The 83,909-nt window shown below is 67.1% G+C and carries 80 protein-coding genes (1 of these 80 only partly in view); 39 read left to right on the top strand and 41 right to left on the bottom strand.

Annotated elements, in window-relative coordinates; translation table 11 throughout:
* Nucleotides 1-169: 169 nt before the first annotated feature.
* Together HV766_RS09995 and HV766_RS09990 are read left to right on the top strand one after the other, a co-directional pair.
* Nucleotides 170-1,228, top strand: a complete 1,059-nt coding sequence (locus HV766_RS09995; protein WP_254593306.1) for a Bug family tripartite tricarboxylate transporter substrate binding protein — start codon at nt 170-172, stop codon at nt 1,226-1,228.
* A 57-nt stretch (nt 1,229-1,285) separates the two neighbouring features.
* The gene (locus HV766_RS09990; RefSeq protein ID WP_175181059.1) at nt 1,286-2,476 is read left to right on the top strand and encodes a M20 aminoacylase family protein; all 1,191 of its coding nucleotides are present in this window, start codon (nt 1,286-1,288) and stop codon (nt 2,474-2,476) included.
* Nucleotides 2,477-2,539: 63 nt separating this feature from the next.
* Here the strand turns inward: HV766_RS09990 and HV766_RS09985 are convergent, their stop codons facing one another.
* Nucleotides 2,540-3,979: an MFS transporter gene (locus tag HV766_RS09985; protein ID WP_175181058.1), complete on the bottom strand. Its 1,440-nt coding sequence runs from the start codon at nt 3,977-3,979 to the stop codon at nt 2,540-2,542.
* 46 nt (nt 3,980-4,025) lie between these two features.
* Nucleotides 4,026-4,454 (bottom strand): VOC family protein, encoded by a 429-nt coding sequence (locus HV766_RS09980; RefSeq protein ID WP_088159572.1) that lies wholly within the window; start codon nt 4,452-4,454, stop codon nt 4,026-4,028.
* Nucleotides 4,455-4,543: 89 nt separating this feature from the next.
* Here HV766_RS09980 and HV766_RS09975 point away from each other — a divergent pair, with 89 nt between their 5' ends.
* The 4 genes from HV766_RS09975 (at nt 4,544) to HV766_RS09960 (ending at nt 6,920) form a co-directional block, all read left to right on the top strand.
* Nucleotides 4,544-4,888 (top strand): GFA family protein, encoded by a 345-nt coding sequence (locus HV766_RS09975; protein ID WP_119451940.1) that lies wholly within the window; start codon nt 4,544-4,546, stop codon nt 4,886-4,888.
* Nucleotides 4,889-4,994: 106 nt separating this feature from the next.
* Nucleotides 4,995-5,402 carry a carboxymuconolactone decarboxylase family protein gene (locus HV766_RS09970; protein WP_119451941.1) on the top strand — a complete coding sequence of 136 codons (408 nt, stop codon included), beginning with the start codon at nt 4,995-4,997 and terminating at the stop codon, nt 5,400-5,402.
* 9 nt (nt 5,403-5,411) lie between these two features.
* Entirely contained in the window at nt 5,412-6,023 is a 612-nt protein-coding gene (locus HV766_RS09965) for an LON peptidase substrate-binding domain-containing protein (RefSeq protein ID WP_175181057.1), read from the top strand.
* Nucleotides 6,024-6,080: 57 nt separating this feature from the next.
* Complete coding sequence (locus HV766_RS09960) at nt 6,081-6,920, top strand: hypothetical protein (RefSeq protein WP_175181091.1); 840 nt, start codon at nt 6,081-6,083, stop codon at nt 6,918-6,920.
* Nucleotides 6,921-6,978: 58 nt separating this feature from the next.
* Here the strand turns inward: HV766_RS09960 and HV766_RS09955 are convergent, their stop codons facing one another.
* From HV766_RS09955 to HV766_RS09935, 5 genes are all read right to left on the bottom strand, one after another.
* On the bottom strand, nt 6,979-8,178 hold the full coding sequence (locus HV766_RS09955; protein ID WP_217472150.1) for a PepSY-associated TM helix domain-containing protein: 1,200 nt from the start codon (nt 8,176-8,178) through the stop codon (nt 6,979-6,981).
* On the bottom strand, nt 8,178-10,709 hold the full coding sequence (locus tag HV766_RS09950) for a TonB-dependent siderophore receptor (protein ID WP_175181056.1): 2,532 nt from the start codon (nt 10,707-10,709) through the stop codon (nt 8,178-8,180). Before HV766_RS09950 ends, HV766_RS09955 begins: the two co-directional genes overlap by 1 nt.
* Before the next feature lie 101 nt (nt 10,710-10,810).
* On the bottom strand, nt 10,811-11,821 hold the full coding sequence (locus tag HV766_RS09945; protein WP_175181055.1) for a FecR domain-containing protein: 1,011 nt from the start codon (nt 11,819-11,821) through the stop codon (nt 10,811-10,813).
* A gap of 4 nt (nt 11,822-11,825) precedes the next feature.
* The gene (locus HV766_RS09940; RefSeq protein ID WP_054453792.1) at nt 11,826-12,338 is read right to left on the bottom strand and encodes a sigma-70 family RNA polymerase sigma factor; all 513 of its coding nucleotides are present in this window, start codon (nt 12,336-12,338) and stop codon (nt 11,826-11,828) included.
* A gap of 317 nt (nt 12,339-12,655) precedes the next feature.
* The gene (locus HV766_RS09935) at nt 12,656-13,711 is read right to left on the bottom strand and encodes an RNA methyltransferase (protein WP_175181054.1); all 1,056 of its coding nucleotides are present in this window, start codon (nt 13,709-13,711) and stop codon (nt 12,656-12,658) included.
* 761 nt (nt 13,712-14,472) lie between these two features.
* Between HV766_RS09935 and HV766_RS09930 the strand changes: the two genes are divergently transcribed.
* Nucleotides 14,473-15,219 (top strand): lysozyme inhibitor LprI family protein, encoded by a 747-nt coding sequence (locus tag HV766_RS09930; protein ID WP_254593305.1) that lies wholly within the window; start codon nt 14,473-14,475, stop codon nt 15,217-15,219.
* 523 nt (nt 15,220-15,742) lie between these two features.
* Here the strand turns inward: HV766_RS09930 and HV766_RS09925 are convergent.
* Complete coding sequence (locus HV766_RS09925) at nt 15,743-16,033, bottom strand: hypothetical protein (protein ID WP_054453796.1); 291 nt, start codon at nt 16,031-16,033, stop codon at nt 15,743-15,745.
* 61 nt (nt 16,034-16,094) lie between these two features.
* On the opposite strand from HV766_RS09925, the gene HV766_RS09920 reads away from it, so the two are divergent.
* Entirely contained in the window at nt 16,095-16,883 is a 789-nt protein-coding gene (locus HV766_RS09920; RefSeq protein ID WP_254593304.1) for a phytanoyl-CoA dioxygenase family protein, read from the top strand.
* A 63-nt stretch (nt 16,884-16,946) separates the two neighbouring features.
* Here the strand turns inward: HV766_RS09920 and HV766_RS09915 are convergent, their stop codons facing one another.
* On the bottom strand, nt 16,947-17,330 hold the full coding sequence (locus tag HV766_RS09915; RefSeq protein ID WP_054453798.1) for an I78 family peptidase inhibitor: 384 nt from the start codon (nt 17,328-17,330) through the stop codon (nt 16,947-16,949).
* Between the two features lie 189 nt (nt 17,331-17,519).
* On the opposite strand from HV766_RS09915, the gene HV766_RS09910 reads away from it, so the two are divergent.
* The 6 genes from HV766_RS09910 to HV766_RS09885 all read left to right on the top strand — a co-directional run bounded on the left by HV766_RS09910 (nt 17,520) and on the right by HV766_RS09885 (nt 24,548).
* Nucleotides 17,520-18,368 carry a MurR/RpiR family transcriptional regulator gene (locus tag HV766_RS09910; RefSeq protein WP_082400960.1) on the top strand — a complete coding sequence of 283 codons (849 nt, stop codon included), beginning with the start codon at nt 17,520-17,522 and terminating at the stop codon, nt 18,366-18,368.
* A 19-nt stretch (nt 18,369-18,387) separates the two neighbouring features.
* Nucleotides 18,388-19,635, top strand: a complete 1,248-nt coding sequence (locus HV766_RS09905) for a diaminopropionate ammonia-lyase (protein WP_175181053.1) — start codon at nt 18,388-18,390, stop codon at nt 19,633-19,635.
* Nucleotides 19,632-20,888, top strand: coding sequence for a M20 family metallo-hydrolase (locus tag HV766_RS09900; RefSeq protein WP_175181052.1), 1,257 nt, complete (start codon nt 19,632-19,634; stop codon nt 20,886-20,888). The genes HV766_RS09905 and HV766_RS09900 overlap by 4 nt, the downstream gene beginning before the upstream one ends.
* Nucleotides 20,889-20,906: 18 nt before the next feature.
* Nucleotides 20,907-21,860: an N-carbamoyl-D-amino-acid hydrolase gene (locus tag HV766_RS09895; RefSeq protein WP_119451948.1), complete on the top strand. Its 954-nt coding sequence runs from the start codon at nt 20,907-20,909 to the stop codon at nt 21,858-21,860.
* Between the two features lie 147 nt (nt 21,861-22,007).
* Nucleotides 22,008-23,339, top strand: a complete 1,332-nt coding sequence (locus HV766_RS09890; protein WP_175164120.1) for an MFS transporter — start codon at nt 22,008-22,010, stop codon at nt 23,337-23,339.
* A 66-nt stretch (nt 23,340-23,405) separates the two neighbouring features.
* Complete coding sequence (locus tag HV766_RS09885) at nt 23,406-24,548, top strand: YgeY family selenium metabolism-linked hydrolase (RefSeq protein WP_175181051.1); 1,143 nt, start codon at nt 23,406-23,408, stop codon at nt 24,546-24,548.
* On the opposite strand, the gene HV766_RS09880 is transcribed toward HV766_RS09885, so the two are convergent.
* Nucleotides 24,545-25,450, bottom strand: a complete 906-nt coding sequence (locus tag HV766_RS09880; RefSeq protein ID WP_175181087.1) for a LysR family transcriptional regulator — start codon at nt 25,448-25,450, stop codon at nt 24,545-24,547. The genes HV766_RS09885 and HV766_RS09880 overlap by 4 nt on opposite strands.
* A 101-nt stretch (nt 25,451-25,551) precedes the next feature.
* Here HV766_RS09880 and HV766_RS09875 point away from each other — a divergent pair, with 101 nt between their 5' ends.
* Nucleotides 25,552-26,856: an SGNH/GDSL hydrolase family protein gene (locus tag HV766_RS09875; RefSeq protein WP_175181050.1), complete on the top strand. Its 1,305-nt coding sequence runs from the start codon at nt 25,552-25,554 to the stop codon at nt 26,854-26,856.
* A gap of 16 nt (nt 26,857-26,872) precedes the next feature.
* Here the strand turns inward: HV766_RS09875 and HV766_RS09870 are convergent, their stop codons facing one another.
* The 4 genes from HV766_RS09870 to HV766_RS09855 all read right to left on the bottom strand — a co-directional run bounded on the left by HV766_RS09870 (nt 26,873) and on the right by HV766_RS09855 (nt 33,936).
* Nucleotides 26,873-30,097, bottom strand: a complete 3,225-nt coding sequence (locus HV766_RS09870) for an error-prone DNA polymerase (protein WP_175181049.1) — start codon at nt 30,095-30,097, stop codon at nt 26,873-26,875.
* A gap of 6 nt (nt 30,098-30,103) precedes the next feature.
* On the bottom strand, nt 30,104-31,573 hold the full coding sequence (locus HV766_RS09865) for a Y-family DNA polymerase (protein WP_175181048.1): 1,470 nt from the start codon (nt 31,571-31,573) through the stop codon (nt 30,104-30,106).
* Complete coding sequence (gene imuA, locus HV766_RS09860; RefSeq protein ID WP_054453813.1) at nt 31,503-32,207, bottom strand: translesion DNA synthesis-associated protein ImuA; 705 nt, start codon at nt 32,205-32,207, stop codon at nt 31,503-31,505. The genes HV766_RS09865 and imuA overlap by 71 nt, the downstream gene beginning before the upstream one ends.
* 193 nt (nt 32,208-32,400) lie before the next feature.
* A complete protein-coding gene (locus tag HV766_RS09855) occupies nt 32,401-33,936 on the bottom strand; it encodes an amino acid permease (protein WP_254593303.1) in 1,536 nt (511 codons plus the stop codon).
* 185 nt (nt 33,937-34,121) lie between these two features.
* Here HV766_RS09855 and ypfH point away from each other — a divergent pair, with 185 nt between their 5' ends.
* Complete coding sequence (gene ypfH, locus HV766_RS09850; RefSeq protein ID WP_054453817.1) at nt 34,122-34,826, top strand: esterase; 705 nt, start codon at nt 34,122-34,124, stop codon at nt 34,824-34,826.
* On the opposite strand, the gene HV766_RS09845 is transcribed toward ypfH, so the two are convergent.
* The 7 genes from HV766_RS09845 to queE form a co-directional block, all read right to left on the bottom strand.
* Entirely contained in the window at nt 34,827-36,248 is a 1,422-nt protein-coding gene (locus HV766_RS09845; RefSeq protein ID WP_175181047.1) for an efflux transporter outer membrane subunit, read from the bottom strand.
* A gap of 51 nt (nt 36,249-36,299) precedes the next feature.
* Complete coding sequence (locus HV766_RS09840) at nt 36,300-37,214, bottom strand: efflux RND transporter periplasmic adaptor subunit (protein ID WP_054453821.1); 915 nt, start codon at nt 37,212-37,214, stop codon at nt 36,300-36,302.
* 2 nt (nt 37,215-37,216) lie between these two features.
* Nucleotides 37,217-37,429 carry a DUF1656 domain-containing protein gene (locus HV766_RS09835; RefSeq protein ID WP_013394149.1) on the bottom strand — a complete coding sequence of 71 codons (213 nt, stop codon included), beginning with the start codon at nt 37,427-37,429 and terminating at the stop codon, nt 37,217-37,219.
* Nucleotides 37,426-39,477 carry an FUSC family protein gene (locus HV766_RS09830; RefSeq protein WP_119448977.1) on the bottom strand — a complete coding sequence of 684 codons (2,052 nt, stop codon included), beginning with the start codon at nt 39,475-39,477 and terminating at the stop codon, nt 37,426-37,428. Before HV766_RS09830 ends, HV766_RS09835 begins: the two co-directional genes overlap by 4 nt.
* Nucleotides 39,474-39,950 carry a MarR family winged helix-turn-helix transcriptional regulator gene (locus tag HV766_RS09825; RefSeq protein WP_119448978.1) on the bottom strand — a complete coding sequence of 159 codons (477 nt, stop codon included), beginning with the start codon at nt 39,948-39,950 and terminating at the stop codon, nt 39,474-39,476. The genes HV766_RS09830 and HV766_RS09825 overlap by 4 nt, the downstream gene beginning before the upstream one ends.
* A gap of 176 nt (nt 39,951-40,126) precedes the next feature.
* A complete protein-coding gene (queD, locus tag HV766_RS09820; RefSeq protein WP_175181046.1) occupies nt 40,127-40,570 on the bottom strand; it encodes a 6-carboxytetrahydropterin synthase QueD in 444 nt (147 codons plus the stop codon).
* A 28-nt stretch (nt 40,571-40,598) separates the two neighbouring features.
* A complete protein-coding gene (gene queE, locus HV766_RS09815; RefSeq protein WP_054453827.1) occupies nt 40,599-41,231 on the bottom strand; it encodes a 7-carboxy-7-deazaguanine synthase in 633 nt (210 codons plus the stop codon).
* Nucleotides 41,232-41,324: 93 nt separating this feature from the next.
* On the opposite strand from queE, the gene arfB reads away from it, so the two are divergent.
* Together arfB and HV766_RS09805 are read left to right on the top strand one after the other, a co-directional pair.
* Entirely contained in the window at nt 41,325-41,741 is a 417-nt protein-coding gene (arfB, locus tag HV766_RS09810) for an alternative ribosome rescue aminoacyl-tRNA hydrolase ArfB (protein WP_054453829.1), read from the top strand.
* A 2-nt stretch (nt 41,742-41,743) separates the two neighbouring features.
* Nucleotides 41,744-42,427 carry a DUF2238 domain-containing protein gene (locus tag HV766_RS09805; RefSeq protein ID WP_054453830.1) on the top strand — a complete coding sequence of 228 codons (684 nt, stop codon included), beginning with the start codon at nt 41,744-41,746 and terminating at the stop codon, nt 42,425-42,427.
* Here the strand turns inward: HV766_RS09805 and HV766_RS09800 are convergent.
* Nucleotides 42,399-43,340, bottom strand: a complete 942-nt coding sequence (locus HV766_RS09800) for a LysR substrate-binding domain-containing protein (RefSeq protein WP_054453832.1) — start codon at nt 43,338-43,340, stop codon at nt 42,399-42,401. The two genes, HV766_RS09805 and HV766_RS09800, sit on opposite strands and share 29 nt — an antisense overlap.
* A gap of 125 nt (nt 43,341-43,465) precedes the next feature.
* Between HV766_RS09800 and HV766_RS09795 the strand changes: the two genes are divergently transcribed.
* The 4 genes from HV766_RS09795 to HV766_RS09780 all read left to right on the top strand — a co-directional run bounded on the left by HV766_RS09795 (nt 43,466) and on the right by HV766_RS09780 (nt 47,492).
* Nucleotides 43,466-44,452 carry a Bug family tripartite tricarboxylate transporter substrate binding protein gene (locus HV766_RS09795; RefSeq protein ID WP_054453834.1) on the top strand — a complete coding sequence of 329 codons (987 nt, stop codon included), beginning with the start codon at nt 43,466-43,468 and terminating at the stop codon, nt 44,450-44,452.
* Nucleotides 44,453-44,479: 27 nt separating this feature from the next.
* The gene (locus HV766_RS09790) at nt 44,480-45,889 is read left to right on the top strand and encodes an amidase family protein (RefSeq protein ID WP_175181045.1); all 1,410 of its coding nucleotides are present in this window, start codon (nt 44,480-44,482) and stop codon (nt 45,887-45,889) included.
* A gap of 154 nt (nt 45,890-46,043) precedes the next feature.
* Nucleotides 46,044-46,391 (top strand): ArsR/SmtB family transcription factor, encoded by a 348-nt coding sequence (locus HV766_RS09785; RefSeq protein ID WP_054453838.1) that lies wholly within the window; start codon nt 46,044-46,046, stop codon nt 46,389-46,391.
* 48 nt (nt 46,392-46,439) lie between these two features.
* A complete protein-coding gene (locus HV766_RS09780; protein ID WP_054453840.1) occupies nt 46,440-47,492 on the top strand; it encodes an alkene reductase in 1,053 nt (350 codons plus the stop codon).
* Nucleotides 47,493-47,508: 16 nt separating this feature from the next.
* Here HV766_RS09780 and HV766_RS09775 read toward each other — a convergent pair whose 3' ends face one another.
* Nucleotides 47,509-48,357: a CPBP family intramembrane glutamic endopeptidase gene (locus HV766_RS09775; RefSeq protein WP_370540018.1), complete on the bottom strand. Its 849-nt coding sequence runs from the start codon at nt 48,355-48,357 to the stop codon at nt 47,509-47,511.
* A gap of 150 nt (nt 48,358-48,507) precedes the next feature.
* On the opposite strand from HV766_RS09775, the gene HV766_RS09770 reads away from it, so the two are divergent.
* Complete coding sequence (locus tag HV766_RS09770; protein WP_175181044.1) at nt 48,508-48,882, top strand: MAPEG family protein; 375 nt, start codon at nt 48,508-48,510, stop codon at nt 48,880-48,882.
* A gap of 11 nt (nt 48,883-48,893) precedes the next feature.
* Complete coding sequence (locus tag HV766_RS09765) at nt 48,894-49,871, top strand: glycerophosphodiester phosphodiesterase family protein (RefSeq protein ID WP_175181043.1); 978 nt, start codon at nt 48,894-48,896, stop codon at nt 49,869-49,871.
* 6 nt (nt 49,872-49,877) lie between these two features.
* On the opposite strand, the gene HV766_RS09760 is transcribed toward HV766_RS09765, so the two are convergent.
* The 10 genes from HV766_RS09760 to HV766_RS09715 all read right to left on the bottom strand — a co-directional run bounded on the left by HV766_RS09760 (nt 49,878) and on the right by HV766_RS09715 (nt 59,965).
* Complete coding sequence (locus HV766_RS09760) at nt 49,878-50,312, bottom strand: carboxypeptidase-like regulatory domain-containing protein (protein ID WP_054453848.1); 435 nt, start codon at nt 50,310-50,312, stop codon at nt 49,878-49,880.
* A gap of 119 nt (nt 50,313-50,431) precedes the next feature.
* The gene (locus HV766_RS09755; RefSeq protein WP_119448986.1) at nt 50,432-51,220 is read right to left on the bottom strand and encodes an NRDE family protein; all 789 of its coding nucleotides are present in this window, start codon (nt 51,218-51,220) and stop codon (nt 50,432-50,434) included.
* 3 nt (nt 51,221-51,223) lie between these two features.
* Nucleotides 51,224-53,203 carry an FUSC family protein gene (locus tag HV766_RS09750; protein ID WP_054453852.1) on the bottom strand — a complete coding sequence of 660 codons (1,980 nt, stop codon included), beginning with the start codon at nt 53,201-53,203 and terminating at the stop codon, nt 51,224-51,226.
* A gap of 26 nt (nt 53,204-53,229) precedes the next feature.
* Nucleotides 53,230-53,712 carry a YbaK/prolyl-tRNA synthetase associated domain-containing protein gene (locus HV766_RS09745; protein WP_054453853.1) on the bottom strand — a complete coding sequence of 161 codons (483 nt, stop codon included), beginning with the start codon at nt 53,710-53,712 and terminating at the stop codon, nt 53,230-53,232.
* Nucleotides 53,713-53,831: 119 nt separating this feature from the next.
* The gene (locus HV766_RS09740; protein ID WP_175181042.1) at nt 53,832-54,551 is read right to left on the bottom strand and encodes a response regulator transcription factor; all 720 of its coding nucleotides are present in this window, start codon (nt 54,549-54,551) and stop codon (nt 53,832-53,834) included.
* Nucleotides 54,552-54,682: 131 nt separating this feature from the next.
* Nucleotides 54,683-56,167 carry an efflux transporter outer membrane subunit gene (locus tag HV766_RS09735; RefSeq protein WP_175181041.1) on the bottom strand — a complete coding sequence of 495 codons (1,485 nt, stop codon included), beginning with the start codon at nt 56,165-56,167 and terminating at the stop codon, nt 54,683-54,685.
* 6 nt (nt 56,168-56,173) lie between these two features.
* On the bottom strand, nt 56,174-57,319 hold the full coding sequence (locus HV766_RS09730; protein ID WP_054453857.1) for an ABC transporter permease: 1,146 nt from the start codon (nt 57,317-57,319) through the stop codon (nt 56,174-56,176).
* Complete coding sequence (locus tag HV766_RS09725; RefSeq protein WP_054453859.1) at nt 57,316-58,281, bottom strand: ABC transporter ATP-binding protein; 966 nt, start codon at nt 58,279-58,281, stop codon at nt 57,316-57,318. The genes HV766_RS09730 and HV766_RS09725 overlap by 4 nt, the downstream gene beginning before the upstream one ends.
* Nucleotides 58,278-59,246 (bottom strand): HlyD family secretion protein, encoded by a 969-nt coding sequence (locus tag HV766_RS09720; RefSeq protein WP_175181040.1) that lies wholly within the window; start codon nt 59,244-59,246, stop codon nt 58,278-58,280. Before HV766_RS09720 ends, HV766_RS09725 begins: the two co-directional genes overlap by 4 nt.
* A 2-nt stretch (nt 59,247-59,248) precedes the next feature.
* Nucleotides 59,249-59,965, bottom strand: coding sequence for a TetR/AcrR family transcriptional regulator (locus HV766_RS09715; protein ID WP_175181039.1), 717 nt, complete (start codon nt 59,963-59,965; stop codon nt 59,249-59,251).
* Nucleotides 59,966-60,130: 165 nt separating this feature from the next.
* On the opposite strand from HV766_RS09715, the gene curA reads away from it, so the two are divergent.
* From curA to HV766_RS09700, 3 genes are all read left to right on the top strand, one after another.
* Nucleotides 60,131-61,180, top strand: a complete 1,050-nt coding sequence (gene curA / locus HV766_RS09710) for an NADPH-dependent curcumin/dihydrocurcumin reductase (protein ID WP_054453869.1) — start codon at nt 60,131-60,133, stop codon at nt 61,178-61,180.
* On the top strand, nt 61,177-61,857 hold the full coding sequence (locus HV766_RS09705; protein WP_175181038.1) for a type 1 glutamine amidotransferase domain-containing protein: 681 nt from the start codon (nt 61,177-61,179) through the stop codon (nt 61,855-61,857). The genes curA and HV766_RS09705 overlap by 4 nt, the downstream gene beginning before the upstream one ends.
* 165 nt (nt 61,858-62,022) lie before the next feature.
* The gene (locus HV766_RS09700) at nt 62,023-62,622 is read left to right on the top strand and encodes an HD-GYP domain-containing protein (RefSeq protein WP_054453873.1); all 600 of its coding nucleotides are present in this window, start codon (nt 62,023-62,025) and stop codon (nt 62,620-62,622) included.
* 49 nt (nt 62,623-62,671) lie between these two features.
* Here the strand turns inward: HV766_RS09700 and HV766_RS09695 are convergent, their stop codons facing one another.
* A complete protein-coding gene (locus HV766_RS09695; protein WP_175181037.1) occupies nt 62,672-64,270 on the bottom strand; it encodes a glycerol-3-phosphate dehydrogenase/oxidase in 1,599 nt (532 codons plus the stop codon).
* Nucleotides 64,271-64,275: 5 nt separating this feature from the next.
* Nucleotides 64,276-65,067 (bottom strand): DeoR/GlpR family DNA-binding transcription regulator, encoded by a 792-nt coding sequence (locus HV766_RS09690; protein ID WP_013394120.1) that lies wholly within the window; start codon nt 65,065-65,067, stop codon nt 64,276-64,278.
* Nucleotides 65,068-65,277: 210 nt separating this feature from the next.
* Here HV766_RS09690 and HV766_RS09685 point away from each other — a divergent pair, with 210 nt between their 5' ends.
* The 6 genes from HV766_RS09685 (at nt 65,278) to HV766_RS09660 (ending at nt 71,318) form a co-directional block, all read left to right on the top strand.
* A complete protein-coding gene (locus tag HV766_RS09685) occupies nt 65,278-66,363 on the top strand; it encodes an ABC transporter ATP-binding protein (RefSeq protein ID WP_175181036.1) in 1,086 nt (361 codons plus the stop codon).
* Complete coding sequence (locus tag HV766_RS09680; RefSeq protein WP_054453877.1) at nt 66,363-67,451, top strand: ABC transporter ATP-binding protein; 1,089 nt, start codon at nt 66,363-66,365, stop codon at nt 67,449-67,451. Before HV766_RS09685 ends, HV766_RS09680 begins: the two co-directional genes overlap by 1 nt.
* Nucleotides 67,448-68,338, top strand: a complete 891-nt coding sequence (locus tag HV766_RS09675) for a carbohydrate ABC transporter permease (RefSeq protein WP_054453879.1) — start codon at nt 67,448-67,450, stop codon at nt 68,336-68,338. The genes HV766_RS09680 and HV766_RS09675 overlap by 4 nt, the downstream gene beginning before the upstream one ends.
* The gene (locus HV766_RS09670; RefSeq protein ID WP_054453881.1) at nt 68,331-69,143 is read left to right on the top strand and encodes a carbohydrate ABC transporter permease; all 813 of its coding nucleotides are present in this window, start codon (nt 68,331-68,333) and stop codon (nt 69,141-69,143) included. The genes HV766_RS09675 and HV766_RS09670 overlap by 8 nt, the downstream gene beginning before the upstream one ends.
* A 19-nt stretch (nt 69,144-69,162) precedes the next feature.
* Nucleotides 69,163-69,471 (top strand): DUF2160 domain-containing protein, encoded by a 309-nt coding sequence (locus HV766_RS09665; protein WP_175181035.1) that lies wholly within the window; start codon nt 69,163-69,165, stop codon nt 69,469-69,471.
* A gap of 116 nt (nt 69,472-69,587) precedes the next feature.
* Nucleotides 69,588-71,318 carry an ABC transporter substrate-binding protein gene (locus HV766_RS09660; RefSeq protein ID WP_054453885.1) on the top strand — a complete coding sequence of 577 codons (1,731 nt, stop codon included), beginning with the start codon at nt 69,588-69,590 and terminating at the stop codon, nt 71,316-71,318.
* A 60-nt stretch (nt 71,319-71,378) separates the two neighbouring features.
* On the opposite strand, the gene HV766_RS09655 is transcribed toward HV766_RS09660, so the two are convergent.
* Nucleotides 71,379-72,473, bottom strand: coding sequence for a sensor domain-containing diguanylate cyclase (locus HV766_RS09655; RefSeq protein ID WP_082400964.1), 1,095 nt, complete (start codon nt 72,471-72,473; stop codon nt 71,379-71,381).
* 161 nt (nt 72,474-72,634) lie between these two features.
* On the opposite strand from HV766_RS09655, the gene HV766_RS09650 reads away from it, so the two are divergent.
* The 3 genes from HV766_RS09650 (at nt 72,635) to HV766_RS09640 (ending at nt 76,537) form a co-directional block, all read left to right on the top strand.
* A complete protein-coding gene (locus HV766_RS09650) occupies nt 72,635-73,456 on the top strand; it encodes a glucose 1-dehydrogenase (RefSeq protein ID WP_125473590.1) in 822 nt (273 codons plus the stop codon).
* Between the two features lie 3 nt (nt 73,457-73,459).
* Nucleotides 73,460-75,277, top strand: a complete 1,818-nt coding sequence (locus HV766_RS09645; RefSeq protein ID WP_054453891.1) for a glycoside hydrolase family 15 protein — start codon at nt 73,460-73,462, stop codon at nt 75,275-75,277.
* A gap of 132 nt (nt 75,278-75,409) precedes the next feature.
* On the top strand, nt 75,410-76,537 hold the full coding sequence (locus HV766_RS09640) for an acyl-CoA dehydrogenase family protein (RefSeq protein WP_175181034.1): 1,128 nt from the start codon (nt 75,410-75,412) through the stop codon (nt 76,535-76,537).
* Between the two features lie 8 nt (nt 76,538-76,545).
* Here HV766_RS09640 and HV766_RS09635 read toward each other — a convergent pair whose 3' ends face one another.
* From HV766_RS09635 to HV766_RS09615, 5 genes are all read right to left on the bottom strand, one after another.
* Nucleotides 76,546-76,917 carry a DUF2784 domain-containing protein gene (locus HV766_RS09635; protein ID WP_054453896.1) on the bottom strand — a complete coding sequence of 124 codons (372 nt, stop codon included), beginning with the start codon at nt 76,915-76,917 and terminating at the stop codon, nt 76,546-76,548.
* A 13-nt stretch (nt 76,918-76,930) separates the two neighbouring features.
* Nucleotides 76,931-77,506: a restriction endonuclease gene (locus tag HV766_RS09630; protein WP_054453899.1), complete on the bottom strand. Its 576-nt coding sequence runs from the start codon at nt 77,504-77,506 to the stop codon at nt 76,931-76,933.
* Between the two features lie 33 nt (nt 77,507-77,539).
* Complete coding sequence (locus HV766_RS09625; protein WP_125473305.1) at nt 77,540-77,785, bottom strand: RNA-binding S4 domain-containing protein; 246 nt, start codon at nt 77,783-77,785, stop codon at nt 77,540-77,542.
* 34 nt (nt 77,786-77,819) lie between these two features.
* Nucleotides 77,820-78,479 carry a DUF502 domain-containing protein gene (locus HV766_RS09620; protein WP_119449644.1) on the bottom strand — a complete coding sequence of 220 codons (660 nt, stop codon included), beginning with the start codon at nt 78,477-78,479 and terminating at the stop codon, nt 77,820-77,822.
* A gap of 127 nt (nt 78,480-78,606) precedes the next feature.
* A complete protein-coding gene (locus HV766_RS09615; protein WP_013394098.1) occupies nt 78,607-79,074 on the bottom strand; it encodes an Lrp/AsnC ligand binding domain-containing protein in 468 nt (155 codons plus the stop codon).
* Nucleotides 79,075-79,209: 135 nt separating this feature from the next.
* On the opposite strand from HV766_RS09615, the gene HV766_RS09610 reads away from it, so the two are divergent.
* The 3 genes from HV766_RS09610 to HV766_RS09600 all read left to right on the top strand — a co-directional run.
* A complete protein-coding gene (locus HV766_RS09610) occupies nt 79,210-80,511 on the top strand; it encodes a D-amino acid dehydrogenase (RefSeq protein WP_054453905.1) in 1,302 nt (433 codons plus the stop codon).
* Between the two features lie 79 nt (nt 80,512-80,590).
* Complete coding sequence (locus HV766_RS09605) at nt 80,591-81,718, top strand: metallophosphoesterase family protein (RefSeq protein ID WP_119449677.1); 1,128 nt, start codon at nt 80,591-80,593, stop codon at nt 81,716-81,718.
* Nucleotides 81,715-83,909, top strand: the 5' portion of a protein-coding gene (locus tag HV766_RS09600; protein ID WP_175181033.1) for an AAA family ATPase. 433 nt of this gene lie beyond the right edge of the window; 2,195 of the gene's 2,628 nt are visible here — the first part of the coding sequence; its start codon is at nt 81,715-81,717; the stop codon falls past the right edge of the window. The genes HV766_RS09605 and HV766_RS09600 overlap by 4 nt, the downstream gene beginning before the upstream one ends.

The raw sequence follows: 83,909 nt of genomic DNA, 5'->3' as shown, positions 1-83,909 counted from the left end.
AGCGGGGGGAGGGTGGCGCCGTCTGACATGGGAGCTACTTTATCACTGGCTTTAAAAAATCTCGATAAAAATTATTGACGCCGAGATTTATGCTGCTTATCGTAGAAAAAAGCGTCGAGACTACGACCGGTAATCAGCCGGCGGCTGGCGCACCCAGGAGACAAGCACAGTGATACGGCTACACGACGTCCGGCGCACCGGCCCACGCACCCGCAACCTGCCCGAAACATCCGCCCGGCGGCCCTTGTTGCGCCCGGTTCTGCGTCATGTTGCGGCCTGCGTGGCGACGGTAGCCGCACTGGTTGCCGGCCCTGCAGCCAGCGCGGAAACCTGGCCGTCGCGGCCGGTGACCCTGCTGGTCAATGGCGGTCCTGGCAGCCTGCCGGACCTGTTCGCGCGGCCCTTGGCCGAACGCCTGCACCGCGCCCTGGGCCAGCCCGTCGTGGTCGAAAACAAACCCGGCGCCGGCGGCATGCTGGCCATGCAGCAGCTCAAGTCCGCGCCGGCCGACGGCCACACGCTGGCCCTGGTCACCAACGCGCACCTGGTGTGGAACCCCTACATTTTTCCGGCCCTGACCTACGATCCGGCGCGCGACCTGCAGCCGGTCAGCCCGCTGGCGGTCATCCCCATGGCATTGACCGTCAACGACAAATTGGAGGCCAAATCCCTGGATCAACTGCTGGCGCTGGCGCGCCAGAAGCCTGGCCGCCTGAACTACGCGTCCTCGGGCAACGGCAGCCCGCCCCACGTGCTGTTCGAAATGCTGCGTGAACAGGCAGGCGTGGACATCCTGCACGTCCCATTCAAAACCGGCACTGCCGCGCTGAATTCGGTGCTGGCGGGCGATACCGAAATCTATTTCGCCGGCACCGCGCTGGTCGAGCCCATGGTCAAGGACGGCCGCCTGCGCGCGCTGGCAATGAGCGAGACCGTGCCCGACGCTGCCTTCGGCAAGACGCCCACGCTGGCCGCCAGCAACTTCCGCGGCTTCGAGGGCGCGGTGTGGCTGGGCGTGGCCGCGCGCGCCGGCACGCCGGACGGCATCGTGCAGCGGCTCAACGAAGAAATCGGCCGCGCGCAGCAGGACGGCGCGCTCAAGCAGATGTACGCCAGCCACGGCTCCTTGCCGTACCATCTGGCGGCGGCGGCCTTCGCCCAGCGCGTCGCAACCGAGCGGGACACTTCCGGTCCCGTGCTGCGCAAGCTGGGCATCAAGCCCGATTGAACTTCCTACTTCCAACCCTGGTATTCGGGGCTCCGCTTGCGGGGCCCGCAGCAGCTTATGAACCTGATCGAAGAGATTGTTGAAAACTCCCCGTCCATCCGCGACATCCGCAGGGACATCCATGCGCATCCGGAGCTGGCGTTCGAAGAGAACCGCACTTCCGACCTGGTGGCCCAGCTGCTGGAAAGCTGGGGCATCCCGGTGCATCGCGGCTTCGGCAAGACCGGGCTGGTGGGCGTGATCCGCAATGGCGACTCCGGGCGTACGCTGGGCCTGCGCGCCGACATGGACGCGTTGCCCATGCACGAGGTCAACCAGTTCAGCCACGCCAGCAAGCATCCCGGCGTGATGCACGCCTGCGGCCATGACGGCCATACCGCCATGCTGCTGGGCGCGGCCCAGCATCTGGCGCACCATCGCAACTTCGATGGGACCGTGTACCTGATCTTCCAGCCCGCCGAAGAGCGCGGCGGCGGCGCGCGCGAGATGATGCGCGACGGCCTGTTCGAGAAATTCCCCATGGAAGCGGTCTTCGGCATGCACAACATGCCCGGCATTCCGGTGGGCTGCTTCGCCTCGTCCGCGGGGCCGGTGCTGGCGTCCAACAGCGAATTCCACGTGACCGTGCGCGGCAAGGGCGGCCACGCGGCCATGCCGCACCTGTCCATCGATCCCATTCCTGCGGCGGCGCAGATGATCGAGGCCTTCCAGACCATCATCAGCCGCAACAAGAAGCCGCTGGAGACGGCGGTCATCTCGGTGACGACGGTGCAGGCGGGCGGCGTGGTCAACGTCATCCCCGACACCTGCGAACTGCGCGGCACGGTGCGCGCCTATACCCGCGAAACCCTGGACCTGATCGAGCGCCGCATGGGCGAGATCGCGCAGCACGTGGCCGGCATGTTCGGCGCGCAATGCGAATTTGTCTTCACGCGGCACTATCCCTCGACCATCAACCACGAAGCCGAGACCGCCTTCATGCGCAACGCGCTGACCCAGGTGGTAGGGCAGCAACGCGTGCTGGTGCAGGCGCCCATCATGGCGGCCGAGGACTTTTCCTTCATGCTGGAAGAGGTGCCCGGCAGCTATTGCTTCATCGGCAACGGCGAAGGCGACCACCGTGAACCCGGCCACGGCGAAGGCCCGTGCCTGGTCCACAACACCAGCTATGACTTCAACGACGCATTGCTGCCGATCGGCGCGAGCGCCTTCGTGAAGCTGGCTGAGAACTGGATGCCGCGCAAGTAGCGGCAATGGCGGCGCGGGCGGACAGGACAGCGCCTGCCGCCCGCGCGCCGCGACTATCCCGCGTCAGTGCGACGAACCGGCCTGGACCGACAGTTCGTGGTTACGTGTGCGCACCAGCAGCGCGCTGAGCGTAGCGGCCAGCCCTGCAATCAGGGCGCCCGCCAGGAAGGTCAGCTGATAGCCGCCATTCAGCGCCAGGGTCGGCGCCGCGCCAGCCGCTGCCAACCCCGCGGTACGCGCTGCGGCCAGGCTGGCCAGCACCGCCAGACCTAGCGCGCCGCCCATCATGAAAGCTGTGTTGACTACGCCGGACGCCAGGCCGGACTGGCTGGGCTCCACATCGCTCATCGCGGCCAGCAGCATCGGGTTGAAGGCCACGCCCGCGCCCAGGCCCAGCAGCAGCATGGCTGGCAGGACATCGACGGCGAAGCTGCCGTCCGCCGGCGCGCGCGCGAACAAGGCCAGCCCCAGCGCGGCAATGAACAAACCCGTGGCCAACGGCCCGCGGATACCAAAGCGCATCACCAGCTTGGCCGACAGCCCCAGCGAGAACGCCGCCATGATGAGATTGGCCGGCAGAAAGGCCAGGCCGACCTCCATGGGGCTGTAGCCCAGCACCAGCTGCATGTACAGCGCCGACACGAAGAACCACGCGAACATGGCCGCGGCCCACAGCACGCCGACGACGTTGGCCGTGGCCACGTTGCGCAGGCGGAACAGCCCCAGCGGCATCAGCGGGGATTCCACCCGCGCTTCGATCGTCAGGAACAGCGCCATCAGCGCGGCTGCCGCGCCCAACAGGGTCAACGATTGCGTCGAGGTCCAGCCGGCCTCGTTGCCGTTGACCACCGCATACACCGCCAGCATCAGCGAGGCGGTGACGCTCAGCGCGCCGGCCACGTCCAGCCGGGCGCCGGCGGCGGCAGGCGGTGCGGCCGGAATCAGCCGCAGGCACAGCGCATAGACCACCACGCCGATGGGCAGGTTCACCAGGAAGATCCAGTGCCAGGACAGCGCGCTGGTCAGCAGCCCGCCCAGCAGCACGCCGATGCTGCCTCCGCCCGCGCAGACAAAGCCATACACGCCCATGGCGCGCGCCCGTTCCCCGGTTTCGGTGAACAGGTTCATGATGAGCGACAGCGACACCGCCGACACCACCGCGCCGCCCAGCCCCTGCGCCGCGCGCGCGCCGATCAGCAGGGCCTGGTTCTGCGCCAGGCCACAGGCCAGCGAGGCAATCGTGAAGACCACCAGGCCCGCCAGGAACATGCGGCGGTGCCCCAGCAGGTCGCCCAGCCGTCCGCCCAGCAGCAGGAAGCCGCCGAAGGTCAGCATGTAGGCGTTCACCACCCACACCAGCGAGGTCTCGGTGAAATGCAGGTCTTCGCGGATGGAGGGCAGGGCGACGTTCACGATGGTGGTGTCCAGCACGATCATCAACACGCCCAGGCAAAGCACCATCAGCGCCCACCAGCGTTGCTTGCCATGTATTCCATGCGTCATCAGTTGTTGCTCCGTGGATGGCGGTTCGATCCGCCGCGTTGCTTTTCTAGTGGGAAACGCGCCCGCCACTGACCATCCAGCGCGTGCCGTAGCGGTCTATCAGCGAGCCATGGGCCTCGGCCCAGAAGGTCTTCTGCAAGGGCATGGTGATGCTGCCGCCGTCGGCCAGCAGGTCGAAGACGCGTTGCGCGTCCGAGACCGTGGGATAGGCCAGCGACAGCGCCACGCCTTGCTTGCCGGGATAGGGATGCCCGGCGGTCGCGTCGCTGCCCATCAGGGTCTGCTCGTCCAGGCCCAGGCGGGCGTGCATGATACGGCCGGCGTCTTCGTCCGACAAGACCGGCATGGCGGCGTCGGGCGGGGCGTCCGCATAGCGGATCATGGCCTCCATCCGCCCGCCCAGCACGCGCTCGTAGAAGTGCATGGCCTCGGCGCAATTGCCGTCAAAGCTGAGGTAGGCGGATAGTTGGGGCATGATGTCTCCAGGGTGACGAACGGACGGTGCCAGGAGGGCGGCGCCGCTCTATGATGGAAGCCTGACCCCACGTACAAAGGAGCCCGGCCATGCTGAAAGGAAGCTGCCATTGCGGACAGATCGCGTTCGAAGTCGATGGCGAACCGTCCCAGGTACTGGAATGCAATTGCTCGCACTGCAGCCGCAAAGGCTATCTGCTGTGGTTCGTGCCCCGCGCCAGCGTGCGCCTTGCCACGCCCGCCAGCGCCATGTCGACCTACCGGTTCAACAAGCACGTGATTTCACACCACTTCTGCGCCAATTGCGGCTGCGCGCCATTCGGCTTCGGCGTGGGCGCCAAGGGCGAAGAGACAGCAGCGATAAACGTGCGCTGCCTGGAAAACGTGGATCTGAACGCCTGGCCCCGCATCCCGTACGACGGCCGCAGCGTCTGAGCGCCGCGAACCGCGCTACATCATAGGGCAAGCGCGCGCCGCGCGATATGGCTAGCGCGTGACATGTCTTTTCATCGAATTGAACGAGTTTTCAGGGAAGCGCCGCATGAGCACCGTAAAACTGCTGTCCGACGACGACGTCCGCAAAAACCCGCAGGCCTGGGCCGTGTTCGAAGACATCCGCGCCACGCGCAAGTCGGATTTCGTCAATAACTTCTGGCGCGCCCTGGCTAACGATCCGCCGCAGCTGGAGCGGGTCTGGGGCCAGCTCAAGCAGGTCATGATGGCGGACGGCGAACTCTCTCCCCTGATGCGCGAAATGATCTACATCGCCGTGTCCACCGCCAACGGCTGCACCTACTGCATCCATTCCCACACCGCCGCCGCCCGCGCCAAGGGCATGACCGACGGCCAGCATGCCGAACTGCTGGGCGTAATAGGCATGGCCGCGCAGACCAATGCCATGGTCACCGCCATGCAGGTGCCCGTCGACGAGGCATTCATCGTGAAATAGGAGGCCGCCATGTCTCTGATCCCGCTGTTTCCGCTATCCAACGCGCTGTTCCCCGCAGGCGTGCTGCACCTGCGCATCTTCGAGGTGCGCTACCTGGACATGATCCGCCGCTGCATCGCGGACGGCAGCGAATTCGGCGTGGTCGGCCTGTTGTCGGGCCAGGAGGTCCGCACCCCCGAAGGCACGGAGACCCTGGCCCCCGTCGGCACCATGGCGCGCATCGCAGACTGGGACGCGCCCATGCCGGCCCTGCTGGAACTGCGCTGCGTCGGCACCAGCCGCTTCCGGCTGCTTTCCAGCGAGGTGGCAAAATACGGCCTTTGGATGGGCCAGGCCGAGCCCATCCCCGACGACCCGCCCGCGTCCGTGCCGGCCGCCATGCAGCCCAGCGCCGACGCGCTGGGACGCCTGGTGGCCCATTGGCAGCAAGATGGCGTGTCCCCCGAAAGAATGCCCCTGGGCCCGCCGTTCCGGCTGGATGACAGCGGCTGGGTCGCCGACCGCTGGTGCGAACTGCTGCCGCTGCCGCCCGACGACAAGGCCGCCTTGCTCGCCATGACCGATCCGGTGGCGCGCCTGGCGGCGATCCAGGACGTGCTGCGGGGGCAGGGGCTGGCTTAGGACAGATGCCAGGGCTTCGTATAGGTATCAGGCTGGGCGTAACCGTATTTGGACACCATGGAAATCAGGATAGACGAGGGCCTGCGCGCCTACATAGACCCCTTGACCGACGACGAGCGCGAGGCGCTGGAACGCAGCCTGCTCGCCGAAGGCTGCCGCGACGCCCTGGTGCTATGGGGCGATCTGCTGGTCGACGGCCACAACCGCCATGCCCTGTGCATGAAGCACGGCATCCCCTTCGAAACCCGCCAGAACACCTCGTTCAAATCCATCGAGGATGTGCACCTCTGGATGATCGAAAACCACCTGGGCCGGCGCAGCGTGTCGGATTTCCAGCGTGGGGTGCTGGCGCTGCGCAAGAAGGAAATCCTGCAGGCGCGCACCGCGGCTGCGCCCGCGCCCGACGATCCGCCCTGGGACGAAGACTCCGGCGAACCGCCGCCGCTGCCGGCCGCAGTCGTGTCGCAGGCGCTGAGCCGCCAGGCTCTGGCTCGGGCTGCGCGTATCAGCAGCAATACCTTGGGGCAGATCGAGAAGATACAGAAGGCTGCGGCGCCGGAACTGGTGCGGGCGGTGAAGGATGGGGCTATCTCGATTAACGCTGCGGCGGCGGTCGCGACGTTGCCGCCGGAGCGACAGGCTGCGGCCGTGGCTGGCGGCAGGAAGGAGTTGCAGCAGGCAGCCCGCGAAGTCCGCCAGGCCAAGGCCCCGCCGCCTCGGGAGGCTGTGCCGGATATTCCTATCGAGAATATTGCGGATTTGCCGGCCGAGGTGGCGCGGTTACGCGAATTGCTGACTCGGCTGACGGATGAGAGGGATCAGCTTAAGAAGAAGGTGATGCATTTGACGGTGGCGTTGGCCGAGGCCAGGAATGCGGCGGGGGGAGGCGATGATTAAGAAGGGCGGACGCTAATTGCCAAGCGCTTGCTTTGCTTAATGTGCGAAACGACCAAGGCTAGACGGGCCTTCCTGTCCGTGCCCGCCGTTTGCGCACCCAGATCACCAATCCAGTCACGCTCAGCGTCGCAACAAAAATCCCCATGAACGAAATCAACACGCGCCCCGGCATGCCCAGCAGCCGGCCGGAGTGCAGCGGCAATTGCGCCTGCATGAACACATCGCCCCAGGTGCCTTGGCCCGGCACTCTTTCGCCGACGATCGTACCGGTGTCGCCGTCCAGGTAAAGCACGTTGTTCCCCATGCCGTTCTCATCCCGGTCGTCTTCCGGCGTGTAGAACGTCACGCCATAAATGCCGAAGCGCTGCGCATAGAAAAGAGACCCGGCGGGGGCAGTCCAGCCTCGACGGCTGCCTTCGGCCTCGGCTACGGCGATAGCCTGCTCTCGACGCAACAGCGGGTCGGTCAGTTCCCGCTCGCGACTGCCCTGGCGTGACTGAAATGGCGAGGGCGTGATCGGCGAGAAAACCGACACGAGCGGCTGCATCACTTGCGTTCCCAGGTTCAGCGACACCGAGGTCACGGCCAGCATCAGCAGCAGACCCCATACCCATACGCCACCCGAGCGATGCACGTCGAAATTGAGTTTGACGCCGCCCTGGCGCAGCCGGAAGCTCAGCGACTTGCGCCAACTGCGCACATTGGGAAATGAGATACAGAGTGCCAGGAAACTGTCGATGATCCAGACCGCCGACACCACCCCCATCAGCCACACCCCGAATTCGATTCCCCAGCCTTTGGGGATGTGCAGGGTGTAGTGCAGCTTGTAAAGAAAGGGCAGCAAGTTCTCGCGCGACAGCGATATCTGGCCCCACTGCCGCTGCCCCTGGACCTGGCCGGTGGCAGGATCCACGGCCAGTTGATTGAAGCCGAGGACGTAGGGCGCTGCGGTAGCGGGATCGATGCGCGCGGCGACACCCAGCATCGCAGTGTGGCCAGGCTCCAGCGTCAGCGGGACAAAGCTGACGCGCAGGCGCGGGTCAGCCGCCTCGACCCGGCGCGCCAACTCCAAGGGAGCAAGCGCACTGGCTGCCGCACCGGAGGCGGCCACGTACAGGTTGGGGTTAGCCCACTCGTCGAGTTCGTGATTCCATGCGATCAGCGCGCCGGTCAAGCCGGCGACGAACAGGAAACCCGCGATGAACAGGCCGCACCAGCGATGCAGCACCACCATCGCGCCACGCATGCCGCCGCGCATCAGAATTGGTAGCGTGCCGACAGCGTCACACTGCGCGGCTCGCCATAGACATTGCTCGGAAAGCCCACATTGCCGGACAGCGCGTTGTAGTACTTCTTGTCAAAGACATTATTGATGTTGAGCTGTACATCCAGCTTCGGCGTCGCCTGCCAGCCCACTACCAGGTCGGCCAGGGTGTAGGCGTCCTGGCTGATACGGAAGGGAACGCCGCTCGTGGTGCCCTGGTTGTAGATGGAGCCCTGGCGGTAGACCGAGCCGCCGATGCGCCAGCCTTGCAAAGCGCCAGACAGCCGGTACATGGTCGACAGCTTGAACAGGTGTCGCGGCGTGTCGGTGTCGAACAGCTCGCCCACATTGTCGGGGTTCGCATCCTTGCGATAACGCGCGATGGCCACCGTGTAGCCCAGGCTCACTTGCCAGTTGGGGGTGATGGCGCCCTGCAATTCGAATTCCACGCCCTGGCTGCGTACTTCGCCGGCGGCCGAATAGCAGGCGACAGTCGGGTAACCGGCGCATTGGGTCTGATCGGTGCTGCGGAAGGCGCGGTTTTTCTGGTCCATGCGGAACAATGCTGCCGAGGCATTCAGCGCGCCATTGAAGTATTCGCCTTTGATACCGATTTCATAGTTTTGACCGATCACCGGATCCAGCAGATTGTTGCTGGCGTCCATGTAATTCTGAGGCTTGAAGATGTCCGTGTAGCTGGCGTAGACGGAGTGCTGGTCGTTCAAGTCGTAGACGATGCCGGCGTACTTTGTCAGTTGGTTATTGATGCGGTATCGGTTATGCGCGCTGACGGATGGCGTATTGGAGGTAAAGCTGGGATACGTGTTGACGGTGTCGTTGTAGTCGAACCAGTCCAACCGTCCGCCCAGTATCAGTTTCAGCCGGTCGGCCAGGTTCAGGCGGGTCGTGGCGTATAAGCTTTGCTGGGTGATGTCGGCGTCCATCCAGTCGCGCAGCGGGATGTTGGGATTGGCGACGGCACTCGGATCGAAGTCGTAGAGATCGAGGTTGTCGTAGAGAACCACGCCTTGACGGCTGTTGCCGTCGAAATCGATGTTGCGGTAGCTGGCGCCCAGTACCAGTTCATGCGTGCGGCCAAGCAATTGAAAGGGACCGTTGGCATACAGGTCCACGCTGCTCTGCTTTTCCGTATGGGCGTTGCGCGCGCCTAGTTGGCGGTATTTTGCGGTGCTGAAGTTGTAATTGAGGTAATGGCCCAGCATGTCGAGCTCGGCCTGCGCGTAGTAGGCCGAGAGATGCGTACGCCAGCCATTTTCGAATCGGTGGTCGAGTCCCACGAACGCCGAAGTGGTGTTCTTGTTCCAATGTTCCCAGTCATTGGCATACGAGGTGGATCGAGGCAGATCCAGATCGCTACCGTCGCGGGCCACGGGCAAGCCGGTAAAGCCATTGCCATGCAACCTGTTCTCTTGGTGCAACGCGCTGAGCGTGAGCGTGGTGGACGCAGTCAAGTCCTTTTCCAGGATCCCGTAAAACGTCTGGCCGCTGCTGTTTTCGCCACGCTTGTAGCTTCCGTAGTCCTGAGTGGCGATCACGGCGCGGCCGCGTAGACTGCCGTCCTCCGATAGCGGACCAGAGGCGTCCAGCTGGGCTCTATAGTGGTCCCAACTGCCGGCGCTCACGTCGGCGGATACCTGCGGCACATCGGTCGGCCGCTTGCGCACCAGATTGATCGCAGCCGACGGATTCCCTGCACCCTGCACCAGCCCGGTGGCGCCACGCACGATCTCCACGCGGTCATAAATAGCCATGTCGGTGGACAGCAGGTCCTGCGACAGGTTGGAGCTGTCCAGGCTCACGGGCAGACCGTCGAACATGATGTTGTCCACATACATGCCGCGCGCATAAAAGGAGGCGCGCTCCGGGCCGAAGCGCCGGTACGTCAGACCGGGGGCAGCCTGCACCACATCGTTGATCGTCTGCAGGTTCTGATCCTTGATGCGTTCGTTGGTAATGACGGTGACCGACTGCGGTGTCTCGCGCATGGACAGGTTGAGCCGGGTGGCCGTGGCCATGCTGCTGGTGGTGTACGAGTCCGTGCCCTCGGTAGTGCCGTCCGCTACCGATGTTCCGGTTACTGTAACCATGGGCAGCGTGGCGGCGTCGGACGCAGCGGACGAGAGCGTCTCGTCGACTTGCAGCACGTACGCGCCATTGTCCAGTTGCACGGCCCGCAGGCCGCTGCCGGCAAGCAGAAGGCTCAGCGCGCCCGCGGCGGGATGGCGGCCGCTCACGCCGGCCGTGCGCTTGCCCTGGGTTTGCTCGGCGGTAAAGGTCAACATGATGTTGGCCGTGCTGGCCAACTGACGCAAAGCGGGCGCCAGCGGCCCGGCGGCAATCCTGAATTCGACCGCGGCGGTCCCTGCTGCGGGAAGCGCGGCGCCTTGCGCCAGCACGGCGGCCGGAACGCCGGCCGCGAGGGCGGCGGTCAGCGTCAGGGCGGCAAGCGCAGTAGACGATGGGTAAGGGCGCTCCGAATCGTGGGCGCGGTGCAGGTTCGGCATGTTCTTCCTCTGGATTGGACCTCCGAAAATCCCGGTCCTTCCTAGGTAGGTGCCGCGAACATGCCAATCGGGCAGTCAATTCGAAAAATTTTTTTCGGGCCTCAATCGGCCGGTACGATCGTCGCCCAGTAACGGGTGCGCCATTGCACGCGTACCGGCAGCACGCTGGGCAGCGTAGCCAGGATCCTGTCCGTGTCCGCCAATGGAAAGACACCCGAAAGCCGCAGATTCGCGATTTGCGGATCGACGCGCAGTACGCCCCGCCGATAGCGATCCAGTTCGGCAGCGAAGTCGCCCAGCCGCTGCTCGTCCGCCACCAACTGACCCCGCGCCCATGCATCCGCCTGCTCATTGATCGCGCGCGGCGCCCCAACAGCATCGCGGCTGAACTGGGTCTGCTGGCCGGCGTGCAGCACACTCGCGCCGGAGCCGGCGCGGGGAGAGACTTCCACGGCGCTTTCCAGAACCGCCACACTGGTCTGTCCAGCGCGCTGCCGTACAGTGAATCGTGTACCCAGCGAACGGATGCTGCCCTCGGCGGTCACTACCGAAAGTGGCCGCGGATCGGCCATCCCCGGCCCGTGTCGAGTCGCAACCATGATCTCGCCCGCCATCAGCAAGATTCGGCGCTGGTCCGCATCAAAGCGCACATTTGCCGCGCTATCCGTGTTCAGCGTCAGCCGGGTGCCGTCGTCCAGCGTGACTTCGCGTTGCTCACCCGTGTTGCTGCGGTAGTCGGCCGTGCGGGCCTGCCAGGTGTCAGTGCGCGAAGCGAGCAACCCGGCGCTGGTGGCCATTCCCCCCCACAGAAGCATTCGGGTGACCCGCCGGCGGGCGGCGGAGGAGGGCTGATCGGTCGTGGCGTACGACGACAGGGCCGCGTAAGCCGGAGCACGCTCCAGTGATTTCATCCGGCCCGTGACAGATTCGACATGTTGCCAAGCGGCCTCATGATCGACATGTGCCTGGCGCCATTGGCGCCATTGGCGTTGCTGTTCATCGCCAGCCTCCCCGGACATCAGCAGCGTGAGCCAGTCCGCCGCAGCGTTCGCAGTAGCCCGGCTGATGACGCGGCCGCCAGGCAGGGTTAGCGTGTCTCTATGAGAGGCCATGAATTCAGGTCGCCAGCGCGAACATGCATTCGCGGTTGGCCCTGGTCAGATACTGCTTGACTGAACTGGTCGAAGTCCCCAACCGTTCGGCGATTTCGGCGTAGCTCAGTTCGACCAGGTGCGCCAACAGAAAGGCTTCTCGAACCTTGGGAGGCAGGCCATCGAGCACGCGGTCGATCTGCTGCAGGCTCTCGACGGCCATCAACTGTGCTTCCGGCGAGGGAGCGACTTCTTCCGGCAGGCAGGCGAGAGCCTCGAGATAAGCGGTTTCAAGCAACTGCCGGCGGTGGCGGTGTGCGAGGAGCCGCCGGGCAACCGTCGCCAGAAACGGACGCGGCTCCCGGATCTCGATAGCCGCGGTCTTGCGGTCCAGCAGGCTTAGAAAAGTGTCCTGCGCCAGGTCGGCTGCCGCGAAAGTGTCGCCGACGCGCTTGCGCAGCCATCCCTGAAGCCACTTGCCGTGCTCGACATACAGTCCCGCCAAATCATCGGTTATAGGTAGATCCTGGGCTGGCATGAGGACGGAATGTGGAAGCAAACGAATCAAATGAGAATTGATCGCATTATACATAGACAGCTAATCAATTCGGCAACCCGGCCATCGGACGGGTGCGGGGGCTCGTTCCAAGCCGGCGGCTTCGCCACCCGGGGCTCGCGCGCGAACGCACGCAAATGGAGCGTCGCAAGGACCACGTTCTTTATTTTTTTGTCGCTATGGGGGGCCTGGCTGCACATTGCCGCTTTCGCGGCAAACGCGACAACGTAGAAGTCCGCGGCGGGCCGAGATCAATTTTCTCGAAAAGGTTGCCCACGCCAGCGGCGGATAGTCCTGAGCTAGGCTATTTCTGCCTTTGCACTGCGCTTTCTGCGCAATTCGACTACCTGCGCCGCGCCAACGGCCCGAGCGCGCAACTGCCCACAGCCCCCATCCACATCCTGCCCGGCGCTATTCCTGACCTTGGTCAGCACGCCACGGCTTTGCAGATTACGGACGATCTCGCGGATGCGCTCGGTATCGGGGCGCTGGTAATCATCCCCTTCGAGACTATTGAAGGGAATGACGTTGAGCACCCCATACTTGCCCTTCAGCAGACGCACGACCGCATCGAGCTCGTCGTCGCCGTCGTTGATGCCCTTGAGCAGCGTCCACTGATACTGGATTGGATAATCGGTGTCGCGAGCGTATTTCTCGCCCAGTTCTATCAGTTCCTCAGGCGCAATTTTCGATGCGCGTGGCAGAAGGTGCACACGCAGATCGGCCTTGGTTGTGTGCAGCGACAACGCCAGCGCGGGCTTGACGCGTTGCTGCGGCAGGGCCTCGAATACGCGCAAGTCGCCCACGGTGGAGAACACCAGATTCTTGTGGCCGATATTGCCTTCGGTGCCGAGCAGGTCGATGGCTTCGAGCACGTTCTCGAGGTTATGCGCCGGTTCACCCATGCCCATGAAGACGACTTTCTTCACCGCGCGCTGACGCCGCGCCAGCACGACCTGGGCGAGGATTTCCATGCTCGTGACCTGGCGGATCAGGCCGCTCTTGCCGGTCATACAGAAGCGGCAGCCGACCGCGCAGCCGACCTGGGTGGAGACGCAGAGCCCGTCGCGCGGCAACAGGACGCTTTCCACCATCTGCCCGTCCGCGAGCTCGACCAGCAAGCGCGAGCCGTCGTTGCCGGCGTGTTCGGAGCGGACGCGGGCAAGGGCGTCCAGTTCCGCCGTCAAGGCGGGGACGGCGTCGCGTAGCGCAAGAGGCAGGAAGTGTTCGGCGCTCCGACGTCGCGTGCCGGTGTCGAGCGCTTGCCCTTGCAGCCAGACGCGCAGGAGCCGGCCGCGATGGACGGGCAGGGCGCCGAGAGCGGCGAGGCGTTGGTCGAAGTCGGAATAGCGCATGGGGGGCGGATTTTACCTTGCGCCCGGAAAATGGAGAAAGGGCGCTTACCTTGAGCTTGGACAGTTATGGCTGTGTCTCACCCTAGGCGATAAAAGAGCTGAAGCAGTGCCGTGAGTATCCCTATGCTGGCATGGAGATATTTGACTGACAGCAATGGGTCGAGAAAGGTCATTCGGATCCGGCGGCTCTCGGCCAGAAGCCGACAGTCATCAGGGTCCCCGAGCAGCACAGTGCCGCAACGCGAGATGAGCGCGGGGCAAGCCTATACACATTTGTTACCTTTCAAGTCCATTGAGCAAACTTGCATCTTCAATGGACTCCTACAGCCAGGGTTCTTTAGACGCCGAGGCTGCCCTGCGTCATTCCGATGCTCGCCCCGGCGGGGCTGCGCTTCGGATGACTCCGGGGTCCTCGGCTGGCAGTCGCCTAATGCATTGGCTTTGGATGCCGTTCATGGGCAGATGCCGTGAGCCGGTGTCCGGGCGGAGGGATCCGAAGCGCAGCCCCACCGGGGCGAGCATCGGAATCCCGCAGTCCGGGCGCCGGCGGCTCAAGAACCCTACCTTGAATAAAGGTGTCAGACTACAAATACGCTAGCCAGATGCTGCAAAATTGTAGTCTGACACCTTTTTTAACAGCGACAAGATTGCAAGACCAGAGATGTGCATTAGCTCGGTTAAGCTGATTTGGCGTGTCACGAGGGAGATGTGTTGTGCTGTACGCAAGACATCATCGACAAACAACTTGAGAAGAAAGGATCATGACCCAGCCGCATTCAACACGCCCACCCGCTTACGCACTGAAGATGCTGTATGCACCTGCGATGAAGCTTCTCTTTACGTTGGGCCTTGCAACTTTATGGACTGGCTCCCAAGCTGCAAGTTTTGATTGCAACAAGGCCGTGAGCGCTACGGAAAGGTTGATCTGTAGCGATGCCGAGACATCCGCGCTGGATGGAAAATTGCATGGGGCCTATGAAACAGCACTAGCCGCAACCGATGCCTATGGCAAGAAAGAGTTGGCGAAAGAACAGCGCAACTGGATTAAATACGCTCGTGATATTTGTCAAGACAGCGCCTGCCTGCAGCAAACATACATAACCCGCATCGCCATGCTGGCTCGTAATGAGGAACATATTGCCAATGGCGAGGTGTACTCGGACTGCAAGCTGCCGGGCAACCAAACCGTTAGCGGCGAGTGCGTTAATGTAGTGTCGATTCGTGATCCCAACTCCCGTGTTGAATCGTTCAACCAATCGTTGTCGTATCAGAAGCAAAACGGCCGAATCATCGGTTGTAGCCGGCTGATTGACCTACCGGTTGGCGTCGCCGGGAGTAATCACAGTTTTGGCGGCTCCTGCGTATTGCAGGAAGGTACGCAGCGCAAGAACGTGAGGATCTGCAACGACGATATGTTCGGGCATTTCCAAGTAGAGCCGTCCACGCCACAGGATGCCTCAGACAAGCGCCTGGTCGACTTTACTTACGCGCAATGCTATGGCGGTTGATGGTAAGCGCCCGGGCCTATCCGTGATGTAGTGTGCGAGGCATATCATGAGGACTAAAGATCATGGATATGCCGATGAAGAAGAGGCGCACAGCAGCGGATCCGGCGGCTCTCGGCCAGAAGCCTCCTACAGCCAGGGTTCTTTAGCCGCCGAGGCTGCCCTGCGTCATTCCGATGCTCGCCCCGGCGGGGCTGCGCTTCGGATGATTCTGGAGTCCTCGGCTGGCAGTCGCCTAATGCATTGGCTTTGGATACCGTTCATGGGCAGATGCCGTGAGCCGGTGTCCGGGCGGAGGGATCCGAAGCGCAGCCCCACCGGGGCGAGCATCGGAATCCCGCAGTCCGGGCGCCGGCGACTCAAGAACCCTGCCTCACAAAACTGAAGCGTTAGGGCTTCGAGAAAAGGTGTCAGCCTACAGTTCGCTACCTAAGAGCTGATCAAGAAAGACCACGGCAACGCAAGAGGTCGCGGGGGCGACCATCCGATAATCGGAGTGGAATCCGATCACCCCCGTCGCAAGTGTTCAGGCGCTCAGAAAGCGCAAGACTTCGGCCCAATCGTTGGTCGACAGGGCGACGTCCTCGTAGTCGCCAGCTTCCTCGTCGTAGCGCGAAACGCAGAAGCGCTGGCTTCTGCCGGATTCGCGGTCGGCGTAGTTGGCGTAGTCGACATACACTTTCAGGCTGCGCTCTTCGTTCTCGAATGAGGGAGCGGCATCGATGTAGCTCGACGTATCGAAATACCCTTCGGGCAGGGGCGGCAGGGTGGCTATGTCGAAGTCGGGAAATTCGCGGCGTAGTCGTTCAAGGTTCATAAGGAAAGCAAGTAGAGGCTGGAGACCTGACATTTTACGTTGCTCAGTGTCAGTCGCCACGATGGCTCCCGAAATCGAGTTTGGAAATGACGTTTACGACCGTCTGGACAGAAGCCGTTCCACGAAAGTCTCGAACATGACAGGCAGAACTCTCAATCAATCAGAGCTCGACTTCTTCCATAGCGAAGGGTACTTGCGATTGAGCGGCGCACATTCCAAGCGCTGTCTTACGCCGCTTCGGGAGCGCATTCTGCGAGAGCTATCGCGGCTCAAGGTCTGGGCCGGCGGAAAAAGTCTGGGCAGTTCGCTGAACAATTTGGCGCCGTTTCAGCAGATCGCAAAGCTATCCTCGATGGTGAAGATTGCGGATCTGGATGAAACGCTGAACACGGCGGAAATTCGCAACGCAATCGCTGGCCTGACCGGCAGAGCCCCGCAACCCGGCCAAGGCACGCAGCCCTTGCTGTCTTTGCCTCATCAGGGGCCATGGTCTCTGCGCAGCCTGAACTGGCACGTTGACCTGGCTGCGAAATCCGGCGCCGAGGTCCCCGGCATCCAGGTGTTCTATCTGATCGACGACGTTATTGAGCACGGGGGCGCGACTTTGGCGCTGGCCCGTTCTCATCGCGTGGCGGGTGTAGCGGCTGGGAGGCTTCGTGGATCGTTGAAAACGCCGGGTGGTCTCGAAGCTGTGCTCAGCGCATCCGACACCAAGATCATCGAGATGTCGGGACGGGCTGGCGATGTGTTTTTGATGGATATGCGCGTGCTGCACACCCCATCCGTCAATTCGTCCAGCCGTATCAGGATGATGGCCACGACTCGTTTCAGTCTGCGCGCAAGCGGATAGGAGCGGGGTCTGCCGGGGGTTGCGGACTCCACCGCTAGTCTTTCGCGCCAGCCAGATCTGCGATCAACCGCAGCGAATCGCAGTCATGACGTCCTTGTCATCCACGATCAAATTCAAGCGCGTGGCGTTGTACTCCATCGTGACCAGTTGGCCCGGGCGCAGCATGCGTGCGGTGGCGCTTCCGCTGCGGGTACGCAGGTCTTCCATGACGGAAGCAGTCGCTTTCTGGCCGATCTGGGATTGCAGGGCTGCGGCGTCGCAGGTCTTGCCGCCGCCCATGGACGACCCGCCGTATGAAGACCCGCCATAGCTGGTCCCCGCATCAGCGGAAGACGAGGTGCCGGAGGAGCTGGAGGCCGCCGGCGAGCTGGATGAGCGCGGGGCGCCGGTGTTGGCGCACGCGGTCAGGCTGGCGACCAGCAGGAAAGGGATCAGCTTTCGGATCATGTAACGCTCCTTACAACAACACGTCTGAAAAAAGCCATGATAGACCAGCGCGGGCGCGCTGTGACCTGGGCCGGGGCAGGGCTGCACGCGGCAGTCCTGACCCCAGGCGCGATGATCCAAATTTTGCATTGACACTAAAGTTTCATGAGAATATATTTCTGAAACCATAGTTTCATAGGCGGGATCATCATGACTTCGGTGTTGCAGGAGCGCATCCTCGCGCTGCAGGACAGCTTCACGGACAGCGAGCAGCGGTTGGCTAGCGTGACCCTGGAGTGCCTGGGCAATATCGCGGCCTATTCGGGCGCCGAGCTGGCGCAGAAGGCGGGCGTGTCCAAGGCGACCGCGGGGCGGTTTTTCCGGCGTCTGGGGTACGAGAACTTCAACGAAGTGCGGGCGCAGGCGCGCGATGAGGCCGACCGTGGGTCGCCGCTGTACGAGATGGCGGGCGTGCGTCCGCCGGACGCGACGGGGGATGCGCTGGCGGAGCATCTGGCCACCGATTTGCAGAACCTGGCGCAGACCTTCGAGCGCCTGGACAGCCGCGACGTGGAGCGGGCCATCGAACTGTTTGCCGGCGCTCGCCGTATCTGCATTGCGGGCTTTCGCAATGGACGGGTGCTGGCGCAGTACGCCTGGGCCTTGCTGACGCAACTGCGCGACGGCGTTGCGCTGGTGCCGGGCGCGGGTTTGAACCTGGCCGAGGATCTGGCTGACCTGGGGCCTGACGACGTGTTGCTGGTGATGGATTTCCGGCGTCGCGTCACGCTGCTCAAGCCGATTGTCGAACATGCGAACCGGGTGGGCGCGAAGGTCGTGGTGCTGACCGATCCCACCGCCACCGAATTGCCCGCGCGTTCGGACCTGGTGTTGCGATGCGTGAACAGCGGCGCGGCCGTGTTCGATTCCTACGTCGCGGCCACCAGCGTCATCAATCATTTGTGCTCGGCCCTGGCCCGCAAGCTTGGGGCGGCCGCGCGCGAACGTCTGCAGAACATAGAACGCCTGCACGAACACTACGGCGACTTGCATCGCTGATTTCCAAGAGGAGACTGACTTGAACCATCCCATTCCGAACGTCCGGCTGCAGTACGCGCCCAATCCGGCCTTCGAACCCGCCGCGCCTTACGGCCAACGGCAGCTGGAGGTGCTGGGCGGCCAGGCCTATGCGCAGGCGGAGGCGCAGATCCGGCGCTGGCCGGGCTATCAACCTACGCCGTTGCGCGATCTGTCGGGTCTGGCCCATGCCGTAGGCGTGGCGGGCATCCGGTACAAGGACGAGGGCGGCCGCTTCGGGCTGGGCAGCTTCAAGGCCCTGGGCGGCGCCTATGCCGTCAGCCGCCAATTGCTGCGGGAACTGGCGGTCAAGCTGGGGCGCGACGATCTGTCGGTGGACGACTTGCTGTCCGGCCGCTACCGGGAGCTGACGCAGGCCATGACGGTGACCTGCGCGACGGACGGTAACCACGGCCGGTCGGTGGCCTGGGGCGCGCAACGCTTCGGTTGCCAGTGCGTGATCTACATCCACGCGACGGTCAGCGAAGGGCGCAAGCGGGCGATCGAGCAATACGGCGCGCAGGTCGTGCGCACGCCGGGGAACTACGACGACTCGGTGCGCCAGGCGGCGCAAGACGCGGCGCGGCTTGGGCGCTATGTGGTCTCGGATACTTCTTATCCCGGCTATATGGAGGTGCCCAAGGACGTGATGCAGGGATACGCCGTGATGGCCGACGAGGCACTGCGCCAGCTGCGCGAGGCGGGCGATGGCGAGTTGCCGACGCACGTGTTCCTGCAAGGCGGCGTGGGCGGGCTGGCGGCCGCGGTGTGCGCGCATTTCTGGGAGCAGCTGGGCGAGCGCCGTCCGCGTTTCATCGTGGTGGAGCCGGACAAGGCGGCCTGCCTGTACGAGAGCGCCCGCGCCGGCAAGCCGGTGGCGGTGCACGGCGATCTGGATACCGTGATGGCCGGGCTGGCCTGCGGTGAAGTATCGCTGCTGGCGTGGGAGGTGCTGCATCCCGGCGCGCAGGCTTTCCTGACGGTTGACGACGAGGCGGCGCTGGAGACGGTGCGTCTGTTGGCGAGCGGCAAGTATGGCGATGCGCCCATTGTCGCCGGCGAGTCGGCCGTGGCGGGACTGACCGGCTGCCTGGCGGCGCTGGCCGATCCGGCGGTACGCGATGCGCTGGGCCTGGACGCTGGCAGCCGTGTGCTGGTGTTCGGCAGCGAAGGGGCGACCGACCCGGAACTGTATCAACGCATCGTCGGCAAGAGCGCTGCCGAGGTCGAAGCCGAGGCCATGGCATGACTGGCGCCGCGCTTGAGGCAGGCCGGCAGGCCGTGCGGGTCGACGGCGCCCGGTTGTTGCGCCGCATTGCGGACCTGGCGCAGGTCGGCGCCATCGAGGGCGGCGGCGTTTGCCGCCTGGCGCTGACGGACGCCGACCGGCAGGGACGCGATCTGGTGGTGCGGTGGATGCGCGAACTGGGCCTGGCCGTGACGGTGGACGGCATCGGCAATGTGGTGGGCCTGCGGGCCGGGCGCAAGGCCGGTCCGCCCGTGATGACGGGGTCGCACATCGACACGGTGCGCACCGGCGGCCGCTATGACGGCAACCTGGGGGTGCTGGCCGGGCTGGAAGTGGTCGCGGCCTTGAACGACGCAGGCGTGGTCACTGAAAGACCGATAGCGGTGGCGTTCTTCACCAACGAGGAAGGCGCGCGCTTTGCGCCCGACATGATGGGCAGTCTGGTGTTCCAGGGTGACCTGGCCTTGGAGGATGCGCTGGCCACGGTCGGCATAGACGGCACTACGGTGGGCGAGAACCTGGCCCGCATCGGCTATGCCGGGACGGCCCCGGTAGGCAATAACCAGGTGCACGCCTTTGTCGAACTGCACGTGGAACAGGGACCGGTGCTGGAGCACGAGGGCTACACCATCGGTGCGGTGACGGGCGTGCAGGGCATCCACTGGATCGAGTTCACCGTGCGCGGCGTGTCCAACCATGCCGGCACCACGCCGATGGGGTTGCGCCATGACGCCGGCATCGTGGCGGCGCGCATTGCGTGCCTTGCGCGGGATCTGACCGTCGAGTTGGGGGCGGGCCAGTTGGCGACCGTGGGGCAGGTGAATCTGTTTCCCAACCTGATCAACGTCATTCCCAACCGCGCGACCTTCACGCTGGACCTGCGCAACACCGACGGCGCGGCCTTGCAGGAGGCGATTGCGCGCTGCATGACGTACGCGGCGCAGGCTGCGGCGGCTGAGGGGGTGGAACTGAGCCATCGGGTGCTGGCCGATTTCGCGCCGGTGGCGTTCGACGAGGCCATCGTCGGCCGGGTCGAGAACATCGCGCGCAGCCGCGGGCACCGGGTGCGGCGGCTGCCCAGCGGCGCCGGACACGATGCCCAGATGCTGGCGCGCATGTGCCCCACGGGCATGGTGTTCGTGCCCAGCGTGGGCGGGCTGTCGCACAACGTCGCTGAATTCACGCAGGACCAGGATATCGAGGCGGGAGCCGGCGTGTTGCTGGAACTGATGCTCGAACTCGCAGAACAATGAAACCGTAGGAGACTGAACATGTCACGCATCATCAATGTCGCGGCCGCGCAGCTGGGGCCGATCCAGCGCAGCGACTCGCGTCGCGACGTCGTCGAGCGCCTGCTCGCGCATCTGCGCCAGGCCCATGCCATGGGTTGCCAACTGGTGGTTTTTCCGGAGCTGGCGCTGACGACTTTCTTCCCGCGCTGGTACATGGAAGATCCGGCCGAGATCGACGCGTTCTATGAAAGCGAGATGCCGGGTCCGCAGACCCGGGTACTGTTCGAGACCGCGCGCAAGCTGGGCATAGGCTTTTACCTGGGCTATGCGGAGCTGGCGGTGGAGCAGGGCGTCAAGCGCCGCTTCAACACGTCTATCCTGGTGAACCAGAACGGCGAAATCATCGGCAAGTACCGCAAGGTGCATTTGCCCGGGCATGCCGAACACGAGCCGTGGCGCGCTTTCCAGCATCTGGAGAAGCACTATTTCGAGCCCGGCGAATCGTTCGATGTCTGGCGCGGCTTTGGCGGCGTGATGGGCATGGCCTTGTGCAACGACCGTCGCTGGTCCGAGACCTATCGGGTCATGGGCTTGCAAGGCGCGGAAATGATCCTGCTCGGCTACAACACGCCGGTGCACAACCCGCCGGCGCCGGAGCATGACGACTTGTCCATGTTCCACAACCATCTGGTGATGCAGGCGGGCGCCTATCAGAACGGCACCTGGGTGGTGGGCGTGGCCAAGGCCGGCAAGGAAGAGGGCTGCGAGATGATCGGCGGCAGCTGCATCATCGCGCCGTCGGGCGAGATCGTTGCCGCCTGCTCGACCAAGGGCGATGAGCTGGCGATCGCGCGCTGCGACCTGGACCTGTGCCTGTCCTACAAGAGCACGACTTTCAATTTCGACCGCCACCGGCGTCCCGAGGCTTACGGCCTGATCACGGAACGCAGAGGCGCGGTGGAACCTGCGCCGGAGGTGGCGGTAACCGCCTGACCTGCGGCGCGGCCAGCGCGGACTGTCGATAGACCGTCCGCATAACCGGCCCGGACGTTCCCTTCCCATAAAAAACAGCATGCGGGCGCCCCGAGCGCCTGCAGGGGAGCGTTCGGCCTAAAAAAACACAGACCCCAAGGTGAAAATATGGACCAGTCAGTCGAGAGCATTGCGGCGCCTCCGGTTGCCGCAGACAAGGATCCCCTGGCGGCGCGGGATGATGCGCTGTATCGGAAGGTGGCGTGGCGGCTGCTGCCGTTCTTGATGGTGTGCTACATCGCGGCGTTCCTGGACCGGGTGAACGTCGGCTTTGCCAAGTTGCAGATGCTGGATGACCTGAAATTCAGCGAAACGGTGTACGGCCTGGGCGCGGGCATTTTCTTCATCGGCTATTTCCTGTTCGAGGTGCCGAGCAATGTGCTGATGCACCGCATCGGCGCGAAGAAGACGCTGGCGCGCATCATGATCCTGTGGGGCATCATCTCGGCCGCCATGGCCCTGACGCAGACGCCGACGCAGTTCTACATCCTGCGCTTCCTGCTGGGGGCGGCCGAGGCCGGGTTCTATCCCGGGATCATCCTGTACCTGACCTATTGGTTTCCGTCGAACCGGCGCGGCCAGATCGTGGCGGTGTTCATGACGGCGGTGCCGTTCGCGGGCATCCTGGGCGGGCCGCTGTCGGGCTGGGTGATGGAGGCTTTCCATGACACGCACGGCATGGCCGGCTGGCAGTGGATGTTCATCATCGAGGCCATCCCTTCGGTGCTGCTGGGCCTGGCGGTGTTCTGGTACCTGGATGACCGCATCGACGATGCGCGCTGGCTGTCGCCTTCGGAGAAGTCGCGGCTGGGCCAGAACCTGCAGAGCGAGAAGACCGCCAAGACCGAACACGTATCGATGCTGACCTTGCTCAAGGACCGGCGCGTCGTGCATATGGCGCTGATCTGCTATTGCACGGTATCCAGCCTGTCGGGCCTGGCGTTCTGGATTCCGTCGGTGATCCGTTCCACGGGCGTGGTGTCGCTGCTGGACATCGGCCTGCTGACGGCGGTGCCGAACGTCTGCGCGGTGATCTCGATGGTGCTGGTGTGCCGCCATTCGGACGCTGTGCGGGAGCGCCGCTGGCACATGATCGTGCCGTTTCTGGTGGGCGGGACGGGCTTGGCGCTGAGCACGCTGTTCAGCCATAACCCGATGCTGGCCGTGGCCATGCTGTCGGTGGCGGCCGCCGGCTGCATGGTGTGCTCGCCCTTGTTCTGGAGCCTGCCGACGGCGTTCCTGGAAGGCAAGAGCGCCGCGGCGGGCATAGCCGGGATCAATTCCTTCGCCGGCTTGGCGGCCTTTGTCAGCCCCTATGCGATCGGCTGGATCAAGGATCTGACCGGTTCGACGGATTGGGGCATGTACTTCCTGGCCAGCTTCACGCTGATCGGGGCGGTGCTGGTGTACCGCGTGCCGAAGAGCCTGGTCAACCGGTAGGCCCGGTAGGCGGCTTCTCTACATCGGCGGGCGCGCCGCGCCCGCCACTTTCAGACAGGAATGATGATGACTCTGGACGTAGTTGCGTTGACCCAGGCGATGGTGCGCATTCCCAGCCTTTCCGGCAAGGAAGGCGAGATGGCGGCGCTGATGGCCGCGACGATGCGCGAGGCGGGGTTCAGTTCGGTGACGACCGATGGCAATGGCTCGGTGCTGGGGCTGATCGGCCCCGAGGATGCGGACGTGGCCTTGTTGTTCGACGGGCACATGGACGTGGTGCCGGTGACGGGCGACTGGCGCTTCGATCCGTTCGGCGCCGAAATCCGGGATGGGCGGCTGTATGGGCGCGGCAGTACCGACATGAAGGGCGGCATTGCCGCGGCGATTTGCGGCGTGGCGGAGGCGGCGCGGGATGGCTTGAAGCACCGCGTGGCGGTGTCGGCCAGCGTGCTGGAGGAAGTCATCGAAGGGCATGCGCTGGCCTCGGTGCTGGACATTTGCACGCCGCAGGCCGTGGTCATCTGCGAGCCGTCAAAATTGCAGATCAAGGCCGGTCAGAAAGGGCGGGTGGAACTGCTGCTGACCTTCCACGGCAAGCCGGCGCACGCGGCGACGCCGCACATCGGCGTCAATCCCCTGCATGCGGCGGCCCGGGCGCTGGCCGCGCTGGAGAGCCTGCCGCTGCCGCACGACGAGGTGCTGGGCCAGGCGCTGCTGGTGCCGACGGACATCGTGTCGCATCCCTATCCGTCGATCTCCATGATTCCGATCTCGACGACGATACGCTTTGACCGGCGCACCGTCTCGGGCGAACGCCTGGAGGACGTGCTGGCGCAGATCCGCGGGCATCTGGCGGCGCACGGCCTGTCCGACTTCACCTTGCGGGTCAGCGAGGATCAAGTGGCGACCTATACCGGCCAGCACGCCACGCCGCCGCGCTGGTTGCCGGGTTGGCGTTGCGACGCGCAGGCCGGCTTGTTGCAGGCTGCGCGCGCGGCGGTCAGCGCCAGCGGCCGGGACCCGGTGGTGGGCAGTTGGGCGTTCTGCACCAACGGCTCGGAATCGGCCGGACGCCGCGGCATTCCGACGATAGGGTTGGGGCCGGGCAACGAAGAGGATGCCCACACGATCGACGAATCCATCGCGCTGGAGCAGCTGGAAGGCGCGCGCGACATCTACCGGAATCTGGTGCGCGCGGTCTGCGGTTAAGGCGTTTGCATGCCGGGCAGGCGGGCCAGCCGGTCATTCAGGAACTCGATCAGCAGCCGCGCCCGCAGCGACTGATAGCGGCGCGACGGGTAGATGAGGAAGGCCTCTTGCGGCGTGGCGCTCCATTTGGGCAGCACGCGCAACAGTTCGCCGCTGGCGACCAGATCCTGCACCAGCCACGCGGGGCATAGGCCGATGCCGGCGCCCATGGCCAGGCTTTCGCGGATGGCCAGGGCGTTGTTGACGCGGAAGCGCCCCTGGGTCTGGACGGTGGCTAGGGTCGCGCCCTGGTGCAGTTCCAGGGTGTCGCCGGCAGCCAGCCAGGCAAAGCGCACGTATTCGTGCGCGGCCAGATCGCGGGGCGCGCGGGGCTTGCCGCGCTGCGCCAGGTAGGAGGGGGCGGCCACCAGGTAGCGCGGCGATAAGGCTGTCTTGCGGGCGATGGCGTTGGGCGGCAGATTGCCGCCCAGCCGCAGCGCCACGTCCACGCCTTCTTCCACCAGGTCCACGAACCGGTCGTTCAGGATCAGTTCGACCTGGATGTCGGGGTATTCGTCCAGGAATTCGCGCACCAGCGCGTTCAGGCGGAACTGGCCCAGCGCCACGGGCGCGTTGATGCGCAGGAAGCCGGCGGGCTTTTCGGTCTGGCCGCGGGCGTCGGCGACGGCTTCGGAGTATTCCTCCAGCACCCGCGTGGCGCGTTCGTAGAAGCGCTTGCCTTGTTCGGTGGGCACGACGCGGGTGGTGCTGCGTTCCAGCAGCCGCACGTTCAGGTCCTTTTCCAGCGCGGCGACGATCTTGCTCAGGGCAGGCTGGCTTAGGGCCTGTTCGCGGGCGACGGCGGACAAGGTGCCCAGCTCCACGGCGCGGACGAAGGCCCGCATTGCGCGCAGGGTGTCCAAGGTCATTCCTTTTTGGAAGAAGAGGTATGCAGTTTAGGGTTCTACCGGTGGAATTGGGAAGAACCTATCGTGACGTCACTTTCTCTTTTTCTGGAGTCGTCATGAACCGCTTCAATCCTTTTTCCCTGGTTTCTGCCGCTACCCTGGCCGCGGGCCTTGCGGGCCTTGCGGGCCTTGCGGTCCTGGGACCGTCCGTGGCCGCCGCCGCGCAGCCGCCTGTTCAGTCGGATGTCGCGCGTTCCAGCTGGGTCAGCTCCTGGTTCGCCAGTCCGCAACCGCTGTGGGAGGATTCCTTCGTGCTGCCCACGGAAGTGCCGGCCGAATTGCGCGGCCAGACTCTGCGCCAGACCTTGATGCTCAGCGTGGGCGGACCGCGCTTGCGGGTGGTGCTGTCCAACCGTTATGGCACGCAGCCGCTGGAGATTGGGGCGGCCAGCGTGGCGCTGGCCTCGGGCCAGTCCAGGATCCGTCCGGCGTCCAGTCGCGGGCTGGCCTTTGGCGGTCGGCCAAGCGTGACGGTGGCGCCGGGGGCGCAGGTGGTCAGCGATCCGGTGGACCTGCCGGTATCCGCGCTGGCCGAACTGGCCGTCAGCCTTTACTTCCCGCAGGCAACGCCGGTGACGACCTTCCATTGGGGCGCGCAGCAGACCGGCGCCCTGGTCCGGGGCAATGCCACGGCGGCGGCGGAGCTGCCTGAGGCGCAGGCGCTGCAAGGCCGGGCGTTCCTGGCGGGGATCTGGGTGGAAAGCCCGAAGCGCGTGCCGGTGGTGGTGGCCTTTGGGGATTCCCTGACCGATGGCAACGGCTCGACGCCGGGCGCCAACCGCCGCTGGCCGGACTTCCTGGCGCGCCGCCTGGCGCCGCAAGGCATGGGCGTGGCGAACGCGGGCATTTCGGGCGCGCGGGTCTGGGGCGACAAGATGGGGGTGAACGCGATGGCCCGGTTTGACGCCGACGTGCTGTCGCAGCCGGGCGTGCGCACGGTGGTGATGATGATGGGCATCAATGACATCGGCTGGCCGGACAGCGGCTTCGCGCCGGACGACGCGCCCATGACGGCGGCAAGATTGACCGAGGGCTACCGGCAGTTGGCAGAAGCCGCCCGTCTGCGCGGCGTGCGCATCGTGGGCGGCACCATTGCGCCGTACGAAGGGTCGCTGCATGGCACGCCGCTGTCGGGCCACTACAACCCGGCCAAGGACGCGGTGCGGCGGGAGGTGAACCGCTGGATCCGCGAAAGCGGCGTGTTCGACGCGGTGGTGGATTTTGACGCGGTGCTGCGCGATCCGGCGCATCCGGCGCGGCTGCTGCCCGCGTATGACTCGGGCGATAACCTGCATCCCAACGATGCCGGCTACCAGGCCATGGCGCAGGCCTTGGACATGGCCACGCTGTTCGGCGATTGAACGGCGGCCGCAGCGGTCAGTGGAAATTCCGGCTCTGGGTGTTCAACCCGCCCAGCAGGTCGGACAGATCCACCAGCCGCTGCGCGATCAGGTGGCGCACGCCGTCCACGCTTTGCCAGGATCCGTAGACGCCCAGCAGCGAGGCCCTCAGCAATTCGCGGCGTTGGCGTTCTATGAGTTCCGGGCGCACGACCACGTTGACGGGGCCGGTCTCGTCTTCCAGCGTGACGAAGATCACGCCCTTGGAGGTTTGGGGACGTTGGCGCACGGTGACGATGCCGCAGGCGCGGGCCACGCGCTTGTCGGGGTAGCTGTTCAGCACCGAGGCGGGCTGGAAGTTGCGCGCCGCGAGCTGGGGGCGCAGCAAGGCCACCGGGTGGCTGCGCAGCGTCAGGCCCACGCTGCGGTAGTCGGCCGCCACGGCCTGGCCCTCGGACGGGGCGGACAGCTGTGGCGCCTGGGTTTCCTGGATGGCGGCGTCGCGCAGCAGGTCGCGGCTCTGCACGCTGGCGGCGGCTTCCCAGCTGGCCTGGCGGCGATGGCCGGCCAGCGTGCGCAGGGCGTCGCCAGCGGCCAGCGCGTTGAGGTCATGGCGGGTGAGCGCGGCGCGGCGGGCCAGGTCGCCGGTGTCGGTAAAAGGGGCGGCAACGCGCGCGTCTTCGATGCGCCGGGCGGCGTCTTCGCGCATGCCCTGGATCAGGCTCAGTCCCAGCCTGACGGCGGGACGGGTGCCGTCGGCGGCGGGCGCGTGCGGATGGGGGGGCCGGCGGGCGCCAGGATGACCGTCGGGCAGGGTCTCCAGGGCCGAGTCCCAGCCGCTGACCGTGACGTCCGCCGGCAGCACGCAGACGCCGTGGCGGCGGGCGTCCTGCACCAGTTGCGCGGGGGCGTAGAAGCCCATGGGCTGGGAGTTGAGCAGGGCGGCCAGGAAGGCTTCGGGCTCGTGCCGCTTGAGCCAAGAACTGGCATAGGCCAGCAGGGCGAAGCTGGCGGCGTGGCTTTCGGGGAAGCCGTATTCGCCGAAGCCTTCGATCTGCCGGAACAGCGCCTCGGCGAAATCCAGTTTGTAGCCATGGGCCAGCAGGCCGCCGACCAGTTTGCCGCGGTACTTGTCCACGCCGCCCTTGCGCTTCCAGGCCGCCATGGAGCGGCGCAACTGGTCGGATTCGCCCGGCGTGAAGCCAGCGGCCACCACGGCGATCTGCATGACCTGTTCCTGGAAGATGGGCACGCCCATGGTGCGGCTGAGCACGCCGCGCACTTTTTCGCTGGGATAGGTTTCGGGTTCCTTGCCCTGGCGGCGGCGCAGGTAGGGATGGACCATGCCGCCCTGGATCGGGCCTGGGCGCACGATGGCCACCTGCACCACCAGGTCGTAGTATTCGCGCGGACGCAGCCGCGGCAACATGGTCATCTGGGCGCGGGATTCGATCTGGAACACGCCTATGGTGTCGGCGTCGCAGATCATGTCGTAGGTGGGCGTGTCGCTGGCGGGTATGTCCTGCAGCCGCAAGGGTTGGCCGCGGCGCTGGCCAGCCAGCTCCAGCGTGCGGCGCAGGGCCGACAGCATGCCCAGCGCCAGCACGTCCACTTTCAGCAGGCCCAGCGCATCCAGGTCGTCCTTGTCCCATTGCACGACGCTGCGGTCTGCCATGGCGGCGTTTTCGATGGGCACCAGGCGCGACAGCTTGCCGCGTGAAATCACGAAGCCGCCGGGGTGCTGCGACAGGTGGCGCGGAAAGCCCATCAGGGTCTGCGCCAGCGCCGCCCACTGGCGCGCCACCTGCGATTCCGGGTCCAGGCCGCAGGCGCCCAGGGTGCGCAGCATTTCCTTCTTGCCGTCCCACCATTGGTGGGCGCGCGCCACGGCGTCGATGACGCCTGCGTCCACGCCCAGCGCGCAACCGGTATCGCGCAGCACGCTGCGCGGCCGGTAGGAAATGACCACGGCGGTGAGCGCGGCGCGTTCGCGGCCGTACTTGCGGTAGATGTACTGGATGACTTCTTCGCGGCGCTGGTGCTCGAAGTCCACGTCGATGTCGGGCGGCTCGTTGCGCTCCTTGCTGATGAAGCGTTCGAACAGGTTGTTGCCGCGCACCGGATCCACTTCGGTGATGCCCAGGCAGTAGCAGACCGCGGAGTTGGCGGCGGACCCGCGGCCCTGGCACAGGATGCCCTCGCCGCGGGCGTACTGGACGATGTCGTAGACGGTGAGGAAATAGGCTTCGTAGTGCAGGTCCGTGATCAGGGCCAGCTCTTTTTCGATCTGCGCGGTGACGCTGTCCGGCGTGCCTGAAGGAAAGCGGCGGGCGGCCCCGGCCAGGGTTTCCTGGCGCAGATAGGTGGCCGGCGTGTGGCCGCGCGGAATGATTTCGTCCGGGTATTCGTAGCGCAGCTCGTCCAATGAGAAGGCGCAGCGGCGGGCCACGGCCAGCGTCTGGGCCAGCGCTTGCGGCGGGTACAGGTTGGCCAGGCGCATGCGCGTACGCAGGTGCTGTTCGGCGTTGCCGGACAGTTCATAGCCGCATTGCGATACCGGTTGGCGAGTGCGGATGCCGGTCAGCGTGTCGTGCAGCGGCTTGCGCGAACGCAGATGCATCTGCACCTGGCCCAGCGCCACGATGGGCAGGTCCGCGGCCTGCGCGGCGTGCTCGACCGCGGCGCGGTGCAGGTCGTCGCGCGAGCGGTGCAGCAAGGTCAGCCCCACCCAGGCGCGGTGGGGGAAGACGCGTGCCAGCCAGCGCGCCTGCTCGGCCATGCGGTCGGCGTCAGTGCCGTAGGCGGGGCTCAGGATGGCCAGGCATTCGGGCAGGTGGCGCAGATGGGCGTGGCCGCTGGGAGGATGGGTAAGGTCTTCGGGCGCCAGCTGGTATTCGCCCTTGGGCGCGCGGGTGCGGGCGAGGGTGATCAGTTCGGACAGGTTGCCGTAGCCCTCGCGCGTCTGCGCCAGCAGGGTCAGGCCCAGTGGCGCGGCGTCGGGCGCGGCGCGCAGCTGGAAGGTGGCGCCGATGATGAGCGGCAGCTTGCGGGCCTTGGCCTCCACGTGGGCGCGGACCACGCCCGCCAGCGAGCATTCATCGGTGATGGCGAGCGCGGCGTAGCCCAGTTCGGCGGCGCGTTCGACCAGTTCCTCGGGGTGCGAAGCGCCCTGCAGGAAAGAGAAGTTGGACTGGCATTGCAGCTCGGCGTAGCCGGGCAACTGCGCCAGGATGCCGGGGGTGTCGTCGTCGTCCATGCGCATGGCGTTTCAGGCGTAGAGCCCATGCAGGAACCAGCGGGCGTGCTCGTCGTCGCGCTCGCGGTAGATCCAGTAGCGCGCGGCGGCGGCGTCCTCGGCGACGAAGTAGTCGCGCACGGTCAAGGCCGGATCCCACCAGCCGCTTTCGATGCGTTCGGGGCCGCGCATCAGGCGCAGCGCCTGGCCGCCGTATTGCGGCCGGTGGCCGGACAGCTTCAAGGGCAGCGGCGGGTCCAGCAGCCAGAAGGGGCGGTCCAGCAGGGCGGGCAGGGGCGCGGGGCGTTGGGGCGGTGACAGCGCGTCGCCCCAGGCGTTGGCGGCCTCGGGGCGGTGGTCGGGTACCGGGTGGGCGTGGCGCACCTGGTCGCGGCCCAGCCGCGCCACCAGCAGGTCCAGCAGCCGGGCATGGTCGGCAGGCGTGCCGCCGGGCTCGGGGAACAGGGTGGTGCTGGCGGCGGGCTGCTCGACCGTGTCGGGCGCCAGCAGCGCCACGGCGATCACGGGCGCTTCCAGCGTGAAGCGCGCCAGCTTTTCCCGCAGCAGGTGGAGGATCTGCGGCGCCTGCCAGACCGGCTGGGCCAGGGCCAGTTCCAGTTCGGTGGGCGGCCGGGCGTGGCGGCCGCGTTCGTGTTCCATGCTGAGCACCACGCGACGTACCGCCAGTTGCCGGGCGCTGAGCCAGCCGCCCAGCTGTTCGGCCAGGCGGCGCGCCACCGCGAGCACCGCGTCGGTGTGCTCGACGTAGTCGGTGAGTTCGATGCGGCGCGAGAACTGGTGTGGCGGTTCGACCCAGCGGTGGAGCTCGGGCGCCAGGCCGTAGGCGGCGTCCAGGGCCTGCAGCAGTTCGGGGGCGCTGCGCCGCTGAAGCCCCGCGCGCGGCAGGGCGCGCAGGTCCGCCAGGGTATGGCAGCCGATGTCGTCGAGCCAGTCGCGGCGGGCCTGCGCCTGCGGCAGCAGGGCTAGCGGCAGGGCGTCCAGCCGCCGGGTCAGCGTGGGCAGCGTGAGGGTACGGCGGGGCGCGCGCCGGCCGGGGCTGCGCGCCAGCAGCCAGGCGCCGGCGGCGGTCGGCGCCATGCCTAGCGACACGTGCAGGTCCAGGGCGCGCAAGGTGGCGGCGACCCGCCGGTGCAGCGCCTTGGGGCCGCGGAAGAGCATCAGGCTGGCGCTCACGTTCAGGAGCAGCGTGTCGCCGTCGGCCAGGGCGATTTCGGGCGTGTATTGCAGCAGCGCCAGCGCCGCGCCCTGCAAGGCTTCGGACTCGGCCTGGGCATCGCGGGGCAGCAGCTCGACCTCGGGAGCGATGGCGGCCGCGCCCGCGCGGCGCATGCCCGGCTTGACGCCGGCGCGGCGGGCGGCGGGCGTCAGGGCGGCGACGCGTTCCTGTTCCAGGACCGCGAACGCCTGCCCCTCAAGCGGCCAGTGCGGGCGCAGTGCGTCCAGCGGCAGGCAGCGCAGGAAGGCGGCGATCCAGAGGCGCATGGCGGGGAGAAACAGGAATGGTGGCGCCGGTGTCCAGGCCCACGTACAGCGGCGTGTCGCAGGCGGGCCCGCGGCGCTTCAGGATATGGACGGACAGGCCGCCCGCGGCCGGCGCCAGCGCCAGCCGCAAGGGCGCGGGCGTGGCGTTCTGCGCCGCGCTGCTGGGGCGCACCGCGATGAACAGCAGGTCGCTGGCCTGGGCGGCCAGGTGCAGGCGGCGCAGGGATTCGGGGCGCACATGAGGCAGCCAGCAGATCAGGGCGCCGCAGCTGCCGTTCTTCAGGATCTGTTCGGCGGCCCAGAGCGCGTCCACGGGTTTTTCCGGCGCCACCCAGAGCAATTGACGGGGATCCAGCCGCCAGCTCATCCAGCTGGCGATGTGGGGCGCGTGCGGCGGCTGCACCAGCGCAATGGCGCGGCGCGTTTCCAGTTGGGCCAGCGCCGGACGCAGCAGGCGGATTTCGCCGATGCCGGGGTGCGGGACCAGCAATTCGTTCAGGGAACCCAGCGGCCAGCCGCCGTCTGGCAGCTCGGCCGAAAGCGCGGCATGCCCGGTGGGCAGGGTGCGGGCGGCGCCTTGAGCCAACTGGGTGGCGCGCCACAACGCGGGATGGATACGTTCTGGGGACTGCATGGCAAATCGGTTGCCGGGAGATAGGAACCCGGTGGAAGTGGCCGATGAGCCATTATAACTGTATATATGTACAGTATTTAAAGGGGGCGGAGCATGCCGCGAACTAAAAGAAAACCCACCCGTACACCTTTCGATGCAGAGGGGTGGGCCGTGTTGGATACGATTTTAGTTGCTTCAGGCAGGCGGATCGCAACTAAGCGCGGGCGTTCTCACTAGTAGCTGCCGAGGCCGCCACCCCCGCCGCGCGATCCAGGTCCAACCCATAAAACCGCATATCCTCGTACCGGATCCAGTGCGACTTGCGCACCAGCCGGTGGCCGATCCACAAGGCCAGGAACAGCGGGATCGCCAGGTAGGTGGAGATCACGCCGATCCAGTCGATGCGGTCTTGCAGGAAGGCCTGGTAGTTCTGCCCCAGGGTGACCACCAGGCACAGGACGAAGGCCAGCAGCGGGCCGAAGGGGAACAGGCCGGCCTTGTAGGGCAGGTCGGCGGTGTCGTAGCCGTGCTTTACATAGCCCTGGCGGAAGCGGTAGTGGCTGACCGCGATGCTCAGCCAGACGATGAATTCGGTCATGCCGGCGAAGTTCAGCAGCCAGATGTAGACGGCCTTGGGGCTGTACACCAGGCTGAACAGGCACAGGCAGGCCAGCAGCGCGGTGGCTATCAGTGCGTACAGCGGCACGCCGCTACGCGTGACGCGCCGGAACAGGGCGGGCGCCTGGCCTTCCACTGCCATGTTGAACAGCATCCGCGTCGCCGCGTACATGCCGGAATTGCCGGCCGACAGCACCGAGGTCAGGATCACGGCGTTCATCACGGTGGCCGCAGACAGCAGCCCGGCGTGCTGGAACACCAGCGTGAAGGGGCTGACCGCGATGTCTTCCACTTCGTTGCGCAGCAGTTGCGGGTCGGTATAGGGCAGCAGCAGGCCGATGATCAGGATGGCCAGCACGTAGAACAGCAGGATGCGCCAGAACACATGGTTGATCGCGCGTGGCACGTTGCGGCGGGGATTTTCGGATTCGCCGGCGGCCACGGCCACCAGTTCGGTGCCCTGGAACGAATAGGCCACCACCATCGCCACGCCGACCCAGGTGGCCACATTGCCCACGAAGGGCGCGTCGCCGACCGACCAGTTGGCCAGTCCCACGGGCGTGCCGCTGTGGATGATGCCCACCAGCATCGCCAGCCCGACGCCGATGAAGCACAGCACGGCCACGACCTTGATGATGGCGAACCAGTATTCGGCTTCGCCGAAGCTGCGCGCCGAAAAGGCGTTCAGGCCGAAGGTCAGGGCCAGGAAGGCCACGCTCCATATCCAGCCGGGCGTATCGGGGAACCAGTAGGCCATGACCAGCTGCGCGGCCACCACGTCCACCGCCACCACCGTGGCCCAGCTGATCCAGAAGTTCCAGCCCAGCGCGAAACCGAAGCCGCCGTCCACGTAGCGCGAGGCATAGGTGCAGAAGGAACCCGATACCGGCATGAAGGTGGCCAGTTCGCCCAGGCTGGTCATGATGAAGTAGACCATCAGGCCGATGGCCAGGTAGACCAGCAGCGCGCCGCCCGGGCCGGCCTGGGCAATGGCGGCGCCGGAAGCCACGAACAGGCCGGTGCCGATGGCTCCGCCCAACGCTATCATCGTGAGGTGGCGCGCCTTGAGCACGCGATGCAGCTGGTTCTGGCCGGCAGGCGTGGCGCCGGATTCTGTCGTCGGAGTTTGCATTACTGGGGTAGGAAGTTGCCGCGGCGGCGGACCATCAGGCACGGGCGCGCGGGCCTGCCCGCCAGGCAATGCCGCGCAAGCCAGCCGGTCCGTGGCGGTGCGGCAAAGGTTGCTTCAAGGCGCGCATTTTACAATGCGGCTATTCCGGGGCCGTTCGGCGGCCCCAGCCAGCACGGAGCAGTTTCATGGCGTCTTCCACTTCTATCGAATTTCTTCCCAACGCCGGCGTCGACGTGCGCCAGCTGTTCATCCTGCTGCACGGCGTGGGCGGCAGCCCCGACGACATGGAGCCGCTGGCAAAAGCCGTGCGCGCGGCGTTCCCGAGCGCGGCGGTGCTGGCGCCCCAGGGGTTCGAGCCCTACGACGGCGGCGGCGATGGCCGGCAGTGGTTCTCGGTACGCGGCGTGACCGAGGAAAACCGCCCGGAACGCGTGGCGCAGGCCTTGCCGCCCCTGGAGACCTATGTGCGCGAGGCGCAGGCCCGTTTCGGCCTGCTGCAGTCGGACACGGCGCTGGCGGGCTTTTCGCAGGGCGCGATCATGGCGCTGGAACTGGTGCAGGCGCACGACGGCATCGCCGGTCGCGTCATTGCGTTCTCGGGCCGCTATGCCCAGATGCCCAAGATCGCGCCGCAGTTCACCACGTTGCACCTGCTGCACGGCGCCGCCGATCCGATCATGAACGTGGAGCTCATCCAGGCCGCCCAGGCGCGCCTGACCGAGCTGCACGGCGACTCGACCATCGACATCGCCACCCAGGTGGGGCACGCGTTGCATCCGGCGCTGATCGAGCGCGCCATCGTGCGCTTGAAGACCTGCGTGCCGCTGCGCAGCTGGGAGGCCGCGCTGGGTCTTAACCAGACGCCGCCCGACGGCACCCCGGTGCATTGATCATTTTTCCCAGCCGCCGCCCAGCGCCAGGAACAGCGCGATCTGGTCGCTGCTGAGGTCGGCCTGCGAGGCGGCCAGCGCGCTTTCATTGCTGGCCAGCGTGCGCTCGGCGTCCAGCACGGTCAGGTAGTCGGTCTTGCCGTACTGGAACAGGCGGCTGGCCTGCGAGGCGGCCTCGGCGCTCTGGTCGCGCGCGGCGCGCAGGGCGGCGTCGCGGTCCAGCTGACGCGCGTAGACCACCAGCGCGCTTTCCGTTTCCCGCAGGGCGTTCAGCACGGTGGCGTCAAAGCGTGCCGCCGCGGCCTTGGTGCTGGCCTGGGCCTCGGCGATGCGGGCCTGCGCGGCGCCAGTGTTGGGGATGGTCCAGGAGATCAGCGGACCGACGCTCCAGCTGAAGGTGCCGCGGTCGCCGAACATGGCGGCCGGACCGCCCGAGGCCGCCGACAAGCCCAGAGAGATCTTCGGATACAGGTCCGCTGTAGCCACGCCGATGCGCGCGGTGGCCGCGGCCAGCGTGCGTTCGGCCTGGCGGATGTCCGGACGGCGGCGCAGCAGTTCGGCGCCGTCGCCCACGGGGATGGTCTCGGTCAGGCGCGGGGCCTGGGCGCATTGCAGCAGCGCGGGCGGGATCTGGCCCGGCGTCTGGCCGGTCAGCGCCGCCAGGCGGTACAGCGCGGTGCGCTGCTGGGCCTGGAATGGCGGCAGGTTGGCCTGCAGCTGTTCAAGCTGGCTGCGGGCGCGGGTCACGTCCAGCGTGGTGCCGCGGCCGGCGCGTTGCAGCCGGTCCACCGCGTCCAGCGATTGCTTCTGCACCTGCACCGAATGCTGGGCGGAGGCCAGCTGCATGCCGGCCGCGCACATATTGGCGTAGGCCCGGGCGGTCTCGGCGGCGACGGTGACGCGGGTGGCGTCATAGGCGGCCTGCGCGGCCTGCTCGTCGCCGCTGGCCGCTTCCACGGCGCGGCGGATCTGGCCGAACAGGTCCAGCTGGTACGACACGCTGGCGCCCATGGAATAGGACCAGCGGTTGGGCGGATCGATGCCGGGCTGCAGTTCCTGCAGGCCGGACACGTGGCCGAAAGTGGGCGAGGCATTGACACCGATGGACGGCTGCTGCTGCGCCTGTGCTTCACGCACGGCGGCCTGGGCCCGTTCCAGGTTGGCGCTGGCCACGCGCAGGTCGGTGTTGGCGGCCAGGGCTTTCTCCACCAGGCCATCCAGCACGGGGTCGTCGTACAGGCGCCACCAGTGGCCAGGCACCGCATCCTGCCGGAACGCCGCCTCGCGCGCCTGCATGAAGGGCGCCTGCGCGCTCTGCCGCTCGGCCACCGCTCCGGGGGGCACCTGGTAGTCCGGGCCCACGGCGGCGCATCCGGCCAGCGCAAGGGCCAGCGTAAGAGGCAGGAGGTATCTGGTGTTCATGGCGGTTACGGCTGTGCGTCGATTAGGGGTAAGGGGTTGAAAAAGTGGTGATCAGGACGGCTGGTGCGCCTCGGTCTGCGAGTGGGCAGGGCCGGAATCCACCGATACGGTGGCGGTCTGGCCGGCCACCAGGCGCACGCCTTCGGGCACGTCGTCGATCTTCACGCGCACCGGGATGCGCTGAGCCAGGCGGACCCAGTTGAACGTGGGATTGACGTTGGGCAGCAGGTTGGCGCCGGTGCTGCGGTCGCGGTCGGCAATGCCCATGGCAATGCTTTCGACGTGGCCGCGGATATGGTGCGAGTCGCCCATCAGCGTCACGGTGACGGGATCACCTTCATGGATGCCGGGCAGCTTGGTTTCCTCGAAGTAGCCTTCGACGTAGAACGAGCCGGAATCCACCAGCGCCATCACGCCGCGGCCCGCGGTGGCGTAGGAGCCGGCGCGCAGGTCCAGGTTGGTGATGCGGCCGTCGTTCACCGCCAGCACCCGGCTGCGTTCCAGGTTCAGGCGCGCGGTGTTGAGCTGCACTTCGGCCTGGGCCAGCGCGGCTTCGGTCTGCTGCAGCTTGGTCTGGCTTTGTTCCAGCGCCTCGGCGGCCACCAGTTGGCCCAGCGAGCGGTTGCGCTTGGCGTCTCGCACCGCCTGGTCGCGGGCCACTTGCGCGGAACGCACCGAGGCCTGGGCCTGGTCGTAGGCCAGCTGGAAGCGCGCGCGGTCGATTTCGAACAGCACGTCGCCGGCCTTCACGTCCTGGTTGTCGTGCACCGGCACGCTGGTCACCAGGCCGGAGACATCCGGCGCGACCTGCACCACGTAGGCCTTGACGCGGCCGTCGCGGGTCCAGGGTTCGACTTCATAGTGCACCCAGAGCTGCCAGCCGGCGTAGGCGGCCGCGGCGACGACGACGGCGGTCACCGCGAACTTGCCGATGGCTGCGGGGCGCAGGGCATTGGGGAGTTTCATGCTTATCTCTGGAGTAAATAGGGGGAAATGAGGGATACGCCGTACAGCAGCACCACGAACAGCGCCAGGTCGAACAGCGCGGGGTGCCACACCAGGCGGTACAGCCCGGCGCGGGCCAGCACGCGGCGCACCGCCCAGGCCACGCCCAGGGTCACCACGCCCAGCACCAGCAGCCAGGGAAAATAGACGCCATAAAGATTGAATTCGCCGATCATGATGCTTGGCCCTCCAGAGTGGGATGGGCGGGTTGGTAGTCGGGCGCGTCGGGGAAGAAGGCGCGGCGCAGGCCCACCAGCGCGACGACTGCCCGGTCGCGGGCCGCGGCGCCCGGGGGCGTGGCCGTCACGCTGGCCAACGCGCGATCGATCTGCGCCAGGAATTCGGGCGTTTTCTCGCCGACCTGCCAGGCCGAGCGCGCGTGGAAGAACTTCGCCAGCCCGTCCAGCACCGGCTGGATGGCCGGTTCGGCCATGGGCAGGTGACGCCGGGCGCGCTGCAGTTCGGTGATGTCGCGGCCCACGCGCAGATCCTTCAGCGCATCGGCGGCGACCAGGTCGTCCGGACGCTGGGCCAGCGCCAGGCGCGGCTGCAGGAGGCCGATGCGGTCCAGCATGCGGGCGGCGTAGGTGTGGCGCGAAGGCGCGCGCGGCGAGCTTGCCAGGGTTTCCAGTTCCTTCCAGTTGGCGGCCTGGATGCGGCGCGCGCTCCAGTCGGCGCTGACGGTGCGGAAGATGGCGGCGATGATGGCCGCGGTGGCCACGCCCATGCACTGCGCGACCTGCGTGTCGATGAAGGACACGATGTCGGCGGTGTTGGTATCCTGCAGCGCCATCGTGCCCAGGAACCCGAACAGCATCGCCATGGCCTTGCCCGCGGTGGCGGGCCGGGCAATGAAGATGCCCAGCACGAAGGCCGTGGGCAGCATGGCCAGGGCCAGCATCTCGAACGAATGAATGGCGGGCATGATGCCCAGCAGGTACAGCGCCGACAGCGGGATCGAATACACCGTGTAGGTCAGGAACTGCATGATGCCGGGCACTGGGTTGTCCTGCGACGCGAAGAAGCAGCTGAAGATGGCGGCCATGAGCGCGGCGGTGGCGCCGTTGCTCCAGGCGGTGCCGATCCAGAAGGCGCAGCAGACCGAAATGGCCACGCCCGCGGCCAGGGCCGACAGCAGCGCCATGCCGCGGTCGCGATGCAGCGCGGCGTTGGGCGCGGGCTTGGAGCGCGGGGCGCGCAGCGGCGCGCCGGCCAGGCCCGCGCGGATCTCGCGGCGCAGCGCCAGGCATTCGTCATAGGTGTCGACCAGCTCGCGCAGCCGCGTCATCAGGCTGGCCAGCAGCACGTCGCGCCAGTTGGAGCGGCTGTCGATTTCAGGCGTGAGGCGGGTGGCGGCGGCGCGCAGCTGCACCGCGGTCTCGTGGGTGGCCTGCGCGCCGGCGTTGATCCATTCGGAGATGTCGGCGAGCAGGGCCGTGACGGGCTCCGGCAGCGGCTGGCCGCCGGCCTGCAGGGCGCGCATGCGGTCTTCCACGGCGGACACGGTGGGCGTCAGCGCTGCGATCTGGTCCTGCATGGCGCGCACCGCGCCCGAGGTCCAGCGCAGGTTGCTGGTGTCGAACGGCACGTGGGTGGACATCAGGCGCAGCTGCGTGATGTCGTTGGCCAGTACGCGGCGGTCGCGGTCCTTCTGCTCGGTGGCCTGGCCGCTGAGCGTGTCGTGCATCCAGTTGCGGGCGTCGCGCACGGCCTTGTCCAGCATCAGCGTCAGGGCAGGGGCCAGGCCGCGCGGCAGCACGATGCTGTGGATCAGCGTGGCGCAGACGATGCCCAGGCTGATTTCCTCGACGCGGGCGAGCGCGGTGTCGAACACCTGGGCGGGGGCCGTCACGCTGGGAAAGCCGATCATCGCGGCGGTATAGCCCGCCAGCATGAAGAGGTACGAACGCGGGGTGCGGTCCAGCACCGACAGGTACAGGCAGGCGCCCACCCACAGCACCATGGCGGCGGTCATGACCACCGGGGAATTCGACAGCCGCGGCACCAGGTAGACGGTGGCCGCCGAACCGAAGAAGGTGCCGGCCAGGCGGTACAGCGCCTTGGAGCGCACCGCGCCCGACCAGGGTTGGGCCACGACATAGGCCGTGGTCATGGCCCAGAACGGACGCGGCAATCCCATGCTGTAGGCCAGGTAGAGCGCCATGATGGCGCTCAGGTAGCTCTTGAGCGAGAAGATGGCTTCGCGGACGTTGGGGAGTTTCACGCTTGTTCGTCCTGTGGCTGGGTGCCGGCGCCGCCGCGGCCCAGGGTGACTTTCAGGCTGTCGAAGACCCGCAGGCAGGCTTGCAGGTCGGCTTCGCTTACGTCCCGGAACAGGTGGCGGCGCAGGTCGACCAGGACGTCCTCGACCTTGGCGCGCAGCGCCTGCCCGGCGTCGGTCAGGTGCAGGGTCTTGGCGCGGCGGTCGTGCGGGTCTTCGCGGCGTTCCATCAGGCCGGCGGCGACCAGGTGGTCCAACACGCGCACCAGCGACGGGCCTTCCACGCCCAGCGCCTCGGCCAGTGCGCCCTGGCGTACGCCGTCTCCCAGGCGGCCGGCCAGGATCACGGGCCAGGCGGTGGCTTGGGACAGGCCGTAGTCGGCCAGGGCCTTGTCGGCGGCGCCGCGATAGGCGCGCGACAGGACCATCAGGGCGGAGGTGGTGGCCATGAGCTGGGAGTCGGTGGGCGTGTTCATGGAATAGATTGTATCCTATCTATTAGCTTACTAATAATTGAAAATGGCGATTATCTCCATGGATTTTCTCAATCGGGAAAATAGGGGGCGGGTTTTCCGTCTATGGAAAACCGGCAGCCGGGGGGGGGCATGTCGCGGCAAGGACGGGCGCGGCAGCGGCCGCCGCGCCCCGGCGTTCAGCCGTTGCAGTCCGCCCAGCAGTTGGGCGTTTCGTACAGGCGCACGCGGGTCAGGCGCAGTTCGGCGCCATAGTGGCCGTGATAGTGCGGCGCCAGGGTCTGGAAGACGATGGCGGCCAGGTTTTCGGCCGTGGGGATGCGGTCCAGCACCACGGTCTTGTGGCCGGGCAGGCTGTCCAGGAAGCCGCGCACGGCGGCGTCGCCCTCATACACCAGGAAAGCATGGTCCCAGACGTCCACGATGTGGGTCTTGGCGATGTGCTTGATCTCGGAGAAATCCATCAGCATGCCGTTGTCGGACTTGCCGGGCGCCTGCACCACGTCGCCGGTCAGGGTGATTTCCAGCACATAGCGGTGGCCATGCAGGTTGCGGCACTGGCTGCGGTGGTCGGGAATGCGGTGGCCGGCGTCGAATTCCAGCCTGCGGGTCACGGAAATCATGGCGCGCTCCGCAGGGGGCTAGGGTGAATCATGGAATGCCTATGTATTTGTGGGTCTGCAGGCTGAGCCGCCATTGCGGATGCTGCATACAGTACTGGACGGCCTGTTCGGTATTGGCCGCGCGCGCGGGGCCATCCATGGGTTGCAGGAAGAAGTGCTCGAAGTCCAGGTGCGCGAAGGCTTCGGGCTGCGCATTGGCCTGCGGATAGACCAGCTTGAGCTCGTCGCCGCGTTCCAGCACCACGGGCGCCGTGCCCTTGGGGCTGACGCAGATCCAGTCGATGCCGGCGGGCGGCTTGATGGTGCCGTTGGTTTCGATGGCCACCGTGAAGCCGCGCGCGTGCACCGCGGTCAAGAGCGGCGCGTCCAGCTGCAGCAGCGGTTCGCCGCCAGTGAAGACCACGTAGCGGTCATTGGCGCCCGGGCCCCAGGCCGCGGCGATGGCGTCGGCCAGCAGTTCGGGCGTGGCGAACTTGCCGCCGCCGTCGCCGTCGGTGCCGATGAAGTCGGTGTCGCAGAAGGTGCAGGCGGCGCTGGCGCGGTCGCTTTCGCGGCCGGTCCAGAGGTTGCAGCCGGCAAAGCGGCAGAAGACCGCCGCGCGGCCTGCGTGGGCGCCTTCGCCCTGCAGCGTCTTGAAGATTTCTTTGGCGGAGTAAGTCATGGTGGTGCCGGCGGCCGGATAAGGCCGGACCCCGGATAAATCAGGCAAAAGCGCATTATTTTACTTTGCGCGGCGCATCTATACTTGCGGGCTATGTTTCACGTCCAAGATTCCATCTACCTGGATGAACGCGACCTGGCGTTCACCATGATCCGCGCCCAGGGCGCGGGCGGCCAGAACGTCAACAAGGTGTCCAGCGCCGTGCACCTGCGCTTCGACGTGCGCGCCTCCAGCCTGCCCGAAGAAATCAAGGAAGCGCTGTGCGCGCTGAGCGACCACCGCGTCTCCAAGGACGGGGTCATCGTCATCAAGTCGCAGGCGTTCCGCAGCCAGGAAAAGAACCGCGCCGAAGCCATCGAACGCCTGATCGCCATGGTGCGCGCAGCGGCGCGCACCGACAAACCGCGCCGTCCGACCAAGCCCACCCGCGCCTCGCAGCGCCGCCGTGTGCAGCGCAAGGTGCTGCACGGCGAAGTCAAGCGCCTGCGCGGCCGGGTCCAGGGAGACTGACCATGGCCGACGCGCGCCGGCGCTACCTGTACACGCTGGGCGCACTGTTCGCCGTGATATGGACGGCACTGGCGATTGCGCCGCATGACCGCGCCGACTGGGCGCTGGAGAACGCGCTGGTGCTGGCCTTCGGCGCGGCGCTGCTCTTTACGCGGCGCTGGTTCGTGTTTTCGCGCACCTCGTACACGCTGATCTTTCTTTACCTGTGCCTGCATGCCGTCGGCGCGCACTACACCTATTCGCTGGTGCCTTACGACGACTGGTGGCGGGCGCTGACGGGACACAGTTTCAACAGCATGCTCGGCTGGGAACGCAACAATTTCGACCGCGTGGTGCATTTTTCCTACGGCCTGCTGCTGGCGTATCCCATCCGCGAGATCTTTCTGCGCGTGGTCGAGGTGCGCGGCTTCTGGGCGTATTTCCTGCCCATGGACGTCACGCTGTCGACCTCGGCGCTCTACGAACTGCTGGAGTGGGGCGCTGCCGCCACCGTGGGCGGCGACCTGGGCGCGGCCTATCTGGGCACGCAGGGCGATATCTGGGACGCACAGAAGGACATGGCGCTGGCGGCCGGGGGCGCCGTCATCGCGATGGCCATCACCGCCCTGGTCAACCGCCGCGCCCGCCGCGACCTGGCGCGCGACTGGGCCGACAGCCTCAAGCCGCGCCGCCAGCCTGGCGTGTAGCCACGGCACCCGCCTGGGCTAGCCGCTGGATGCGTCGGCGGAACAGGTCCGCCATGGTGGACGCCGCCAGCGACAGCGGCGTTCCCCGCAGCGTCATGATGCCTATGCTGGCGACCGGCATGGGCGCTTCGGTGCGGATCTGGCTGGCTTCGGCGCCGTAAGGCGGGATCTCTAGCATGCCCGCCGGGCAGACGATCAACGCGTCGCTGCGGACCATCAGGTTCCACATCACGCCGAACGTATCGCAGTCGATGACGCGTTCGGGCGGCTGCAGGCCGTTTGCGCGCAGGCCTTGCAGAAAGGCGTCGGTGTGGCTGCCGCCCGAGGTGTTGAGCAGCCATTCGCAGCCCGCGATGTCTTGCCACCGCGTGGCGCCCGCCAGCGGATGTCCGCGGCGGCAGGCGACCATGAATTCCAGCGGCCGCAGTTCCTCGAAATCGAACTCCTGCCCGCCATGGTTGTCCGCCATGCCGGACGCCAACGCGAAATCCAGCGAGCCGTTGCGCAAAGCCGGCAGGACGGCGGCCAGCAGGCCTTCCGAAACCTTGAGCTTGGCCGCGGGCATGCTTTGCCTGAAATCGTTCAGCACGTCAGGCAGCACGCTCAGCATCACCATGGGCGTCACGCCCACTGCCACCCGCGCCTGCGCACCGCTGAGCAGTTGGCGGATGTCCTGGCGCGCCAGGGACAACTGGGCCTGGGCAAGCTGCGCCCGCACCGTCAGGTGTTCGCCGCATTCGGTGACCTCGATGCCCTGGGGGCTGCGCGTGAGCAGCGGCGCTTCGAGCTCCGTTTCCAGTTCCTTGATGGCCTTGGTCACCGCCGCCTGGCTCAAGTGCAGGCTGCGCGCCGCGGCGCGGATGCTGCGTAATTCGGCGACCTTCAGCCAGGCCCGGAGATGGTGGTCTTTCATGTGCCTCTCGATGGCGACAACCTGGAGTTGTCACCTTAACAAAGAAATAGCCTTATGCGCAGCGCGGGCGATCTCTAAGCTTCACGACGACAAGACCATGCAGTCCCGTACTTCAGGAGCAAGCCATGCAGATCTTTCCCCGTCGTGTAGGTCAGGCCATTTCATTGTGTTTTGCCTTGCTGGGAGCGGCAGGCGCCGGCGCGGCGCAGGCTGATTGGCCCCAACGGCCAGTCAAGCTCATCGTGCCGTATGTGGCGGGGTCCGGTCCCGACGTGGTGCTACGCCCGATCGCGGACGCCCTGGGGCGCGAACTCGGCCAACCGGTGATCGTCGACAACCGGGGAGGGGCGGGCGGTATTGTCGGCACGCAGGCGCTGGCCGCGGCGGCGCCGGACGGCTACACGATAGGCTTCGGCAACCTGGTCACGCTGGCAATCAACAAGAGCATGTACTCGAAGCTGCCTTACGACCCGCAACGCAGCCTTGCGCCCATCAGCCTGGCCATCAGCAATGCCCTGGTGCTGATCGCCCGCAACGACTTCCCGGCAAGCGATGTGCAGGGCCTGGTCAGCTATGCCAGGCAGCATCCGGGCAAGGTCAGCGTCGGCTCGTTGGGGGTGGGATCGAGCGCCCATCTGGCCGGGGAAATGCTCAAGAGCGAGACGGGCACGACCATGCTGCACGTCCCGTACAAGAGCGGCCAGCAGGCGGTGGGCGACATCGTGGGCGGGCAGCTCGACGTGATGATCGACAACGTCGCGGGCGTGCTGCCCTTCATCCGCTCCGGACAGGTAAAGGTGCTGGGGGCGACCAGCCTCACGCGTGTGCCTGTCCTCTCGGACGTGCCCACCCTCGACGAATCCGGCTTGAAGGGATTTGAGGTGGTGTCCTGGGGCGGCATCGTCGCGCCCGCCGGTACGCCCAAGCCCATCATCGACAAGCTCAATCGCGCCATCGCCAAGGCGCTGCAGGACCCCGCGGTGCTCAAGCTCAACGAAACGCTGTCCGTCGATGCGACGCCGTCCACGCCCGAACAGTTCGCCAGCCTCATCGCCAGCGAGATCCCACGGTGGGGCGAGATGGTCAAGCGCTCCGGCGCGTCCGCCGACTGACTGCGTTCAACCCCACAGGGAGCCATCATGACGAACGAACTCTGGCGCTGGAGCGCCGTCGATCTGGCCCAGGCCATCCGCCAGCGGGAAGTTTCCAGCCGGGAGGCCGTGCAGAGCTGCCTGCAGCGGGCGGCACAGCTAAATCCGGTCTTCAATCCGCTTACCGAGATCTGCGCCGACCAGGCACTGAAGGCGGCCGATGCCGCCGACGCCGCGGTGCGCGGGGGCGCGCCGCTGGGCCTCCTGCACGGCGTGCCGGTCACCATCAAGGCCAACGCCGATCTGGCAGGGTCGGCCACGACCAATGGCGTCGTCGCGTACCGGGACCTCATTGCCAGCGAGAACAATCCCGCCGTCGACAACTGGCTCAAGGCCGGCGCGGTCGTGATCGGCCGCAGCAACGTTCCGGCATTCTCCTGGCGCTGGTTTTCGGACAACGACCTGCATGGCCGCACCGTCAACCCGTTCGACGCCGCGCGCACGCCGGGCGGCTCCAGCGGCGGCGCGTCCGTCGCCGCCGCCCTGGGCATGGGGCCGCTGGCGCACGGCAGCGACCAGGGTGGATCGATCCGGTATCCGGCCTATGCCTGCGGCGTGGCGGGGCTGCGGCCCTCGCAAGGCCGGGTGCCGGCCTACAACGCCAGCCAGAAATCGGAGCGTCCGGTGGCTTCCCAACTGGCCGCGACCCAGGGCCCCTTGGCGCGGAACATTGCCGACCTGAGACTGGGGCTGGAGGCCATGTCGGCGGGCGATTCCCGCGATCCGTGGTGGGTGCCCGCGCCGCTGGACCTGCGCCAGCCTGGAGATAGCCGGCGGGTGGCGCTGTTCTGCGGCACCTCGGCCCTGAAATCCGATCCCGCTGTGCTGGATGCCTTGCTGCGCGCCGCAAAGTACCTGGAAGACGCGGGCTACATCGTCGAAACAGCAACGCCGCCCAGGTTCGAGGAAGCGGCCGAGCTATGGCGCAGCGTGCTGATGAACGAAGCGTCCGGCTCCATGGGCCGCGAAATCGAGCGTGCAGGCGACGCGGCGATACAGCGCGCCTACCGCAGCATGCTTGCGCACACCTCGCCGCTGGACAAGGACGGCTTTATCCAGGCGCTGGCGCTGCGCACCACGATACTGCGGGAGTGGGGCGCATTCTTCGACCGCTATCCCGTCCTGCTCATGCCGGTGTCGTTCGAGCGTCCATTCCCGATCGACCAGGACCAGCAAGGCGACGCGGCCATGGGCGACATACTGCGCGCGCAGAGCCCGCTGGTCTCGACCGCGATACTGGGCTTGCCTGGCCTGTCGGTCCCTGTCGGCCTGGCGGACGGTGTGCCGATGGGTGTCCATCTGGTGGCGGGGCGGTTCCGCGAAGACCTGTGCCTGGCCGCGGGCGAAGCCATCGAGGCGCGGGCGGGGTGGTCGGTGCTGGATAGGCTCGTGGCCTGAGCGGCGCGGAAGGAAGGGGAAGGGCGGCTATGGAGGCATCCGTGGCGGATGGCCGGGCGCGGATGCCGGGGCCATAAAGCCCTGTCCGCCGCAGGGGCATGACTATATATCGAATACTTCCGATATAAGATTCGATAAATTGCGATACTTCAATATGACGGTCTCCACTTCCAGCTCCGACCCAGCCGCCTCGTTACCGGCCATTGACGCCGACGCCATCCTCAAGGCGTTGGCCAATCCGGTGCGGCGCGACATCCTTGCCTGGCTGAAGACGCCGCACGCGTACTTCGAGGAACGCCCGGGCCATACTTTCGAGCATGGCGTATGCGCGGGCCACATCGACGAACGCTGCGGACTGTCCCAGTCCACCGTGTCCTCGCACCTGGCCGTTCTGCAGCGCGCGGGCCTGATCTCGGCGACCAAGGTGGGGCAGTGGATTTTCTACCGTCGCAACGAAGCCGCCATTGCCGCGTTCCTGCGGCAATTGAACCAGGATATGTAGCCCTGCTACGCCGCCAGCGGCCCCTGATCCGGGGCCAAGGATTTACGCATGAGCCAACTTTTCGAACCCCTGCGCGCAGGCGATCTGACGCTGCGCAACCGTATCGTCATGGCGCCTTTGACGCGCATGCACGCCAGTCCGGGCCGCGTGCCCAACGACCTGATGGTCGAGTACTACACCCAGCGCGCCGGCGCCGGCATGATCCTGACCGAAGCCACGGCCGTCACCCCGCAAGGCGTGGGCTATGCCGATACGCCGGGCCTGTGGACCCCCGAACAGGTCCAGGGCTGGCGCAAGGTCACGTCCGCGGTGCACCGGGCCGGCGGCCTGATCGTCGCGCAGCTCTGGCACGTGGGCCGGATCTCCGACCCCATGTTCCTGGATGGCGAACTGCCGGTGGCGCCCAGCGCCATTGCCGCCCGCGGCCACGTCAGCCACGTGCGTCCGGAGCGCGCCTACGTCACGCCGCGCGCGCTGGAAACGGCCGAGATTCCGGGCGTGGTCGAGGCCTACCGCCACGGCGCGAAGATGGCCATGGAGGCCGGTTTCGACGGCGTGGAAGTGCATGCTGCCAACGGCTATCTGCTGGACCAGTTCCTGCAGGACAGCACCAACCATCGCACTGACGCCTATGGCGGCTCGCTGGAAAACCGCGCGCGGCTGCTGCTGGAAGCGGTGGATGCTTGTATATCGGTGTGGGGCGCGGGCCGCGTGGGCGTGCATCTGTCGCCGCGCGGGGAAATCCACACCATGGGCGATTCCAACCCGGCCGCCACCTTCGGCTATGTGGCGCGTGAACTGGGCAAGCGCGGCATCGCCTTCCTGTGCGTGCGCGAATACGAAGCCGCCGACAGCCTGGGCCCGATGCTCAAGGCCGAATTCGGCGGCACGTACATCGCCAACGAAGGATTCGGCCGCGAGTCCGCCGAGGCCGCCATTGCCGCGGGCCGCGCCGATGCCGTGGCTTTTGGCGTGCAGTACATCGCCAATCCGGACCTGGCGCGCCGCTTCGAACTCAAGGCGCCGCTGAACCGGCCCAACCCGGCCACGTTCTATGCGCCGGGCCCGGGCGGCTACACCGACTATCCGGCCCTGGCCTGACCGGCGGGTCCGGCATTCAGAACACGGCGCGCATCGGATAGGTGAACAAGCCGAAGTGCGCCGCGTTCAGGCCCAGGTGCGCCAGCACCGCAGCGGCCAGGCCGCCGTATTTGTAGGCCAGCCCGTAGGCCGCGCCCGCCAGGCTGGCCAGCAGCATCCATTGCCAGCCGCCTGCGTAATGCGCCAGGCCGAACAGCACGGCCGCGATGATCAACGCCGCCCACGACCCCCAGGCGCGGCCGCGCCACAAGTCCGTCAGCCGCTGTTGCAGATAACCGCGGAACAGCGCCTCCTCGGCCAAGGTCACCAGCAAGGCGTTGTTGATTAGCCAGATCCAGCCCGATTGCGGCCACTTGGGCGCCCAGCCGACCACGCCCAGCGCCAGCGCGCAGCCCAGGCAGATGGCGACGGCGCCCGCGCAAGCCAGGAACGCGGACGACAGCGTGGCGCGCGGAGTCAGTCCCGCCATCGGCGGCGTCAGCGCCAGCACGACCCAGAACGCCACCAGCGGCTTGTCCAGGTTCAGGTACATGCCGAAAGGCACGGCGTCCGGACTCAGTGGCGCTGGCGCGATGACCTGCGGGTTGTGAAAGCCCGGCAGCAGGTGCAGGAACAGCAGCGCGGCCAGCGCGATGAAGAGCGCATGGCCGGCGGTGCGCGCCAGCGCGCCCGATGCGGGCCGGACCAGCACGGCGGCCAGGATCAGCAAGGCAGGCCAGGCCAGCGCCACGGCGTCTATCGTGCCATCGCTCCAGGCCCAGGCGTAGGCGGCGGCGAGCGGCGCCAGCGCCCAGCGGCGGGTGGCGGGTGGCCACAACATGGCGGCGGCGATGAACAGTGCGGACCAGGGGCTTAGCGCGGACACGGGCGTGGACGGGCGTTGAAAGGGCTGAGTGTAAACGCGCGGCTCTTTGCGGGCCGCACGGCATGCGCGCCGGACCGCTGAGCGCGTGTGCTGACGCCGCGCCGCGAACCCAGGTATCCTGGCGCCTGCCGGATACCTGGGAGCCAGACTATGAAGATGATCGCGTGGTTGATGTTGGCGGCGGCAGTGCTGCCTTTCGTGTCGGCCATCGTGGCCAAGGCGGGCGGAAAGAAGTTCGACAACAATGATCCGCGCGCCTGGCTGGCACGCCAGGATGGTTGGCGCGCGCGTGCCAATGCGGCGCAGACCAATACCTTTGAATCGCTGCCGTTCTTCTACGCGGCGGTGCTGTTCGCGCTGTATACCCAGGCGCCGCCCGCGCACGTGGCCACGCTGATGGCCTGCTGGCTGGGCGTGCGGCTGGGCTATCTGGCCATGTACCTGGCGGGCTGGGGCGCGCTGCGTTCGCTGGTGTGGGCCATCAGCGTGGGCTTCATCATCGCGATCCTGTTCGCGGGCGTCTGACGGACGGCGCCATGCGCAAGCGGCGTGTCGCGGCACTGGCGGCCATCGCGCTGCTAGGCTTCATCTACATCAACAACGCTGACTGGGCGGCGCCCGATCCCGGTGCGCGGGTGACGCTGCTCGCGCATCGCGGCATCGCGCAACGCTACGACGCGGCGGGCCTGGTGCGGGACACCTGCACCGCGACCCGCATCGTCGAACCCACCCACGGCTATCTGGAAAACACCATCGCGTCCATGCGCGCGAGCTTCGAGGCCGGCGCGGACATCGTCGAGATCGACGTCCATCCCACTACCGATGGCCAGTTCGCCGTGTTCCACGACTGGACGGTCGATTGCCGCACCGAGGGCCGCGGCGCGACGCGCGAACACACGATGGCCGAACTCAAGGCGCTGGACATCGGCTACGGCTATACCGCCGATGGCGGCAAGACCTTTCCGTTCCGCGGGCGCGGCGTGGGCCTGATGCCGACGCTGTCCGAAGTGCTGGAGGCGTTTCCGCGCCAGCGCTTTCTCATCAACGTCAAGAGCCGCGATGCGGAGGAGGGCGCGGCGTTGGCGGCGGTGCTCAACGGCATGCCGCCGGCCAGGCGGGCAGACTTCATGGTGTATGGGGGCGAGGAGCCGGTAGGCCGGTTGCGCCAGTTGGCGCCGGGCGTGCGCACGCTGACGCGCTCGGACCTGAAGTCCTGCCTGTTGCGCTATGCGGCCGCGGGCTGGACCGGCCACGTTCCGCAGGTCTGCCGCGGCATGGCGCTGACGGTGCCGGTGAACGTCGCGCCCTGGTTGTGGGGCTGGCCCGGCCGCTTCCTGGACCGCATGGAGACGGCGGGCAGCAGCGTGTTCCTGCTCGGTCCTTACGCCGGCGAGGGCCATTCCACGGGCATCGACACCCCCGAGGACATACGCCGCGTGCCGGCGGGATACGCAGGCGGGATCTGGACCAACGAAATCGAAGCCGTGGCGCGCGCTTTCAAGCGCGGGCCATGAAAGCCGCTACTTCCATTCGAACACGGCGCGCGCGGTGCCAGAGTTCTGCACCGAGACTTCGCGCTGTTGGGCCTGGCCGTTGTAGGTCGCTGAAATCCTGTAGTTGCCGGCCGGCAGCTTGACCAGCATGTACGGGCCTTCGGCAGTGGTTTGCAGCACGGACTTGCCCTGCGCATCGCTGATGGTGACGGCGACATTGGCGACGTAGTCTGCCTGGCCGCCGCGTTGCGCCGCGAACGTCAGCGCCAGCGGATAGTCCTTGGCTGCGGCCTTCATGGCTTCGGATTCGTCCAGACCGATGCCGCCGCTGACGTATTGCACCGAACCCTGCTGCTGCACTGCCGGCATGCCTGCCTGGGCGGTGGACAGGACGCCGGCAAAGGCCATGCTGCCCAGCGCCATCGCGGCGGCCATGGTGCAGCGTTCTAAACGCTTGTTCATGAGACTCTCCTGAATAGGACGATCTGCGCGGTGTCGTGCGCGCATGAACATTTCGACCCGCATGCCGGCGCGGAGTTCGCACCCGCGGGTCTCCGATATCAACCGATTGTTTCCGCAGCCTAGGTAAGCGTACCGCGTGCCGCGCTCCAGGAAAATGTCAGCCGGCTTTCGCCGCTGACCGAGCCGTCCGGGGCGAAGCGCCTTTCATCCAGCTGTCCGGCGCCATCATCGCGCAGCGCCAGTACGCTGGAACTGCGCGTGCCATAGTTCGGACTGACGATGAACGGGCTGCTCAATAGCCTTTCGCGATCCAGCGGCAGGCCGGTGGCGGGCAGGTCGGCGTCGTCGGCGGGCTGGCGGTCGGCCAGGGCGGCCATCAGCGCGGGCAGGTCGGGCTGCGGCCCGCTGCGCAGCACGGCCTCGAAAGCCGCCTTGGTGCGCGCCAGCTTGGGCCAGGGCGTGTCCAGCAGATGGTTGGACAGGGCATAGACGCCCGGAGCCAGGCGCCGCGGGCCGCCGTCGCGGTTGCTGAGATACCAGGCTTCGCGCGCATCGCCCACGATCAGGTTGAAGCCGTTGTAGGCCTGGCCGGCGGCATGCACTTGCGCCAGGTAGTCGGCCGGGGAGACCGTGCCGCGCAGATAGTCTTCGACCAGCGCGCCGCGCGAAGGCGCGTTCTCGATCATCCTGCCCGGCTCGCGAAAGTTGGTCACTAGCGCATGGCGTCCGCCGGTCGTCGCGCCCATCCAGCTGCCGCCGGCCAGGCCGTCGCGGCCGGCGTAGACCTCGGGGGCGTCAGGCCATTGCGCGGCGGGCAAGGTGGGGCGTTGGTGGAATTCGTCGCGGTTGGCGGCGATCAGGACGGGGATGCCCGGCAGGGCATGCAGGGCCAGTACGGCAAGACACATGGTTCAGACCTGGTTGGCGGGTTTGTCGGGGATGGCTTTGCCTGGCGCGGCCGCGAAATCCGGGCCGGCCAGCGCGGCGCGCAAGGCTTCGATCTGGGCGGCCACGTCGCGCAGCGCGGGGGCGGGCGAGGCGATGGCGGCGGCCGGCATGGCCGCGCCTTGCGCAACGGCGGCGCTCATCTGGTGCAGGCTGGCCGCCAGTTGCGCCAGCTCCGTGGCGCTAGGCGCGGCCTGGTCGGCGGGCAGCGACCAGGCCGTGTCGGAAATGGCGTTGGCCACGCGTTCCAGCGCGACCTCCACCGGCCACCAGGCCAGTGCGCGGCGGCTGACCAGGCGCGGCTCGGACAGCCCGCGCTGCAAGGCGATGCGCAGATCGGACAGGCGTGCGTAGGCGCTGGCGCGCAGGTCGTGGCGGCTGGTGGGATCGGCCTGGAACACCGTGTTCAGGTAGGCGGCCAGCGTGTCCATGGCGGCGGCGACCGCGTTGTCCAGGTTGCCGCGTTCTATCCGTATCCATGGCAAGTAGCCCACCAGCAGCACGATGCCGGCGGCCACGGCCACATCGATCAGGCGCGCCAGCGCGATGGGCCAGCTGCCTGGTTGCAGCGCGCCGATCAGCAGCATCAGGATGGGCAGCAGGATGGCGGAAAACAAGCCGTAGTTGCGCCGCACCGACCAAGGCAGCAGGGACGCCAGCCCCGCCACCGTGAGCAGGCTGACGATGCCGTTGCGGTCCAGCGCCAGCACGGTCGCGCTGATCGCTACGCCCACCACGCTGCCCGCGCAGCTTTGCAGCGCCCGCGCGAACACCGAGCCGAAGTTGGGCTTGAACACCACCACCACGATCAGCGGCACCCAGTAGGAACGCGGCAGCGAGGCCGCCAGCGCCACGGCCTCGGCGGCGATCAGGCACAGGCCCAGCCGCACCAGGTAGCGCAAGGTGGTCGGCCCCGGCCGGTAAGTGCGCGCCAGCACGCGCCAGGGCGTGCGGGGCCGCGCCGGCGGCAGGCCGGCAAAGGCGTCGGCTTCGGAAAGCGCGCCGCCGTCCAGCAGGGGCTGCACTTGGGCCAGCGCGTCGGCCAAGGGGGCCATGTCCACGTGGCGCAAGGCCGCGATGTCCTCGCGCGGGTCCGGCGTTGCGTCGTTTTCCACGCGGTCTGCGAGCCGGTTCATGACCCGCGCACAGTCGCGCGGCAGCACGCGTCCGGCGCGGGCCAGCTCCAGGGCGGTGTTGGTGAGAGGCGTACAGGCTTGCAGCTGGGCCGCCAGCCGGGCCAGTCGCGGGGAGGGGCCGGCCGCGCTGCGGCGCGCGGCCAGCACGGTGTCGTAGGCGGTCGTCATGGCCGCTTCCATGTCGCGCCGCGCGCTCATGGTGTGCGAGGTGCCGATGGCGGCGAACATGGCCGCCAGCTTGCGGTAGGCCATGGCGACGGCGGCGCGCTCGGGCGCCGTCGGGTGGACCACCCAGCCCGTCAGGGTCAGCGCCAGGCCGAACAGGCCGCCGGCTCCCACCAGCACCGAAGGCAGCCAGGGCGGCAGGGTGGACGTCAGGCTGGCGCCGACGATGACATAGGCGGCGAATTGCAGCGTGGAGACGGCGGCGATGTTGTTGAAGGTGCCGACCAGGCTGGCCGCCAGCACCAGCAGCGTCATGGCGGCGGACGTCCACAGTCCGTGCCCTGCAATCAGGGTGCCGAGGAAATATCCCAGCGCGCCGCCGAACACGGTGGCGCCGATGGACAGGGCGCGGTTGCGGTATGGGCCGCCGTTGTCGCCGGTGATGGCGGGCAGCGCGCCTAGCGCAACCAGGGCCGCCGCCGCGCTTTGGTCCAGCGCGAGTCCGACCGCCGAAGGCAGGCCGATGGCCAGCGCGGCGCGCAACGCCACCCAGCGGCTGACGGGCGAAGGCTCCATGTGCGCCAGGCTCATCAGCCAACGCATGTTGGCGTTGCGCGCGGCATGTTTCAGCGAGGAACGGAACACGGCGGCCTCGTGGCGCGGCCTGGGGATCAGGCCTTGATCAGCGGCGCCTCGTCGGGCGCGGCCAGCCGGAAGTAGTCTTCCGTATTCAGGAGGATGGAGGCGTCCAGGCGGCCGGCGTTGAATACGATTTCACCGTGGCGCTCGCGCAGGCTTGGGTCCACCAGCAGGTGCAGGTCCGGATTGAAAGTGAAGGGCGGAATGGCGCCGATCTCGCAGCCGGTGAGTTCTCGCGCCAGGTCCTGCGACGCCAGCGAGGCCTTCTTGCCGCCGGCCGCGCGGGCAATGGCGTCCAGGTCGGCCTGCTTGTCGGCCGGGAACACCGCCAGCACGTTGCGGCGCTGGTTGGAGGATATCTTGACGCGGCAGACCAGCGCCTTGGCGCCCTGGCTGACCTCGGTGCCGCGGATCGCGGCGACTTCGACGGAGCGGCCAGCCGCGGCGTGTTCAATCAGGCGGTAGCGGGCCTGGTTCTGGGCAAGCAAGGCTTGCAGGCGTTCGTAGACTTCCATGTCGGGGCGCGTAGATCGGGATGTGGCGGGGCGCAGGCCGGGAGTCGGCCTCGTACGCCGCATGATACGCCCGCCGCGCGGCGCCGCGGCGGCGCGTACGCTGATCCGGGCCAGCCTCCTCAGATTTCTCCGGTAAAGGCGTAACCCCAGCCCCAGACGGTGCGGATCGGCAATTCCAGGTTCAGGTCCTGGGCCTTGCGGCGCAGGCGGCTGACCAGCACGTCGGTGCGGCGCATCGATTCGTGGCCGCCATGCGAATCGGTGATGGCTGCGTCGGCGCGCGGCAGGCGCTTGTCGGCGGAAGCCGTCAGCTTGAGCAGGAACTCGCGCTCGGCCAGCGTCAGGGCCAGGCGCTTGCCTTGCGGGCTGACCAGCGTCCAGGCCGCATCATGGAATTGCCATTTGCCTGCCGCGTCGCCTGGCGCCGGCTGCGCCGGGCGCGGCTCGGCGTCGACGGCGCGCCGGCCAGGCGCGGGGATGCGCCGCACCAGCGCCTGCAACGCGGCCGCGATTTCCGTTGCGCCCGCGTCAGAGGGCAGGCAGACGTCTGCGCCGCAGTGCAGGCCGAGTATGCGATTTTCGGGCGAGTCGAAGGTGGAGATGGCGACGATGCCCGCGGTGGTGTCCAGGGCGCGCAGGCCAGCCACGGCCATGCAGAGTTCGGACAGCTCGGCTTCCATCACCAGTAATGGGGTGCGGCGGGCCTGAAACAGGCGGAACAAGTTATTGGAGTCTTCGCACAACCGGGGCGAGAAGCCCATTTCCGCCAGCGCCGCGCCGCGGTGCGCGCGCACTCCGGGATCGGGAGAGAAGACGATCAGGTCTAGTAGGTCATTCATGAATCGTTGTGATCTGTGCAGCATGAGCGCATGCATGATGCATCGGATACAGCGATTTCCTAAACCCCGCACAACGCCACTTTATTACCCGAATTCTCGGGCAAGGTTACGCAAGGCGCGTCGCGGCACCGTTATGGTGCGTCGGCGGACGTTTCATTCCACCAACCGCCGCCCAACGCCTGCAACAGGGCGGCGGTGTCGGCGTGGCGCGCCGCGTCCGCGGCGGTGCGCGCAATGCGTGTCTGAAGCAGTTGGCGCTGGCTGTCCAGCAGGCTCAGATGGCTGATGCCGCCGGCCTGGTAGCGCCCTTGCGCGATGCGCTCGGCCTGGTCGGCGCGGCGCCAGGCCTCGTCGCTGGCCAGGTAGGCGTCGCCGTCGGTCTGCACCGCGCGCAAGGCGTCGGCGACCTGCCGGAAGCCCTCTAACACTGTTTGACGGTAACCGGCCGCGGCCGCGTCGTAGGCGGCCTCGGCCGAGCGCGTGCGCGCGCGCAGTTCGCCACCATGGAACAGCGGCTGGACCAGGCCCAGGCCCAGGCTCCAGACGTTCAGGCCATCGGACAGGTCGCCCGCGCGGGTGCGTTGCGAGCCGAAGCTGGCGGTCAGGGTGAATTGCGGATACTGATTGGCGACGGCCACGCCGACATTGGCCGAGGCCTGATGCCAGAGCGCTTCGGCGGCCAGGATGTCGGGCCGCTGGCGCGTCAGGGCCGAGGGCACGCCGGTGGGCACGTCGGCGGGCAGCGTCAGGTCGGCCAGCCGCAAGGGCGCGGACCGCAGCTCGGCTGGCGCCAGCCCCAGGTAGGCGGCCAGCTGGTGCGTGGCCTGCGCCAGCTGGTATTCCAGCGGCGGCAGCGTGGCCCGGGTCTGCGCGACCAGCAGCTCCTGGTTGCGCAGATCGGCCTCGGACACGCCGCCCGCCTGCTGGCGCTGGCGCATGATGTCCTGCTGCCGCTCCTGCGCCGCAAGCAATGCCCGCGTGTCGGCCAGGCGTTCGTTCAGGTCGGCCTGGCGGATGGCGGCAGTGACCACGTTGGCGGCCAGCGACATGCGCGCAGCCTGCAGCTCATGCGCCTGGTAGTTCACCTGCGCGCCCAGGCCTTCCAGCGCGCGGCGATTGCCGCCGAACACGTCCAGCGTGTAGGACACGTCGATGGACGCGTTGTAGAGCGTGAAGGGCGGGGGCTGCTCGGCCACCGGCACGCCGAAGGCTGCAGGGTCCACCTTCTGCCGCGTCACCGACAGGTTGCCGTCGACCTGGGGCAGCATGCGGCCGCCGGTTTCGGCGTTCAGGTCTTCATTGGCCTGGCGCAAGCGGGCGCGCGCCTGCTCCAGCGTGGGGCTGGCCTGCAAGGCCTGCCGGACCAGCTGGTCGAGCGCTTCGGAGCGGAACAGCTGCCACCATTGCGCGGGGATGTCGACGCCGTCCTGCAGGCGTTGCGCGCCGCTGGCGGCTGAGGCATCGCGAGGCGCGGCGTAGGCGTCGACCCGCGGCGGCGCCGGGCGCTCGAAGTCCGGCCCCACGGCGCAGCCCGCGAGCAGCGCGCACAGGACCGGCGCAGCCAGGCGCAAAGGCGCGGCGGCGGACGGGAAGGGCAAGGGCGTGGAGCGGGACATGGCGGTTCAATCCAGGGTGCGGCGGTAGAACTTCACGGCGGCGGTCATGACGACCACGGTAAACACCAGCAGCGGCCAGATGCTGGGCCACAAGTCCCACCAGCCGTTGCCTTTGAGCAGGATGCCGCGGATCAGGCGGTTGAAGTGGGTCAGCGGCAGCAGGTTGCCCAGGTATTGCGCCCACATCGGCATGCCCTGGAACGGGAACATGAAGCCGGACAGCAGCATGTTGGGCAGGAAATAGAACATGGTCAGCTGCATGGCCTGCAACTGGTTCTGCGCCAGCGACGACAGCGTGATGCCCACGGTCAGGTTGGCGGCCACGAACACCAGCGCAGACAGGTACACGGCCAACAGCGACCCCTGGAACGGCACGTGGAAGACGAAGTGCGCGGCCAGCAGGATGATGCTGGACTGGATCAGGCCTATCGCGATGTACGGCACGATCTTGCCCGTCATCACTTCGATGGGCAGCACCGGCATCGCCAGCAGGTTTTCCATCGTGCCGCGTTCGCGCTCGCGCGTCATGGCCAGGCCGGTCATCATCACCAGCGTCATGGTCAGGATCACGCCCATCAGGCCCGGCACGGTGTTGTATTGCGAGATCTGCTCTTCGTTGTAGAGCTGGTGCACCAGCACGTCGAATGGCGGCTGGCCGCCGGCCAGGCTGGCCAGCGGTCCGGTCAGGTCCTTGGTCGCCACGGCCTGCGACAACTGCGTGGCCGCGCCGATGGCCAGTCCGGTCGCCATGGGGTCGGTGGCGTCGGCCTCGATCAGCAGCGCGGGGCGCTCGCCGCGCAGCAGCTTGCGGCTGAAGTCCGGCGGAATGGTCAGGACGAACAGGACGCGCCCTTGCGCCAAGGCCGCGCGGCCCGCTTCTTCATTGTCCAGCTCTTCGATGATGTGGAAGTAGTCGGACGATTTCATCGCCGCGACGAAGCTGCGCGTGAACGGGCTGTGGTCGGCGGCGATGACCGCTGTCGGCATCTGCTTGGGATCCGTGTTGATGGCGTAGCCGAACAGCGCCAGCTGCATGATGGGCAGGCCCACGATCATGCCGAAGGTGATACGGTCGCGGCGCAGCTGCAGGAACTCCTTGAGCACCATGCTCCACCAGCGCGACCAGGAAAAGCCTTGCAGATGGCGCATCATGGCGGGCTCGCGAAGTTGTCGGTGGAGCGTTTCATCAGGTAGATGAAGACATCCTCCAGGCTGGTGGCTATGGGTTCCAGGGTCAGGTCCTGGCCGGCGATGGCGTCCCTGAGCGTGCGTTCCAGCAGGGCGGCGTCGCGGCCGCTGATGTGCAGCGCCGAACCGAAGGCCACGGTCTGGTCCACGCCCGGCGCGTTGCGCAGGCGCTGCGCCAGAGGCACCAGGTTGTGGCCGTGGATGGCCCAGGTGGTCAGGCCTTGCTCGGCGATGACGTCCTCGGCCGTGCCTTGCGTCAGCAGCCGGCCATAGGAGATATAGGCCAGCTTGTGACAGCGTTCGGCCTCGTCCATGTAGTGCGTGCTGACCAGCACCGAGATGCCGCGCGCCGCCAGTTCATGCAGCTGCTCCCAGAAGTCGCGCCGCGCGGTCGGGTCCACGCCCGCGGTGGGTTCGTCCAGCAGCAGCAGCTTCGGCTGATGCAGCAGGCAGGCCGCCAGCGCCAGGCGCTGCTTCCAGCCGCCGGACAAGGAACCCGTCAACTGGCCGGCGCGGCTTTGCAGGCCCAGGTCTTCCAGCGCGCGGTCCACCGCCGCGCGCCGTTCGGGCATGCCGTACATGCGCGCCACGAAATCCAGGTTCTCGCGGATGGTCAGGTCGTCCCAGTAGGAGAACTTCTGCGTCATGTAGCCGACGTGCCGCTTGATCTGCGCGCTGTCGCGCAGAATGTCGTAGCCCAGGCAGGTCCCGCTGCCCGAATCCGGCGTCAACAAACCGCACATCAGCCGGATGCTGGTCGTCTTGCCGCTGCCGTTGGGGCCCAGGAAGCCGAAGATCTCGCCTTCCCGCACTTGGAGCGACACGTCGTTGACGACGTGCTTGCTGCCGAAGCGCTTGTTCAGGCCGTGCACGTCGATGACGTATTGCCCGGCGGATGCTTCCTGCGTGGCGGCGGGCGCGCTCATTGCAGCACCGCTTCCACCGGCTGGCCCGGATGTAGCCGCGTGGCGGCTTCGGGCGCTGGCCGCGCCTGCACCATGTAGACCAGCTTGCTGCGGCTTTCGCGGCTGTAGATCACGGGCGGCGTGTACTCGGCCTGGGTCGATATGTAGTCGATGCGCACGGGGATGGGATCGCCGCAGCCATCGCAGCGCACCGTCGCCTGTTGCCCCACCTTCAGCGCGCCCAACGCCGTTTCCGGAACGAAGAAGCGCACCTTGATGTTGCCCGGCGGCAGCAGGCTGACGACCGGACTGCCGGCAGGCACCCATTCGCCCACGCGGTAGAGCGTGTCGAACACCAGCCCCGCGGCCGGCGCCGCCAGGCGCTTTTGCGCCAGCGTCCACTCCGCCTGGGCCAGCGCGGCGCGGGCCGCATCGACTTGGGCGGCCTGGGCGCGGCGCTGGTCGTCGCGGCCAGGCAGGCGGGCCACTTCCAGCTGGGCCTGCAACTCGCGCACGCGCGCCGCGTCCGATTGCGCCTGTTCGCGGCTGTCGTCCAGCTGCGCGCGCGCGATGCCGCCGATGCGGAACTGGTCGGTATCGCGCCGCAGTTGCGCCGCCGAGCGGCGGCTGGCCGCCTCGGCCTGCGCCAGCTGGGCGCGGCTGACGTCCACTTCGGGCGGACGCTTGCCGGTGGCGATGTCTTCTTCCTGGGCCACGGCGGCGGCCAATTGCGCGCTGGCCTGGTCGCGCGCCGCGGTTTCGCGCGTGGCTTCCAGCGCGAAGAGCGGCGCGTCGGCTTGCACCTGCTGGCCGCGCCGCACCGGCAGCTCGGCCAGCCGGCCGGCCTCGGACGACGCCACGTAGACATATTCGCCTTCGGCGTAGCCCTGGAAGAAGGCGCCGTTGTCCTTGCCGCAACCGCCCAGGGCAAGCAAGGCCAGCGCAGAGGCGGGCAGGGGGCGGCGCAAGACGGAAGGGATGCGCATGGTCAGCGTCCTGGAGTGGCGGGAGTCGGGGCGGACGGCGAGAACAGGCCGCCGGTGAGCATGGCGATGGCGTGGGCCGCGATCGCGCGGGTGTCTATGGACTGCGGCTGCGCGGCGTCCTGCAGGACGCGCCGCCACAGGCCGGAGGTGGCCAGCGGCAGCAGGGTCAGGCCCAGGACGGACAGAAAGACCAGCCGCGGTTCCACGTCCGGGGTGATGGCGCCCGCGCGCTGGCATTCGGCGATGAGGCCGATGAAAGCCTGCAGGCGCTCGACGGGCAGATGGCGCAGCACGCGTTCGCGCAGCTGGCCGCCTTCATTCACGACCTCGTGCAGCCACAGGGCCGGCAGCCAGGGCCGTTCGACCGCGCTTTGCACCAGCCGGCCCACGACCTCGGCGATGAAGGCGCGCGCGGCAGCGGCGGGGTCCGCTGCGGGAATCTGAGGTTGTGGCAACGGCGACCAGACGTAGCCGATGACCGGCACGATCCGCTCCTGCACGACCGCGTCGATCAACTGGTCGCGGCTCTTGAAGTAGTAATGCACCATCGCCGTGGTGACGCCGGCGCGTTGCGCAATGTGCGTGAGCGTGGTGGCCGCCACGCCCTGGGCCGCGAACAGGCCGGTGGCGGTGTCCAGCAGGTTGGCGCGGGCGGCGGCATTGTCGGGTCGCGGCGGGCGGCCGGGCCGGCGGGACGGGGTAGAGGGAGCGGAACGCATGCCGCGTATGTTAATTAAATTATTAATTAATTAAAAGAGGGGCGCGCTTCAGGGTTACACGCCGGATGCGCCGGCTTAGATGGTGTAATGGGCCGGTACCCCATCCCGCCATCCGGGTTGTGTGCGCCAGGCCCGGGCGGCTTTCTTGCAGGAGGCTGGACCGTCATGCCCCAATCGTCTTCCATCAACCGCCGCATCGTGCTTGCCGCGCGCCCGCAAGGCGAGCCGGCAGACCGCGATTTCCGCCTGGAAACCGGCGAGGTGCCGCAGCCCGGCCCCGGCCAGGTGCTGCTGCGCACCGTGTACCTGTCGCTCGATCCCTATATGCGCGGCCGCATGAGCGACGCGCCGTCCTATGCCGAACCGGTGCAGGTCGGCGGCGTCATGGTCGGCGGCACGGTGACGCGGGTCGAAGCCTCCAACCATCCCGACTACCGGCCAGGGGAGTGGGTGCTGGCGCAATCCGGCTGGCAGGACTACGCCCTGTCCGATGGCGCCGGCCTGCTGCGGCTGGGTCCCAATCCCGAACACCCGTCCTATTCGCTGGGCGTGCTGGGCATGCCCGGCTTCACCGGCTACATGGGCTTGCTGGACATCGGCCAGCCCAAGGCGGGCGAGACCGTGGTGGTGGCCGCGGCCAGCGGCGCGGTGGGGGCGGTGGTCGGCCAGATCGCCAAGATCCATGGCTGCAAGGTGGTCGGCATCGCGGGCGGCGCGGACAAGTGCCGCTACGCAGTCCAGGAACTGGGCTTTGACGACTGCCTGGACCACAAGGCGCCCGACCTGCCGGGCCGCCTGGCGCGCGCCGTGCCGCAGGGCATCGACGTGTATTTCGAGAACGTCGGCGGCGCGGTCTTCGACGCGGTGCTGCCGCTCTTGAATCCGCGCGCGCGGATACCGGTCTGCGGCCTGATTTCGGCCTACAACGCCACCAGCCAGCCGCAAGGGCCGGACCGCCTGGGCCTGCTGATGCGCACCATCCTCACCAAGCGCCTCAAGATGCAGGGCTTCATCATCTTCAACGAATACGCGCACCGCTACGGCGAATTCCGCGAGGCGATGGAAGGCTTGATCAAGCAAGGCCGCATCAAGTATCGCGAGGACGTGGTCGATGGACTGGAGAACGCGCCGCGCGGCCTGATCGGGCTGCTCAGGGGTGAAAACGCCGGCAAGCGCATTGTGCGCGTCGGCCCGGACGAAAGGAGCGCCACATGAACATCCTGATCGTGCTGACTTCCCACGACACGCTGGGCAACACCGGCCGCAAGACCGGATTCTGGCTGGAAGAATTCGCTGCGCCGTACTACGCCTTCGTCGACGCGGGCGCCAAGGTCACGCTGGCTTCGCCCGCAGGCGGCCAGCCGCCGCTGGACCCCAAGAGCGACGACCCCGACGCCCAGACCGACGACACGCGGCGCTTTCGCCAGGACAAGGACGCGCAGCGGCAACTGGCCGCCACCTTGCGGCTGGCGCAGGTGCAGGCGGCCGACTACGACGCCGTGTTCTACCCGGGCGGCCACGGCCCCTTGTGGGATCTGGCGGAAGATCCCAATTCGGTCTCGCTGATCGAGACCATGCTGGCGGCGGGCAAGCCTGTTGCGGCCGTATGCCATGCGCCCGGCGTGCTGCGCCACGCCAAGACGGCCGACGGCAAGCCGCTGGTGCAGGGCAGGCAGGTCACCGGCTTTTCCAATGCCGAAGAGGCGGCCGTGCAGTTGAGCGACGTGGTGCCTTTCCTGGTCGAGGACGAGCTGAAGAAGTTGGGCGGGCAGTACAGCAGCGGCCCGGACTGGCAGCCGCACGTGGTCGGCGATGGCTTGCTGGTCACGGGCCAGAATCCTGCATCTTCCGTCGGCGTGGCGCAGGCGCTGCTGGACAGGTTGAAGGATTGAGCGCTGGCGGGCCGGACCCGGTTCCCGCGGGATGCGGGGGCGGGTCCGGCTCTGCTTTGCCCTGGCGCGCGGCATCTGATCGGCAAGGATTGCTGCGCAATGTGTCAGAATCGCGACCTTTTGCTACAGCGCAAAGCGGCAAGAGCCCATTGCGCGCGATGACCGATGCCTCCAGACGTACCCGAATATCCCGCTGGCTCCTGCGTGGCGGCCTTGTTTGCCGCCATGCGGGCGCGCGACCCGGCCACCGGCCGCCATTCCGAAAGAGTTGTTGCGCTGAGCGTGGCGCTGGCCCGGGCCTGCGGCCTGCCGGAATCCGAACAGGAGGCGGTCGCGGTCGCTGCCCGCCTGCATGACATCGGCAAGATCGGCACGCCGGATCGTGTGCTGTATTCGCCGAAGCGGCTGGACAAGGACGATTGGGAAATCATGAAGGCGCACGCCGCAGTGGGCGCCGACATCATCATGCACAGCGACATTCCGCAACGCGAGCTGATCGCGCGGGCGGTGCGCCATCATCACGAACACTTCGACGGTTCGGGCTATCCCGCAGGACTGGCGGGCGAGGACATTCCGCTGCATTCGCGCATCATTTCGCTGGCAGATTCCTACGACGCCCTGGGCGATGCGCGTCCCTACCATCCTGCGCGCACGCATGCGGAGATCATGCGCATCCTGAACCAGGAAGCCGGCGCCAAATGCGACCCGGCCCTGTTGCGCACGTTCGAAGCGATGATCGCGAAGAGCCCCCTAAGGGTTCCGTAGCGCAGATCCCGTCAGCATCGCCGACGGGTCGGGCACTCCGGATGGGCGGTCACTTCAAGCGGTAATTCGCTGCCACCACCGCCAATTCCTGCAGCGTGCGCTGCTGCCACGCGGCATCATGCCCCAGCTCTTCGGCCAGGATGCGAGCCACTTCGGGCGCCGCCAGCATCGCGGCCTCGCTGTCCAGGAACAAGGCGCGGTTGCGCCGCGCCAGCACGTCCTCGGCGCTGCGCGCGAGTTCGTACCGTGCGGCGAAACGCACGTGCGCCTCCGACAAGCCGCTGCTCCTGACCAGCATGCGGTCCGCGCCGGGCAGCGCCTTCAGGGCCGGCAGGTCGCTGCCGTAGTAGCTGTCCGGCGTGCCGGCATGCTCCTGCGACGGCGCCAGGCCCGCCGCGCCATGCAGCGGCAGCGATTCCGTGCGGCAGGTGGCCTGCGTCAGCAGCTGGTGCTGGATGGCCGTGTCGACCACGTCCTGCGCCATGCGGCGGTAGGTGGTCCACTTGCCGCCGGTGACGGTCACCAGCCCGGCCTTGGACACCAGGATGGTGTGCTCGCGCGACAAGGACTTGGTGGAGGCTTCGCCCGTGGCCTTGACCAGCGGCCGCAGCCCGGCCCAGACGCTGGTGACGTCGTCGCGCGTGGGCTTGCGGCTGAGATAGCGCGCCGCGGTGCTGAGGATGAAATCCACATCCTGCGCGCCCGCCTGCGGATCCAGCGGCAGATCGTCGCGCGGCGTATCGGTGGTGCCGACGATGGTGTGGCCGTTCCATGGCACCACGAACAGCACGCGGCCGTCGTCGGTCTTGGGGATCAGGATGGCGCGCTTGCCCGGCAGGAAATCCTGCGGCAAGGTCAGGTGCACACCCTGGCTGGGTGCCACCATGGTCTGCGCGTTCTTGTCTTCCATGCGCCGTACCGCGTCCACCCACACGCCGGTGGCATTGACCACGCAGCGCGCGCGCAACGTGAAGCTGGCGCTGCCGATCGCGTCCTGCACCGTTACGCCGTCGACCTTGCCGCCCGTCATGGTCAGGCCGGTGGCGCGCATGTAGTTCACCGCGGTGCCGCCCAGGTCGAACAGCGTGCGCATCAGGCTTACGGCCAGGCGGGTGTCGTCGAACTGGCCGTCGTAGTACAGCACGCCGCCCTTGAGATTCTTGCCCTGCACGTTCTCGGCCAGCGTCGGCGCATTGGCCAGCGTGTCGCGGCGCGACAGCCAGCGGCTGGGCGACAGGTTCAGCTTGCCGGCCAGCATGTCGTACATCTTCAGGCCGATGCCGTAGAAGGGCTGGTCGAACAGGTTGTAGGCTGGCACCACGAAGCCCAGCGGCCACACCAGGTGCGGCGCGTTGCGGTTGAGCAGGCCGCGTTCATGCAGCGCTTCGCGCACCAGGCTGACGTTGCCCTGCGCCAGATAGCGCACGCCGCCGTGCACCAGCTTGGTGGCCTTGCTGGACGTGCCCTTGGCGAAGTCCGTGCCTTCGATCAGCAGGGTGCGATAGCCGCGCGAAGCGGCATCGACCGCCGTGCCCAGGCCGGTGGCGCCGCCGCCGATGACGATCACGTCCCAGGAGTGCGTGTTGTCCAGCGTGTTCAGGAGGCGGTTGCGGTCGGGCGGGGCGACGGGGGCTAGGGGTTGGTTCATGGGATTCAAGGTGTTTGCTTCAAGGTATTCGGGGCGGCCGCCACGTCGCAGCGCACGCCGGCGTCCAGCAGGACTTGCGCCAGCGGCTCTTGCGGATGCGCGTCGGTGAAGAAGCGGTCGATTTGCGAGATGTGCGCCAGTTCCACCATGGCCTGGCGCTTGAATTTGCTGCTGTCGGCGGCGAGCCAGACTTCGCGCGACTGTTCGATGATGGTCCGCGCCACGCGCACTTCGCGGAAGTCGTAATCGCGCAGCGTGCCGTCGGCCTCGATGCCGGAGATGCCGATCAGGCCGATGTCGACCTTGAACTGGCGGATGAAGTCCATGGTGGCTTCGCCGACGATGCCGCGGTCGCGCGAACGCACCACGCCGCCGGCCACGATGACTTCGCAGTCCGGGTTGTCCGAGAGAATGTCGGCCACGTGCAGGTTGTTGGTGATGACGCGCAGGCCGCGATGGCGCAGCAGGGCGCGCGCAATGGCTTCGGTGGTGGTGCCGATGTTCAGGATCAGCGAACAGCCGTCGGGCACGGCGCGGGCCACGGCCTCGGCGATGCGCTGCTTGCCGGCGGCGTGCAGGCCCTGGCGCTTGCGGTAGGCGATGTTCTCGATGGTGGACGCTTCGATGCGCACGCCGCCATGGAAGCGCGACAGCAGGCCCGCTTCGGAAAGAATATTGACGTCGCGCCGCACGGTCTGCAGCGTGACGTCAAAGCGTTTGGCGAGTTCCTCGATCGAGGCCGAGCCTTGGGCCCGCACCATTTCGATCAGGGCGCTCTGTCTGGGATTCAGTGTCATGTTCGTATAGTAAAACAACAAAAGCGAAAAATAATGACGCGCCGCAAGATTGTTTTTTGTTCGCTTCTTGAGTAAAACGCACAATAAACGAAAGCTATCTGAAAGAGTATGCTCATCCTGTTGTTCGCTTGAATGCAGGCCGAGACCGCTGTACCGAATACCGAAGTCCGCCGTAAAAACAGGGACGTATAAGTAGGTAGAGGAGACCAGATGCAGCTGAACTTGGACAGGGTAGGTTTGCGGGCCGGCTCGCAGACGCACCTGTATCCCATGAGCCTGGCCCCCGTCGAGGGCGCCATGACGGTATTGCTGGGGGCCACCCTGGCGGGCAAGACCTCGCTGATGCGCATCATGGCCGGGCTGGACCGGCCCACCGAGGGCCGCGTGCTGGTCGACGGCGCCGACGTGACCGGCGTGCCGGTGCGCCAGCGCAACGTCGCCATGGTCTACCAGCAGTTCATCAATTACCCGTCCATGTCGGTCTACGACAACATCGCTTCGCCGCTCAAGCTGCGCGGGGCGGCGGACATCAGCGAAAAAGTCCGCGCCATGGCGGAGCGGCTGCACATCGACCACCTGCTGGAGCGCTACCCCTCGGAGCTGTCCGGCGGGCAGCAGCAGCGGGTGGCGCTGGCCCGGGCGCTGGCCAAGGACGCGCCGCTGATCCTGCTGGACGAGCCCCTGGTCAACCTGGATTACAAGCTGCGCGAGGAACTGCGCGACGAACTTTCCGAATTGTTCGCCGAAGGGCGCTCCACGGTGGTCTATGCCACGACCGAGCCGGGCGAGGCCCTGTTGCTGGGTGGCCACACCGCGGTGCTGGACGCGGGCGAATTGCTGCAATACGGCCCCACGGCCGAGGTCTTCCACCGCCCCAATTCCATCCGCGTGGCCCGCGCCTTCAGCGACCCGCCCATGAATCTGTTTCCCGCGCGCCGTACGGGGTCGGGCTTCGTGCTGCAGGGAGACCTGGCGGTGGAGCGGGCGCTGCCGCAAGGCGCCGATGCGGAGATCACCGCCGGCCTGCGCGCCGGCGCTCTCGATGTCGAGCCGCGACCCGGCCACATCGCGCTGCCCGGGGTGGTGAAGCTGGCCGAGATCTCCGGATCCGACACCTTCGTGCATGCGCAGACGGCGGCGGGCGACGTGGTGGCGCAACTGCCCGGGGTCCACCGCTACACGCTGGACCACCGCGTACAGTTCTATTTCGACCCGGCGCAGACCTATGCCTTCGGCGCGGGCGGCGCGCTGCTGGCGGCGCCGCGGCAGCCGGCGGGCGCTGGGGAGACGGCCTGATGGCGCAGATCGAGCTGGACCTGTCCCATTCCTACGTGGCGGACCCCAAGACCGACGAGGACTACGCACTGCTGCCGCTTTCGTTCACCTTCAAGGACGGCGGGGCCTACGCCTTGCTGGGTCCGTCCGGCTGCGGCAAGACCACGCTGCTCAATTGCGTGTCGGGCCTGCTGCGGCCGTCGCACGGGCGCATCCTGTTCGATGGCCAGGACGTCACGGACAAGACGCCGCAGGCGCGCAACATCGCCCAGGTGTTCCAGTTCCCGGTGGTGTACGACACCATGACCGTGGCCGAGAACCTGGCGTTTCCGCTGCGCAACCGCGGCATGGCGCCCAAGCTCATCGGCGAGCGGGTCGGGCGCATCGCCGAGATGCTGGAGATGTCGCATGTGCTGGACCGGCGCGCCAGCGGCCTGACCGCCGACGCCAAGCAGAAGATCTCGCTGGGGCGCGGACTGGTGCGCAGCGACGTGTCGGCCATCCTGTTCGACGAGCCGCTGACCGTGATTGATCCGCAGCTCAAATGGGAGCTGCGCCGCAAGCTCAAGGAAATCCACCACGAGTTCAAGCTGACGCTGATCTACGTGACGCACGACCAGACCGAGGCGCTGACCTTTGCCGACGAGGTCATGGTGATGGCGCGCGGCAGGGCGGTGCAGGTCGGGACCGCGGATGACCTGTTCCAGCGGCCGGCACATACCTTCGTGGGCCATTTCATCGGCTCGCCGGGCATGAACTTCCTGCCGGCGCAATGGCGCGACGGCGGCCTGGAGGTGGGCAAGAGCCGCGTCGCCGGGGTGCCGGCGGAGATGGCGGCAAAGCTGGACGGCGCGGGCCCCGTGAAGCTGGGCGTGCGTCCGGAGTACTTGCGCATTACCGAGCCGGGCGCGCCCGGCGCCCTGGCCATGCGCGTGGAGCGGGTGCAGGACGTGGGCACCTACACGCTGCTGGTGGCGGACTTCGAAGGCACGCCGGTGCGCGCCCGGCTGGCCAGCAACATCGTCCCGGCCGCGGCTGGCGGCACGGTCTGGTTGTCGGCGCTGAATCCGCACACCTGCTTTTACCGCGACGAGGAGCTGATCCGATGAAACCCATAGATCACCGGGCCTGGTTCCTGGTCCTGCCCGTGGTGCTGTGCGTGGCGTTCTCGGCCATCCTGCCGCTGATGACCATCGTCAACTATTCGGTGCAGGACATCATCTCGCCCGAGCGCCGCGTCTTCGTCGGCACCGAGTGGTACGCCGCCGTGCTGCAGGATGAAGAACTGCATGGCGCGCTGTTCCGCCAGATCGGCTTTTCGCTGGCCGTGCTGGCCATCGAGATCCCGCTGGGCATCCTGCTGGCACTGTCCATGCCGGCCAGCGGCTGGCGCGCTTCCGCGGTGCTGGTCATCATCGCGCTGTCGCTGCTGATTCCCTGGAACGTGGTGGGCACCATCTGGCAGGTGTTCGGGCGCACCGACATCGGCCTGCTGGGCGCCACGCTGTCCTGGCTGGGCGTGGACTACAACTACACCGGCAACGACGTCGACGCCTGGGTCACGGTGCTGGTCATGGACGTGTGGCACTGGACGCCGCTGGTGGCGCTGCTGTGCTACGCGGGCTTGCGCGCGATACCCGACGCCTACTACCAGGCCGCCCGCATCGACGGCGCGTCGCGCCTGGCGGTGTTCCGCTACATCCAGCTGCCCAAGATGCGGGGCGTGCTCATGATCGCAGTGCTGCTGCGCTTCATGGACAGCTTCATGATCTACACCGAGCCGTTCGTGCTGACGGGCGGCGGGCCGGGCAACGCCACGACCTTCCTGTCGCAGTACCTGACGCAGAAGGCGGTGGGCCAGTTCGACCTGGGGCCGGCGGCCGCGTTCTCCATCATCTATTTCCTCATCATCCTGCTCTTGTGCTTCATCCTCTACAACTGGATGCAACGCGCCGGCACCACCGGCGGCTTTGACGAGGAGCGCTCAAATGCGTGAGAAAAATTCCCGCTGGCGCGGCGTCTTCCTGACCCTGTACCTGGTCTTCGCCATCCTGCCGCTGTATTGGATGCTGAACATGTCGTTCAAGACCAATACCGAAATCGTCAGCACCCTGACGCTGTGGCCGCGCGACTTCACCTTCGAGCACTACCGCACCATCTTCACCGACCCGGCCTGGTACTCGGGCTACATCAACTCGCTGATCTACGTGGTCATCAACACGGTGATCTCGCTGGCCGTGGCGCTGCCGGCCGCCTACGCCTTTTCGCGCTACCGCTTCATTGGCGACAAGCATGTGTTCTTCTGGCTGCTGACCAATCGCATGACGCCGCCCGCGGTGTTCCTGCTGCCGTTCTTCCAACTCTATAGCTCCTTCGGCCTGATGGACACGCACCTGGCCGTGGCGCTTGCGCACCTGGTGTTCAACGTGCCGCTGGCGGTCTGGATCCTGGAGGGGTTCATGTCCGGCGTGCCGCGCGAGATCGACGAGACCGCCTACGTCGACGGTTATTCCTTCCCGCGCTTTTTCCTGACGATCTTCCTGCCGCTGATCAAATCGGGCGTGGGCGTGGCGGCGTTCTTCTGCTTCATGTTCAGCTGGGTGGAGCTGCTGCTGGCGCGCACGCTGACCTCGGTCAACGCCAAGCCCATCGTCGCCACCATGACCCGCACCGTGTCGGCCTCCGGCATGGACTGGGGCGTGCTTGCTGCGGCGGGGGTGCTGACCATCGTGCCGGGCGGCATCGTCATCTGGTTCGTGCGGCATTACATCGCGAAGGGCTTCGCGATGGGCCGGGTGTAGAGGCAAGGAGGGCGCGCTCATGTTCAGCTGGATGGTATGGACCACTCCCGTCGCCGTGTTCTTTTCCTGCATCGTGCTGATGCTGGTAGGCATGACGGTATGGGAACTGAAATCGCCCACGGCCGAGCGCAGGGGCTTCCTGCCCCTGCGCACCACGCGCGGCGACCGCCTCTTCATCGGCCTGATGGCTGCGGCCTGGCTCAACCTGGCGTTCCTGGGGTTCGGCCAGAAGGCAGCGGAATGGTTTTCGCTGGACGAGCCGCCATCGGTGTGGATCAGCTTCATCGCGTCCATGCTGCTGCTGGCTTTCGTCATGAGGAAAGGTTGAAGAGGGGCGCCAGACCCCTCGCGTATTCAAGCGGTTGGTAAGGACTATCGGCCAGCGTCTTCCCCGGCCAGCGGTCCGCAGCAAACGATGGGGAAGACTTATCGAGGAGACAGGTCATGAAATTGCGCATGCACGCCATGGCAGCCGCCATCGCACTGATCGGGACGTCGGCGGCCTGGGCTGGCGAACCGGAAGCGAAGAAGTGGGTCGATTCGGAGTTCCAGCCTTCATCGCTGTCCAAGGACCAGCAAATGGCCGAGATGAAGTGGTTCATCGAGGCCGCCGCCAAGCTCAAGGCTAAGGGAGTGAATGAAATCAGCGTGGTGTCCGAAACCATCACCACGCACGAATACGAGTCCAAGACGCTCGCCAAGGCTTTTTCCGAGATCACCGGCATCAAGGTCAACCACGACCTGATCCAGGAAGGCGACGTGGTCGAGAAGCTGCAGACCTCGATGCAGTCGGGCAAGTCCATCTACGACGGCTGGATCTCCGATTCCGACCTGATCGGCACGCACTACCGCTACGGCGCCATCCTGCCGCTGTCCGACTACATGGCGGGCGCGGGCAAGGAATGGACCAACCCCAACCTGGACCTGAAGGACTTCATCGGCACCAAGTTCACCACCGCTCCGGACGGCAAGCTCTATCAGCTGCCCGACCAGCAGTTCGCCAACGTCTACTGGTTCCGGGCCGACTGGTTCGCGCGCCAGGACCTGAAGGACAAGTTCAAGGCCAAGTATGGCTACGAGCTGGGGGTGCCCACCAACTGGTCCGCCTATGAGGACATCGCCGACTTCTTCTCCAACGACGTCAAGGAACTGGACGGCAAGAAGGTCTATGGCCACATGGACTACGGCAAGAAGGACCCGTCGCTGGGCTGGCGCTTCACCGACGCTTGGCTCTCCATGGCCGGCGCCGCGGACAAGGGCCTGCCCAACGGCATGCCGGTGGACGAGTGGGGCATCCGCGTGGCGGACGACAAGTGCACCCCGGTCGGCGCGTCGGTCGCGCGCGGCGGCGCCACCAACAGTCCGGCAGCGGTCTATGCCCTGACCAAGTACGTGGACTGGATGAAGAAGTACGCGCCCCAGCAGGCCATGGGCATGACCTTCTCGGAATCCGGCCCGGTGCCGGCCCAGGGCCAGATCGCCCAGCAGATCTTCTGGTACACGGCGTTCACCGCCGACATGACCAAGAAGGGCCTGCCGGTGGTCAACGACGACGGCACGCCGAAGTGGCGCATGGCTCCGTCGCCCTACGGCCCGTACTGGAAGGACGGCATGCAGAACGGCTACCAGGACGTGGGCTCGTGGACCTTCTTCAAGTCCACCAACCCCGACAAGATGGCCGCGGCCTGGCTGTATGCGCAGTTCGTCACGTCCAAGTCGGTGTCGCTGAAGAAGTCCATCACCGGCCTGACCTTTATCCGCGACAGCGACATCAACAGCGAGTTCTTCACCAAGAACGCGGCGAACTACGGCGGCCTGATCGAGTTCTACCGCAGCCCGGCGCGCGTGGCGTGGACGCCCACCGGCAACAACGTGCCTGACTATCCCAAGCTGGCGCAGCTGTGGTGGAAGAACGTCGCCACCGCGGTCACGGGCGAAAAGACTCCGCAGGCCGCCATGGACAACCTGGCCAATGAAATGGATCAGGTCATGGCGCGTCTGGAGCGCGCCGGCATGGCGCAGTGCGCGCCCAAGCTCAACCCCAAGAGCGACCCCAGCAAGTGGCTGTCGGACCAGCATGCGCCGTGGAAGAAGCTGGCCAACGAAAAGCCCAAGGGCGAGACGATCGCCTATGAGAAGCTGCTGGATGCGTGGAAGCAGGGCAAGGTGAGGTAAGCCGGCCGAACGCTGCGCACGGCCTGGACCCGGCATCGCGCCGGGTCCTTTTTTTGCCCGTCAGTGTATGACGCGCGCCGCCTTGCGCGCGCGCTTGACTTCATACATGCGGGCATCGGCCAGGCGTACCGCCGCTTCAGCGTCCAGGCCGCGCGGATCCAGCGCCACCACGCCGACGCTGGCGCCTTCATACGGGACGGTCGCCTCGCCGAGCTGGTAGCGGCCCACGGTGGCGGCGGTGGCGCGCTCTTCCAGGGAGCGGGCGGCTTCTTCGGCATCGCCGCGCGGCGCGTGCACGCCATGGGGGCCGTCCCCCGCTACCAAGGCAGGGCCGGGGCCGATCAGCACGAATTCGTCGCCGCCTATGCGGCCCAGCATGTCAGAGCCGCGCAGGGCCGCGGAGATCCGGCGCGATACCTCCTGCAGGAACACGTCGCCTTGCTGGTGGCCGTAGACGTCGTTGATGCCCTTGAAACCGTCCAGGTCGATCACGCCGACCAGCACGCTGCCGCCTTCGCGGATGGCGCGCGCCTGCAAGCGGTCGAGCGCCTCGTAAAGCGCGCGGCGGTTGGGCAGGCCGGTCAGGGTGTCGGTCAGCGCATATGACATGAGCTGGACGTTGGCCGCGTGCAGCTGCTCCATCAGCATTTCGCGTTCCAGGAAGCGGGCGATCACGCTGGAGAACAGTTTCAGCACCGATTCGGCCTGCGGTTCGATCTGGTGTCGCGTGGCGCTCGCGGCGCACAGGGTGCCGAACAGCACGCCGTCATCGGTGCGCACCGGGGCGCTCAGATAGGTTTGTATGCCCAGTTGCCGGGCCGCGTCGGAATCCGGCCAGCAGCTGGAGACATCGCTGGTGCACATGCGGCCTTCGTCCAGCGCGCGTTTGCACAGGGTATCGTCCCAGGGCACGGACAGGCCTTCGGGGATTTGCAGTGTGCCGGCGTTGCGCGCGTAGCGGATGCTCTGGAGATCCGCCTTCAGGTCGATGGACGTGAGATAGGTGGATTCCAGCCCGGTCACCGCGCCCAGCATGTCCAGCAGCGGGCGCGTCAGCTGTTCGACCGACTTGGCCTCGGGCAGGGTGGTCGACAGTTCTGCAAGTATTGGATCCAGCACGGCGTCTCCAGGAAGCATGGGCATACGGGTGGGCATATGAACCTGCGGCCCGACGCTCCGTGAGGAGCGCGGGCCGCGCATGTCCGCCATTATGCACGCTGTGCCGCGGGTTGCATGTAACCCGCTCGCGGGACTACGCTGGACGTTCTACACGCGGCGGCCGGGCTCGATGCGTAGCGGCCGCCAGGGAGGCAGGCATGCATCACGCGAGCGAACTGCGCGGCCGGGTGGCCGTGGTGACAGGCGCATCTTCCGGCATAGGCCGGGCCATCGCGATCGGGCTGGCGGCCGCTGGCGCGCAGGTGGTGGTGAATCATCGCGCGGGCGGCGATTCTCAGGGGCGGGCCGCCGCCGTCGCCGAAGCGATCCAGCGGCAGGGCGGTTCGGCCGTCACCGCGGCCGCCGACATCAGCAAGGAGCCCGAGGTGGAGCACCTGTTTGCGCAGGCGCTGCAGCATTACGGGCGCCTGGACATCCTGGTCAACAACGCGGGCATAGAGCATCCCGCGCCGATTGCGGACATGACGCTGGCCGACTGGCAGCGCGTCATCGACGTGAACCTGACGGGGCAGTTCCTGTGCGCGCGCGCCGCTGCGCAGCAGTTCCAGTCACAGCCGGTCGACCCGGCGCGGCAGGGATTGGCGGCGGGCAACATCCTCTTCATCAGTTCCGTGCACGAGGTCATACCCTGGGCCTTCCAGGTGAATTACGCGGCGTCCAAGGGCGGCGTATCGATGCTGATGAAATCCCTGGCGCAGGAGCTGGCGCCGGCCCGGATACGCGTCAATTCGATTGCGCCGGGCGCCATACGCACGGCTATCAACCAGCCGGCCTGGGATACGCCGGAAAGCCTGGCCAGGCTGTTGCAGCTGATTCCCTACGGCCGCATCGGCGAACCCGAAGACGTGGCGCGGGCCGCCGTCTGGCTCGCCAGCGACGCCTCGGATTACGTCACCGGCACGACCTTGTTCGTCGACGGCGGCATGACGCTGTATCCCGAATTCCGGGGCGCGGGCTAGGCCATGTCCAAGCCCCTGGAAGACTATGGCTTGATCGGCAACATGCTGTCGGCTGCGCTGGTGGCGCGCGACGGCTCCATCGACTGGCTGTGCCTGCCGCACTTCGATTCCCCCGCCTGCTTCGCGGCGCTGCTGGGCGATGAACGGCACGGGCGCTGGCGCATTGCGCCGCACGCGCAGCGCTGCACGGTGTCGCGCCGTTATGTGCCGGATACCGCGGTGCTGGAAACGCGCTACGAAACCGGCTCGGGCACGGCGCTGCTGTACGACTTCATGCCCTTGAGCGACGACGACGAGCGCGCCGACGTGGTGCGCATCGTGCGCGGCGAATCCGGACACGTGCAGATGGACATGGAGATGGCGCTGCGCTTCAACTATGGGCAGGCCGTTCCCTGGGTGCGCCGGCGCGACTATGGCCTGAGCGCCATCGCGGGCCCCGACGCGGTCGAACTGCACACGCCGGTGGACCTGGCGGGGCACGAACTCACCACCACGGCGCGCTTCACCGTGCATCCGGGCCGGGTGGTGCCGTTTACGCTGTCCTACCACCGTTCGCACCGCACGCCGCACTTCGTGCCGGATCGCGTGGAAAGCATGGACCGCACCATTTCCTGGTGGCAGGAATGGGCCAAGCGCTGCCGCTGGGAGGGCAGCGAAGAAGGGCGCGAGGCCGTGGTGCGCTCGCTGATTACCTTGAAGCTGCTGACCTTCCAGCCCACCGGCGGCATCATTGCCGCGCCTACCACCTCGCTGCCGGAGGCCCTGGGCGGCAGCCGCAACTGGGATTACCGGCATTGCTGGCTGCGCGATTCGGCGCTGACCCTCTACGCCTTGCTCAATGCCGGCTACCGCGAGGAGGCCGAGGCCTGGCGCCAATGGCTGTTGCGCGCGGTGGCCGGGCATCCCGACCAGTTGCAGATCATGTACGGCATCGCGGGCGAACGCTGGCTGCCCGAACTGGAAATCCCCTGGCTGCCGGGCTATGAGGGCAGCCTGCCGGTGCGCCGGGGCAACGGCGCCGCCGGCCAGAGCCAGCTGGACGTCTATGGCGAACTCATCGAAACCCTGTATGCGGCGCGCGCCGCGGATCTGGCACCGCTGGCCGAGGCCTGGCGCCTGCAGAACGTGCTGCTGGAGCCATTGAAGCGCCGTTGGCAGGACCTGGACCACGGCATCTGGGAAGTTCGCGGTGAGCGCCGCGCCTTCACCCATTCGCGCCTGATGTGCTGGGTGGCCTTCGACCGCGCGGTGCAATCCTGTGATCGCTTCGGCCTGCGCGGGCCGCGCGATGAATGGCAGCGGCTTGCCGACCGCATCCGGGCGGACATCTGCAAGCACGGCTACAACCAGGCGCGCGGCAGCTTCGTGCAGAGCTATGGATCTGATGAGCTGGATGCCAGCCTGCTGCTCATCCCCCAGGTGGGTTTCCTGCCCGCGGACGATCCGCGGGTGGCGGGGACGGTGCGCGCCATCGAGCGCGAACTGCTGCGCGATGGCTTGCTGCTGCGCTACTCCAATCAGCATGCCAGCGACGGCCTGCCGGGCGACGAAGGCGTGTTCCTGGCCTGCAGCTTCTGGCTGGCCGACGCCTACGTCATGCAGGGGCGCATCGATGACGCCGAACGCCTGTTCGAGCGGCTGCTGGCGCTGCGCAACGACCTGGGCCTGCTGGCCGAGGAATACGACGTAGGCCGGCGCCGCCTGGTGGGCAATTTCCCGCAGGGGTTCTCGCATATCGGGCTGGTCAATACTGCCTACAACCTGAGCCGGGCGAGCGGCCCGGCGCGTCAGCGCAGCGAGCAGGACGCGCCGCGGGAATAGGCCGCGCGGCGGCGTCCAGCGCCTGCCGGCGCGGTGTATTCTGGCGATCTGACGGCCGCCCCAAGTCGGGCGCCGAACCGCAGAACAGAGCAGGCCGCGCATCGGCCGCCACCGCATCCAGGAGAGACAAGCATGCTTTTGACCGACGAACAGCTCAGCGTCCAGGAAATGGCGCGCCGCTTCGCGCAGGAGCGCCTGGCGCCCAACTCGGAACGCTGGGACCGCGACCATCACTATCCCGCCGACGCCATCGCCGAAATGGCGCAACTGGGCTTTTTCGGCATGCTGGTGCCCGAAGCCTGGGACGGCAATGACAGCGGCTATATCTCGTATGCGGTCGCGCTGGAGGAAATCGCGGCCGGCAATGGCGCCTGCTCCACCATCATGAGCGTGCACAATTCGGTGGCCTGCATGCCCATCCTGAAGTTCGGTACCGACGCGCAGAAAGAACAGTTCCTGCGTCCGCTGGCAACGGGCGAGCATATCGGCGCTTTCGCGCTGACCGAGCCGCAGGCGGGGTCGGACGCCAGCGGCCTGCACACCCGGGCGCGCCGCGATGGCGACGACTACATCCTGAATGGCGCCAAGCAGTTCATCACGTCGGGGCGCAGCGGCCAGGTGGTGATCGTATTCGCCGTGACCGACCCGGATGCCGGCAAGCGCGGCATCTCGGCCTTCATCGTGCCCACCGATACCCCGGGCTACAAGGTGTTGCGGGTGGAAGACAAGCTCGGCCAGCATGCGTCCGACACCTGCCAGATCGCGTTCGAGGACATGCGCATTCCGGCGGCTTACCGGCTGGGCGCGGAGGGCGAAGGCTACAAGATCGCCCTGTCCAACCTGGAGGGCGGGCGCATCGGCATCGCGTCCCAGTCGGTGGGCATGGCGCGCGCGGCCTACGAGTGCGCGCGCGACTATGCGCGCGACCGCCAGGCTTTCGGCAAACCCATCATGGAGCATCAGGCGGTCGCGTTCCGGCTGGCCGACATGGCCACGCAGATCCATGCGGCGCGCCAGATGGTGCTGCACGCGGCAGCCTTGCGCGAGGCCGGCAGGCCGGCGCTGACGGAAGCGTCCATGGCCAAGCTGTTCGCCTCCGAGATGGCCGAGAAGGTCTGCTCCGCCGCCATCCAGACCCTGGGCGGCTACGGCTATCTGAAGGACTTTCCGGTGGAACGCATCTATCGCGACGTGCGCGTCTGCCAGATCTATGAAGGCACCAGCGACATCCAGCGCCTGGTGATCGCCCGGGCCCTGTGAACGAAAGGCTAGGCCGGCAGGCGCCGGCCGCGCCGCGCCCACAGCGTGTAGACGACGATGTTGCCCACGATCAGCAAGGCCGCCAGTACGATCTGCGTGCCGCGGGTGATGCCTTCGGGGTAGATCAGCGCCAGTATGTAGTGTTCGATGAAGCCGCCGCCATAGCCTTGCTGGCCGGCCTGCTGGCGCAGTGAAATCTCCAGCGGCGTCAGCGGGCAGATCCAGCCCATGCCTATCACCAGCGCGCCCCAGGCCAGCGCGGGCAGGTGCAGGTAGGCGATCCAGCGCTTCCACAACGCCAGCAGGCCGCCGAATACGACGAAGGCAACGAAGAGGCCGTGCACGATGAGCACCAGGTCGGCGAGCAGTCGATAGCTCATGGCCGTGTCCGCCTCAGGGCTTGAGGTCCCGCAGCAGCTTGGCCAGTTCAGGCGCGGTCATCAGCGACACGCCTTGCGACTTGGCGTATTGCAGGGCGTTGTCCGAGACCTCGCCCAGCGCAATGTAGATGGCTTCGCGCGCGCCGCGCTTCTCGCGCGCCGCCTGCAGTTCGCGCAAGGGTTCGACGCCGACGCGGGCGGCCTTCCAGCGCTTGGCGCTGACCATGGCGACATGGCCGTCCTTGCTCAGCGCGAAATCGGCGCCGGGCAATTGCAGGCGCTGCACTTCACAGCCGTCGCGGCGAAAGCCCGCTTCGACGGTTTTGGAAAATTCCGCCCAGGACATGCCGGCGGCGGCTTCGGCCACGGCCTGCACCCGCGCGCCCGAGGGCGCGCGCAATTGCTTGTAGGCCGCCATGATGGCGATGACCGCGAACGGTACCGCGGCGAACACGCCCATCGCGGCGTACTCCAGCGGCAGCGCGGCAAAGCCGGCGGCCGACAGCAGCACGGCCACGCCGGCGCTCATCCACCAGGGCGAGCGCAGCAGCACCGCAAAAATGGAGTTCTGGGACATCTTGAGTTTCATGGCGGCTCGCGGTGATGCGTGGTGTGGAGGGCTTCAGGCGTCTGCGTCGCCGGCGTCGGGGCCGCGCACGACGATGCGCACGTCGCCGCAGGTCACGATCTGGCCGGCGCGGATCTTGGCCGTCTTGCGGCTTTCGACCACGCCGCCCACGCTGACGTGGCCTTCGGCCACCAGCATCTTGCCCGCGCCGCCGCTGTCGCACACGCCGGTGGCCTTGAGCAGCTGGTTCACTTCAATATAGGGGCTGCCTTCGGCCAGCGTGAATTCGATGATGGGCATAGCGAGAGTCTGGTAGAGGTTGGGGGCGGGGCGCTCAGGCCTGGCCGCCGCCGTTGGCGCCGTCCTGGGCAGGGGCGGGGGGCTCCTGCGCGGCGGGACGGTTGTTGCTGGTTTCGGCGCGAGCCATCCAGGCGATCAGGGACGAACGCATGGCTTCCTCGACCGACATCTGGATGGGCTGGACCCATTCCTGCGGCACGAACACGGTATAGCCGCCGATCATGTAGCCCATCGGCAGGTATACGGCCACGCGCTCGCCCTGGGTGAACCCTTCGGGCAAGCCTTCCATGTTGCGGCGGGTGACCAGGCCGACCAGTTCCAGCTGCTGGCCCGGCACTCGCAGGATCACGACCTGCTGCGCGGTGTTCTTGGAACTGGGCGAAAAATAGTCCGCGAAGCTCTTGAGCGACGAATAGATGCTCTTGACCACCGGCAGGTTGGTGAACGGCATTTCCAGCAGCACCAGCACGCGCTGCACGCGTTCCTTGGACACCAGGTAGCCGATGGCCAGGATGCCGAGGATGCCCAGCGCCAGGCCCATGCCCGGCACATAGAACCCGCCGATGAAGGGGCGCAGGAAGGTCAGCGCCACGGCTTCGGTCCACGCCAGGAAGATATAGAGCAGGTAGATCGTCAGGGCCAGCGGCAGGACGGTGATCAGGCCGCGGAAGAAGTATTTATAGAGGCGAGTCATAGACATAGGCAAATAAATCAGGGTCGGATTACGCGGCAAAGGCACGCGCCGAAGGGCCGCCAGCATAGCAGCCGGCGCGGGCCCGACCGGTAACAATCGGCGTGCGATCAGCGGAAGCGGCGCGCGCCTAGCGGTCCACGGGCAGGTACAGGGTCTCCTTGATCTCCTCCATGACCACGTAGCTGCGCGATTCAGCGGACGCGGGCAGGCGCTTGAGGATTTCGCCGAGGAGACGGCGGTATTCGTTCATTTCGGTCAGGCGGGCCTTGACCAGGTAGTCGAAGTCGCCGGACACCAGATGGCATTCCATGACTTCGGGCACGTACAGCAGCTCTTTCTTGACCTTGTCGAACACGTCGCCGGATTTGGCCGACAGCTTGATCTCCAGGAAGACGAGCAGGTTCTTGCCCAGCGCCGCCGGATTGACGCGCGCATGGTAACCCGTGATGACGCCTTCGCGCTCCATGCGCTTGACGCGGTCGGAGCAGGGGGTGGCGGACAGGCTGATCCGGTCGGCCAGTTCGGTCACGGAAATGCGGCCTTCCCGCTGCAGGATATCCAGGATTTTCAGGTCGATACGGTCTAGCTCGCGCATTTCACTTTTGGCGATCGAAAAACAGGATGCGGCCGGGAAAAAGCACTGGCAAAGCAAAATCTTCAGTGCTTTTCACTGCTGAGAGGCCCATAGACTACCGAAATTCCTGAACAAAACCAATCACCGGAAAGAATCATGCACGTCATCGTCCTCGGCAGCGGCGTCATCGGCACCACCACCGCCTACTATCTGGCCCGCCAAGGCGCCAAAGTCACGGTGCTGGACCGCCAGCCTTCGGCGGCGCAAGAGACCAGCTACGCCAACGCCGGACAGGTTTCGCCGGGCTATTCCACGCCCTGGGCCGCGCCCGGCATTCCGCTGAAGGCCATCAAGTGGCTGTTCCAGAAACACGCTCCGCTGGCCATACGCCTGGACGGCAGCCTGTTCCAGCTGAAATGGATGGCGTCCATGCTGGCCAACTGTTCTGCCGAACGATACTCGGTGAACAAGGAGCGCATGCTGCGCCTGTCCGAGTACAGCCGCGATTGCCTGCGCGAACTGCGCCAGTCCACCGGCATCCACTACGAAGAACGCACCCGCGGCACCTTGCAGCTGTTCCGCACCGAGGCCCAGCTGGAAGCCGCGCGCCGCGACATCGCGGTGCTGGAAGAAGTGGGCGTACCCTACGAACTGCTGGACCGCAACCGCCTGGTGACGGCCGAGCCCGCCCTGGCGCGCTCGCTGCACAAGCTGAGCGGCGGCCTGCGCCTGCCCAACGACGAAACCGGCGACTGCCAACTGTTCACGACGCGCCTGGCCGAAATGGCCAAGGGCCTGGGCGTGGAATTCCGTTACGGCCAGACGGTGTCGGGCCTGAACACGGCCGGCGGCCAGATCACCGGCGTGCGCGTGGGCAATGAAGTCCTGACCGCCGATCGCTATGTCGCCGCCTTCGGCAGCTACACGCGCGACTTCCTCAAGCCGCTGGATCTGGACCTGCCGGTGTATCCGCTCAAGGGCTACTCGCTGACCATCCCCATGGCGGACGAATCGGCCGCGCCGGTTTCGACCATCCTGGACGAAACCTACAAGATCGCCGTCACGCGTTTCGACCAGCGCATCCGCGTGGGCGGCATGGCCGAGATCGCGGGCTTCGACCTGCGCCTGAAGGAGGCCCGCCGCAAGACGCTGGAACTGGTCGTCAACGACCTGTTCCCGGGCAGCGGCCACGTGGCCCAGGCCGAGTTCTGGACCGGCCTGCGTCCCATGACGCCGGACGGCACGCCGGTGGTCGGCGCGACCCGCTACGGCAACCTGTACCTGAACACCGGCCACGGCACGCTGGGCTGGACCATGGCCTGCGGCTCGGGCAAGCTGGTGGCCGACCTGGTCATGGGCCAGCGTCCCGCCATCCGCACCGACGGCCTGGGCCTGTCGCGCTATGACCGCAAGGCGGCGTCCAGCCAGTCGCTGGTGCTGGACGGCAAGAGCGCCTGATTCCACTTGCGGCAAGCCGGCGGCGATTCTTCCGGATATCGCCGCCGGGACTGCGCATGGGCCATCTACAATGGCCCGCATGATCCATTTCCTGCACACCGCCGACTGGCAGATCGGCCGACAATACGGCCAGTTTGAAACCGACGATGCCGCCATGCTGGCCGAGGCCCGCTTCGACGTCGTCGCCCGCATCGCTGCGCTGGCCGCGGAGCGCGGCGTGGACGCCGTGCTGGTGGCGGGCGATGTGTTCGACACGCAGGGCGTGTCGGACCGCACGATACGCCGCCTGTTCGCGGCCATGGCCGCTTACACCGGCCCCTGGGTCATGATCGCCGGCAACCACGACGCCGCGCTGGCCGACAGCGTCTGGAGCCGGGCGATGCAGTTGGGCTGCATCCCTTCCAACGTGCATGTTCCGCTGCGCACCGGCGTGGTCGATCTGGCGGCGATCAATCTCGCCGTGCTGGCCGCGCCCCTGACGCAACGCCATACCTACGACGACGTGACCCAGGCCTTCGACGCGCTGGAAACCGAAGCCGGCCGCATCCGCGTGGGCCTGGCGCACGGCAGCGTGGCGGGCCGCCTGCCGGACACCATCGATGCCACCAATCCCATCGCCCCGGACCGCGCGGTTCGCGCGCGGCTGGACTATCTGGCGCTGGGCGACTGGCACGGCTGTCTGTCCATCGACGAGCGCACCTGGTACGCCGGCACGCCGGAGCAGGACCGCTTCCGCGGCAACGAACCGGGGTACGCGCTGCATGTGCGCATCGAGGCGCCGGGCGCCACGCCCGCCGTCGAGCGGCTGGCTACGGGCAAGTACCGCTGGTCGGCCTGGTCGGAAACGCTGAGCCTGCCCTCGGACGCGCAGGCGCTGGCCGCGCGCATGGCCGAGCTGCGCGCCGAGGATGTGCTGCGGCTGGACCTGCAAGGGCACGTCAACATGGAAACCTGGGAAGCGCTGCAACGCGCCGTGGACCAGGCCGCGGCGCAGGTGCGTGCGCTGCTGCCGGACCTGTCCGGCCTCATGCTGGAACCGGACGAAGCCGACCTGGCCGAACTGCGCGCCAGCGGCTACGTGGGCGAAGTTGCGGCGCAATTGCAGGCATTGCAGGCCGACCCGGAACAATCTGCGGTTGCGGGCGAGGCATTGCGGCTGCTGCTGCGGTTCCAGCGCGAAAGCGCCGCGCCGGGAGCCGCCAAATGAAGCTCTCGCGCATCTCCCTGGAAGAATTCCGCAAGTTCCGCCAGCCCATGGCGCTGGAGGGGCTGCAGGACGGCCTGAACCTGTTCGTGGGCCCGAACGAAGCCGGCAAGAGCACCGTGGCCGCGGCCATCCGTTCAGCCTTTCTTGAACGCTACAGCACCAGCAAGGTCGCTGACCTGGCGCCGCACGGCGAGTCCGGCGCGCGACCCAGCGTGGAACTGGAATTCACGCATGCCGGACACAGCTATGTGCTGAAGAAGCAATTCCTGTCGCGCGCCCGCTGCGAACTGTTGATCGATGGCGGCGCGCAACGGCTGGACGGCGAAGAGGCCGAGAACGCGCTGGCCGCATTGCTGGGCTTTGAACTGCCGGGACGCGGCCAGAGCAAGCCGGACCTGGCGGGCATACCGGGCCTGTTGTGGATCCAGCAGGGCGACGGCCAGAATCTGCAGGAAGCGGCCGGCCATGCGGGCGCGCATCTGCGTGAGGCCTTGACGCAGCTGTCCGGCGAGCTGGCTTCGGGCGATGGCGACCGCCTGTACGAGCGCGTGGCCGCCGAACGCGGCGCGCTGCTGGACGCACGCAATGGCCGCCCCAAGGGCGTCTACAAGGAAGCCGAAGATGCGCTGACGCGCGCCGCGGCCGAACGCGACGAGTGCGCGCAGGCCATGGCGCAGCTGAACGCCGACGTGGACCGCCTGGCCGAATTGCGCCGCGACCACGAGCGCGCCCAGGCCGGCGAGCCCTGGAAGGACTTCGAAGCCAAGGCGGCCGAGGCGCGTGCGCGCCTGGCGGCCCTGGCCAAGGAGCGCGAAGCCTTCGAAGGGCTGCGCCGCGAACAGGCGCAAGCCGCGCAAACGCTGGCGCTGTTGCAGGACCAGGTCCGGCGCGACCAGCAGGACGAGGCCGAACTCCAGTCGCTGGCCAGCGAGGCTCGCGCCGCGCGCGCCCGGGTCGAGGCCGCGCGCGAACCGCTGGCGCGCGCCCAACAGCAGCGCCAGGCGCATGCGGCCGCGGTGGACGCGGCGCGCCAGCGCGTTACTTCGGTGCAGGCCGTGGCCGACCGGCGCGACCTGGAGCATCAACTGCTCCAGTTGGGCGTGGAGATCGAACGCCTGGACGGCGCATTGAAGGAAGTCACCGCATTGATCGAGCAGGGCTCCGCGCTCAAGGCCGAGACCATGCGGATCGAAATCGCCGACGCCGACATCGAAGCCCTGCGCAAGAGCGAACGCGAACTGGCCAACCTGCAATTGCAGCAGCAGGCCAGCGCCACGCGCCTGTCCTATCAGCTGGAAGCGGGCGGCCGGGCGCTGCTGGACGGCCGGATGCTGAGCGGCGCGGACGAGGTCCTGCTGACGGCGGCCGCCGAACTGGAGCTGCCGGGCGTGGGGCGCTTGCGCATCGAGCCGGGCGGCAAGGACTTGCCCGCGCTCAAGCGCGAAATCGACGCGGCTCGGGCGGCCAGCGCGGCCTTGCTGCAGCGCCTGGACGTCGAGAGCCTGGCGCAGGCCGAGCAACGCTACGCCCGCCATGGCGCCTTGCTGCGCGAGCTGGACGGCATGCGCAAGACGCTGGGCATCCATGCGCCCAAGGGCGTGGACGTTCTGCGTGGCCAGCGCGACGACGCGTTGGCGCGTCGCGTGCAGTTGCAGGAACGTTTGGACAAGCTGCCAGCTGCGCCGCAGGCGGACGGCGGCGACGATCTGCCCGGGGCGCTCCAGGCCCTGCGCGAGGCCGAGGCGGTTTCGGCGCAGGCCGAGACCGCGCTGGCCGCCGCACAGCGCACCATGGACACCGACGGCGCGCGCGCCCAATTGCTGGAAAACCAGACGGCGGCGCGCAGCGCCGAGCTCCAATCGCCCGAGCGCGCGACGCAGCGGCAGGCCCGCGCAGGCAGGCTCGCCGAGGTCCGCAGCAGCCACGACGAACTGGAGCGCCGCGTGCGCGAGGCGCAGGCGGCATTGGCTGGCCACCGTCCCGAGCTGGTCGAACAGGATGTGCAGCGCTACGAGAAGTCCGCCGCGATCGAGCGCGAGGCGCAGCACAAGCGCCACGGCGAAATCCTGCAGTTGCAAGGCAAGCTGGACCAGGCGGGCGCCCAAGGGCTGGGCGAACGCCTGTCTGAAGCAGAGGCCGCCTGCGAACGCCTGGAACGGCGGCGCGACGACTTCGCCCGCCGCGCCGCTGC

Source organism: Achromobacter aegrifaciens (assembly GCF_902859735.1).
GTDB lineage: Bacteria > Pseudomonadota > Gammaproteobacteria > Burkholderiales > Burkholderiaceae_B > Achromobacter > Achromobacter aegrifaciens.
The sequence above is the reverse complement of the archived record's forward strand: the minus strand, read 5'-3'. Positions and strand labels throughout refer to the sequence as shown.

What these genes read in the sequence shown, in the direction of transcription:
- HV766_RS09990 (WP_175181059.1), top strand. Translation starts at nt 1,286, where the DNA reads ATGAACCTGATCGAAGAGATTGTTGAAAACTCCCCGTCCATCCGCGAC.
- HV766_RS09985 (WP_175181058.1), bottom strand. Translation starts at nt 3,979, where the DNA reads ATGACGCATGGAATACATGGCAAGCAACGCTGGTGGGCGCTGATGGTG.
- HV766_RS09980 (WP_088159572.1), bottom strand. Translation starts at nt 4,454, where the DNA reads ATGCCCCAACTATCCGCCTACCTCAGCTTTGACGGCAATTGCGCCGAG.
- HV766_RS09975 (WP_119451940.1), top strand. Translation starts at nt 4,544, where the DNA reads ATGCTGAAAGGAAGCTGCCATTGCGGACAGATCGCGTTCGAAGTCGAT.
- HV766_RS09970 (WP_119451941.1), top strand. Translation starts at nt 4,995, where the DNA reads ATGAGCACCGTAAAACTGCTGTCCGACGACGACGTCCGCAAAAACCCG.
- HV766_RS09965 (WP_175181057.1), top strand. Translation starts at nt 5,412, where the DNA reads ATGTCTCTGATCCCGCTGTTTCCGCTATCCAACGCGCTGTTCCCCGCA.
- HV766_RS09960 (WP_175181091.1), top strand. Translation starts at nt 6,081, where the DNA reads ATGGAAATCAGGATAGACGAGGGCCTGCGCGCCTACATAGACCCCTTG.
- HV766_RS09955 (WP_217472150.1), bottom strand. Translation starts at nt 8,178, where the DNA reads ATGCGCGGCGGCATGCGTGGCGCGATGGTGGTGCTGCATCGCTGGTGC.
- HV766_RS09950 (WP_175181056.1), bottom strand. Translation starts at nt 10,709, where the DNA reads ATGCCGAACCTGCACCGCGCCCACGATTCGGAGCGCCCTTACCCATCG.
- HV766_RS09945 (WP_175181055.1), bottom strand. Translation starts at nt 11,821, where the DNA reads ATGGCCTCTCATAGAGACACGCTAACCCTGCCTGGCGGCCGCGTCATC.
- HV766_RS09940 (WP_054453792.1), bottom strand. Translation starts at nt 12,338, where the DNA reads ATGCCAGCCCAGGATCTACCTATAACCGATGATTTGGCGGGACTGTAT.
- HV766_RS09935 (WP_175181054.1), bottom strand. Translation starts at nt 13,711, where the DNA reads ATGCGCTATTCCGACTTCGACCAACGCCTCGCCGCTCTCGGCGCCCTG.
- HV766_RS09930 (WP_254593305.1), top strand. Translation starts at nt 14,473, where the DNA reads ATGACCCAGCCGCATTCAACACGCCCACCCGCTTACGCACTGAAGATG.
- HV766_RS09925 (WP_054453796.1), bottom strand. Translation starts at nt 16,033, where the DNA reads ATGAACCTTGAACGACTACGCCGCGAATTTCCCGACTTCGACATAGCC.
- HV766_RS09920 (WP_254593304.1), top strand. Translation starts at nt 16,095, where the DNA reads ATGGCTCCCGAAATCGAGTTTGGAAATGACGTTTACGACCGTCTGGAC.
- HV766_RS09915 (WP_054453798.1), bottom strand. Translation starts at nt 17,330, where the DNA reads ATGATCCGAAAGCTGATCCCTTTCCTGCTGGTCGCCAGCCTGACCGCG.
- HV766_RS09910 (WP_082400960.1), top strand. Translation starts at nt 17,520, where the DNA reads ATGACTTCGGTGTTGCAGGAGCGCATCCTCGCGCTGCAGGACAGCTTC.
- HV766_RS09900 (WP_175181052.1), top strand. Translation starts at nt 19,632, where the DNA reads ATGACTGGCGCCGCGCTTGAGGCAGGCCGGCAGGCCGTGCGGGTCGAC.
- HV766_RS09895 (WP_119451948.1), top strand. Translation starts at nt 20,907, where the DNA reads ATGTCACGCATCATCAATGTCGCGGCCGCGCAGCTGGGGCCGATCCAG.
- HV766_RS09890 (WP_175164120.1), top strand. Translation starts at nt 22,008, where the DNA reads ATGGACCAGTCAGTCGAGAGCATTGCGGCGCCTCCGGTTGCCGCAGAC.
- HV766_RS09885 (WP_175181051.1), top strand. Translation starts at nt 23,406, where the DNA reads ATGACTCTGGACGTAGTTGCGTTGACCCAGGCGATGGTGCGCATTCCC.
- HV766_RS09875 (WP_175181050.1), top strand. Translation starts at nt 25,552, where the DNA reads ATGAACCGCTTCAATCCTTTTTCCCTGGTTTCTGCCGCTACCCTGGCC.
- HV766_RS09870 (WP_175181049.1), bottom strand. Translation starts at nt 30,097, where the DNA reads ATGCGCATGGACGACGACGACACCCCCGGCATCCTGGCGCAGTTGCCC.
- HV766_RS09865 (WP_175181048.1), bottom strand. Translation starts at nt 31,573, where the DNA reads ATGCGCCTCTGGATCGCCGCCTTCCTGCGCTGCCTGCCGCTGGACGCA.
- imuA (WP_054453813.1), bottom strand. Translation starts at nt 32,207, where the DNA reads ATGCAGTCCCCAGAACGTATCCATCCCGCGTTGTGGCGCGCCACCCAG.
- HV766_RS09855 (WP_254593303.1), bottom strand. Translation starts at nt 33,936, where the DNA reads ATGCAAACTCCGACGACAGAATCCGGCGCCACGCCTGCCGGCCAGAAC.
- ypfH (WP_054453817.1), top strand. Translation starts at nt 34,122, where the DNA reads ATGGCGTCTTCCACTTCTATCGAATTTCTTCCCAACGCCGGCGTCGAC.
- HV766_RS09845 (WP_175181047.1), bottom strand. Translation starts at nt 36,248, where the DNA reads ATGAACACCAGATACCTCCTGCCTCTTACGCTGGCCCTTGCGCTGGCC.
- HV766_RS09840 (WP_054453821.1), bottom strand. Translation starts at nt 37,214, where the DNA reads ATGAAACTCCCCAATGCCCTGCGCCCCGCAGCCATCGGCAAGTTCGCG.
- HV766_RS09835 (WP_013394149.1), bottom strand. Translation starts at nt 37,429, where the DNA reads ATGATCGGCGAATTCAATCTTTATGGCGTCTATTTTCCCTGGCTGCTG.
- HV766_RS09825 (WP_119448978.1), bottom strand. Translation starts at nt 39,950, where the DNA reads ATGAACACGCCCACCGACTCCCAGCTCATGGCCACCACCTCCGCCCTG.
- queD (WP_175181046.1), bottom strand. Translation starts at nt 40,570, where the DNA reads ATGATTTCCGTGACCCGCAGGCTGGAATTCGACGCCGGCCACCGCATT.
- queE (WP_054453827.1), bottom strand. Translation starts at nt 41,231, where the DNA reads ATGACTTACTCCGCCAAAGAAATCTTCAAGACGCTGCAGGGCGAAGGC.
- arfB (WP_054453829.1), top strand. Translation starts at nt 41,325, where the DNA reads ATGTTTCACGTCCAAGATTCCATCTACCTGGATGAACGCGACCTGGCG.
- HV766_RS09805 (WP_054453830.1), top strand. Translation starts at nt 41,744, where the DNA reads ATGGCCGACGCGCGCCGGCGCTACCTGTACACGCTGGGCGCACTGTTC.
- HV766_RS09800 (WP_054453832.1), bottom strand. Translation starts at nt 43,340, where the DNA reads ATGAAAGACCACCATCTCCGGGCCTGGCTGAAGGTCGCCGAATTACGC.
- HV766_RS09795 (WP_054453834.1), top strand. Translation starts at nt 43,466, where the DNA reads ATGCAGATCTTTCCCCGTCGTGTAGGTCAGGCCATTTCATTGTGTTTT.
- HV766_RS09790 (WP_175181045.1), top strand. Translation starts at nt 44,480, where the DNA reads ATGACGAACGAACTCTGGCGCTGGAGCGCCGTCGATCTGGCCCAGGCC.
- HV766_RS09785 (WP_054453838.1), top strand. Translation starts at nt 46,044, where the DNA reads ATGACGGTCTCCACTTCCAGCTCCGACCCAGCCGCCTCGTTACCGGCC.
- HV766_RS09780 (WP_054453840.1), top strand. Translation starts at nt 46,440, where the DNA reads ATGAGCCAACTTTTCGAACCCCTGCGCGCAGGCGATCTGACGCTGCGC.
- HV766_RS09770 (WP_175181044.1), top strand. Translation starts at nt 48,508, where the DNA reads ATGAAGATGATCGCGTGGTTGATGTTGGCGGCGGCAGTGCTGCCTTTC.
- HV766_RS09765 (WP_175181043.1), top strand. Translation starts at nt 48,894, where the DNA reads ATGCGCAAGCGGCGTGTCGCGGCACTGGCGGCCATCGCGCTGCTAGGC.
- HV766_RS09760 (WP_054453848.1), bottom strand. Translation starts at nt 50,312, where the DNA reads ATGAACAAGCGTTTAGAACGCTGCACCATGGCCGCCGCGATGGCGCTG.
- HV766_RS09755 (WP_119448986.1), bottom strand. Translation starts at nt 51,220, where the DNA reads ATGTGTCTTGCCGTACTGGCCCTGCATGCCCTGCCGGGCATCCCCGTC.
- HV766_RS09745 (WP_054453853.1), bottom strand. Translation starts at nt 53,712, where the DNA reads ATGGAAGTCTACGAACGCCTGCAAGCCTTGCTTGCCCAGAACCAGGCC.
- HV766_RS09740 (WP_175181042.1), bottom strand. Translation starts at nt 54,551, where the DNA reads ATGAATGACCTACTAGACCTGATCGTCTTCTCTCCCGATCCCGGAGTG.
- HV766_RS09735 (WP_175181041.1), bottom strand. Translation starts at nt 56,167, where the DNA reads ATGTCCCGCTCCACGCCCTTGCCCTTCCCGTCCGCCGCCGCGCCTTTG.
- HV766_RS09730 (WP_054453857.1), bottom strand. Translation starts at nt 57,319, where the DNA reads ATGATGCGCCATCTGCAAGGCTTTTCCTGGTCGCGCTGGTGGAGCATG.
- HV766_RS09725 (WP_054453859.1), bottom strand. Translation starts at nt 58,281, where the DNA reads ATGAGCGCGCCCGCCGCCACGCAGGAAGCATCCGCCGGGCAATACGTC.
- HV766_RS09720 (WP_175181040.1), bottom strand. Translation starts at nt 59,246, where the DNA reads ATGCGCATCCCTTCCGTCTTGCGCCGCCCCCTGCCCGCCTCTGCGCTG.
- HV766_RS09715 (WP_175181039.1), bottom strand. Translation starts at nt 59,965, where the DNA reads ATGCGTTCCGCTCCCTCTACCCCGTCCCGCCGGCCCGGCCGCCCGCCG.
- curA (WP_054453869.1), top strand. Translation starts at nt 60,131, where the DNA reads ATGCCCCAATCGTCTTCCATCAACCGCCGCATCGTGCTTGCCGCGCGC.
- HV766_RS09705 (WP_175181038.1), top strand. Translation starts at nt 61,177, where the DNA reads ATGAACATCCTGATCGTGCTGACTTCCCACGACACGCTGGGCAACACC.
- HV766_RS09700 (WP_054453873.1), top strand. Translation starts at nt 62,023, where the DNA reads ATGCCTCCAGACGTACCCGAATATCCCGCTGGCTCCTGCGTGGCGGCC.
- HV766_RS09695 (WP_175181037.1), bottom strand. Translation starts at nt 64,270, where the DNA reads ATGAACCAACCCCTAGCCCCCGTCGCCCCGCCCGACCGCAACCGCCTC.
- HV766_RS09690 (WP_013394120.1), bottom strand. Translation starts at nt 65,067, where the DNA reads ATGACACTGAATCCCAGACAGAGCGCCCTGATCGAAATGGTGCGGGCC.
- HV766_RS09685 (WP_175181036.1), top strand. Translation starts at nt 65,278, where the DNA reads ATGCAGCTGAACTTGGACAGGGTAGGTTTGCGGGCCGGCTCGCAGACG.
- HV766_RS09680 (WP_054453877.1), top strand. Translation starts at nt 66,363, where the DNA reads ATGGCGCAGATCGAGCTGGACCTGTCCCATTCCTACGTGGCGGACCCC.
- HV766_RS09675 (WP_054453879.1), top strand. Translation starts at nt 67,448, where the DNA reads ATGAAACCCATAGATCACCGGGCCTGGTTCCTGGTCCTGCCCGTGGTG.
- HV766_RS09670 (WP_054453881.1), top strand. Translation starts at nt 68,331, where the DNA reads ATGCGTGAGAAAAATTCCCGCTGGCGCGGCGTCTTCCTGACCCTGTAC.
- HV766_RS09665 (WP_175181035.1), top strand. Translation starts at nt 69,163, where the DNA reads ATGTTCAGCTGGATGGTATGGACCACTCCCGTCGCCGTGTTCTTTTCC.
- HV766_RS09660 (WP_054453885.1), top strand. Translation starts at nt 69,588, where the DNA reads ATGAAATTGCGCATGCACGCCATGGCAGCCGCCATCGCACTGATCGGG.
- HV766_RS09655 (WP_082400964.1), bottom strand. Translation starts at nt 72,473, where the DNA reads ATGCCCACCCGTATGCCCATGCTTCCTGGAGACGCCGTGCTGGATCCA.
- HV766_RS09650 (WP_125473590.1), top strand. Translation starts at nt 72,635, where the DNA reads ATGCATCACGCGAGCGAACTGCGCGGCCGGGTGGCCGTGGTGACAGGC.
- HV766_RS09645 (WP_054453891.1), top strand. Translation starts at nt 73,460, where the DNA reads ATGTCCAAGCCCCTGGAAGACTATGGCTTGATCGGCAACATGCTGTCG.
- HV766_RS09640 (WP_175181034.1), top strand. Translation starts at nt 75,410, where the DNA reads ATGCTTTTGACCGACGAACAGCTCAGCGTCCAGGAAATGGCGCGCCGC.
- HV766_RS09635 (WP_054453896.1), bottom strand. Translation starts at nt 76,917, where the DNA reads ATGAGCTATCGACTGCTCGCCGACCTGGTGCTCATCGTGCACGGCCTC.
- HV766_RS09630 (WP_054453899.1), bottom strand. Translation starts at nt 77,506, where the DNA reads ATGAAACTCAAGATGTCCCAGAACTCCATTTTTGCGGTGCTGCTGCGC.
- HV766_RS09625 (WP_125473305.1), bottom strand. Translation starts at nt 77,785, where the DNA reads ATGCCCATCATCGAATTCACGCTGGCCGAAGGCAGCCCCTATATTGAA.
- HV766_RS09620 (WP_119449644.1), bottom strand. Translation starts at nt 78,479, where the DNA reads ATGACTCGCCTCTATAAATACTTCTTCCGCGGCCTGATCACCGTCCTG.
- HV766_RS09615 (WP_013394098.1), bottom strand. Translation starts at nt 79,074, where the DNA reads ATGCGCGAGCTAGACCGTATCGACCTGAAAATCCTGGATATCCTGCAG.
- HV766_RS09610 (WP_054453905.1), top strand. Translation starts at nt 79,210, where the DNA reads ATGCACGTCATCGTCCTCGGCAGCGGCGTCATCGGCACCACCACCGCC.
- HV766_RS09605 (WP_119449677.1), top strand. Translation starts at nt 80,591, where the DNA reads ATGATCCATTTCCTGCACACCGCCGACTGGCAGATCGGCCGACAATAC.